Below are 89,518 nucleotides of genomic sequence, written 5' to 3'. Positions count from 1 at the left end.
CCTCCATCTGTCGATCCTACTACGAATACGACGTGAGAGGTGCTTTTATCTGTCTCATTTATTTAGGTCACTTCATATGCCAAGCCCGGGTGTTCTTTTATTATTTTGGAGGCATGCGGAGAGCCCCGTCCAAGCGGATCGTTTCTCCGTTTAGCATCGTATTGTGAATAATTTCTTTTACGAGCGAAGCGTACTCAGTTGGAAAGCCGAGTCTTCTTGGAAAAGGAACATTCTGTCCCAGCGTCTGCCTTGCTTTTTCAGGAAAGGACATATAAAAAGGCGTTTCAAACAGGCCGGGCGCAATAGCCACGACGCGTATGCCAAACTCTGAAAGCTCTCTGGCAGCCGGCGCCGTAAGACTCCAGATGCCTCCTTTAGAGGCGCTGTAGGCAGCCTGCCCGACCTGGCCTTCATAGGCCGCAATCGAAGATGTATTAATAATGATGCCTCTTTCTCCCTGTTCGTTTGGTTCATTATGTCTCATCGCATCTGCCCCGAGCCGGAGCATGTTAAACGTCCCGACCAGATTCGTCTGTATAACACGGTTGAAGTGTTCGAGTGAATGCGAATCTTTTTTATTTAAAATCTTCTCTGCCAGGCCTAGAGCGGCGCAGTTGACAACCCCATCGATACGCCCGAATGTCTCTATTGTTTCATCGATCGTTGCTTTTCCTTTTTCATCTGAAGTAACGTCCATTTCGATAAAGATGGCGCTGTCGCCAAGCTCTTTTGCTCTTTTTCGCCCCGGGCGCACCTCAAAATCGGCAATGACCACTTTCGCTCCGTTTTCTACAAGCATATTCGCTGTTGCCCCGCCAAGGCCGGATGCCCCTCCCGGCAGTAAAAAAACTTTTCCGTTAATTTCCATGCTGCTTCCTCCCCTGTCTGTTCCTAAAGTGTAAGCCACTACTCCTATTCTACCTTATAATTACCCTAAAGAACTATTTATCAAAAGTATATCTTCCTCCCTTTTCGGGAATATTAAAAAAACGTGTAGATTCTTTTTTATAGCGGGAAGGTTATAATAAGAAAAGATAGATAGTACGTCCGCTAAAGGAAAGGGATGGAATGGCCCATGAAACAAACGACTGGCTGGATGATTCTGCGTTTTGTCATCGTTATAATAGCCGCTTTCGCTCTGGCGTGGGCGATTGGCAAAATTTTTTCCTATACGTATCCTTTTTGGATCGCGGCTTTTTTCGCCTGGATGCTCATGCCGCTTACGAAGTGGCTTCATTATAAATTACGCCTGCCGAATGGAATAGCTGCTCTTTTAGGATTGTTGCTTACATTAAGCATTGTCGGGGGCATTGTTACCGGATTGATCTTTCTGTCTATTGAAATATTTAACGTGATTGCAGAAAAGGGCCCTGCCTGGATGGAGAGTACCTTTCAGCAGATGCAGAATTTCTACAACGAAAATATTCTTCCCTTCTGGGAAAGAGTAACAGGAGCAGCTTCCGGCCTCGGCGGCCAGTCGTCTGTAGACCAGGGAATAGCCCAGCTCGGAAGTCAGCTGGGTTCTGGTCTTGGCTCAGTCGCCCAAACTATTGCCGACGCTTTGACCCAATTAATTTTAGGTATTCCAACGCTTCTGATCGTGCTGTTATTTATCGTATTAGCTATATATTTCATCGGAAAAGATTGGAACCGCTACGCCGGAAAAATGAAATTGGCTCTGCCTCCCTTTATCATTGAGCGGCTGAAGGCTTTTTACCAGGCCATGTGGGCGAGAGTCTTCGGCTACATCCGGGCACAGCTTATTCTCATGTTCATAACGGGCGTCATCGTATTAATCGGGCTTCTTATTATGCGAGTCGAGGGGGCCTACTGGCTTGCGGCAGTCGTCGGGGTTGCTGAATTTCTTCCGTACTTAGGCACCGGCACTATTTTAATTCCGTGGGGCGTATACTTGATTATTACAGGCAACTTCGGCCTTGGGCTCGGACTGCTAATCCTTTACACTGTTACAATGATTGTACGGCAGATCATTGAGCCAAAGGTGCTCTCCTCGAGCATGAATCTGAATCCCCTTGCCGTTCTTGTATCTCTGTTCGCCGGGCTGCAAATGTTTGGAGCTGTCGGCCTGCTGGCGGGACCCGCTATTTTAGTTCTGTTTATCATCCTTTGGGACATCGGCGTTGCGAAAGACATCTCCCGCTTTATTCGATATGGCTTTGATAAATAAACTTGTACCTGTATAACGGAAAAGAGACCCCGTTTCGACTTGAAGGGGCTTCTTTTCCGTAACTTCTGTTATGATGGCTGCCAATAAGGGAACAAAGTATTATACTTAACTTTTATGATCTAGAAAGGGTGTCAGCATTGGAATCAACAATTGTTCATTCATCTAATGAAGAGGAAATACAATCCGCCTGGCGGAAAGCCGATGAAGCGTTCACTCCATGGGCTTCTTTAGCCATAGAAAAACGGCTGAGCTACATACAGCTGCTTCGTTTTACTATCAGCGAGCTTCGGGAGGAGATTGCCGATATTATCTCTACAGCTACAGGAAAGCCTCCCATCGAAGCGTTGGGTTCTGAGGTCATTCCGGTTCTTGAGGCCCTGCGCCATATTGAAAAAGAAGCTTCCGGTCTTTTTAACCGGGAACGCGTCAGAACTCCCATGATATTTATGGGGAAAAATTCGTCAATCATCCGCAAACCGCGCGGAAAAATTGTTATTATTTCTCCTTGGAATTTTCCGTTTCAGCTTTCTCTCATCCCGGTTGTTGAAGCTTTAACCGCAGGAAACTGTGTGCTTTTAAAGCCTTCGGAAGAAACACCGCTTGCCAGTCTGCTTCTGGAAAAAATCTCCGGCCTTTTTCCGGACGGGGTGTTTCAGGTCCTTCATGGCGGCGCTGAAACCGGCCGCTTAATGATTGAACAACAGCCCGACTATATTCACTTCACAGGCTCGATCGCTACAGGAAAGGTTATTCAGAAGCAGGCCGCGGAGCATTTAATTCCCACTACTCTCGAACTCGGCGGAAAAGATGCGATGATCGTCCACGAGGACGCCAATGTGGAACGGGCTGCGAATGCTGCTGCCTGGGGTGCCTTTATGAACAGCGGACAGGTTTGTTTGTCTGTCGAGCGCGTAATCGTGCATGAAGATGTTCAGGAAGCTTTTTTAAACAGTGTACACCGCACCATTTCAAATCTTCGCCGCGAAGACAGAAAAGAATATGAGATCGGCCGTATGACTACAAAAAAACAGTGGGACATTGTTTACAGCCAGGTTCAGGAAGCGCTTGACCAGGGAGCCGAACAAATAGCCGGCAGGCCTCCTGAGCAGTGGGACAAACAGAGCCTGACGATCGAGCCGATTATTCTAACCGGGGTAAACAGAGAAATGCGTGTGTGGAAGGAAGAGACTTTTGGTCCTGTATTTTCTGTCCGCACTTATTCTAAAATAGATGAGGCCCTTGAGCTGTTCCACGATACAATTTATGGCTTAAGCGGGTCGGTCTTTACTGCCGATCAGGAGCTTGCGGCCAGCATTGCCGCAAAGGTCCGCACAGGCAATTTCATGATTAATGATGTTATTTCCCACGCTGCCAATCATTACCTTCCTTACGGAGGGGCAAAGCAGAGCGGTATTGGCTCCTACCATTCTACCGCTGGCATGCGCTCATTCAGCATTGAAACTTCTGTTATGAGCGCCCGTGGCAGCATGAACAGCGAAATTTTATGGTATCCTTATGAAGGAAAGTTCGAATCACTTTCACAGATCATCGACTATTACTATGGCAGAAACCGCAACTGGAAATCATTTTTGCAAACGTTTATGGGCCTCACACGCCGGCCGTAATGCTGATGGTTTCCTCCTGCCTCTAGGAGCATGAAAATGGGACGCTATTCAAAATGGAAACAACTAGCACCGAAACAGCTGTGGGCCCGCATCAAGCAGACGCTACAGCCCGCCTCTGAGGGCGGGGCAAACTCAAACAGCAGGCTGGACCGGCGGCGTCAGCATAAAGAGCGTCAAAAGGATACACGCCTGTATAAAACCTCGCTTTATGCGTTTTATACAATGTGTGTCCTGCTGATGCTTATGCCGTTTGTTTATTTTCTTCCGTGGCCTTCCATTGCCACCTGGCTGGTGGTACTAATTCTGCTTACGCTTGGAACCACAACAACTCTCGCTGCCGTCACAATAAAAAAGCAGTCACATCATGTGCCGCTTTTATACATGTGGCTTATCCTGCTCATGTCTGCAGTATTATTAATAATCTATCTGGGTATCCTTATTTACTTCCGGTTTTTTCTGCTTTAGCTGCCCCGGCTCCTATTCCAAATACGGATCGAGCTCTTTATCCAGCAAAGGTTTATATCGCAGCTCGTAGGTGGTTTCGGGCACTGGAAGGAGGCCGGCATTTTCGGCCTCCTTTGCAGTTTTTGCCGTATATACTACCGGGATGCCGCTCCAGTTAATGGCAGCTTCACACATCGGGCACGGCTCCCCGCTCGTATAGAGCTCGCAGTCACTTAGATCCGGAGTTTTTAAGAGCCGCGTTGCAGTCCGTACTGCCTCAAGCTCGGCATGAGTCGTCGGATCAAAGGTTTCAAACCCTTTATTTCCTTCCTCTGCCACCACTTCATCATTGCGGATGATTACGCAGCCAAAGGGGTCCCCTTTTCCTTCTTTTTTTACCTTCTGTGCCAGCTGAACCGCTCGTGTCATAAAAGCTTCATTATACATAATTGGGCAGGCTCCTTATACTTTAGACTGATACTCATTGACAAAAGCGCTGTACAAGTGTTGTGAATATTGCAGGTCTTCGCCGTGACAAATGGATAATTTCCCGGGGGCGACCTTCTGGATGGTTTTTGTACTCCGCATTGCCCGATCCATGTTAGCAGTAAATTGTTTCATCGGAGGCCCGATACGGCCGTTTTTGGAAGTAATCATGTCACCGGTAATCAGCACATCATCTTTTTTGTGATAATAAGCAGTATGTCCCGGCGAATGCCCTGGCGTAAAATAAGGGTCAATGCCCATCATCGAGTGAAAAACACCACGGCTGTCCCCCGGCAGCTGCTTTACAGAAAATCCTTTTGTATAATCAGTCGGTTTTTTTCGGTTTGGATAAGGCTTTTCCCCTGTTATGTAAGGAACTTCGAGCCCATGAATATATACAGGCGCATTTACTTTTTCCTGGATATAAGCGAGTCCGCCTACATGGTCCGGGTGACCGTGGGTTAATAAAATCATCTGGACCCGGCCAAAACGTGCCGCTTCTTTTAATATCCTCGGTGCCATCGGTCGTATGCCTGTATCGATAATTATTGACCCGTTCTCATGCTTCACGACCCAGGCGCTGATGGTAATGCCTATTTTCATGTGTATCTTAATGATATTTTCACTCACCTGGCTGACTTTCACCATCTTCGATCCACTCCTTTCTCCCTTTCTCCTTCCCTTCTTGTGCCCGATTAACGCTTTATTTTTCCGGGAAAGAGAATAACACTGTTTTTTCTAATCATCTGCTTACAGTGTACACAATATTGCATACAAAATTCTACCGCGAAAGGATGTAATTTATGCTTTCACCCTGCCCTAACAGCCCAAATTGTGTTTCCACCATGAGCTCCCCCGAAGACAAACGGCATTACATGGAGCCTATATATTATTCAGGCCACCCTGAAAAAGCTAAAAGCACGGTCCGACGTATCCTTGGCCAACAGAAGCATGCAGAAATTATTCATGAAGATGAAAATTATATAACGACTATTTTCACTACCCCGTTACTGAGATTTAAGGACGACGTCGTTTTTTATTTCGGAAGTCCCGGACACGTTCATTTTCGTTCGGCTTCAAGAATCGGAAAGGGCGACATGGGGAAAAATAAAAATAGAATGAAAGAAATTACTGCCCAGTTTTATGATCAAATTAATGAATAATAATTAGTGTAAATTACTTATTTTTATTGAATTATTCCCCCTTCTATAGTAAAGTCGGTTTTGATATTGATAATCTTTTTCAATTAGGGGGATATACATATGAAACTAAAAACGTTTTCAGCTCTTTTAACAATACCTGCTTTGTCATTTTCGCTTGCTGCCTGCAGTTCCTCAGGCGACAACGGCGGTTCGGAGGATTCCGGGAGCACAGAGAGCTCCTCTGAAAACAGCGAATCTGTGACGGTGACGGATGGGTATGACAACGAAGTGACACTCGAAGAAACACCTGAAAACGTAGTCGCCCTCGAATGGGTGTATGCAGAAGACCTTCTCGCCTTAGGCATGCAGCCTGCCGGTATCGCTGATCTCGATGGTTACAACGATTATTTAGCTGATATCGAGCCGGCGCCATCCGAAGATGTCCAGGATGTAGGAACGAGGCAGGAACCAAGCCTTGAGCGCATTGCCGAACTCGAGCCCGATTTAATTATTACTGCCGGCTACCGGCATGAAGGCATCAAAGAAGAGCTGGAGGAAATTGCTCCTACACTGATGTATAACCCGTATCCTGCCGAAGGCGAAGGCAACCAGTATGAGGAAATGGAGTCCACTTTCGAAAGCATTGCCAAAGCTGTCGGCGAGGAAGACAAAGCAGCACAGGTTTTAAATGACCTGGACGAAACATATGATGAGCTGTCGACAGAAATTGAAGATGCCGGCCGCAGCGATGAAGAAGTACTGCTTTCTCTTTCCTACCTGGCCAACGAAAACGTAACCTTCCGCCTATTTGCCGACAATTCTCTTGCTGCCCAGACAATGGAGCAGATCGGCGTTGATAATGCTTATGAGTCAAGGCAATTCGAAGAATACGGCTACACGGAAACGAGTGTCGATGCTCTTGAAAATTATCAGGACCAGACATTTATAGATATCCCCACGCCGGAGGGCGATCGTGGTACGATTGAAGAAACATTGAATAACAATGAAGTCTGGAACAGTCTTTCATTCGTCCAAAACGATAATGTCCACCGTCTGCCGAGCTCCACATGGCCTTACGGCGGGCCCCTTTCATCCGAAGTATTTGCCGAAGAGGTGGCTGACACTTTAACAAGTGAGGAGTAATTATGAATTCATCGATGTTCGCTTCAAGAGCTGTTCTGCTATATAGTGGCGGAGCAGCTCTTCTCTTAATGCTGATATACCTGCATCTTGCACAAAGCACGGGTAATTTTTCAATACTGGCCTGGTGGGAACTTTTGCGGCACACCGATTCTACAGAGAGCAGCATTTTTCGGACGGTCTATTTACCGAGGATTGTCATCGGTATCCTCTCAGGGATAGCTCTGGCTGCGTCAGGCGTTATTTTTCAAACGATCACGAAGAACCCGTTGGCCGCTCCGAGTACACTTGGTGTTCATGCTGGTGCCTATTTCTTTATTGTAGCTTTCGCCACGATACTGCCCGACTGGCTCGGCTTGAGCGGCTTTCTCGCCGCATTTGCAGGAGGCTGTCTGGCTGCTTTGATGGTCTTTACGATGGCTGGGGGGCTCGAAGCTACGCCCGTACGAATGGCGCTGGCCGGTCTCGTTTTGTCTATCGCCTTTTCCTCCTTTACCGCGGTTCTGCAGATATTTTTTGAAGTTCAGACCGCCGGCTTGTTTTTATGGGGTAACGGCACTCTTGTACAGCAGGACTGGAGCGGCGTCCGCTTTGTATTTCCAGTACTGCTCTTACTTTTATTTCTTGCGTTCTTTTTCGCTCCCCGCCTCGATATTCTGCTGCTTGGCAGAAACCAGGCGGCCACGCTCGGAGAGAATGTAAGGGTAACTCAAGCATGTATGTTTTTCCTTGCCGTAGGCCTTACAGCTATTGTCGTAAGTGTTGTCGGTCCTATCGGTTTTATTGGCCTCGTGGCGCCTCATTTAACACGTTTAATGGGCTACCAGCTGCATTCAACTTTATTGTTTGGCTCTATGCTCTGGGGGGCTGTGCTTCTAATAGGAGCGGACGTGCTGGGCCGGGCTGTGGATCCTTCTCTCAGTGAGCTTCCCGTCGGCGCAGTTACATCAATAATCGGCGCTCCGTTCCTCGTATGGCTCATTTTAAAGCACCGGGGCTCGTTTTTCGGTACAGAACAACAGAGTGCTATTGGCGGGGGGCGTCAAAGCCGGGGGCTGAAATATCCTGTTGTTTTAGCATGTGCTGTTATGTTTACTGCTCTCGTCTTTTTTGCGGGACTGGCCGGTGGGTCCACAGGGTTTAGTTTCGTTGACACGTGGAAGGCCCTATTTTCAGAAGAGAGCAGCGGCCAGCGGTTTATTATATTCGATTTAAGACTCGGACGGCTGTTAACGGCGCTTGCTGCCGGCATGCTGCTGGCGCTAAGCGGCATGCTGTATCAAGGTATTCTGCGCAATCCCCTCGCAGACCCTTCAGTGCTCGGAGTCACTTCAGGTGCAGGTGCTGGGGCGCTGTTTGTACTTTTTCTTTTCAGGGACATTCCTGCTGCCTTTATTCCACTCGGTGCCATAGCCGGGGCTTTTGCAGCGGTAGGCGTGATCTTATTTTTCTCCTGGAAAACTAAATTTCACCCCGCTGTACTTGCTCTGCTCGGTATCGCTCTGTCAGCTGTGGGTGGCGCCCTGTCACAAATTATGATTACCCGTTTTAATTTAAACGCCGCCGCAGCTTTAACGTGGCTTTCCGGCAGTACGTATGCGACCGGCTATGAAGAGCTCCAGCAGTTTCTGCTGCTTCCGCTTGCCATAAGTATACCGCTTGTCTGGTATTTGGCTCCTTCATTAAATGTGCTTGCACTCGGAGATCAGACAGCGATCGCTCTCGGAGAACGTTTAACCTTTGCACGCTGGGCCGCCGTACTGCTTGCTACCTTCTGTGCGGCAATGGCAGTAGCCGCTGTTGGCACGATCGGCTTCATCGGGCTTGTCGCACCCCATTTAGCACGCATGCTTGTTGGCCAGGATTATATGCGTATTTTTCCCGTAGCGCTGTTTATTGGCGGCTCACTTCTCGTATTTTCCGATACAGTGGGCCGGACAGTACTCGCTCCTGACGAAATCCCCTCCGGGCTTGTAGCTGCTTTGATCGGCACACCATTCTTCTTGTGGCTGATGCATAAAAGCTCCAGGACAAAATAATTGAACAAAAAAAGCCAGGAGCTTCCGCGCTGTGGGCGGGACTCCTGGCTTTACCTGCTTTAATTGGTCTGTGATATTTCCGTCGCGGAAGCAGGCGTGCGGTCGATTAAATCATACGTCATGCAAAGCGGTTTTCCACTCTTTGGGTCGGTTACGACATGGGCGTCAATGCCAAATACCTGCCGGAGCACGTTTTTACAAATGACGTCACTTGGGCAGCCGATGCACTGGACTTCTCCGCTGCACATAGCAATTAAATGATCAGAAAAGCGGGCAGCATGGTTTAAGTCATGAAGCACCATTACAATCGTCCGGCTTTCTTTCTCGTTTAATTGCTGAAGCAGCTCAAGCACTTCAAGCTGGTGAGCCATATCGAGATAGGTGGTCGGCTCATCCAGAAGCAGCAGGTCCGTGTCCTGGGCAAGTGCCATTGCAATCCAGGCCCGCTGGCGCTGGCCGCCTGACAGGGAGTCCAGCGTACGATCCGCAAATTCTAAAACTCCAGTGTCATTCATCGCGCTTTGAATAGAGGCATGATCCTCCGCAGTCAATTTCCGGGTGCGCTTGCGGTGCGGATGCCGGCCGAATGAAACCAGCTGTTCCACTGTTAACGTAAGCGGTATGTCTGGAGTCTGGGCGAGCATAGCCATATTTTTAGCAACTTCTTTAGTTTTCATTTCATGAATAGATTTGCCATCTAAGTAAACGCCGCCTTCTTCCGGGGTCAGGATGCGGGAGAGCGATTTCAGGATCGTGGATTTTCCGCACCCATTCGGACCGATAATAGACGTGATCTTTCCTTCCGGTATGTCGACACTGATATTTTTCAGGACTTGTTTATTTTCATAAGACACATCTATTTGCTCTGCTTGAAGTCTTGCCACTGTCGCAAGCCCCTTTCTTTTCTACAATCTTGATTTATTCTGAACCGTCCATTAATATTGATAATGATTTTCATTTAAAATTATAACGATTTTACGTTAAAATAGCAAACAGATGTATAAATTTATTATGGAGGCGGATGCGGCTATGACTCTTCGCGAACTCGATCACCGGCTGGACATGCTAAAATCAGATTATGTACGTATACAGGGGGATCTGGAAAAGCTCGAATCCTTCGGCGGCAACACAGATGGCATTATGCGCGAACTGGACATTCTTGAGAAAGAAATGCACGAAATCAATACACAAATACGGGAATACAATAAATAAGCGGGCCGTGATAGGCCCGCTTTTCTGCTACTCTTCTAAATATCTCCTCGCCCCGGCATATTCATCTGCATATCCGGAATCCTCCAGACTGACGATTTCCACCGCGCTCCGGGAGTTTGGCGAATGAATCATGTCACCGCCGCCGATATACATACTGACGTGGTGCACCCGCCCCTCCCCATTATCATAAGCAAAAAACAAAAGATCTCCCGGCTTTAGGTCTTCTTTTGCGACCGGCACTCCGTGCTTTGCCTGCACGCTGGAATCTCTTGGAATCTCAATACCATTAGCGGCAAAAATAGTGTGCGTGAATCCTGAGCAGTCAAATCCAAATCCCGACATCCCTGCCCATAAGTACGGGAGTCCAAGAAACTGTTTTCCATCTGCAATAACATTCTTTGCTTCAGGCTCGGGGATGTCATTTTCGTTGTTATATATTTCGATATCTGATGCATCGATCCACTTATTCCCGTCTGAAGGAGTAGCTACCAGTACTTCTTCTTGTTGCTCTTTCACCACCGGCAATCGGGTATTATAGCTCAATTCTTTATAATCTTTTCTGCCTTTTTTATCATAAGTTAACTCTGCGGTGGGAGAAGTGATTAGCGCAAATGGTTCATTTTCTAATTTTTCGAGCCGATTGCTTTCGACTATTTGTTCTTCCGGGACCCAGCCGGGGTAACCCAATTCATTTCTTGGTGTTCCCTGGCCTTCCGCTGCAACTTTTACCCATCCTTTCTTTTTTTCTAGAACATGGACCTTTGAACCAAACAGCGCCTGGCTTTCCAGATTACCAACAAGCCAGAGCTTGTCATCTACATTCATAGCCGATGTCCATTCATTCAGACTGGCCGGATTGGAGGCTGAGGGGAGGTCCATTTCCCGGAGAATATTCGGCTCCGTCCACATCGTCATTGCACTCACATCTGTATAAGCTGTTTCGTTCACTTCTACTTCTGCTGCTTTTACCGGTCCAGCTGTTATTGCTGTTCCTATGACTGCGATCATGATTGCTGAAGTCCAGTGACATTTTTTCATCGCGATTCCTCCTCCTTAAAAGTAACAGAACTACTCTGTGCATGTTTCAGAGGTTTTATCTGGTGCCCTTCAAAAGAAATAGTAGTGGCATTATTTTCCTGAAGCCAATTTGGAGCATCCAGATCGATCATTTTAATGTTCGGATGAGCAAGCGCTAGTTCAGCTGCCGGCGAGGCGCTTATCGTGGATTCCATCATGCTGCCCATCATGCACGGTATACCAGCCGCTTCTGCCACATCAGCAATCTTCCATGCCTCCAGCAGTCCACCGCATTTCATAAGTTTAATATTGATCATATCGCAGGCACGTTGCTCAACGAGCCTGCGGGCGTCTGTATATGTTTTACAGCTTTCGTCCGCCATGATGGGTGTTCCGGTGGATTCTGTAACTTTTTTTAATCCCTCCCAGTCCCCTGCTGCGACGGGTTGTTCTATAAACTGTACCGGAATCCTTTCTTTTTCAAGCTGTTGAATAAATGCAATCGCTTCTTTAGGCGTCCATCCCTGGTTGGCATCGATCCTGAGCATGACGCCTGGCGGAAGCACTTCCGCGATAGCCAAAATTCTTTGATAGTCTTTTCTGACATCATCTCCAACCTTCATTTTCAGATAGCGGAATCCTTCGTTAATATACTGCTCCGCCGTGTTTTTCATTCGTTCCGGTTCTTCCATGCTAATCGTCATATCATTTTCCAGTACAGAGGGCTCTCCTCCCAGCCACTCCAGGAGACTGCAGCGGCGCTGCTTTGTAAACGCGTTTATGAGAGCCATTTCTACTGCCGCTTTTGCACTGAAGTTCCCATAACAGCTCTCCTTAAGTTTACGCACATTTTCCTGCAAAGCTCCGCTTGGTGCTCCTGCTAGCGCTTCCGCAGCCGGACCTTTGATAACTGCTTCGATACTTGATGGAGATTCTCCCGTTACTGCAAGAGCCGGTGCAGCTGCTCCTCTCCCTGCAGTGCCGTCTTCCAGCATTACGCTCACTTCAACATTTTCAATGCTTGTAACCGTCCTTACGGAAGTAACAAACGGCCGATTCAAGGGAATCTTTTTCCTTTTCGTTTCAAGATAAGATATTTCCATTCAACATCCCGCCTCTTAAATTCTTGATAAGATTTCCGCCACCGTAACGCCAACGACGGTGCCCATAAATGAGCCTATTAATGCCATCATTACTCCTACCGGAACTAGAGTACGGCTGAAGGCTCCTGCGAGTACTGGAGCAGAGGCCATACCGCCAATATTGGCCAGGCTGGCGATGCCGAGAGTGAATAGATCGAGCCGGAACAGCTTTGCCAGAAGCAGCATAATAGCACCGTGAAAAAATAAGATCATAAAGCCGGAAATAATATACGCTGGAACCTCGGCAATATTTGAAAAATCTGCGTTAGAAGCAATTAGAGCGATAATTGTATAAAGCATCAAGTAGCCTATATCCATCGTTCCCGTTAACCTGGCGACCGGCGTTACAGCAAGACCCAATCCCAGCACAGTAACAATTAATATCGTCCATGTGGTTGCATTCACTGCGTTCCCAGCTTCCGGCAGCGTATTTCCTACTGCAATGGCAAGCGAGGCCACCAGCATGGAGAACCCTAAACAGACAATAATTTCTACATATGTTAGGGGTTTTGTTTCCTTTTCCTCCAGGGACAAATTGTAGTGCATCTGGTCAATGCTTTCTGTTTTCGCTTTTGTAAATCGATTGAACGCGAATTGGAAAGGAACAAGCCAAAATAGCAGCATTACCCAAAACGAGTAGTTTACTGTATCCATAATTAAAGCATAGCCGAATAAATTCTCAGGCACTTCAAGAATGCCCTGCAGTGCTACAAGATTTGCTGAGCCTCCTGTCCATGAACCAGCCAGGGCAGCAAAAGCTTTCCACGTTTGTGTATCTAAAAATCCTTGCATAATATAATATGTAACCGTAAAACCGCCGATAATACTAATCACAGCTACAACGTAGCTTAGCAGCATTTTCGGGCCAAGCTTGATAATCTGTAGAATATTACAGTTCAATAAAAACAAGAATATCATTGCCGGCAGCAGTAAAGAACGTATACCTGAGTTTAATTCACCAAGAGCTTCGGATCCGCTGAAGACTCCAAAGGTGTTTAACAAAGCCGCAACGATGTAAATGAGCACGACCGTCGGTACATACTTGAAAAATTTACTTTTTGTTACTTTTTCAGCACCTACGAGAAGTGCCACCGTAGCAACTAAAACACTAATGTAAAGAGCACCGCTTTCTATCATGTGGAATAACCTCCTTTGAATTGTTGAATATAAATAAACCCAGCAAAGAGAAAAAATCTCTTTGCTGGGTTTTATCCGGTAAGATAAAGCAGCATGGCTTACATGTCAGCCTTTATTTGCTTGTACTTTAAACTGGCGTTTCGCAGAGCTACCACCATCGCTTTCTGGGACGAACCATGGTAACGTTTTTGGATAATTTCTACAAGACGCTCACTTTCCTGAATTGAAGCCCCTGTGAATATTTCTTTCACGAAGCGGGCGGTTAAAGAAAGAATAGCAGAGCATTCTGCCTCCAGTATCTCGTTTGTCAAAGTATCCACTACAAAGCCGATAAAAAATACCTGGTACTGTTCAGTAATCGGATTGTTTGAAGGAGATTTAGCCTCTCCTACAATGTAAATAGTATTCTCGTTGTACAAATGTCATTCACCTCCTGATTGCTAAAAGAAGAACGCTTTGGGTAAAGGTTCCTTTTACCAGAGGAGTAATATGTTTGAAAATTATGATATCGCACTTTTCCAGATTACGCAATTCTTATTTTTATTTATGTTCCGCTTTTTAAGAATTCCTTCAGTTTTCCAATGCTGAAAAAGGGAATGACGTGAAAGAGAGACCTACAAAAGCTTAGGAGGAGCAATATGACACAAGCAGAAAAAACCTTGTTTAACCAACAGCATGTGAGTAACCATATTTTTAAAAATAAAATGACCGTCGCTCCGATGACGCGAATCAGTGCAGATGATAACGGCACGCCAAATGACCGGATGCGCCGATACTATGAACGCTACGCTCTCGGCGGCTTTGCCGCTGTTATTTCAGAGGGTATTTATACTGACGAAGTGTACAGTCAGGGGTATGCTAATCAGCCCGGTCTTGCCAACAAAAATCACCAGCAAGGCTGGCAGCCGATTACAAAGGCGGTTAAAGAGCACGGAAGCAAAATAATCGCCCAGCTCATGCATGCAGGGTCCCAATCGCAGTATAATCAATATACCAGTGAAACAGCTTCCGCCTCTGCCGTACAGCCGCCAGCTGAAAAAGTATCTTTTTACGGAGGCCAAGGGCCTTTTCCGGTACCGAAAACCATGGATGAAAACGATATGGAAACCGCTAAACAAGGATTTGTCCAGGCAGCTCTCCGCGCGGTTGAAGCGGGATTCGATGGCGTAGAGATTCACGGGGCAAATGGTTATCTGCTTGACCAGTTTTTATCTGAATCCACTAATAAACGTACCGATCAATACGGAGGTTCCGTGGAAAACCGGGTCCGCTTTCTTACGGAGGTAATCGAAGCTGTCCGCGGTGCTATTGGCCCAGTCCCTATTCTCGGCATCCGCATTTCCCAGGCAAAAGTTACAGACAGCTCGTATCGCTGGCCGGCCGGAGAAGCAGATGCTTCCGTTATTTTTTCCAGGCTTGGAAATACTCCACTGGATTATATTCACACTACGGATGGCGATGGCCTCGGCGAAGGCTTTGGGAACGAAACCTTAAGCATGGCCCAGGCAGCTAAAAAATACAGCGGCCTTTCTATCATTGCCAATGGCAATCTTGGAGAGCCGGATAGATCCTCCCGTATCATTAACGATGGCGCCGCCGATTTGATTTCTCTTGCCAGAACTGCTCTTGCCAACCCGGACGCCCCGCACCTCATTCTGCACGGCCAGGCTTTGAATCACTTTGATTCTTCTCTTATCATGCAGCCGCTTGCTAATGTGAAAGACGCAGAGCTGGAACAAAATATTCTTAAAGAATAAAAACAAGGAGAGGCCGGCATGGCCTCTCCTTATTCTGCAGGGGCAACGGATACAAGGAACCGTACTTTTTTCTCCCCTAGTTTAATTTTTACAGGCGTTTCGGTATAAACTTCCCCATCTGTATCGGCCTGCTGCACCGGATCTGTAGTAAGATCTATATTTTTACCGAGCACATGCTCAATAGGACTGTTTTCGTTATCAATTTCTTTAGTCCCCATCGTGGCAAAGAATTCTCTTACCAGGGTATTGCCTCCTTCTGGGATGATGAAAATTTCAAATTGTTCATCCTGCATCGAAGTATCGCCAACTGGCACTTGATTGGTACCGATGGAATGACCGTTCATGATTAGAATCATTACCGCTTCCCCGGCATAGTTTTTTCCGTCAATTTTCATCTGATAGGAAAAGACATCCGGGTTCTGGACGGTCTGCAGTGTGCTGATAAAATAGCTTAATTTTCCGATCGCGCCCTTTAAATTTTCGTCCACATTTTCTGAGGTCTCCACGATCAGCCCTATTCCATAAAAATTGGCGAAGAAGCGGTCATTCATTGAACCTATATCAATTTCTTTCGTATTTTTTTCAAGCATGTCCGTCATAGCTCGTTTAGGATTCTGCGCCAGGCCGAGAGACCTTGAAAAGTCGTTGCTTGTCCCATACGGAAGTACTCCCACATCAGGTGTGTACGGCGATTCCATGAGCCCATTGATGCTTTCATGAACGGTGCCGTCCCCGCCGGCAATGAAAATTGCTTCCACATGCTCATCAATCGAAGCACACGTTTCACGTAAATCGTCTTTGGACTGTGTCTGTCTAATGACAAGCTCCACAATAGAAGTTCCCCATACCTGGATAAATGTATTTAACTGCTTTTGTTTTTCATTAACGTCTTTGTTTCCGTTAATAATAAGTAAAGCTTTTTGATACATATGAACGTCTCCCCTATCCTGTCAAATAAACGGCTTCTTTAATGCATAGAAGACGCTAACCGTATATTCCCATTTCCAGGGGGGTGAAAACAAGGGAGATGCTTTTTATTTGCGGTGCAGCATCATTCGTTTGGTGCCGGCATATAGATTAGACCAGTACATACGCTCCGTGTCAGGCGGGCACAGCTGATGTCTCCACACTGATTTCATGCTTGTGCTCTCCGTATATGTCAAAACGTAAACTTCTTTCGGGCCATTTCCAGTGAACCAGGCCCCGCCCTTTTCAAGGGAAATAAAACGGGCCCCCCGCAGGTTTTTTATGTTTCGGTATGCCTTCAGGCTCTCATCCATCAGGGCCGCATACAGCACTACCTTTTGCGACTCCTGCTCCGGAGAAGATATACCGACCTTTTTCCAATGCTTTTTTACACATTTTACTACGTCCAATTGGCTTTCGATGTTTGTTCCTGTTAATTCTTTCATTACATTCTGAATAATAGAAACAAATAAATCATTTATCCCGGGTGCTATTCTTTTTGCATGATACTGGTTTTTCATTTATATCTCTCCTTAATTAATCACATTTTTGAAGCATCGGACATTTCGCACATACTTCATTACTGTTACTTAATGCTTTATAAATAGAACACCAGGACCGTTTCGCGTAACAGATTGGAACGTTTTGATTTTTGGCGCGTTCCTTTAATTTAGCCGAAACGTTATGATTGATGAAATCAGTCAGCACAAGCACCAAATCAATATTTGGCGGAATTTCTTTTTGTACCATTTTTACTTTGCGTCCGCTGACATGTTTGATGTCCTGAAAGCCTAATTCTTTTAAGCGGTCGGGAATGGCCCCCAGTCTGTCTGCTCCAATGATCATCAATCCGTCCATGTTTATCCTCCTATTTGAAAATAATTCTCATTTGTTAAGTATAGTTTATTGAAAACGATTCTCAATGTCAACGTTTATTCTTAAGCCGGAAGTTTTTATTCTGCCTGTATGTGGAATACAATTGAAAGTATGCCGCCAGTCAGTCATAAAGGGAGGTATCATATGAAAAGTCCTGATGAAGTTCATATAGAAACACTTACCGTAAAAGATGACGGTAAAATACCTAATCATCCTAGTTTTCCGGTGCTCATTTATAAGCAGACGACAACCGGCTCTGATGATGTTAAAGCACTTTTTAATACAAACAACTGGCTGGGTGCTTGGAAAGGAAGTGTATTTAAATACCATCATTATCACAGTAATTCACATGAGGTGCTTGGATGCGTAAGCGGATCGGCTCTTTTGCACATTGGTGGCGAACAGGGCAGCCAGCTTAATATAAAAAATGGCGACATATTGATTCTTCCGGCTGGATATGGCCATAAGCTTATTGAGCAGAGTGAAGACTTTGCAGTTATCGGTGCTTATCCAAATGGTTCGGATTATGATATGTGTACCGGGGATCCTTCCGAGCGCCCGGAAAAGGTAGATAATATTTATCAAGTACCTCTGCCCGATTATGATCCTGTTTTCGGCTCAGACGGACCACTTTTTTCTTATTGGACAAATTTTTCATAAACGAAAGGAAGCCGCATATACTATGGCAACGAAAACGAGACAGATACTTTTAAACGAAAGACCAAAGGGCCTTCCCGATAAAAATACTTTTGCATTTAATCACACGGAAATAGAGGCCCCGGCAGAGGGAGAAGCTCTTCTGCAAATGATCTATATCTCCGTGGACCCATATATGAGAGGAAGGATGGATGACCGTGAATCTTACGTGCCGCCTTTCCCTCTGCATAAACCAATTGCTGGAGGCGGCATAGCCAGGGTACTTGAAAGCCGCGACAGCTCTTTAAGTGAAGGCGACTATGTAACCGGGAACTTACCGTGGCAGGAATACGTTAACGTTAACGCTTCAGAAGTGCGCAAGGTACAGGCGGAAGCAGCTCCGGTTTCTGCTTATCTAAGCGCTGTGGGCATGCCTGGCCTCACCGCCTATTTCGGCACCCTCAGCATTGGCCAGCCTAAACAGGGCGAGACATTCGTCATCTCAGGCGGTGCTGGTGCCGTCGGATCACTTGCGGGGCAGATTGCTAAAATGCAGGGAGCTCGCGTTGTCGGCATCGCCGGCACCGATGAAAAACTGGATTATATGAAAAGCATTGGCTTTGACGAAGTAATCAACTATAAAACAGAGGATATAACAAAGGCTATTGAGCGGACCTGCCCGGACAAAGTAGACGTATATTTTGATAACGTCGGAGGCGAAATGAGCGATATTGTGCTCGATCATTTAAACAAATTCGCCCGCGTAGTGCAGTGCGGAGCAATTTCCACTTATAACGATCCGGACAATTATGGCCCAAGGGTTCAGTTTAAGCTCATTAAGTCGAGTGCCCTGATGAAAGGGTTCATCGTAGGCGATTATGCCGACGAATTTGAAGAAGCCACGAAGCAGCTTGCAGCCTGGGTCGCTTCTGGTGACCTGCAGTATGAAGAAACTATTCTTACCGGCTTCGACCGCATTCCAGAAGCATTTATTGGTTTGTTTACCGGACGAAACACAGGTAAATTACTCGTGGATGTTTCCCAATAACCTTAGAATTCCGCTGCGCCATGTAAAAAGCCGCCTGCCCAGTTTATGGGCAGGCGGCTTATTTATATTTTCATTAATTTAAGGACGGCCCCGAAGGTTTCGGTGCAGTCTGTTTTTCTCTTGACTGCTCCTTTAATTCCTCTTTCTTTTTTACTTCCTGGTTGCTCGGCGGACTCAGGCTGAGAATTTTATCTCCAGATTCAGGCTTTATCGCATTATCAAGAGTAAAGAATTCCAGGCGCCCGGTCGGTTTTTGGATGCCGATCAGCACGACGTCCTCTGCGCGGTCATTTAAATAAGACTGATATGGATATTCTTTCGTTAAAGTAGTTAATTTAAATACATAACCCGCATCCACTTTCCAGTTCAGTTCTTCAAATGTGGCGCCTTTTTCAAACAGGACCCGGCCGCCGACTTTTCTCATCAGTTCATCAGGTTCATTCCGGTCAGATTGATGCCAGCTGAGCTGAAACAGATCCTTTCTTCCAAATTCAGGCACAAAGGTTGTACAAACAAGCGAATTGTAAGAATCCCGGTCAGTGGCTGCAATAATTTTATTGTAGGGTGTCATGTCCAGCGAGTACTCTGACTGCTCTGAAAGGATTTCTCCCCGGTAATACGCAATTCCCGCTTTACGGGCGTTAAACAAATGCTCAAACGAAGAGTCGGCAATCAATACCGGAACGTTCATTTCTTTCAGCTTCTGCGCAAGGCTGGTGCTAAAAGAACTCCCCCCGACGAATAAAACCCCCGGAAGCCCTTCCTTTGAAAGGTTTAATTTTCTGGCAAGCGGCCCAATGGTGAAGCCGTGGAAGCATACGGTGGCAAATACCAGCGCAAATGTGAGCGGGGTAATAATCGAAGCCCCGGCATAGTTGTATTCTTCAAGAACGTTCGCAAAATATCCGGCCACTGTTAAAGCCACGATTCCCCGCGGAGCAATCCACCCCACCAGGGCTTTTTCGCCAAATGTTAAGTCAGTACCTATGGTGGAAAGCCATATTGAAAGCGGACGTACTAAGAACAACATCAAAAGCACATAAGCGATGATCTGCGGATCGAAAATCTGCATCAGCGTGGCCCGGTCAAGGGACGCTGTCAGCATAATAAAAATACCCGAAATCAGCAGGACGGAAATATTTTCTTTGAAGTGCTGCATATCGCTGATAGAACTGATATGAAGATTTGCCAGCGTCATCCCCATCGCAGTAACAGCCAGCAGCCCTGTCTCATGCATGACCACGTCAGAAATAACAAAGCTTGCGATCACCATCGAGAGAACTACCGGAGATTTCAAAAATTCCGGCACATGCCCCCGCTCAAAAGTCCATCCGATTATTCTGCCGAAAAGAATCCCCAGAAAGACTGCAAACAACGAAGCCATAAAGAAATTAACGAGCGAAACAAAGGCTGATTCTTCAGAGGTGAAGGTGCGTATAATTTCAAACGCAAATACTGCCAGAAGAGCACCAAACGGATCGACGACAATCCCTTCCCACTTAAGTATTCTCGCCGGCCTCGGTTTCAGCTTTGCCTGGCGCAGGAGCGGCAGAATAACAGTAGGACCCGTGACAATCAGCAGCCCGCCAATGATAAAAGAAACTTCCCATGACAGCCCTGCTACAAAGTGAGCTGTCAATGAACCGAGTATCCAGGCTAAAAACGCCCCTAATGTAATGATGCGGTAGACAGGCTTTTGAAGCCCCTGAAGCCCTCTGAAGTCAAGATTCAGGCTTCCTTCAAATAAAATAATGGCTACGGCAATCGAAACGATCGGTCCGTACAAATCGCCAAACGCTTCGGAAGGGTTAATAACCCCGAAGATTGGGCCGATTAAAAGCCCGGCAACCGACATGACCACGATGGCCGGCAGTCTTGAAAACCAGGCAACCCACTGGGAACCAATCCCAACAGCGCCAATCAGCATTAATTGAAACAATAGAGAGTCCAGCATACTATTTTCCCTTCTTTCCACTCCCGTTTTTTATCTTTGGGTTTATTCTTGTATGTAAGTCGTAATCCTTTCGTTTTTTAATCACTTGAAATAAAAAGATACTATACTAAACCCTATTGTTTCAATCAAAGTAGTTTATAAGTATATATTTTTTCACAAAAAAGCACGCTTTTAAACAAAGCATGCTTTCTCATTACTTTTCTTCTATTTCTTCTTGAATCGACTGGCCAAGGTGACGCCCCGGCTCATCGATTCTACAGTAGATACGGTCTCCAAGCTGGCAGTCCTTCAGTGCCATTGGCTCGTATTGATCTGTCATTAAATAGACACTGTCTGCCCATTGCAGAGTAGCTGACAGACTCATCTCCCCCGCACGTACTGTTACTCTTACAAGGTCACGTTTTTCTATCTTCACTCTGCCAACCGGCACCTGTCGCGAGGCTTGGCCTTCATATATGGTTACAGGCTCGTCATTCTCCACTTCTGCAAGATATCTCGTTTCCCCTTCTTCAAAGATATACTGGTGTACAGCGCCGGCGTTAATGCGGAAAACCCGGGCTGGATACGTGCTGGTCGTACGGTTTTCCGATAATATATAAATATACCCGTGACCTGTATCTCCAACAAGCAGGCCTTCAGCCGGGGACAAAACATCTGCTGCGTCTATACATACACGCGAACCTTCCCCCATCGGCTCTATTGCCTCCACGATGCCCAGCTTCCATACATCATTTTCCATCATACTCATCAGCACCCGCTGCTCCCTGTGGATTTTTTACCCTCTTCCTCCATTTTTACTTTGTGCTCTCTCCCCCACTTTTCCAGCTCCCGCAGAAGTGATTCAAGGGAAGCGCCGTAGCTTGTCAGAGAATATTCTACTTTCGGGGGGACGACCGCATACGCATGACGTAATACCAGCCCATCATGCTCCAGCTCTTTAAGCTGCTTGATTAGCGTCTGATGATTAATCTGCTGCAGCTGCTGTTTAATCTCACTAAAACGAAGGGTTTTTCCAACCAGCTCCATAAGAATAACTGCTTTCCATTTCCCGCATACTTTATCGAGCGTAATTTTTATATTTTCTCTTTCTTCTATTGTCATTATTTCACTCCCTCAATCTAAAAAAAAGCACTACTATATATTCCAATATAAGTATGTGCAAATATATTATATGTAGGTATTATAGCCTTAAAGCCGGGTATATAAACGTGAAGAGCTTTATTCCTCAAAAAAAAGCAGCCTCTTTTAAGAGACTGCCGTACTTTTACTGTTTTTCTGCTATTTCTGAGAGCTCTGCCCACCGTGTCATTGCCTGATCCAGTTTTTCGTTGGTTTCTTTCTGGATGTTAGACCATTTTTCGATGGCTTCCAGGTCACTGCCGCTCTCTTCCATCTGTTGTTCTGCTTCCGCCAGCTCGTCTTCAAGACGGGCTATATGCTCCTCGATCTGGTCCCACTCCTGCTTTTCCTTATAGGACATTTTTTTCTTTTCCCCAGCCGCATTGCTGATAGCTTCCGGTTCCGTCTTTTTTTCCTTACTGAGCGCCGGCCGGGAGCTGTCCTTTTCGGCACTCATGAATTCCGTATAATTGCCTTCAAACAGAGTAACCTGGGAGGACTCATCAAACACAAACAGTTTTTCTGCTACCCGGTCAAGAAAATAACGATCGTGGGAAACAGTTACGACTACGCCCGGGAACTGCTGAAGGTATTCTTCAAGCACACTGAGAGTCTGCACGTCCAGATCGTTCGTCGGCTCGTCCATAAATAAAACGTTTGGTTCGGTCATTAAAATACTGAGCAGGTACACCCGTTTCTTTTCGCCGCCGGAAAGACGGGAAATATACGTCCACTGCTCCTCCCGCTCAAACAGAAAGCGTTCGAGCATCTGTTCAGCTGAGATACTTTCTCCGTTAACAGTGTATATAACCTCGGCTATATCACGAATGTATTCGAGCACCCGCTTGGATTCATCCAATTCTTCCTGCTGCTGCGAATAGTAGCCAAGCTTTACGGTCGGGCCATACACGACATCTCCGGCATCAGGTTCGGTACGGTTGGCCAGAATATTTAAAAGCGTCGTTTTCCCAGTGCCGTTCGGTCCAACTATGCCTATTTTTTCACCCGGAGTGAACATATAATTAAACTTGGAAAACATATTCTTTTCTCCGTAGGATTTTTCCAAATCCTCCGCTTCAATGACTTTCTTTCCAAGCCTTGCAGAACCGACCGGAACCTGCACTTCTTCTTTTTTCGGCGGTCCTTCCTGCTGTTTTAACTCCTCTGCCCGCTCTTTCCGGGCTTTCTGTTTTGTGCCACGCGCTTTAGGCTGCTTCTGAAGCCAGGCAAGCTCCCGTTTTAATGTGTTCTGTCGCTTTGCTTCGGCATGGGCTTCGTTCGCTTCACGCTCTGCTCTTTTTTCCAGAAACAATTCATAGTTGCCGTCATACTCATGCAGCCGGCCTCTTTCCAGTTCGAAAATTTTGTTAGTCACTCTATTTAAGAAGTAACGGTCGTGCGTCACTAAAATTAACGCTCCGTTGTAGCTGGACAAGTATTTTTCCAGCCAGTTAATGGACTCATCATCGAGATGGTTCGTCGGCTCGTCAAGAATAAGAATATCGCAGTCCTGAATAAGCGCCCGGGCAATGGAGGCTCTTTTGCGCTGGCCGCCGGATAGTTCGTTAATTTTTTGATTGTAGACTGTCAGCCCCAGCCTGTTCAACACCTGCTGCGCTACAGTGCCTGCCTCCCACGCACCGAGCTGGTCCATCTTCTGCTGGGCTTTCATCCACTGTTCCTGGGCGGCTTCGCTTTCGGGCTCCTCTTCCAGACGGGCCTGGGCTTTTTCATAGTCCTTTACTGCCTTCATAATGTCAGAGGAGCCCTCATACAAGTAATCAATCAGGTTCTCTTCCTCCGGCAGTTCCGGATCCTGAGGCAGATACTCGATCCGCAGCTGTTTAGAATGCTGAAGTTTCCCTTTTTCTGAAGCATCAATTTCAGAAATCACCCGCAGAAGCGAGGATTTTCCTGTGCCGTTAACGCCAATCAGCCCGATGCGATCCCCGGGCTCAATAGTAAATGAAATATGGTCAAAAAGCACCTTTGTGCCGGTTGTCTGGTATAGATTTTCCGCTACAAGCAGACTCATGTTCTCACCGTTCCTTTCTCGTCCTTTCCTATCTTAGCATATTTGCGGGGGGTCCTGAAAAACGTACAGTTATTTTCAAGCCAGCCCACCAAAAAAGCACCTCCCATCAGGGAAAGTGCTTATACGAAAAATTAGTTTTAGGAAAGATCCATTCTTTTCTTTTTGTTTCTTGGCGGCCGGCTGTTTTTATTGGAGCCGTGGCCCTGAGACCGTTTTTGCTTATATTTCGAAGAAGGCTTGCCCTGGCCTTTAGGGCCTTTGTTACGAATAGGTGCTTCTGAAGTCAGTTTAACCGGCTCTTCTTTCAGTTCACGGACATTCATTTTTAGTGCTGCCGCTACGATTTGTTTCGCATCGTATTCGTTCAGAAGCTCTTCTGCCGTGCGTTCCCAATATTCGTTATCGTCCACTTCCATCGATCCGACCAGTTTCTCTACAGCCTGCTGGGCTCGCCCTTCAACTGCATCATTTCTCGTTGGCTTAGGAGCCTTTTTTAACTTAGCCTGTACGGTCTTTTCGATAAGACGCAGATGAGTCATCTCTCTCGACGGCACAAAGCTGTAGGCTACACCTTCGTTTCCTGCCCGGCCGGTACGGCCAATCCGGTGCACATAGCTTTCCGGATCCTGCGGAAGATCAAAGTTGTACACATGTGTAACACCGCTCACGTCAATACCGCGGGCTGCTACGTCAGTCGCTATGAGAAGCTCAATAGTACCCCTTTTGAATTTTTGCAGCACTTTGTCCCTTTGAGCCTGCTTCATATCTCCATGAATGCCTTCTGCCGCATACCCACGTCTTGATAAAGCTTCTGTCAATTCATCTACACGGCGTTTAGTACGCCCGAAGACAATCGCAAGCTCCGGTGGTGTATAATCGAGCATATTACAAAGGGTTTCGAACTTCTCCTGTTCGCTCACTTCAATGTAATACTGATCAATTTTAGCCACAGTCATACTTTTGTTTTTCACTTGAACCTGTTCCGGGCTGGTCATGAATTTATCTGCTACATGCTTTAGCTTTGGAGGCATGGTAGCTGAGAATAAAAGCATTTGCCTCGGTTCCGGAATATCTTTTAGGATTTCTTCGATATCATCCACAAACCCCATGCTGAGCATCTCGTCCGCTTCGTCAAGAACAACTGTCTTCATTTTTCCAAGGTCGATCGTTTTTCTCCGCACATGATCCATTAAACGACCCGGTGTCGCTACAATGATTTGCGGTTTTCTTTTCAGTGCTTTAATTTGGCGCTGAATGTCCTGGCCTCCGTAAACGGCTACTGCTGTAACACGTTTATGCTTTCCAAGGCGGTTTAATTCTTCGGAAACCTGTACAGCAAGTTCTCTTGTTGGTGCAAGTACGATACCCTGCGGAGCGTTGGCTGTTTTATCAGCTGCTTCAAGAAGTGGTATGCCGAAAGCAGCAGTTTTGCCTGTACCAGTCTGTGCCTGGCCAATGATATCTGTTCCGTTCTTCGCTTTTGGAATAACTTCCGATTGTATTGGTGTTGCTTCTTCAAATCCCATTTCTTCAATAGCTTGAAGAATAGGTGATTCCAATCTTAGTTCTGAAAATAAAGTCAAGTATATATTCCCCTTTTATGCTTATTCGATCATTTCATATGAACTAATTAACATTACCATATTCATGAAAAAAAATCTATCTGATTTTCATATTCCTTATGAATTAACTATACGTTTACACTGCTCCTTTAATTGTAATAAAAACGTAACATAAACTGCATTGAACAGTTTGTATTAATGACGATATAATTAAATTACAAAATTTTCATTTAATTACGCCTATAATTATGCGAGGAGGACGGGCAAATGGCTGTGAGGAATAGATTTGCATATTTTGTTGACCGTTCTGGAAGGCAAGTCACGGTGGGGACACTGGAGGATATCGAACAGATGGACTTAGGCCGGGGCCAAATTTATTATTGTGATTCTGAGCAGGCGCTCGTCCAGGGTGTTAAAGAGTATTATCATAAAGAGTGCATTATTACACTCCGTTCTCCAATGGACGAGTTTAAAGAAAACCTTTCGCGCTAAATTCCACCCTGCTTTCTCTGAAAGCAGCGGTATACATATAAAGAGGGCCCGCTTTTTATTGCGGACCCTCTTTTACGTTCTATTTTACTTCAGATTGAACTTTTACTTCAATGTTATTGCGCGTGGCTTTGGAATACGGGCAGTACTGGTGGGCAAGATCCACTAATTCGTCCGCTTCTTCCTTCGAAACACCGCTGATTTCCACTGTAAGTTCAGCAGCCAGCTGGAACATGCCATCGGATTCGTCCTTCTGAAGGCTTACAGCTGCAGTTGTTTTAGAAGAAACGTCTTTATTTTTTTTGCTTGCCTGAAGGTTCAGCATGCCATCAAAGCAGGCTGCATAGCCGGAGGCGAAGAGCTGTTCCGGATTGGAACCTGATTTAGAAGAACCAGAGCCCGGCTGTTCTAAATTCACATCGATCATTCCATCGTCAGAACGTACGTGACCTTCACGGCCACCTTCTACAGTAGCTTTTGAGGTAAATATTGTTTCTGCCATACATAATTCCTCCATTCAACTTAATAACGTTGATTCCAATAATTACTATACACTTTTCTGCCCATTTTTAAACATGCAGTCCTCTAAATGTTTTCTGAAATTAACTTTTCACGCTTCAGAATAAATAGTAAATACGTCAGTTGCCCATCGGAAAGTGCTATTATAAAATCATTGAAGATTAAGTAAAAATAACCGACAGGAGCGCTTTTTGCTTTGCAAAATAATTCTACAATAAAGGAGCGGTCCAATTCATGAACCGAGAATTCCCGTTAAAAACCCCTACTAATTCTTTGCTGCTTACAGCCGTCGATCATACCCGGGTCGGAGTTATTATTACAGACCCGGATATAGAAGACAATCCAATCATTTATACGAACAGTGGTTTTTGCAATTTAACCGGCTATTCCGCCGGGGAGGTTCTCGGAAGCAACTGCCGTTTTCTGCAGGGGCCGGAAAGCGACATTCATACTATTGAACGTATGAGGGAATCATTGAAATTATACGAACCAATTTCACTCGAGATCATTAACTACCGTAAAGATGGCACTAAGTTTTGGAACGAGCTTCACATTGATCCAGTATATGAACCAGAAGAAGATAAATACTATTTTATCGGGGTTCAAAAGGATATTACAAAACAAAAGAATGCCGAACAGGATGCGCTGGAATATTTTAATGAAATTAATCTGTTATCTACCCCTATTGTTCCAATTATCGACAGCGTTTATGCCATGCCCCTGATCGGTAACGTCGACGAGCAGCGGCTGAAAATTATTTTTACGAACATCACTGATGCTATACATCATTCCAAAGTAGAAACGCTCATCGTTGATCTTTCGGGTCTTTCCACGTTGAATGATGGGATTATGAAAGGCATCTTTACTTTAAACGACCTTTTAAAACTACTCGGAACCGAGCTGATTGTTACCGGTGTTTCCCCAAGCCTTGCGGTAAGATCCAAGGATATGGATTTCGACTTCTCTGCTTTTCAGACCTTTGGTACTGTTAAAGATGCTGTTCGTTCCAAGCAGCGCAGCAATTGATATTGAGAGTAATAAAATATGTACAGAAAACGTATTGATATTATTTCAAGCCCGTGATATGATGAAATCACTATTTTGATCCGTTAGTTTGAACAAGCTTAGGGTTTTAGCTTCTGAACTTGGTAATACGCGGTTTGCAAGATAAGTAACATTTGTGCCAGAAGGCACACAGGAGGATTATTTTTATGGAACAAGGTACAGTTAAGTGGTTTAACGCAGAAAAAGGTTTTGGCTTCATCGAGCGCGAAGGCGCAGACGACGTTTTCGTTCACTTCTCCGCTATCCAGGAAGAAGGCTTTAAAACCTTAGAAGAAGGACAAACGGTAGAATTCGAAATAGTAGAAGGCGACCGCGGCCCACAAGCTGCAAACGTCACTAAAAACTAATTAAGTCATATCCAGCTGCTCTCTTAAATTAGAGAGCAGCTTTTTCTTTTCAAAAAAACTACCCTTTTTATAATTAAATATTAAAGTTTGTTGCTATAATTTGGGTGACATGATACAATGAATTTACTATTTTGATCCGTTAGTTTGAACAAGGTTAGGGTTTTTAGCTTCTGAACTTGGAACTATGCGGTTTGCAAGATAAGTATTATTTGTGCCACAGGGCACGCAGGAGGATTATTTTTATGGAACAAGGTACAGTTAAGTGGTTTAACGCAGAAAAAGGTTTTGGCTTCATCGAGCGCGAAGGCGCAGACGACGTTTTCGTTCACTTCTCCGCTATCCAGGAAGAAGGCTTTAAAACCTTAGAAGAAGGACAAACGGTAGAATTCGAAATAGTAGAAGGCGACCGCGGCCCGCAAGCTGCAAACGTCACTAAAAACTAATTAAGCCATATATAAACCTCTCTCCTTTTTGGAGAGAGGTTTTTTCTTGTTGCTTTCGGACGTCCACACATACAAAAAAAGAATACCCAAAAACCGGGTATTCCTAATGCAGGATATTATTCACTAGCGGCGCCTGAATGTTTCAAGAAAAGCATGTACAATTTCTACCGACTGAAAAGCAAAAATGCTGAGTGCCGAAAGGGATAAGAGCCCCATAATGACAAAGCGCATATTCTGAACTAGATGCAAAGCCCACATGTTATCCCTCCTTTTGATATATTTCTATCATACTCCCCTGTTACACGTTTGCAACAATTTTGTGTTATTTTTCAGTATATCTTCTGTTCTCCTTGGCCAAGAGGGGCTCTTCATCCGAAAGACTGAATTTTAATTAAAGGGAAACCACTTCTTCACTTTATTTTTCCAATACTTGACGGAAAAGTATTCAAATATATAAGTTAAAATCAAACCGTATAAAATAACTCCGAACAGACTCAGCACTACCATTGTTCCCTGACCAAGTGCCGTAACCGGCTCAATGTTAGAGCGCCCGAACATGACAAGCGCCATGAGTACGCTCAGGGCAGAGGTCCACAGGGAATCTGCCGGGGGTTCGATCCCCCACACCCAGATCACGAAACAGATGTATAATATTAAAATACCGCCCCAGACATAATACTGGTGCTGACGGCTTAAATACCGAATAAGCGGCATTGTATAAAATTTAGTAATCGTTTTGAGCCGGAACAGATGAATAATTCTTGCCAGTCGTGCAAACTGAAAGATCGCATCTAATGGTATAATAGCTATTAATAAAAACGGGTGTGTTTTAACGAACTCCCATTTCCGCTCTGCCCGAAAAAATCGGAAAGCATAATCAAGCGTGAATAATGCCCAGGTGGTCCAAATAATATAGCCGGACACTTCTGTGTCGTACCAAATAGTGCCTACAGATAGAATGGCAAGTATCACCATAATGGCTTCATATAGTCTCTTCCCAAATTCCTGGTCCCTCTTTTCACCCATAATTAAAGACTCGCTTTCCTGTTTGTTTTCTTCTAAGCTTTAATCGTACTATATTTATAAAAAAAACAGCAAATCTTCTATTGCACAATTCGCTACTACTGGTTATAATAGAATTTGTCTTGCGGATGTGGCGGAACTGGCAGACGCGCACGGTTCAGGTCCGTGTGAGCTTACGCTCTTGGAGGTTCGAATCCTCTCATCCGCACCATTCCTTATATAACGAATACACCAGGCTTTTTCAGGCTGGTGTTTTTTTATGCTTTTATCCCTTTATTCTATCACGAACTTCCCCGCAGACACCTCCCCTTTTATTGGTGTAAGCAGTGGGTAAAGACGGGTATTGAATTACAGCAGTAATCAATGAGCAGACGTTAGGAGGATTAAGTTGAGCAGACAGCTGGCAGAATGGCTTCAAGCATCCAATTACAGTGTTGTAATGACCGGCGCGGGAATGTCTACGGATAGCGGGCTCCCGGATTTCCGTTCATCTTCAGGACTTTGGAGCAATTATGACCCAAAGCAGTTAGCCACGGTCGAAGCCCTTGAACACCAAAATGAAGCATTCACAAGTTTCTACCAATGGCGCCTGCAGTCCTTACTCGAAGCATCTCCAAATAAAGGCCACGAAGTTTTAGCCCATTGGGAACAGCAGGGCATCCTGCAGCATGTCATAACCCAAAACGTAGATGGTTTTCACCAGGCGGCCGGCCAGCAACATGTTTCTGTTTTGCACGGCAGCCTGCGGGAGATCCATTGTCACATTTGCGGCCGGCCGGCAGCGCAGGAGGATTTTTTAAACAGATCTTCTCTTTGTCCGAATTGCGGCGGCAAACTGCGGCCAGGTATTGTCCTGTTTGGTGAAATGCTGCCGGAACATGATATTCAACAAGCGCAGGAGGCCACCTCGTCCTGTGATTTATTTATCGTGCTCGGGTCAAGCCTCCAGGTAGCACCTGCTTCCCTGTTTCCAATGGAAGCAAAAGAGAACGGAGCCAGGCTTGTTATCGTAAACCAGGAAGATACAGATCTCGATTCGCGGGCAGATTTAACCTTCCCCGGGGCTTCTATTCAAGACGTTCTTCTAGAAACAAATGCGTATATGTAACTAAAGAAGCTTCCAGTCGTCGCTGGATGCTTCTTTTTATGAAATAGCGCTGGTTTTCACTTTCTTTTTCTGCAGTAACGCATCTACAAGTTTACGGGCCGCCCTGGCTTCTTCCTCTCTCGGATCAATTTCCACTTTCAGCGGCGCAGCTACTATCTGCGCTCCATGCTTTTGGAACCGGCCCTCTATCAAGTCGAGGGCCCGCCCATATTTTAGATACATGAAGTCGCACGAGCCGAACAGTGCTACCTGCAAACCTTTTAACTGTATTTCTTCCATTTCTGCATAATAATCCTCTACTTCATAGTGAAGACCTCCGCCCCTAGGTGTAAGTACCAAATAATACACCGTCGTATATATTCAAATGAGCCAGCTCAGGCTCTTCTATTAATTCGTCTATATGTTAAAATAGTAAATGATAATCATTTTCAACTTAGGAGGCACCTCTTATGACCGATATAGCCAGCACCCCACTTGCACAAACCATTCAATCCCGGCGTAGCATTAAAAAGTTTACAGAGCAGCCGGTAGATAAACAAACAATTCTTGAATTACTTGAAGTTTCCAAATGGGCGCCTGACCATGGCATACGTGAGCCGTGGCGCTTTCTGCTTTTTCTTGGCAGCGGTACAGAAAAACTTGCAGAGGCTCTCGCCGATTACCAGGAGCACGAAGGTTCAAAAAAACCCGAAAAAGTGCGGGCCCAAATTTCCGAGCTCCCTGGGGCCCTGCTTGTCGTCAACCAGGCAGAGGAAAAAACGGAAAAATGGGAAGAGGATTTTGGCGCGGCCTCTACTCTTATTCAAAACTTTCAGCTTTTAAGCTGGGAGCAAAATATCGGTATGATTTGGAAAACGGGAGATTATATATATTCAGATCGTTTCAAGAAGTCCCTTGGTATCGAACCGAAAGAAACTATTGTCGGCATGCTGCAGCTTGGCTATTTTGAAAAAACGCCAAAAGCAAAACCACGAACATCCATTAAAGAAAAAATTAATATTTTTGAATGAAAAGCTCATTTTCCATAAAAAAACCTTCCTGAACGCCAGGAAGGTTTTTTCGTATTAACAGAACGTATCTTTTGGTTTGGGTACAGAAAGACCGAACAACGGCCGTAGGAAAAGAGCCAGGAATGTACCGGCTAACGCAAATACTGCCCATACATAGCCGTGGACACTAAAGGAGGCAATACCACCAAAGTAAGCACCGATGTTACATCCAAAAGCGAGCCGTGCTCCGTAACCCATCAAAAGGCCGCCGATAATAGAGGCAGAAGCGTTGCCGATGGTCACTTTTGTAAACTTAAACAAACCGCCCGCTGCTGAAGCAATAAATGCGCCTAAAATTACGCCAAAGTTCAGTACAGTAGTGGAGTCGGCAAATATGGTAGTCTGCAGAGCCTGCGCACTTTCCCCGCTCCAATAATCCCAGCCTGAAGCATTGATGCCTACTGCTTCAGCTGCTTTGGATCCCCAAAGTGCAAACGCCGAGGTAATTCCCCACGGCTGGCCGCGTGTAAGCAGGGTTAAAGCATTTAATACAGCAAGAACTACTGCTGCAATCATCATTGGCCAGGAACCGCGGAAAATGCGTTTCCAGCCGCTCGCTGTAGGCAGAGTAGCCATTGCCGGCGGGTTTTTCTTTTTATCAATAATTAATGTCACTGCGATCACAGCGGCAAAAATAAGCAAAGATACTATCCAGGCCCCCGCATATCCAAGACCGGTGGACGTTGCCAGCGATATCGACCCGAAGGAAGGTGTTTCATCTGTCCAGAACGAAAGATGATATGCTCCAACGGTAGAGCCGACAATGAAAAAGAGCAGCGTAATGAACATATTCGTCCGACCGCCGCCTACTGCATACAGCGTTCCGGAAGCGCACCCTCCTCCGAGCTGCATTCCCAGCCCGAACATAAATGAACCAACGACAACACTCACGCCAACAGGGCTGACGTAGCCGGCAGCTTCCCCTCCAAAAAATGTTGAACCAATAGCAAGAATTGGCGCGAACAGGGTGACCGCTGCCGCCAGCATTACCATGTGAGCTCTTAGCGCCTGGCCGTTACCGACAGACATCAAACGCCGAAACGCCGATGTAAATCCAAACCTGGCGTGAAATAGTGTGTATCCTAAAAGAAGCCCAATAGTAAGCAAAAGTGGCTGTACGATCGCCTGGGTTAATGCAAGATATAAAGTTAAGATAGCAAATACGATCAACCCGCCGGTAACCAGCTTATTTTGAGGAGCTCCCAGTTTCTTGGAAGCTTTCTCGGCAGTTTCCTGCTGGGAAACGGGCTGTACTGTTACTGCCATTATAATCCCCCATTCCTATCTTTTTAGTCAGTTTTACGTTCTTTATCTTAAATATTTTTTTAAAGATAGTCAAAGATGTTGCTTTTGTAACGAAAATTTACTATTATTAATGAGTTGAAACTTAAAGGTACTAAAAAAACTATATAGTTTTAAGGGGGCATGGGCATGGATGAAAAGAAAATATACATTCAGCAGACTGCAATGCAGCTGTTTTCCAACCAGGGGTTCTTTCACACCTCGGTACAGGATATTGCTGAAGCGTGCCGGATGTCCAAAGCTTCTATTTATAAAATTTTTCATTCTAAAGAAGACATTCTCGCCCAAATTGTAAGGGATAATTTAAACCATATTATTCATCGTGCCAATTACGCCCGCAACGAGCAGTCCAAGCAGCCCCGGGATCAGCTGATTGCCAAGCTGTCGAGGGAAATTGAAGGCCTCGTGGAGCATCGCGAATACGTATGGATGCTTTACCAATCTGCTTCCATCAACAAACAGTCTGACGACATTAAGGCCCTTTTAAAACAAGGCCAGCTTATTATGGTGAACTGGCATAAGGATACACTGCTCGAAGCATTTGGCACCGATATAGAGCCTTTCGTTTGGGACCTTGCGATATGCATGCAGGGAATGAGCAGAGAAATGATTGCATTTGCTGAAAAGGTTGACCGGCATAATTTTGATTTTGACCGTCTTGCTGAAGTATTAGTCACCAACATTGAAAGTATCATCAAACACAAGACGTCCTCGGCTTCTGTCTTTTCAAGCGAGGATATGGAGCCTTTCAATCTTCAGGGTCATTACGGCGAAATTGATCAAAAGGATTTATGGGATCGGACCATTCAGCAGGTACGGGTTTTCATTCATTACCGCTTTCCTTCCTATGAAAAAAAGCAGTGGGTCGAAGCAGTAGATCGTCTAAACCAGGAATTTTACGAACCCGAACCTGAAACAATTGTCATGGAATCATTGTTTTGTTTTCTCGAGAAGAAAGAAGAACTGCAGAGTAATATTAATATTCTGCGGGAGATTATTCAGTAGCTTTCGGATACCGGTATCGTTCATTTATTGCGGTTTTCTTGCTTTACCGACTTTTAAATCTTCACAGCCAAGTCTCAAACCGTCAGCACAAAAAGTCAGATATTTGTTTGTCCTGAAACAAGTTTCTTGATCTTTACTGTAGCTGGCGTTATTATATGCTGACGAAAACTAAAAAGTACTTTAAAAACCATTTCGTTTTATAGACAATTTATACTCGAAAAATGTATTACATCATCGAAGGAGGGCTTCTCATGCCAGAAGAAGCAGCTACACAAATACCTGCTAAAACAAGAAATTTAATTATAGCGGTATTTCTTACCGGAGCGTTTATCGCTATTTTAAACCAGACCCTGCTCGCCGTGGCCATTCCAAGCATTATGGCCGATTTAAACGTGAGCGCCAACACAGCACAATGGGTAACGACCGTATTTATGCTTGTTAATGGCATTATGATTCCAATCACCGCCTTTCTTATTGAAAAATTTACTACCCGCGGGCTTTTTTTATTTGCCATGTGTTCCTTCGCGCTTGGAACTCTGTTCGCAGCCCTCTCCCCAACCTTCGGCCTGCTCATGGCCGGAAGGGTAATTCAGGGCGTTGGTGCCGGTATTATGATTCCGTTAATGCAGACATCTATTATGACCATGTTCCCTATTTCCCAGCGCGGTCAGGCTATGGGGCTTGCCGGACTCGCCATTGCATTTGCACCGGCATTCGGCCCTACTCTTTCCGGCTGGGTCGTGGATTCATATTCCTGGAACACGTTGTTTTACATTATTCTTCCGATCGCCATTGTTGACATAATTTTAGCGTACTTTTTGCTGAAAAATGTAACGGAGCTTAAGCATCCAAAGCTCGATTTACTATCGATTATGCTCTCGACTGCTGGATTCGGCGGCCTGTTGTATGGATTCAGCGCTGCCGGAAACACCGGCTGGGGAAGTGCCACCGTATTAATTACGCTTGCGATAGGCGCAGTTGCCTTGTTCTTGTTCATTTGGAGACAGCTTCATGTGGAACGCCCTATACTTGAGTTCCGTGTGCTGAAAAACCCTATCTTTACGTTGACGGTGGTCGTAGCCATGGCCTGTTTTGTTTCCATGGTCGGCTCCCAGACTCTCATCCCGCTGTATGTTCAGAACGCACGTGGTTTTTCCGCCCTTGATTCCGGCCTGATGCTTCTGCCGGGTGCTCTTTTAATGGGACTGATGAGTCCTATTACCGGGCGCATTTTTGATAAAGTCGGGGGCAGAGGCCTTGCTATCACTGGCCTCTCCCTGTTAACAATCGGCACCATTCCGTATATGTTTTTAACGCAAGACTCATCTATCGTCTTCTTGACCGTTATGTTTGCCCTCCGCATGCTCGGTGTCGCAATGGTCATGATGCCAATGACGACTGCCGGCCTAAACCAGCTTCCGAATTCATTAATCGCCCACGGCACGGCGATGACGAATACGCTCCGCCAGGTAGCAGGATCCATTGGTACTGCCGTTCTGATTACCGTGATGTCCCAGAGCGCTTCTGGTGCTGCCCGGGCAGGCGAAGTGTCAAGCCAGACCGGCGCTTTAATTCATGGCATTAATGTGGCTTTTTTCGTAGCTTTAATTGCCGCTGTGGTCGGCCTTGTGCTTTCATTCTTTCTTAAAAACACAAGACCGGATACGATGGAAAAACGCGAGGTTCGCGGAAACAAAAGCAGCACAAAAGAAAGCAAAGCATAAACTCTCCTAATTTAACAAAGACACTCTCAGCAATGGCTGAGGGTGTTTTTTACTGTATTAAACGTGGAAATATTCTGTGAAATACCTTGACACTTTAACACAGAAAAAGATATAGTTTGGCTACATGGATGCCTCTCACATAAAGAATAGGAGGACAATCGAGTACTACTGGAAGGGAGAAAATAATTTAATGACAACATGGACAAGCAGCAACCTGGGCTACCCACGGTTAGGTGAAAAACGTGAATGGAAAAAAGCATTGGAATCCTACTGGAAAGGAAAGCTGGATAAGGAGTCTTTTCAACAACAAATCCGAGAACTCCGATTGGATTTCTTGAAAAAGCAACAGGAGCGCGGTGTGGATTCAATCCCCGTTGGTGATTTCTCGCTGTATGATCACGTACTTGATACTTCAGTGATGTTTGGGCTTGTGCCGGAGCGCTTTGATGCTTCCGAGGGCTATTCTTCCCTATCTACATATTTCGCTGTAGCCCGCGGTACGAAAGCATCGCCGGCAAGTGAAATGACCAAGTGGTTTAACACCAATTATCACTACATTGTGCCGGAGCTTCAAAACGCAAAGCCCCGCCTAGTGGATAACTACCCGTTAAAAGCTTATCAGGAGGCAGCGTCTGAATTAGGTATTGAAGGACGTCCATACCTAATCGGTCCTTATACTTTCCTGAAGCTTTCCAAAGGCTATGAAGACCATCAGTTTGAACAGCTGTTTAATGACCTTCTTCCTCTTTATGAAAAAGTACTGCGGCAGCTGCAGGACGCAGGAGCGAAAAGCGTTCAAATCGATGAGCCGGCATTTGTTCAGTCCTTTCCCGAAACAGATATTCCATTAATCCGGAAAGCGTATGAGTTATTCAACCGCGAAGTACCTGAACTAGACCTGTTTGTACAAACGTATTTCGATAGCGTTTCTCATTATAAAGACATTATTTCTCTTCCAATCGCAGGTCTCGGCCTTGATTTTGTCCACGGTAAGGAAGGCAACTGGGCAAACATTCAAAATCACGGCTTCCCTGCAGGCAAAGTACTGGGCGCAGGGGTAATTGACGGACGCAACATTTGGAAAGCAGACGTGAAGGCCACTGTCGCTTTTGCCAAAGATATTCAGGCAGAAACGGGCAGTGAACATGTCGAAATCCAGCCGTCCTGCAGTCTTCTTCATACACCGGTGACGACCAGACACGAAACGCAGCTTGATCCGCTTTTGCTGGATGCTCTTTCTTTTGCTGATCAAAAGCTCGAAGAAATCGACCTCGTCACACGCACGTTAAACGGGGAAGACACGGCAGGAGAAATCGAAGAAAATACCGCTCAGCTTGCTCGTGTTAAAAACGCTCCGTGGCGCCAGGAAACAGCCGGCAACGCTACAGGCGACATTCCTTCCTCCCGGCCGCTTTCATTCGAGGAAAGAAGTCCGCTTCAGCAGGAAAAGTTTCAGCTCCCAAAGCTTCCTACCACTACTATCGGAAGCTTTCCGCAGACACGTGAGGTCCGGGTCGAACGCCGGCGGATGAGAAAAGGTGAAATTTCCGCAGAAGAATACGAAACGTACATTCAAAATAAAATGCAGGAATGGGTCGATATTCAGGAAGAGATCGGACTCGACGTTCTCGTGCATGGAGAGTTTGAACGTACAGATATGGTAGAGTTCTTTGGGGAAAAATTAGGCGGCTTCGCTTTCACCTCCAACGGCTGGGTACAATCCTATGGTTCACGATGTGTCAAACCGCCGGTCATTTACGGGAATGTCGAGTTTAAAGAACCAATGACCGTAAAAGAAACCAAATACGCCCAAACGCTGACCGAAAAGCCGATGAAGGGAATGCTTACCGGCCCGGTAACGATTCTGAACTGGAGTTTTGAACGCAATGACATTCCGAAAAAAGAAGTAGCCTTTCAAATTGCACGAGCCCTGAATGATGAGGTGCTCGCGCTTGAAAACGAAGGCATTGAAATGATCCAGGTGGACGAACCCGCCATTCGCGAAGGACTGCCGTTAAAACGGGCAGAATGGGACGAGTACTTGGAATGGACCGTTCACGCCTTCCGCCTTTCTACTTCTTCTGTCAAAGACACCACCCAGATTCATACACACATGTGCTATAGTGAGTTTCAGGATATGATTGAGTCGATCCGCGCGCTCGATGCCGACGTCATCTCGATTGAAACTTCCCGGAGCCACGGGGAACTTATTGAAACATTTGAAACAGCTGTTTATGACAAAGGCATCGGCCTTGGTGTTTATGACATTCACAGCCCGCGTGTGCCGGACGTGGAAGAAATGACTCAAATGATTGACCGGGCCCTGCGCGTGCTTCCGAGCAGCCTGTTTTGGGTAAATCCGGACTGCGGACTCAAAACACGTGATGTGCCGGAAACGATTGAAGCTCTTAAAAACATGGTCCGTGCTGCGGAAGAAGTAAGAAAAAATCTCGAACAGCATGCATAATTATCACTACGTAATAAGGCCCGGCCTTCCGGGCCTTATTTTCGTACGGAAAGGACATCCCATCTATGACTATGACTACTACATTTTTAAATAAACGGTCCGATTACAAAAAAGCATATGAAATTATTCAAACCCTGCGTCCTTCTCTCAGCTGGGAAGCCTTCCACGATTACCTCTCCCGTCATCCTTCATACCAGCTGCTCGCCTTAAAAGAAGATGGCGTGGTAGTCTCAGTATCCGGAGTGGAGCTTTTGGAAAGTCTCGCCTGGGGGAAACACGCCTGGGTTCATGAACTTGTGACGGCAGAGCACGCACGCTCCAATGGTCACGGCGAGAGACTTCTCCGGGCTATTCATCAACACGCAGAAAATCACGGATGCACAGAAGTAATTCTCTCCTCCGGCCTGCAGCGCGAAGACGCCCATCGCTTTTATGAACGTCTTGGTTATCACGCCTCAAGCTACGTTTTTCGGCATACCTTATAGCGCAAAAAACTCTGCCCCATGAAAGGCAGAGTTTCTTTTTTATCGCTCCTGTTGCTTTTGTTTTTTCTTTGGATTTTTTTCTTCGGAGTTAAAGCTGATTAATGCCGGAATTAATAATGGCAGCACGATAAGCCCAAACAGCAGCAGTCCAGTAATGACAACCGTTGCTACCTCAAGGAGAGTAAGCACTCCCGAAGGAAGCATTGCTGCAAACGTTCCTGACAGAATGATCGCTGCTGTAATGATCACCGTGCCCATCTTGATCATTGCCGTCTGCATCCCTGTACGTATACCGGCTTTAGCTTCTTCATTGTACCTGCTTAGCAGGAAGATGGAATAATCCACCCCGAGCGCTACAAGCATAACAAATCCGAAGAATGGTACCGGCCAGGCGATGCCCGGATATCCAAGCCCATTTACAAAAATCAGTTCTGTCACAGCCATCGCTGTAAAGTATGCGAGCACGAGCCCGCCGATAATATAAAGCGGCTGAATAATATTACGAAGCAAAATAATGAGTATCGCAAAAATACCGACAAGAACGATCAATACCGTCCGGTCAAAATCACTGGAGCTGACCGACTGTAGGTCGCTGTTCACACTCGGCACGCCTCCATATTCGATCGTCGTATCTTCAAGCGGCGTGCCCTGCGTATTCATTTCCACAACCTCTTTGACTTCTTCCGCACTTTGGATGGCTTCTTTGGAATAAGGATCCGCATTCAAGCCAACTTCAATGGTCATGCCATTTTCATTGTCGAATACGTAATTGGAGGCACCGTCCTGGAAGTCTTCATTCTCGATGGTATCTTCCGGAAGGTATACACCGGTGCCTTCAACATAATTTGCCTCAGACACCTCTCCGGTGAAGGTTTCAGCACTTTCAAGGCCGTCACTGATTTCGGTCAGCCCGTCACGGGAATCAGACACCCCGTTTTCGAGTGTTCCAAGCGTTTCGGCTAGCTGCTCGAGCTCTGCCGTCTGTTGATCAAGCTCCTGCTGGCCTTCTTCAAGCCCGCTTTGAATCTCTGTAAGCTGCTGACTAATGCCGACCAGCTGCTCTGAAGCTGCTGCTGCTTCCTGCGGGGAAGAAGCGTTTGCCAGCTGCGTGCTCACCTGCTCAAGCGCTGTATTCACTTCTCCGAGGCCGTCAGCAGCATCCTGCAGAGACGAATTCTCCGTATCATTGCTTCCAAGCTGTTCCTGGATGGAGCTAAGGCCATCTTCGACTTCCTGCAGCCCGCTCTCGGTTTCTTCAATGCCATCCCGGGCATCACTAATGCCATTGCTCACTTCCTCGAGCTGATTGTTTACATAAAAATCGTCAATAATATCTCCTGCCGGGCGTGTGGCGCTGCGCACCGCCTCCACCTCTTCCAAATTGGAGATTGAACGACTCAAGTCCTCTACATACGCAAGCGTGTCCGACTCCATCACCGATTCGTCCGATTCGATGACGATCTGCATTGGAAGCGCCTGCCCGGAGCCAAGACCTTCTTCAATTAAGTTAAGGCCCGTAACTTCTTCCGTGTCCTGGTCAATTTCATCAATCGTGTCGTAAGACCGCGAATTATCAAATGTTAACAATAGCGGCACCGTAACGACAGCTACAATTAGAATAGCAAGCAGCGGACGGAACACGGAGATGTGGCTCAGCCATTTCCATATTTTACTGTCAGCATGGCCATTGTGCAGCTTCGACGGCCAAAATAAAGCTTTTTTTAATGTCAGCATAAAGAATGGCAGAATCGTCCAAAGAACGCCCGTTAACACCACTATGCCGACCGCCACCCCAACTCCGGACTGAAAGACGGAGAAGTTAGCGAAACCGATTGCCGTAAAGCCGACAAGCACGGCGAGCGCACTGTAAACCATCGTTTTACCGGCTGTTTTGTACGTCCTTATGATAGCTTTTTTATAGTCAAGGCCAGCGGCTAATTCCTCCCGGTACCTGCTCAACAGAAGAATACAGTAATCGGTGCCGATGCCAAACAGCACAGCTACCAGAAAAATCTGCGTATAGTTGGAGACCGGAAAGTTAAACCAGTCTACCAAATATGCGATAATCGACTGGCTGATCAAATACGTAAGACCGACAGCAATAAGCGGTACAAATGGAGTAATAACCGCACGGAACACAACAAACAACAGCGCAAGAATCAGCACTACTGTAATCACTTCCGTACGCTCGAGTCCTTCCTGGCTCGCTTCATTTACCTGCTGGTTTAAAAGCGACTCCCCGGTAACGTACATCTCCATATTCGAAGCTTCATCAAGACTACGAATCTCTTCAGCTGCATTAACCGCTGTATCATTGTCCCCTTCTATCGAGATCGGAATAACAACAACATTTTCTTCTGAGGCAACCAGCTGTTCTTCTGTTTCCTCACTGCCAAAGGGGTCCGTGACTTCTGAAATCCCTTCAATGTTTTCTTCTTCAATGGCAGTAACCAGTGATTGTATGTTTTCCTGCTCTTGTTCGCCAGCCTCGTTTTCTGTTTGGATCACGGCGCTGATGGTGTTGCCGCCCTCACCGTTTTCGTCCAATATTTCTTGAGCCTGAGAAGACGTTTCTTCTTCCGGTATTTGCAGCGTTTCTTTATCGGCGGCCAAATTGGATAAACTCGGGGAAACGACGGTAAGGGCTACGGTGAAAATAACTATTAATGCAGCTACCCACCAGCGAAACTGTAGTATTGTTTTCATCTTTGCTGTCCACCTTTTTGTAGTATGCTTCGTATTTTGTGAAAGGTCTGGATAAACTGCTCTACTTCCTCTTCGTTTATGTCCTGAAGCAGATCGGAGACATACTCATTTACGAGACGGGTATGCCGCTCGTGAGATGTTTTTCCTTCCGCGGTAATTTCCACGTACTTCACCCGCTGATCTTCACTGCTCGGCACAAATTTCACATAGCCGTTGTTTTCCATTTTTTTCAGGCGATTGGATAAAGCGCTTTTTCCGACGAGCATCCTGTTCTGGATTTCTGTCGACGTCATTGGTCCGTATTTCATTAAAAAATCCAGCAGCTCTACCTGTTCCGGAGAAATTTGGTTTAATAAATTATCGGGTATTTCATTTGTTATGCGGTTTCTGCCGAGAATCATTACTTCTGCGAACAGTTCCACCGCTTCCTCCATTTTTTGGTCCTTCATTAGTACACCCCCTGAACTATTTAGTAGTTTACCCCCTGAACTTTCATTCGTCAAGTATTAGCGGGTGAAGAACTGGAAATTAATCTTCCACAAAAAAACGCCCGGAGCCGGACGCATTAGTCGCTCATATGCTCAATGCCTTTGGAGAGGACTTTTTCCACGTTCGTTAAATGAGCGCTCATTGCTTCTGCAGCCGCTTCCGGTTTCTGCTCATCTATCGCAGTATAAATTCGCTGGTGTTCGTCAAGAAGCCGCTGGAATGAACGTTTTTCCGAAAATAGCCATACTTTCCTTGTTTCATACATTGTTTTCTGCATGGTATCGGAGAGCCGGCCCATCATTTGTTTTAATAAAGTGTTTCCGGACGCCTCAACGATCGCAAGATGGAAACGGACGTCTGCCTGTTCCCCAAGATCGTCGGTGTCTGCTGACGCCTGTTTCATCTGGTCAAGAGCGGTGCTCATCTGCTCGAGATTTTCTTTTGATCTCCGCACCGCTGCAAGCTCGGAAGCCCCTTTTTCAAGCACATGCCGGACTTCGAACAACTCCTTCATTTCCTGTTTCGAAATAAGAGTACGGCTGTTCATCATGTCCGTAATAGTAGAAAAATCATATTGATTCACAAAGGTTCCTTCCCCCTGGCGTATGGTTACAATTCCTACTGCACGCAGCGCGCTTAATGCTTCACGGACGGCTGAACGGCTTACATCGAATTTCTCTGCGAGAGCGACAACAGAGTCGAGCTTTTCGCCAGGCTTCACCTCTCCCCGCTTGATCATATCCTCAATTTTTTCCCGGATAACTTCAGCTATTTTTTTCGTTTCAATACGGTCCATGGTCATTGCCCGCTCTTCCTTCCGTTCACTATTTATCATCATTGTATCACCCCACAGGGCACCAGTACTATACTTACCCCCTTTTTACCAACGAGGCCAAGGCGTGAGAAAGAATTGCTTCCTGCCAACAGGACCAGAAATCACTTTTTATTCAACTTTTCGCGCTTCTATTACTTTTATATGAAAAAAGTTTTGTTTTTTCCACATAGACGATTGTCATTTTGGAAAGAACAAGTTAGAATTTATAACAATGGTTTTCTCTAGTACATTGCAGCAAAGGTGGGGCTTTTTATGTTATCTTTTTTTATTGCTATTATCCTGTTAATTGCCGGTTACATTGTTTACGGTTCCTTCGTGGAAAAAACGTTCGGCATCAATGACCGTAACAAAACCCCCGCGTATCATAACGAAGGGCATATCGATTACTCGCCTCTCAGTTGGTGGCGCGGCAGCCTTATCCAGTTATTGAATATTGCCGGGCTCGGCCCGATTTTCGGGGCGCTCCTTGGAGCCTTGTATGGCCCCGTCGTATTTTTCTGGATCGTGCTCGGCACTATTTTCGCCGGAGCCGTACACGACTACTTCTCGGGCATGCTTTCTCTTCGGCACAACGGCGCCCAGTTTCCAGGGCTCGTAGGTAAATATCTCGGCCGCCCGATGCAGAGCTTTATTAACATCGTCAGCATCTGTTTAATGATTCTTGTGGCCGCTGCCTTTATTGCCGGTCCCGCCGAATTAATTGCCAGCCTGACACCGCTCAGTTTTCTTACCGCCATTTTTGCTATTTTTGCTTATTTTTTATTAGCTGCCCTTCTTCCGATTCAGCGGGTCATTGGAAAGATTTATCCTCTTTTCGGGGCGGTGCTTATTTTTATGGCGGTCAGCATTGCCGGTGCACTTGTATTTTCAGACGCCACGATTCCAAATGTGACGCTTGCCAATCTCCATCCCGAGGAACTGCCGGTGTGGCCAATGGTTATGGTGACGATTTCCTGCGGTGCCATTTCCGGGTTTCACAGTACCCAGAGCCCAATTATTGCCCGTACGCTCAAAAAAGAATCAGAGGGGCGTAAAGTATTTTACGGAGCCATGATTGCCGAAGGCGTCATCACCCTTATCTGGGCTGCCGCCGGTATGGCCTTTTTCGGAGGAACCGGAGGGCTTCAGGCTGCCATAGCTGCCGGCGGCCCGGCCGGAGCTGTTAATGAAATTTCGACAAGCCTTCTTGGCACGCTCGGCGGTGTACTGGCCGTCCTTGGAGTTATTTTGCTTCCTATTACCACAGGGGATACTGCCCTTCGTTCCTCGCGGATGATGCTTGCCGAACTCGTGGCAAACGCCGTCTCCCTGAAAGGAAAGCCGCTTTTAATCCTAACCATCGTGCCAGTTGTTATTCCGGCATTACTTTTATCCATGATTGATTATTCCTTTTTGTGGAGATATGTCGGATGGACCAATCAGCTGGTCGCTACTGTGATGCTTTGGACAGGCTGCATGTACCTGCTTTATGCCGGTAAAAATCATTTCATCTGCGGCGTTCCGGCGATGTTTATGACTGCTGTAGTCTGCTCCTATATCTTTTACGCTCCGGAGGGTTTTGGCCTTCCATACGGCCTTTCCATGACGATTGGAGCTGTGCTGACCGTATTCGTGCTTGCCTGGTACGTCTTTAAAATAATTTCCGCCAGGCGGCAGGGAGCGTATGAACAGGTCGAAAAATCCATCTGAAGCCTCTTGGCTGTCCGCTTTTCTGCGGGCGGCTCTTTTTACTTCAAGCACGCTGATGAAACCGCTGCATGTTCATGCTACACTAAATACAGGCGAGAAATTATGATAAAGAAGGCGGCTTACTATGCACTACTGGAGAAAAATTAAGCGGCGGTTCATTGGCGGAAGACTGATCAAAACCGGCATTGCTGTTCTACTCACTGCCTTTGTATGCGGCATTTTTGATCTCCCGCAGGCGTTCGCGGTCATTACTGCCATCGTCACGCTTGAACCGACAGCAGCTGCTTCTATACGTAAAGGCGCCCAACGGCTTCCAGCCACCGTCATTGGAGCAGCTCTTGCAATGATTACCGTTTATTTATTCGGGCCTACCCCGGTAACCTATATGACTGCTTCCGTTTTAACACTTTATTTTTGTAATATGTTCCGGCTCCGGGATGGCATGCTTGTCGCTACCATTACAGCTGTGGCAATGATTCCGACAGCGAGTGATCATTATTTTTTAACTTTTGTCGAACGGGTCGGCACGACCTTTATCGGGCTCGCAATCTCCACGGTAATCAATTTAACGATCCTCCCTCCAAAATTTTCTTCCCTGCTCGCTGAGCAGAATCGCAAAATGTTTGTAGAGACCGCTGAAATTTTTGAACTGCGGCTCAAGGAAGTTATGAACGGCCAACGCCCCTCAGCGCAGGTGATGGATAAATATCACCAGCTTGAAAGCGACCTGGAACGGGCCATTCAGCTTTCTTATTACCAGCAGGAGGAATGGAAATATCATAAGAAAAAGGATACAGAAGCCAGAAGATTCACCCGGGAGCAGCGTCAGCTTCATTTTCTAGAACGGATCAGCTACCATATTAATCGTCTATTTAATTTTGAAACAGATGGCTATACGTTTACAAAAGAGGAGATTCAGCTGATTAGCGATATTATTCCCGCAATGTCACAGACAATTCATCACTTTGGGGAACAGATTCCCGAGGAACAATTCCGGCTGATTGAACGTCTCGACCGCTGCTTTTGGAAAAAACGCCAGCATGCCTCACGCCCAAATATAAAAAAATATCATCACCACTTTTCCACAGACGTTATTATTATTTTTGCTTTGTTATCCATTCATGATGTACTTGAAGAGCTTGAGGAACTCCATTTTCCCGAGCAGCCCGAACAACAGCAAACGCCCCGGCCTTCTTAAGGCACGGAGCGTTTGCTTTTTAGGATTTACTAAAGGATGATAAAAATTTCACCCGGTCTCCCATTGGAGGCGTCTGCTCATCAATAAGCTGAATCTCAAGCACAGCCGGGCAATTGTCTGAGCATAGATCTCTATAAAGATCCGGAGTAATATCCTCCATGCTGCGGACAGTAGCATATTTTACCCCCATTTGTTCTGCAATAGCCGCTACCGGAACCATCGATTGTTCAAATCGATCGTGCATTCTGCCGTATTGAAGCCGGTGGCCGTGATACACCATTCCGAGCCTTGCGTTATTCATCACGATAAACAAAATAGGCAGCTGGTACTCTTTGGCTGTGAGCACTTCCATCCCATGCATAAAGAAGCAGCCATCTCCCGTAATGCTTACCACCGGGCGCTCAGGATCTGCAAGTTTCACTCCAAGGGCATTGGAAATTCCTGAACCCATGGCGCCAAAATGTACATTGATGTCATACGTATCTGGTTTTTTTACGTCCATGTAATGAATCACATAGCTCATAAACTCTCCGATATCCACCGTAAAAAGCGTATTCTCTGGCACGTGGGACTGAAAACGCTGGAGCACGTTTTGCGTTTCGTATTTTTCGTTTACTGCTTGTGGAGGAATTTTTGCCCGCTCCTGACTTTTTTTTCCGGCTGCCGGCAGGCGAAGTTTATTGTTTATTTCCAGGATCGTTGTCTGGGCGTCGCCAAGCAGAGAGAGATCTACTTTATACTTGCGGTCAAACACCGTCGGGTCATGATCGAGCTGGATGACAAACCGATCAGCAGTCAAAGCCGGATTCCAGTTGTTTGTGGCCGTTTCCCCAAGGCTTGAGCCTATAATGAAGATAATGGAATTCTCTCTGTCTTCCATTACTTCTGTGGCTGTTTGATGGCCGGCAAAACCGTAAACACCACGTGCATTTGGGTGATCTGTCGGTACAAGCCCTTTAGCCTGCGGTGTAGTAACCACCGGCCAGCCCAAATAATCCACCAGATTCATGATATCCGGCATTGTGTCTTTAGCACCCTGTCCAAGGAAAATGATGCCCTGACGGTTACTCGAAAGTATACGGGTCGCCTCCGACACGTTGCTTTCAACTGGTGAGAGCCGGCGCTTGGCCGGATATTCCAGCAGCTCAGTGCTGCCTTCAAGCATAGATAATTGAATGTTGATCGGAACCGCTACGTGCACTGGTCCGGGTATCCCGGCGAATGCTTTGCATACTGCTTCCTTAAATACTTCACGCACTTCGTGGATGCTCTCCACCCGCCGGCTGTATTTAGCGACCGGGGCAAACATCGGAACAACGTCAAGCTCCTGGGAAGCATTCAAGCCTACTGTCGATGTTGGCACAGAGCCAGTTATAAACAGTACCGGGGTCTGCTCTCTCATTGCATTTGCTGCACCAGAGAGAAGATTCGTTGCCCCGGGGCCGCTGCTCGCTATACAAACTCCAAGCTTATCCGAACGCTTCGCGTAGGCGGCAGCCATATATCCGGCTGCCCCTTCATGTTTTGTAATAATTGGCGTAATATCAGCGTGCTCATACATTTTATCAAAAAGAGCATTTACCGATCCCGCCGGAATACCGAAGACGTAGTCCAGTCCACCCTGCCGCAAATAATCAATTATCCACTGAGCTGCTTTCATTCCGTTTATCCCCCCACTAATTTTTACTAGTTATTACAAAATTCAGGAATTTTACTTGCCTGTATTGGTTTACTATACAGGAAACCTTGAACTAAATCACATTTATTTGCCTGCAGGAATTTCTGCTGTTCAAGCGTTTCAACCCCTTCAGCAATCACATGAAGGCCGAGGCTGTGAGCAAGAGCAATAATCGTAGTTGTAATAGGGGCGGAGCTGTTTTCCGTTTTAATGTCATCAATAAATACTTTATCAATTTTCAGCGTATCAATTGGAAATTCCCGGAGGTACTGCAACGAGCAGTAACCGGTACCAAAATCGTCTATCGAAATGCGGACACCGATGCTTTTAAGCCTTCTCATTGTTGTAACTGTTTCTTCCGTATTCAGCAGCAGCGTATTTTCCGTAATTTCAATTTCTAAAAATTCTGGTTCTAGCCCTGTGCGGGCAAGCACTTCTTTCACAGTCTCCACCAGGCTTTCCCGCTGAAATTGCTGCGCGGAAATGTTTACCGCCACCCGAAGACTGCAAAGTCCCTGGTCATGCCAGCTTTTTGCCTGAGAACACGCCTCATTTAAAATCCATTCGCCGATAGACGTAATTAAGCCAGTATCCTCAGCTATCGGAATGAATTCCGAAGGAGGGATTTTTCCGTAGACGGGATGATTCCATCGCACAAGTGCTTCTACCCCTGTGACAATGTTTTTACTTAAACGGACCTGAGGCTGGTAAAATAATTCAAGCTCATTATTTTCCTGTGCCCGGTATAAATCATTTTCAAGCCGGATTTTTTTCATATCTGGTCCCATTTGCTCGGAAGAAAACGCCCGGTACGTATTGCCGTTCATTTCCTTTGCTTTATGCATTGCCGAATTGGCGTTCTGAATTAAGTCATCTGCCAATTGTCCATCAAGTGGAAAGAAGCTGATACCAATACTCGGTTTCACATACACTTCTTCTCCTTCAAGGTAAAACGGATTGCGGAACACACGCAGAATATGTTCTGCAGTAGTCGTAGCCTGGGCCATGTTATCCAACCGGGGAAGAATTAAAATAAATTCGTCTCCTCCCTGGCGGGCAACAGTGGCAGCTCCGCTCACCATTTCCTGGAGACGGTAGGCAACTTCAGTTAATAATTCATCTCCACCGGCATGGCCGAAACGATCATTAATTTGTTTAAAACGATCCAGATCGAGAAACAATACGGCCATTTCCTGGTCGTGCTCTTTGGCTTCCCGGAGCGTCTGGCTCAGACGGTCATGAACGAGCATCCGGTTGGGCAGGCCGGTGGTACCGTCGTAGTAAGCGTAGTACTCAATGCGCTGCTCCATTTCTTTTCGCACCGTTACGTCCCTGACTGTCAGTACATACCCGACTACTGCGCCTTCTTCAATCTGGCTCGAAATAGTGTATTCAAGTGTTACCAGCCCTTTTTCAGGATGACTCATATATGCTTCCCCGCTCACTGGCTGAATGGAATCTGAATTCAGATAAGAAGCGAAAACATCAGAAAGAGCTTCTTCTTCATTTTCTATATGATCAAGAATCTCTTCATAGGACTGAATGCTGTGGAATAATTGGGTGTCTGTTTCAAGCATGTGTTCGGCGGCTTCATTGGAAAACATGACAGTGCCTTCCATCGAAAAACCGATAATCCCTTCATCTACCGTATTCATGATCAATTCTTTTTCTGTATTGACCTTGCGCATTTCTAAAATCAGCCGCTGAAGCTCTTCATTTTTACTTTGTATTTCTTCTGTCCGGCGTGCAATGATGCTTTCCTGGCTTTCAAGGTTGTATAAATGAATGAGTACAGGTGCAGTCGCATTGACAACTGACTCCACCCGGCGCTGCTGGGCTTTTGTATACCGGGCCGGCTTTTCACCGAGGTGGGCGACAACGATAACGCCGAGTACCCGGCCGACAGAAATCATTGGCACCATAAAAATACTCTTGATGTTAAAAACGTCACAGATTTCCTGAAATATTCTGTTCTCCTGGGCCACATCCTCTACAAATAACGATTGCTTTGTTTGAACTACCTGTTGGAAAAGCTCGTCGTTCGTCTGGTCCATCTGCATACGTTCGTGAATGTTTAACCATTCATTCTGTTCGAAATCGCTTTTACGGCTGAGCTTTGAAGGCATAACTGTTTCTTTAGAAACGGGATCAATGATATGCAGACTCACATTGTGATTATGAAGCTCATCACCTATATGATTAAAACAAACATCAATCGCTGAGTCAGACGTCTGTGAATGTGCGAGCTGTTCCATCACTTCGATGAGCGTCTGTTTTTCGTGCAGGAGTTCTTCAATGTTATGCATCGCCTGGCTGTTACGAATCGCTACCGCAGCCATGCGTACATATGCTTCCACTGTTTCTATTTCAGATTCTGTTAAATTCATTGGGACCCCGTAATCAAACAAATATACGAGCCCGAATAATTCGTCCCCGTGAGAAATCGGAACTGTAAGCATCGACCGGATCTGAAAGAAATCGATCGTTCTGGCATCGGGTCTGTTATCTTTGGACGTATCAGCAATATAGATCGACTGCCTTGAGCTGATTACTTCACGGGCCAGGTGGTCCACCTGAGGATCAACTACATGCAGGTCTATAGTCATACCGCTCAGTACTTCCGGCTTGCTGACGTAACCTCTGTAGCGCTCTCCATCCTCCGGGAGATAAATACCAACCGCATCGCATTGGATAATTTCTTCTGATATAGCTGTTACGACGTGTTCAAGGAGTGTTTTAATGTCTAAATTGGCATTGATCAGTCGTGTAATCCTAGCAAGACGCGTATAACGATTGTGTTGTCCGTTTGACATCGAATCGCCCCTGTCTGTCGATGATTCAAAAGCTTTACCTTTATTATGCACTAATATTTCAATAGCAGGAAATTTTTTTCTTTATTAAAGTCCTATTTTTCTCTGCTATTCCCCTGTTATGTAGAAGACGTTTCATTTCCCGGAGGAAAAGAATACGCCTCATAGATCTCTAGCGGACCTTAATGACTATTTTACCACGAGCACGGCCTGCTTCGCTCTCTTTATGTGCAGATCGCAGCCCTTTTTCTGAAAATTTGTGCCTGCTGTTGATTTCCACCTGCAAAGCGCCTTTATTATACAGTGAAGTTAAGCGTTGGAGCTTTTCGCCTTCTTCCTGCAGCCATACGAACTGGGCAGTAACTCCAGCTTCTTCTGCTTTTTCCTGGGAAGGCGGCGCAGCTATCGAAGCAAGTCTTCCACCGGGACGGAGCACCTGGAAGCTTTCCTCGTGCACACTTTCTCCTACTGTATCTAATACCATATCATAGTCTGAAATTACATCCACCACATTTTCTTCTTCATAATTGATCGCCACATCGGCACCCATCTGTTTTAAGAATTCCTGGTTTTTTGCGCTTGCTGTAGCTGCGACATAGGCGCCCGTATCTTTAGCCACCTGTATCGCAAAATGGCCGACACCACCGGAACCTCCCTGAATAAGGACTTTACTGTTTTGAGTGATTTCTCCAAATTCGAGAAGGCATTGCTGCGCCGTCATTCCGGCGAGTGGAATGCCCGCTGCCTCTTCGTAGGACATTGGCTCGGGAATGGCTACTAATAGGTCCTCATCCACCACTGTCTGTTCTGCATAAGTACCGCGTGCCGTCAATTTTGGCCGTGCAAACACTCTATCCCCGGGTCCAAAGGAGGTTACGTCTTTTCCAACTGTGCGGACGACCCCTGCTACGTCCCATCCTAAAATAATAGGAAATTCGAAAGGAATATCATCTTTCATGTAACCTTCCCGAAGTTTCCAGTCGATCGGGTTGATGGACGTTGCATATACATCCACGAGCACCTGTTTGTCCCGGGGAATTTCCGCTTCCATTTCTCTTTCCACTAGTTCTTCGGCGCTTCCGTACTGTTCGATTACAATTGCTTTCATTATGAGCCTCCTCTCCTACATTCCTCATACCTTTTACTTCTTTAAATAAAACACGTAATAAAAAACCGCCGCACCTCAAGGCGCAGCGGTCAGGGAACAGGATATGCGATAGTAATTAGTGGGACGTTATCCGCCTGCGTACAAGTAAAAGAGCTCCCAGTCCGGCGACTGCTGTTCCCGCCAGGGCCCAGGCTGGTTGATTTGTAGCTGTTTCCGGCATTTCGCCGCCTTCTTCTGCAGATTCTTCAGTCATATTTTCATCGGAAGCTTCTGTGGAAGCAGCTTCTTCTTCAGTAGTCGTTTCTTCTGTAGTTCCTTCGTCGGAGGAAGAGGTTTCTTCTTCTGTCATGTTTTCTTCTGTAGTAGAAGTGGTATCTTCTGTAGTGTCATCATCGGTATTAGTAGTGCCGCCGTTGGAACCATCTTCACATGGAATGCCGTCTCCATCACGGTCTAATCTTTCCGGATCATTATTGGCACTATACCCCATTTCATCCCAATATTGTTCTGCTTCTGCTTGAGTAGGGAAGTCCGGATCGCAATCCTTATCTTCTACCGCTGCTGCCGGCGCGGAAATCCCCAATGAAATTACCCCTGCGCTGAATAGACTCACTAGCCATTTTTTTGACACACAAATTCCTCCTTATTTAAGTACATATACCTATCCCCCTACTATTATCTTAGGCAATAATTTGTGAAATAACAATATTTTTTTGTATTATATGTAAATTTGATTTACATATAATACAAAAATCCCTCCTGCGGAATTTACACAGGAGGGGTCTCTTTTCAATTTTTATTCATTCCGCGAGAATGTCTTTCACCGGCTCTAACGCAGCGTGAAGCTCTTCATCCACCTCGGGGAAGGCCCGTGTCCAATGCAGGAAACCGTGAATCATGCCTTCTGCCCGGCGCAGGCTGACCTGTCCGCCCTTTTGATCAATGGCTTTGGCAAACGCCTCTCCTTCATCCCGCAGTACATCATTTTCTGCAGTAACGATATGCGTAGGCGGAAGTTCACCAAGACGTTCAAAGGCCAGCGGGGCAAGATGCGGGTTATCTTCGTCTTCCCCATCAGCGTACTGTTCCATAAACCACTCCAGGTCCCGGAGCGACAAACCGTACCCACCGGCAAACATATCAACCGACGGAAAATCATGCTCCCCGCTGACGCTTGGATAAAAGAGCAGCAGGGAAGCGATTTTAGGGCCGTCTTCCTGCAGTACCCGTATAGCAGTTACAGCCGCCAGGTTACCGCCGGCACTGTCTCCGGCCAAAGCGATTCTTTCCGCATCCAGATTATGCGGCTCAGCGTTTTCCACCAGCCACAATAATGCATTGTACGCATCCTCTGGCGCTGCCGGAAACGGATGCTCAGGTGCAAGCCGGTAGTCCACGCTCACAACCGCGCAGTCCGACTCTTTAGCGATAGTCCTGCAGATATGGTCGTGGGTGCCAATATTTCCAATCACAAACCCACCGCCATGATAATAAACCATGGTTGGGTAGCGATCCATTTCCGTATCAGGATAGTAAATCCGAAGCGGGATCTCACCGTATTCCCCCGTGGTCATCACATCCCGGAGACCGCCGGCTTCATCAACGTTTACATGTGAAGTTATAACATCAATGCTGTCGTTAAACTGGCCCCGGGCTTCCACCGGAGTCAATTCGTGTATCTGCATCATGCTTTCCTGTTCTTCCAGAATTGCCTGCAGTTCTTCATGTACAGCCATATTATCCGCCCCGCTTACTCTTCTGTTGCATGGATCGCATGTTTTTCATTCAGCTCATCATAATCGAGCTGAAGCAGCTGCAGCCAGTCCTGGACATATTTTTTGGCATTGTCCCGTTCGAACTGTTCCCACTCGCTTTCGAGCCCGAATTCTTCAATCTTTTTTTCGAAAGATAAAAACCGGTCCTCTTCCTCCAAAGCTTTTTGCAGCGTATTTTCTTTATCGTCCGGCTGTTTTGAAGCAAATTCCTGCATCAGACGCGTACTTTCTGCTTTCGTAATCGTCGGAATTGCCACTAGGTTGGCGCTCTCCTCCGAACTCCAGGAAAGCGGCGTGTCTTCAGAAACCGTTTCTACAAAGACGAGCCCAAGCTTTTTATCCAAAACGAACATGAACTCATCAAACTGCTGTAGGTATGCTTCTACTAAATCGTCCATCAATGCCATGTTATTCGTGCCCCTTTTTCTTGATTTCAATGCTTTCCGTTAATTTCGTTTTTACCTCGGGCCATTCCTCTTTTATAATGCTGTAAACTGCCGCATTGCGCACACGCCCGTCCGGCAGCATACGCTCATTGCGCAGAATGCCCTCCTCGGAAGCGCCCAGTTTTTGAATGGCTTTCCTGGCGGCTTTGTTTTGTTCATCTGTTTTAAACTGTACACGAACAACCCCCAGAGTTTCAAACGCATATGTGAGAAGTAAATATTTACACTCCGTGTTCACGCCGGTGGAACGCACGCTTTCACTGTAATACGTAGAACCAATCTCAGCTGTTTTCCGGGGCATGGAGATATCATACAGCCTGGTTGATCCGACAATTGCCCCGTCCTTTTTCCGCCTTACAATAAACGGCTCTGTATCTCCCTGCTGATGCAGCTTAAGAGCCTCTTGAACAATTAGCTTCATATCCTGTTCATTATGCATCTTTCTCGTCATGTATGTCCAATTGGACGGCTCTGAAGCAATCTTAAACAACGACTCCGTATGTTTTTCTTCCAGCAATTCCAGCTCAAACTGCTCACCTGTCAAACGCAATGTATTAGCTCCATTTCCTTTAATGAGATATATTCATCATATCATTCTAAGCCTTTAGCCCAAAGTGAAAAGCAGCACCCCTCGGGATGCTGCTTACTCGGTCACTGCCCGGACAGCGCTTTGCTTTTCAAACCCCTGGTTCCGGAACGCTTTTTTTTCTTTCGGGGTAAAAGCATTATATTCTTTTAAGAAAGCTTCATATTGTTTTAAAATTTCAGAAGCTTCTCCTTCCGCCCTTATTTCGCCAAATTCAAGCCAAATTACTTTATTGCAGAATTCTTTCATCTGTGTCAGTGAATGACTGACAAAAAACATGGTTTTGCCGCGCTGCTCGAATTCATGCATTTTATCCAGGCATTTTTGTGCAAAGGCTTTGTCTCCTACCGATAAAGCTTCATCTACAATAAAAATATCAGGATTAACAGTAATTGAAATAGCAAAGCCAAGTCTCGACTTCATCCCGCTCGAATATGATTTCACCGGCTGGTCAATGAACTGTTCAAGTTCGGAGAATTCAATAATGTCGGGCTCCATTTGCCGGATCTGCCGCTTGGAAAAACCGAGCATCAGGCATTTCAGCTCAATGTTTTCCCGTCCTGACAGCTTTCCGTTCAAGCCGGTGGAAACGGAAATCATCGCGGCTTCCCCGTTCGTTTTTACTGACCCCTTCGTCGGCGGAATAGTTCCGGCAATAATGTTGGAAAGAGTTGATTTTCCGGACCCGTTAACCCCCACGAGTCCAATAATATCCCCTTTATCTGCCTTAAATGAAACGTTATGGAGCGCGTAAAATTCTTCGCCGTAGCTTTTTGGCAGAAGAAGATCCTTCAACCGCTCGGCGTGCGTATCATACAGCTTGTATTTTTTTGAGACATTTTTCACTACGACGGATTTTTTCATTTGCTTTCCCCCGTCTCTATCCTCGTTGTGTATTTTGTAAAACCATCTGCCCGGCCAGCTTACAGAAAATCCACAAAATGCCGGCGGAAACGCACGTGCAGTACGGCGCCAATACTGAAAAGCACGAAAACCAGCGCCCAGAAATACAGCGTATAGCTGGCGTTGGTGATGAAATACCATTCCCCGTAAAAGAAGCTCGCCCGGTACCCCTCCACGAGATAATACATAGGATTGATTTTCATCACAGGAATCAGCCAGTCAGGCAGACGGTTGTCCATCGGCCACAGTATCGGGGTTAAATACAAAAACACCCGGATGGAAGATTGGATAAACACTTGGAAATCCCGGACAATCACTGTGAGCGTGGAGGTGATCATTACCACGCTGATGACAAGCATAATAGCTGCCACAAGAAAATACGGGATCTGCAGGTAGTAAATGCTGATCGGGTGCCCGGCAAACTGCATGTAAACGATCGTAATCGCAAGCAGCGCCAAATGCGGAAAGAGTCTTGAGATTACTACATAGGCCGGGATGATGCTCGTCGGAAAGTTCATTTTGGAAATCATTTTAATCTTTGAAAAGATAGCTTTTGATCCATTAGTTACTCCCGGCTGGATAAAAAACCATAGTATAATGCCCGCAAGCATCCACGTCAGAAAAGGAATACCATCAACATCGCTCCGCTGACGGATGCCGTAGCCAAAAGCAAACCAGTAAATAGCGATAAACAGAAGCGGACTGATGATTTCCCAGAATGAACCAAGATAATTACTTTTGTTTTTAATTTTTGTTTCATACACCGCCAGCCGGTTGATCAGCGGAATGCTCGTCCATAATTCTTTCGCTACGGTTAGTACTGCATTCATATCGTTTCCCTCTTTTATCCTCTGCCCAACTAGTTAATTTGCGTTGAACACTTTTTCCACTACGCGTTTGGCAGCATAACCGTCTTCCCATTGATTGAATTGCTTTTCAAAATCGGCCACTTCTTTATGGTAACGTTCGCGGATAGTGCCACTGTTTTTAACCTCTTCAATAATTTCTTCGGTATTCATGACAAGCGGTCCCGGTGCTTCCTGTTCAAAATCAAAATAGAAGCCGCGCAGCTTGTCGCGGTAGCTGTCGATATCGTACGTATAAAATATCATCGGGCGTTTCAAAATGCCATAATCAAACATCACCGAGGAATAATCGGTAATCAGTACATCACTGATTACATAAAGGTCCCGAATATCCTCATATGCAGAAGCGTCAATTGCGAAATCTTCGTATCCGGTCACATCCAGATGGTCAGAAACAAGGTAATGCAGGCGCAGCAGCAGTACATACTCGTCTCCAAGACGTGTTCTCATTTCCTCAAGATCCATGGAAAGGGTGAATTTGTACTTCCCAATAAAGTAGTATTCATTATCTCTCCACGTCGGAGCATACAAAATGACTTTTTTGTCTTCCGGGATACCAAGATTTTCTTTAATCTTCTCCATATCTGCACTTGAATAATGATGCAGGTAGTCATTTCTTGGATAACCAGTTTCAAGCAGATTATGCTTGAATTCAAATGCTCTCCGGAAGATTTGGGCGGAGTAAGGATTCGGGGCTACCAGGTAGTCCCAGCGCCCGGCTTCAAACAGAAAGTTTCGTTTGTATTTTTCCGTCGTCGTGCCCGGCATGGTTACTTCGTTCATGTCTTTAGCAAGTTTTTTGAGCGGCGTGCCGTGCCATGTTTGAATATACACCGTTTTATCCGGCTTGGGGATCCACTTTGGCAGTCTGCTGTTAAACACCCAGTACCGGGCGCGCATCAACACAATAAACCACCGGAAAGAAAAACGCTTGATTGTTTTTAATCCCCGTTCTTCAAAAAGCTTTTTGTAACGGTGGTCAATGCTCCAGTAAAAGCGGAGCTTCGGATAGTCCTGCTGCATCTGTTCATAAATGGCCCGCGGGTTACAGCTGTACTGTTTGCCGTAAAAGCTTTCAAAAACAATGATGTTTTCGTTTTTGGGAAGCTTTCCTAGTACTGAGAGCACCGCTTTATAGAAGTTTTTACCGTTGCGGAGCCTTTTGATTTTTTTCCATCGCTTCTTTGTCCGTTTTTTTATATTCTGCCACGAGCGTTTAAATTTCTTTTTATATTTTTTCGTCCATTTCTTTTTTGCCATTATCGTCCCTCAATTTTTTAAAAGTTTATATTTTAGATGCTTTGAAGCATATCCTTTTCCATTCTATCAAAAAAGAGCTTAACAAAAACGACAAACTTACAAAACAGGTTTAAGTTTTTGTAAATCATTGTTTAATTTTCATCGCAACAAAAAAAGGGAGAGAACAACTCTCCCTCCCTGTCTGCTCAGGTTCTCCGCTTAGGAAGGCGAAGCCTTTTTGAGTGAAGTTTAATAGTTTACGAGCAGTAATTCTTGTTTAATTTTTGTCGTTGAAATATCCGCAGTACGCGGCAGATACACTACTTCACAGTACGGGCGGAGAAAATCGAATTTCCCGTGCCAGTCATCACCCATCACGAATGTAGTAATGTCATGATCGAGCACATCATCGATTTTCTGCTCCCAGTTTTCTTCCGGGATGACTTCATCTACATAACGAACCGCTTCCAAAATCAGCTTACGCTGCTCGTACGTGTAATATGCTTTTTTGGATTTCAAGTCATTGAATTCGTCTGTCGATATTGCTACCACCAAATAATCTCCAAGCTCTTTTGCCCTGCGGAGAAGATTAATATGCCCCCAATGAAGCAAATCGAATGTGCCGTAAGTCAATACTTTTTTCATAGTAGTGCCCCCCTATATTCCGTTAATTTTTACTCTGTATTTTATTCTTCTACACAAATAATTTCCTCAACAAATTCTTCATTAAAAATTTACATTTATCAACTTGACGCGTTAATTGTAACACATATACCTTGCCAAACATGTCGTCTAATCGTGGGAAGTGGGGCCAACTTTCTATAAAACTATGTGACAGAAGGCACAAGCTTTACATCTTTTCACACATTTAAAGATATTTTAATATAGTTTATGAACAGTCGAATCCCTCAAAAACGGAAAAGCGTGCCCCGCTCCGTCATCTGTTTTCTTTTTCAAGCTCTTTGGCGGCCTGGAAAATGCGTGCGGCGTTCTGTTTGTCAGAATAGCTAAAAATCATCCTCCTGTTTTCACTGACAGCTTTCTTTTCAGCCCACCCTCGTTTTAAATGGCGCCGCAGACTTTTTAACAGCTCTTCTTCAGAATGCACCACATCCCCAAGAAAAGTCTCTTCCAGTGGCCGGAGACTTCCTCCCTGGAAAAACCGCTTCGTATCAAAATGATAATAGATGACGGGCTTCTGCATATATGTGAAATCGAACGAAACGCTTGAGTAATCAGTAATCATCAGCATACTTTCCTTTAACAGCTGCTGGACCGTCTTTTTACCCAGTTTAACTATTTCAATTTTTTCACTTTTGATTTTATCGAAAGCATCCGTATATTGCTGCATGCGGTAGTGCGGATAAAACTGCAGCACGACATCGTTTTTTTCTAAAAACCGGTGCAGCTTCGGATTTTCCAGAAAGCTTTTGTACCGGCGATAATATTCTGACTCCAGAAAGGCTTCTCTAGAATGCAGCCACTCCCGCCAGGTCGGAATAAAAACAATTTTCCGCTCTGCCGGTGGGCCTTCAAGGAGATTATCAAACCTCGACAAGCCCGTCACCTGCACTGTCTCTTCGTCGTAATGCATTTTTTTCATAACCATTCTCTTTTCACTTTTCGAGCTTACACAAAATAAATGAAACGGATATTTATAATATTCCTGGTTATATTCTACACGCTTGCGCCCAAGAACACCGTGCTGCAAAAAAACTCGCAGGCCATGCCGATAGGATTCCATCAATGTTCCTTTAAACGGAAGAAAGTATTCGATATCATGCGATCCGAAAAAGGCAGTTGCCCGCAGGCACACCTCCACATGCTCATCGCTTCCAATAATCAATACATTTCCGAGCTCTTCCACGGCTTCCCGGTCCATAGAGTCACTTTCGATAGCATAGTACACTTCTATTTCGGGATGAGCTGTCCGGCAGTATTTGAAGAAATGATATCCTGTATCCTGCGCGGTGTCGGGACGCTCTCCCACCACCCAGACTCTGGATTGTGCCCCGGCTTTTTTCATCTTTTCATTTTCCTCCTGCAGCTTTAGAAATTGCCTGCGCGGATATGTTATTGTTTCAATTTTTACATTGCCTCTCGGGGTGTAGGTAACGTACCAGGAAATTGCCTGCTCTCCTTCTTCAAGCACATAGGAATGCAGAATTTCATCTTTATAATAAACAAAATCTTTTTTCCCAAGCTTTCGTTCGTGCATGAATTCCCCGGCATGCAGACGAATATGCAAATCCAAAACGGCTTTGTCACTGTGGAGCCACCGAAAATCTTCAAAAGCCGCTTCCGCTTCAAATTGTATCCAGTTATTTTTCAGGTGTTGGCTTTTGATAGAAAAGTGATGCTCCTCTTTTGTTTTCCGGTTTTTCACTACTACAGATGCTTGCTGCCTTGGCCGCAGATTACGTGTTAGTGTTGTAAAACGAGCCTGCCCTTCAATAATGAATTTCCCGTTCTTTACCTTCATCGATGTAATGTCCTTGGCAATATCGATTTCATCAATGGAGAAAGCAACACGTTTGCTTGTTGTACGGTAAAACTGGTGACGATAAATTTTATTCTGATGATACCATTCGTGCTTTGTATTTTTCACAAGTTTTCTATTATTGGAACGCAGCCGGTAGTCAATATCCTCTTCATCGCTTCTCACACGGAGATAGAGATCGGATCGACCGAGCCGGTAGGGCGCCCCCCCTGTGCCTGCTTCATTTTTAAATAAATCCATCACTTCGCCGTGAAAGACGTATTGCGCCCGTTTGGAATGAAGCTTATACATATGCACAGGCACAACAGCCTCTTCGTTGGTGTCCCGGTTTTTCCAGACGAGCTGCCAGGCATCCGGAGTATAGCGGTTCCAGTAAAGCGTACCCCGGAAGTGAATGCTTCCCTGCTCGTAGCTTGCCCGCACCGTATACAGCTTAACGTTTTCCGTCTGAATCATGATTGAAGCTGAATAATTCTGGGTGCGGTACAGCCGGAAGCTGACTGCTCCTTTTTCATAGTGCGGGGCATACCATTTGGATGCTTTTGCTATATCTTTAGCTGGCATATGAAGACGGTGCCTCCATAATGGTTTATCACCGCCATCTGCGATATAAAAATCCCATACCCCTGTGAAATGGCTTGAAGGATCAAGCTCAACGACTGCCGACCACCATTTATCGCTCTCCCATTCAACAGGGTAGTAATATTTCTGGGATTCTCCGCGCTTTTTCAGTATCAGCTGAAGCTTTGACTGCCAGCCGTTTGCTTCAAGCAGATGCCTGGGAGCCGTACCGAGCAGCTTCCACCCGATGCTGACTTTTTCTACATCCATCAAGTACGCCGGGAAAAGTTTAACTTTTTTTCCGGACGGCCTGGTAACCCTCAGTTCCAGGTTGTTAAATTTGTTGACCACCGGCCTGAACAGCCAACCCTTCTCATTTACACCAATCGTTCCCTTCTGCAGCCAGGTCGTCCCGCTCCGTCCCGTTTTCAGACGAAAACGAATGCCTTCCTGGCGGCTTGAAAGCACGGCAAATCCGATGGCTTTAAATGGCACAGCGGTGTCCAGCTTCTCGAACAGGACGTACGGCACAAAGCCTTCAAATGTCGAAAAACTCCGTCCGTTTCGCGTATCTGCCGCAAAAAAACGAAGCGGCACCCTGATCCGGTTTTCCCATTCCGGTCCCGACGCCCATTCAATAAAAGAGTACTCTTCTTCAATACGCTTTGGCAGCCGGTCATTGCCAATTTCAATGCGAATCGTTATTCCATAGTCATCTCCAAGCCATTCCTTTGCCCGGCAGCTGTACTGCTTTTCCTTCCACGGGGATTGTCTCTTTTTTAACTGCTGGACCGGTGTCCGGTAATGCGTTTTTATTGTTGGGGCTTTCATCTCGACGCTCTCCTCTGTCATCAAACTATCTGTACTATGTAAAATGCGGACTTTGGGAAAGTCCGCATTACGTTTTGTATTAGTATAGCATACGCGTATTAGTAGCTTCTATAAGCGGAACGCTGTGCGTATGTTTCAGGCACCCGGGCTTTCCACGCAAAATCATCCTCCGCATGATCATGACGCCTAGGCACCCACTTCTTCCCAATAATCATCGTCTCCGGCCGTTCCTTTGTATACTGCTTCCATTCCGGGATTCCAGCGTGCCCGGGATTTCCCTCACTTGCGAAACGCACCCAGGCGTCCTGCATGCGTCGGGTGAGCCCCGGGTTTTCGTTTATTCCGAGCAGCGTGCGGTTCCGAAAGGAAAAGGCTGTTTTAACTGTGTTAAACAAATATCCCAGCTCCAGGCCATGACAGGCTTTCAACCAGCGGGCTTCCACGCTGAAGCGGTACTGGTACACTTTGCCTCCTGCTTTAGAATAAAGCTCGCTCAGTTCCGTGTGATAAAGGCGGAATGCCCGGTCTGTAAACATTTGCATAAAAATCTTCGAGCGGCTCCATTTCGGATATCTTTCCTTATAGTCCTGGTAAACCGCCATTGTGGTTTCCTCTGACATATGCCCGTATTTTCGAAGATAAAATAATACGTATGTAGCTACTGAATGTTTCTGTCGCAGCTCCGGAATCAACAGCTTAAAAAAATGCATTTCGTTGGCGTTTGAGCCGTGAAGCAGCTGTACTTTTCCTGCGTTTTCCTGAATAGCCCGCTTTACGTCAAACGGAATAATTTCTCCATCAGTCGTTGGGGCAAACATCCTTGACCCATTGTACGGGCCGTTGGAGGTGAAGTTTTTGTTTACAAATGAAACAGTGGTTTTTACCAGGCTTTCCGCCGGAATGGTGCAAATATCATTCATGGAATGCAGGCCGAGCTTATAGATGAGCTGGTCGGAAATATTTGCCGCGTCCTCAACCGAACGGCCAAGCCCGGTAATCACCCCGCTTTGAGCAATTACTTTCTGAAAAAGCCCCCGGGCAGCAGGAGCTGCAAGAAGCGCTGTTACGCTGATACTGCCCGCAGATTCTCCGAAGATAGTGACGTTACCGGCATCTCCGCCAAAGCTTTCAATATTTTCCTGCACCCACCGGAGTGCTTCTATCTGGTCAAGCAGGCCGAGATTTTTCATGTAGGCTTTTTCCGGCCCGCATATACTTTCGGCATCCAAAAAGCCAAATATGCCAAGCCGGTAATTAATGCTGACCATTACGACTTCTCCCCGGGCAGCCAGAGATTTTCCGTCATATAACGCCTCCCGGTTCGAGCCGCTATTAAATCCCCCACCGTGAATAAATACCATCACCGGCCGCCGGTGTCCCGGCTCTTCATCCGGTCTCCAAATATTTAAGTGCAGGCAGTCCTCCGATTCCCTCCCCTTTTTAAGACCTTCCACGGACTGCGGGCAGGCGGGCCCGTACTCTGCTGCATTATATACTTTCATCGCTCCGCCTAAGCGTTCCGGTTTTTTGAACCGCTCCGCTTCTGCGTATTTTATTCCTAGATACTCCTGGACATGTTTGTATAAACAGCCTTCGTAAATCCCTGCGGGCGCATGCAGCCGCACACTTCCTTTTGATTTTTTCATTTTATCCTCCATATATTTAAAAGCGTTGGACTTATCCTGTAGGTTCTAAATACGTGCCTTTCCTGGGATTAGTCGACAGAACAACCCGCAGGTTACACATGAGTAGTTACATATTTTTACAAATTTTTAATTATCGTTGTCTTATTTATTACTGTTACTTCCGCTTCTTTTCCCCTACAATCAATAAAAAACTGCAATGCTCCGTGGATGGAGATTGCAGTTTACGGTAATTAGTTTTTCACGTCCGGATTGCTGACTTTTGTAGCTCTTTTATTCGTGGTGTAGAGTGCGCCGAGGACGATAAGGACCACAATACTGAATAGTGCCAGTACGCCATAGCCCTCTCCTAAAAAGCCGGCCCGGTAAACAAGTGAGCCAAAAATACCGCCAAGCGCGGGTGCAGCAACCGGAATCCAGGCGTATGGCCAGTTGGAATCCCGTTTACCTGCAATAGGCAGCAGGGCGTGAGCAATACGCGGACCTAAATCCCTGGCCGGGTTGATCGCGTAACCAGTCGTGCCGCCGAGCGACAGCCCGATAGCACCTACAAGAAAACCGACAATAAGCGGGTTCAGGCCTTCCGTGAACTCGTTTGCTCCTATACTGTTTAATACGAGTAAAAATACGGCTGTCGCGATAAACTCACTTAAAAAGTTCGCAAATCGGTTAGGAATCGCTGGGTCTGTCGAAAACGCCGCCAGCTTCACATCAGCGTTCTCTGTTTCCTTCCAGTGTCCAAGGAAATGCCAGTAGACAACGGCTCCGCCAAGTCCCGCCCCTATAATTTGAGACACGATATAGCCGGGCACATCCGCCCACGGGAAAGCACCAATAGAAGCAAAACCAAGAGTAACAGCTGGATTCAAATGCGCGCCGGAAAACTGGCCCACAGCGTACACTCCCATTGCTACAGCAAACGCCCAGCCAAGCGCTATAACAATCCAGCCTCCACCTTCAGCTTTTGATTTGTTTAAGTTAACATTTGCCACAACTCCTCCGCCAAAAATAATAAGTATCATCGTACCGATGACTTCCGCTAAGTATATCGACATCTTTCCAGCTCCCTTGTAAGCGTTTGTAATTTACAGACATAAGTATCAAAAGCCGTTTCATCGCCTTAAAACGACTAAAAAACCGCACACTTTGCCCATGCAGAGCTAATTAGTGTGCGGCTTTCATTCGACTCAGCCCAATTTATTAACTTAAAAAAAACTTTAGCACGAAAAGAAAACGCTGTCAATTTAAAACGTGAGGGTTGTCACGTTTCATTTTACTGTTTAACGGTTATTAAGTATACCAGAACCATATTATGAAGCTGGAGACCCAGATGAATACACTGTCGGTGAAAACGGTTGGAATTAAAGCTAACCCGTGAGCCGGAAAAGAGACTACTCTTTTCCGGTTTTTTTATTTTTTATACGCTGCAGTCTCCGGCTGATCTCATATTAGGAGGTGAACCATTTGCCACATTTACTTCCACTTTTTATTAAGTTTGTTGCGATGGCTGTTTCGCTTGGCCTGCTGCTCGGTGCTGTACTTTCACTTCTGCCCGGCTGGACTATCGTTTTGTTAGCTGTCGTGCTCACTCTTCTTTCTTACGGGGGCGACTTAATGATGATCCCCCGTGTGAAAAATCCTACGGCTGTGCTTGCAGATATCGGCCTCGTATTTGTATTAGTATTGCTGACTGTTCTGATTTTCACTGGCACCAGCGCGGAAACATGGGTAGGAGCTGTGATTGCCGGGGTTATCGTCGGGGCTTTTGAATACCCTTATCATAATTACCTGCGCAGTAAAATAATGAGCATGAAAGGAAACAGCCTGGTAAATTAATATTTTGGTCCCCAAACGGCCATTCTTATGAACCAAGGGGCTGTCCCAAAAATCGAATGATGGCTCTTTTAAACGGAAGCTGGAGATGATTCTCCGGCTTCTTTTTTCGTGGTTTCCGCTTTTTTTCGTAGGTTATGGGCGACGGCTAACAATCCAAATTCCGTGGTCACCTTGGCAGTGCCCCGGAGGGCAAACCGGCGAAAGCGGCGGTTCGCTTTCAAGTGCCCAAACACACTTTCGGCTTCGATCTTGCGCCGGGCATAGGTGGATGCTCCCTCGTCACTCGTTAACGCCCGGCGGGCGATCGCCTTGCCCTCTTCATAGACCGGGTTGATGCGAACCTGCCGGTTGCCCTCGGTGGTGGTGCACTGGGGTTTCAACGGACAGTCGCTGCAGTCTTCGCTTTCATACCGCTTGAAGTCCCGCTGGTAGCCATAGCGGTCGGTGCGCCGCTCGTAGGCTTGAAACCGCACTTTTCGGTGGTTCGGGCACCAGTACATGTCGTTCTGTTCGTCATAGGTCCAGTTCTGCACCGGATGGATGGCCCGCTGAAAGGCCCGGGTCTGCTCCCGGCGCATGCGTGGGTATGGAATCAAAAACGGAAGGCCTTCCTCGATCAGGGTCAGGTAGTTGGGTTCACTGCCATACCCGGCATCGGCAATGATTTGGCCCGGAAACGGGAGGGGCCGCTCATCCAGCATCGTCAGATGCGGAAGCAAACACCGGGTATCCGTCGGGTTGGGGTGCACCGTATAGCCGACAATGTACTGGTTTTCCGTGCCCATCTGGATATTGTACCCCGGTTTCAGCTGGCCGTTCCCCATGTGGTCGTCTTTCATCCGCATAAACGTGGCATCCGGATCGGTTTTCGAAAAGCTGTTCCGCCCATCGAAGGTCGCCAGGTACCGCTCGTATTTGACCAGTCGCGGCAGATAATCCCGCTCGATCTGACGGTGACGCTTTCGCCACCACTTTTCCTCGGCTTTAGCTTCCCGGCGCTCCTCGGGAGATGCCGCGTCGGCCTGACGCTGCCCGGCCTTCTCCTGGCGTCCGGCCATCTGGACCGCCACCGCCCGGAGGGTATCGGCGTCGATCCGTTCCTGCCCGTCGGGCAAGGAAAGAAAAGGGGCCACTTCCTGCCAGAGCACCGCCAATTTCTCCTAGAGGCGCTGGTCATACCGGACGGTGGACTTGCGCCACACAAACGTATACCGGTTGGCATCCGCTTCGATTTTGGTCCCGTCCAGAAAATAATGCTCCCCGGTGATCAACTGCTCGTCGAGCAGTTCCTGAACCACGTGGTGAAAGAGCGGCGTGATGCGTTCCTGCATCTGTTCCGAGCGAAATCGGTTGATGGTCCGGAAGTTGGGCGTCCGGCCCCCGGCCAGCCACATCATGCGGAGATTTTCCTGCAGGGCCTGTTCGATCGCCCGGGCCGAATACCATTCCCGGGCATAGGCATAGATGACGATTTTGGTCATGGTTGGAGGTGGATAGGCCGGGCGTCCCGCCGAAGAAGGTTGGGGACTCGCAAACCGCTCGGCCAGCCGATCAATGGTGTCGTTGACGATCCGGACCAGATCCCCCTCGGGGATCATGGGTTCTAAACGCATTGGAATCGGGAAACGCTGTGTGTTATCATCGGTAAACATAAGAAATCATCCTTGTCGTATGGAGAGTGTCGTGACTTAACCATATCATCGAAGGATGGTTTCTTTCTTTTTTTGCGCACAGGAAAGGGGCTGTCCTATTTTTGGGACAGCCCCTTGGTTTATCTGCTTTATTTTTTGTCCTGCGAGTTTTTTTCCTGTTTTTTTCTTTCTTCAGCAGAATTCCGGCTTCCCTGCCACTGTTCTTTCTGGTCGGCGGTATTGCCTGTATCTTCTCCTTCCATGTCGGCAACGGAGGCGTCTTCTACTTTTTCCACCCGTCCTTCTTCTTCCTCCTCTTCTTCTTGTTCACTTGTGTAGCCGGTCATTTCCGGATCGTCGGACGGCGTTTGGGAGGTACTGTGCTCACTTACTGCTTCCCACGCATCTTCTTTATCGAAAGCTACATTTTCCTCCTGCCGCTGCTCACGTTCTGGCCCCGGGTTGACTACATCTTCTTCCACCGGGTGGTCCTGCTCGGGTTTGTCACTGCTCGCATGATCTACACACCGCATCGTTTCGGGAACAATTTCAAGCCGTTCGTATGGAATCTCCCTGCCGCAAATTTCACACTTGCCGTAATTTCCGTTTTTCATTGCTTCAAGGGCATGATCGATATTTTCGAGCTGTTCGCGCGCCTGATTGTTCAATGCTGCATCTTTTTCCATTTCATGCAGTTCGGTGCCCTGGTCGCCTGGATGGTTACTGTACTCCGACAGTTCACCGATCGTTTCTGTATTATTATTTTCGTCCCTTGTTTCTTCAACTTCAATTTTTTCTTTATTTTCTTCTTTCATTTCTAAAAGCTGGTTTTTTAATGTTTTTTCCTGTTCTGCCGTAATCATTTGTATCCCTCCAGTATTTTCTACTCTCTCTTTACCCGATTACCGGCTCTGTTGAAAATACTTTTTTCGTCAAAAGTGTTTTGCCTTCCTCACAGCACTGGTTTCGCTGCTCTCTTAGTGGACGCTTACCCTTTTTACCTCGATTCACCGATAAGTAAACACCGATAGTTCCCGGAAGTCACTTCACTGGTTCTATTCTGCATTGACCAACCCATAGACTACCTGGTTTACATAGCCTTCCCGGAGGCGTTCCGATTCTATTAAGACCCCTTCCATTTTAAAATCCAGTTTTTCGGGGACAGCCCTGCTTTTTTTATTTTCTTCTGCGCAGCGGATTTCCACCCGGTGCAGGCCCATACTGTTAAAAGCATACTTTGTAAAAGCCTGAACCGCCTGAGTCATGAGGCCTCTTCCTTCATATTCCTTCCCGAGCCAGTAGCCGAGGCTTGTTTTTTTGTTTCCCCAGTCTATTTCATGGTAATTAATAATGCCCGCCAGCTTTCCATCAAATATTAAACCTGCTCGGAATCCTCCTCCCTCAGCTGCCTGCTGGAGCGTTTTTTCGATGCTGGCGGTGGTATCATGCACCGATTGGACACGATCCACCCAATTCATCCATTCTTTTAAGTGTTGGCGATTGTTATCGATCAGGGCAAACAGCTCTTCTGCATGCTCTTTTTGGAGCAGCAAGAGCTCCAAACGTTCCGTAATGTTATATGAAAACATTCTATCTTCTCCTTTATTCTAAAATCAGCATATTCTGCTCATCAAACTTCCAAAATTCTGCATATGCCGCTTCCCAAATGTAACCATCCGGATCTTTAAAATAACCACTATAACCTCCCCAGAATACCCATTCCGGTTCTTTTGCCACCCTTCCGCCTGCAGAGGCAGCCTGCTGAATAATGGCATCCACTTCTTCAACAGACTTGGCATTATATGCAAGAGTCATTCCTGAAAAACCCCGGCCCGGGTCCTCTACTTTCTCCCCCGTTTCTTTCGCCAGCTCCTTTAGTGGATAAAGCGCCAGCTTAGTGCCTTCGTTATTAAAAAAAACAATGCCCGGGGCGTCCTCTTCTGTATTAGTTTCAAAGCCGAGTCCATCCCGGTAAAATTGCACGGAAACAGTCATGTTCCTGACCCCAAGGGTAATCAGATTAATTCTATTCATATAATCAGCCTCCGATATTAAAATTTCATAAGTGCTGAACACCCTTAGTAGGTAATTCGCCGGGAGCCTGCGCATTCCCTTTCACACAGCTGAAGCTGACCGCAATGTATCCGGCCCAAGGAGCGTTTCGCTTTTCACCCAAACGGGAACGGCTCATTACTACCATGATTTCCATAAGGGGGCATACGATTCATGAGTAAAACAATATTTATTACCGGTGCCGGTACAGGGCTTGGAAACGGCACAGCACTTGGGCTGGCTAAAAAGGGCCACCACGTAATTGCAGCAGTCGAGATAATGGCGCAGATTACCAGTCTGCGGGAGGAAGCAGAAGCAGCAGGAGTAAATCTTGAAGTAATTAAGCTTGATATTACCAACAAACGGGACCAGGAACTGGTCGCTGACTATGACTACGATATTTTCGTTGCAAACGCAGCCATTGGTGAAGGCGGGCCGATAGCTGAAATACCAGTTGACCGCGTTCGCGATATTTTCGAAACCAACGTATTCAGTACGCTCGAAAACGCCCAGATCGCCGCAAAAAAATTCGTGGAAAAAGGCCGGGGCAAAATAATCTTTCTTAGCTCCATTGCCGGCATAGTAGGCATGCCTTACCTTGCTGCTTACGCCTCCACCAAGCATGCCATTGAGGCTATCGCCAAGGCGATGAAGGCAGAGCTTGAAGAATTTAACGTCCAGGTAGCAACCATCAATCCCGGTCCGTATGAAACCGGCTTTAATGACCGGATGTTTGAAGAAAAATGGAAATGGTACGATCCTAAGAAAAATTTCACGCCTGAAAAGTCGATCGGCGAAATGGAACAAATTCTCGACAGCCAGTTTGATCCTGATGACATGATTGCGAAAATGGTCGAAGTGGTGGAAGCAGATCATCATGCCTTCCGCACAGCATATCCCCAGGAGGCCGAAGACCAGATGAAGCAGGAGGAACAGAAAAACTGGGACGCCCGTATATAAAAAATAAACCGGCCAGGTGCCGGTTTATTTTACGTTCTGGTCCATATGAAGAAACTTCATGCCGGTATCCACCTGGCCGTACATATACTTCTCAGGTACATCTTCACCTTTTAGCCAGCGGGAAAAATCGATTTCATACGGCTTTTGGTCGCCTCCGAGCGCGAACCACGCTTTTTGTTCCCGCAAAAGATAGCCGGATGTGTGAATGGTGCCCGCCCAGCTATGGTAATTATCCGAAAAAACGCCGCCTTCGGTATTGTTCAGCAGCCGGTACGCTTGTTCCGCCGAAGGAGCTGTTTGCTTTTCCTGCTTCATCACCGCCTGGCGGGCTTTTGAGTCCACCAGATAATGACGGTTCTCTTCCGGCATTTTTTCAAAGTGGTTGGTGCATGCATGGTCTTCCCGTGCAATCACTCCACGCGGCGATGCCTCCACAACTTGAGAGGTTCCCTTCATGTCCTGCACCACGTAGCTGAACGAGTGGCGGTGCGGTATTTCCTTCAGCATGTCGACAGCTTCCTCCACAGAAGCACACACCTCTAATATTAGGCGCCCAATCATTGAGCAGATAAATCCATCTCCCGGCTTTTTCCGGTGCATAAAATTATAGCCCATTGCAAGCTGTTTTTCGTTCATTCCGTCCATCCGGCCGGTTACCCGCTGCGAAGGGCCAACCATTGCATAGCCCTGATCCGTCGGCTGAAACAACGTGTACCTGCCCTCGTAGGTTTTTGGGTGATAGTCATAATTACGAACCAGATAATTATCCCCTGTCATAATAGAGCAGCCTGATTTAGGTATTTCAAGACGATAGCCGGAAAAATGCATAATAATTTTTTCCATATCCCACTTTAAGCCGTCCTGCAGACCTTCAAGCTCTTCCCAGATGCCGGGCGCCAGATTCATAAACATTTCTTTGGTTTCCTTTATGTCCACTTGAAACCGGGGCTTGCGTATTTTCCATTGCTTGTCCCGGTTTTCGACAGACAATGACCCGGCGAGGTGTTCTCCCTGGTATTTGCCAAATTCGTAATGGGTGCCGCGAAACTGCACCACGCTACTGTAAATTTCTTTCACATTGTCACCTTCATTGAATAATTATTTTCCCGCTGGGTTTCATAAAGTGAAAAACCGCCTGGCTGCAGGCGGCTTAGCGATACTTTTCCCGGTATTCCTGTTCAAGTATGCTCATTATCACAGCGTGGTAGTACTGATGATCGTAGTAACGGCACTCACGCTTCATTCCTTCGTGCACAAATCCAAGCTTTTCGTATACATGAATCGCGCGGGTGTTAAACGAGAAGACTTCGAGCTCAATCCGGTGGAAATTCAATTTCCCAAACCCATATTCAAGCATCAGCTTGGTTGCTTCTGTGCCGAAACGCTGTCCTATATAATCGTCAAAAACGACCATTTGAAACCTTGCCTGGCGGCTTGCCGGCGTGTCGATGTCAATAAACGAAGTGTCTCCGATTAATTGATCATTTCCCTGCATGAAAATGCCGAGGCGGACATCTGCGTGGGCATCGCCCCCTTCAATGTAGCGCTCTACATCCTCCAGCGTATAAATATGATTCGTTCCTGTAAACTGGCGGGCAATCTGATTATTGTTAAATGCTTCATACAAAGCTGGTACTTCTTCTTTCGTATATGGACGCAGATACAGCTGCTCCCCTTCAATTGCTTTTACTAATGACTGCATAGTTACCCTCCATTTATTTCCTGGTTATCCCGATATACGACCATCGCGCTGAAATAAAAGAAATTCATTTCAAACTGAATATCCGTTACTTCAATGCCTGCGTCGTCCAGAAAAGCGTTCACCTCCTGTCAAGCCCTTTATCGCTTATGGCGTAAAACGTTTTTATTCTCACGTCTCTCCTCCTCAGCATTTTCTATTATCTATTGTACCAAAAGCAGGTATGATAAAAGGAGAACAGGAGGGAAAAATATGGAACGAATTTATTACGGTAAGCATACAGAACAATTCGGGGATCTTCGCATTCCGGAAGGTGAAGGGCCTTTTCCTTTAGCTGTGGTTATTCACGGCGGGTTTTGGAAAAAGCCATTCGGCCTTGATATTATTCAGGACGTGGCAGAGGATTTAACCCGGGAGGGCATCGCCACATGGAACATTGAATACCGTCGCATCGGCCATGAAGGAGGTGGCTGGCCCGGTACGTTTAATGATGTTGGCAGGGCTGCAGACTACGTACGTGAGCTCGCAGCCATTCACCCTATCGACGTTCGGCGGATATTTTCTATTGGCCATTCCGCAGGGGGACAGCTCGCCTTGTGGCTCGCTGCCCGGCCATTCCTGCCGGCTACCAGCGAATTATCCCATTTCGCTGAACCGTTATCCATGTACGGGGCTGTGAGTCTCGCCGGTGTGCTTGATATGCACCTCATGCACGAGATACACGATTACCGCAACAAAATCACAAACGCCCAGGAACCCATGGACCCTGTCGCAGATCTGCTCGGCGGCTCCCCGGATGAATTTCCTGAGCGCTATACTGAGACGTCGCCGTTTGACCTGATTCCTATTGATGTCCCCCAGATACTCGTGCACGGAGCGCTCGATGTGAACGTACCTGTTGGCATCAGCGCCCAATATAACCAGGCGGCAAAAATCGGCTACCGGCCCATCAAGTATCTTGAGCTTCCCGACGCAGAGCATTTTATGCTTACTGATATCCAGACAGAGGCCTGGAGCATGATTAAAGAAGAAATCCATGAGATGCTGTCTTTATAGATTTATTTACGGGAAAACGCCAACAATACCTTTGATAGCAAAAAAACCGGTGTGGACACCGGCTTCATTGAGACTGGAGATGGAAACCAATATGCTCCAATGCAGCTTCAAGATTTCTTGAAATATGGATGTTCATTTTTAAAATTTCATTATTGCTTAATTCGTGCTGGGCGATCGCCGGGGATATACCTGTGAGTAAAATGTTAACCCCCATCAACTTCAGGGCGTGAATGACGTTAATAAACACGTGTGGAAATTCACCATCCACAATTACCAGCCCGGACAGATCAATTACAAGGTGTTCAATTTTTTGGTTCGCCGCGTACTCCAGAACAGTCCGGGTGATAATATCCGCCCGTTTTTCATCAATGATGCCCTGGACCGGGAGTATAGATATGCCAGTGCGGACCGGAATGATCGGCACATTCAAAAAACCGAGATTGTACTGTGTATGGTCGAGTTCGATGATATGGGCAAGCACATCCCCCATAGCTTTTAAGTAATCCACGTCCTCCTGGCTGAATATTTTCTCTTCCGGATCCATGACGCACAAGGTACCGAATACGTTACCATCCAGGTCGGTCAGCGTGACGCCGAGGAAGCCTTTCATCTGAAGCTGGGAGGTGACCTCCAGCTCCTTTGTCATGACGTCTCTGGTCAAGTTCTCGGTACAGAAAGCATCTTCTTCATTCATAATGATCTTTCTGCAATATGTGTCGCTATATTTTACCGAATAGCCTTCTGGAATAATCTCTTCTTTCTTATTAAACGTGCTGATAACAGTCATTTCATTGTTGCCTCGTTTGGTGATGTAAGCTGTATTAACATCAAGCTGATCTGCTATAATATCAAATATTTTCTGCGAAACGGATTTAAGCGACGGAAATTCAGTCGAATCCAGGCTATACTCTTTTTGCAATTTATGTTCCTCCAACATTTAGATTGATTGTGGGGTGACTTGCACATTAGAATTATTATAATACTTTTCTTCCGCTCAAACAATCCATATGTCTTTAGTATGATATAAATGCATACTTATTATATTTTTTCATACAAAAAGCCAGGGAGCTTCCCTGGCTTAAGTGTAAGGTACGCGAACCATATATAGCGCGTTTTCAACGAATCCATGCTCTGAAGCGTGCGGCCGATCACCATCGTCTCCGTACCCGTAATCAAGCATGCGGTTCCGATTCAGGCAAAGCTTCACCATGGCTGGCTGAAAAAGGTTAAAAAGCTGGAAACGTTCAGCAAGCTCCGGAAAACGTTTTTGATACGCTTCAATTGTTTCAACTATCATTTTCCAGAATGTATGCTCTGCAAGTAAGTTTTCCCGGTCAAGCAGATCCGACAGGTAGCGGAAATGGCAGATAAACAGCCCCGTGAAGATAAACTGCACGAGTCCTTCCGGCGGTTCGCAGCGTAAAACCTGTTTCAGCCGGGCCGGCAAGCCTTTGAGCTCCGGCAGCTGCTGATCGCTCACATTTACGTCATCCACAAAGTCTTTCATAATAAGCCGGTGCGGCTTGTAGTTCTTTAACACCACGATCGTATTCTGGCCGTGTGGCGAAAAAACGGTGCCGTATTTATACATGTAATGCAGCAGCGGAGGAAGCACGGCATCAAACAGCTGTTTAATCCAGGCTTCTGTACTTAATCCCGACCGCTCCACGTATTCGAGCACCAGAGGCTTTCCATTCGCATCCTCGTGCAGAAGGGCCGCCAGCGTTACTGGTTTTTCGTCCTCTTCCACATCCATATAAATACTTTCTCTCCAGACAGCCCCAAGCATTTCTGTATACTGATACGGCACTCCCTGCAGATGGTGAAACGCAGGGTGCGGCACATCGATCGTCTCTGTTTCCCCGAGGAGCCCCACCCTGCACGTATTCCTCAGGAACGAATCCTCGTCTCTGACCGTCTGAATCCACTTCGTCACTTCCGGGGCCGCCATGGTCCGCTCACTGGGAAGCCCCCGGTACACCAGCGTATTCAAAATACTGACCGGAAGCTTTACATGTTTTTTTGTTTTATGCTCTGTATTTACGAACGTGCGGATTGATTGCTGGGGCAGGTACGTATCCTCCGCATAATCCAGTGGAATGATCCATCCTCTGGCAATATACTCAGCGTAAAGCGTCACAATGTGATTGTCCCACTGCCAGGTATGCACCGGCATGTAATAATAGTCCTCCGGCTCTCGCCCAGCCCGGTTGATAAGATCGCTAAAATGCTCCCGTTCGGTTCCACTCAATTCCTCTTCTATTAAACGATGATAGCCATCAGCGTGTACCGTTTGAAACGAAGCTGCTTCCTGATGGACCGCTATCCAGAACAAACGAACCTCCTGCTTGTGTTCAGGAGCATAAGAAAGGTAATCCTGAAAGCTGAAGCCAATGCGGCCTTTATTGTAAGTGATCCATGGATGCCCGCCCATTTCTCCTTCAAGCTGCAAATAATCCATTTCCGCAAGCTCGGCAGCTGTCGTTTGTTTGTCCAGCAAATGGCAGTCTGCGGTCAGGGTATGATAATATTCTTTCAGTAAATGGCCGGCGGTCTCACTCGAGATTGGTGCCATTTGCTGAAGTTCAAGCAGAAAAGCATCTGCCCGCACAGGTACTTCCATATCGTGTTCTTTTTTTACAATGCTTTCCGGGTACACGTAGACACTGTCAAAAAGCCGCTTGCGTGCAGAAAATGTATAAACCGCTCCAGACGCTTCTACTTGAAGCATTTGAGGGGATCCTTCTTTTACAATCTCTGCTTCTATAATAGCTTCATACAAAAATTCCTGCAGCATCTTCGCTGTTAACCGCTGGTTCGCTTCCTCCCAGTGCCGCTGTTGGACGGCTCCAAAGGATTCAGCCGTATATGGATTCATCTGCTTTCTTCCCTTCTTTTTAAGATTAGGCTTACAGGTTTACGCGAAAACCCCGGTCTTTTCTCTTTCAAATTGCTGAAAAACATTTTTAGAACGGACAGGATAAACTTCCCGATCCGCGATTTGATTAATGATGACCGCATTCCGATGCGCTCCAAGCCCAAGATCCGGAGCTCCAACGCCGTGCGTGTGCATTTCCCCGTTTTGAATAAACACATGATGGTTCTTTTCAGTCTGTACAGCGCGGTACTTTTCATCAATCTGCAGACGCCCGTGATTATCACGCCACAGGCTTGCTTCAATACCTCTTAAAAACGGCTGCGGAGACGGCTGATAGCCTGTAGCCGCGATTAGTCCTTCCGTTTCTTCGGTGTATTCCATACCGTAGTTAATCTCTTTTAAAAACAGCTTCATTTTGCCGGCCAGCGTTCTCTCCGTGTTCATCACTTCCGTATTTGCCTGAAGAATGATGTCCTCGCTCGCCCCCCCGATCGTCTGTTCATAAAGCTCGTCATACACAGCAGCGATCGTGTCGGCGCTGATCCCTTTATACAAAAGATTCTGCTTTTGAAGCAGCTGCTCCTTTGTGTAAGAATCAAGGTGGTAGAAATAACTAATATATTCCGGCGAAAAATGCTCCAGCCCGAGCTTGGAATACTCCATCGGGAAAAATCCTGAAGACCTTGTATACCAGTGCAGCCTGTATCCGTACTCAGGCCGCTTCTTCAACAGATCGAGAAAAACTTCAGCGGCGCTCTGGCCGGAGCCTGCCACCGTAATGCTCTTTTTTTGAAGCAGTTCCTTCCTGCGGTACCGGTAATCAGCAGAATGACAGACATCTTCTCCTTTTTCTGCCCAGAGAGGAAGCGACGGTTTTGTGCCCGTGCCCGTCACGATGTGCCGGGCATAGTAGTATTCTGGTGTCTCAGCATTCGAACGCACCGCTTCCACTTTATACAGCCTGCCTTCTTCTAAAAAGGATACATTGGTCACACGCCGGCCAAACCGGCAAGAGGAAAGCTTTTCCGCTGCCCACTGGCAGTAGTCATTGTATTCAAGACGCGGGATATGAAATTTTTCATAAAAATAAAAAGCATACAGCCGGTCCTTTTCCTGCAAATACTGCAAAAAGGAGTAGGGACTCTTTGGGTCTGCCATCGTGACCAGATCAGCAAGAAAAGGAACCTGCAGGCTGGTGCCATCAAGCAGCATGCCGCCGTGCCACTCAAACGCTTCATTTTCATCCAGGAATACGCCCTGGATTTCCGCTACGTTTTCCACAAGCGCTGCCATGCCCAGGTTGAATGGGCCAATGCCTATGCCAAGTACATCATATACTTCTGTTTCAGCTCCCACCGGCTGTACCTCCTTCAAATATCTCCCGTCTGCAAACCATGAGAAGCCCCCGTTTATCTGGCAGATCCACCGGCTTCACAGACTCAAACCCCGCTTTTTTAAACACATGAATCATTTTGTCGTTGGTGATATCGGGTTCTGCGATAATCCGGGCAGTCCGGGCGTATTGGAACTGCACCGAAAGCATAGCCTTTAAAAGCGGCAGGGCGTAGCCTTTCCCTGTTTCTTCCGGAGGCCCAATCAAAAGATGCACGCCCTGATCTGCCGGTTCCGCCCTGTAATAGGAACCAATTATGTCATCCGCCGCCCAATACACTTCCCAGTAGCTGACGGGGCGCCCGTCGAGCTCTCCGATGTAAAGTGTCTGGTGGGGGTCATTTAGCGCCTTGTGCAGATGGGTCTGATACTTACTTTCACCCATATTCAGCTGCCAAAACGGCACCACGTGGGTCTCGTGCATCCAGCCGTGCAGCATGTGAAAGTCGGCCGTTTCATCAACTGCACGGAATTGAATACGTTCACCTTCAGCCCCGTCCGGCTCCCGGGTAAAAATATGAGAATTAGATGGCTGGGCTTTCATGCTGCAAGCACTCCTTTTCGGTCAACGGATTTGAAATAAGAATATAAACGGACTGTTCCGCAAGGGAGCCGACCAATTCATCCATATCAAAAAAGCGGGTCAGCAGATTACCCTTGGAAGGGATTGTTTCTTGTTCAAGAAGGCTTTCGGTTAAAGAGGAACGGCCGAATGCTTTTTCTGCATCTTCAAGCTCCTCGCGAAGTATTCGCAGCAGCTCCGCTTCTTCAATCAATTCTGAAGCTCCGAAGCCGTTAATCAGTCCAAACAAATGGTTGATAAAAAAGTAGTAACGAAAGCGCTCGTCTGCAATATCATCTGCGCATACCGTATCACTTGAAGCATTCAGCTCCGGTACGTACTCCTTTAAGTGGGCTTCCTTCGAGCGTGCAAAATAGTAGCCCTGGTTGTCCCGGTAGTAAAACACCTGCGGATAGCCGCCAGTAAAACGCACAACGGAATTCTGCTGGTGGGCTTCAAGCGCAATGCCATGGGTCATATACAGCCAAAGCATCGGATGCAGGGAGATTGATAAGTACCGCCGGAACCAGTCCCGGCTTACTTCGGCAGTGCTCCGGTTTTCCGCCTGGGCAAGGCTTCGGATCAGATTGCCCAGCATACTTCCTTCTCCGTAAGCATCGTGCACCAGCCCTGCGGTCAGTGACACCTGGTCGTCCATAGTTTCCTGAAAAGGGTTTTGCCGGATAATCGTTTCAAAGCCTGTTTCTTCTTCACCTTTAAGGGCGATATATGCCGGATCACGAACAATTTCAAACCCCGGGAAAAATTGTGATGCCTCTTTTCCAATCCTGCTCCGCATTAGCTTTTCCACTTCTACGCCGCGCGCCATTTCCTTTTTTTGGTTGACACGCAGGGAGTTAGTAATCTTCACCGGAATGGAGACTTTCAGCATATACGGTGACTGCTCATGGTAAAGGGTCCGGATCGAGGAAGTCGCTGTAAAGCTCCGGCCGGCCGGGCCAAGATACGTTAATTCTCCTTGCTCTATTTTCCGCTGAATGGAGCCCTTCCGAAGCAGAGCCTCTGCTTGAAGCGGATGCACCGGAAGCAGGGCATAGCCATCATCCAAACGGCAATAGTCCTCTTTAAATAATTCCTCTGTCTCTGGAGCATTTTGGAGCTCGTTTTTTACGATAGCCGCCGCGCTTTCTTTTTCCATCGATGCTTCCTCTATCTGCTCTGATGGCGCCCGGAAGAAATGCAGCTGAAAACGTCCGCCGGTTTCCGGGGAATACAGGTTTCTTTCCTCTTCGCGTTCCATTCCCTGACGGCTTTTAGGGGTCGGGTGCAGTAGATGCCCGAGCAGCAGGGCCTGTTCTGAATCAATGTAACGGGAGATGATTTCTCCCTTTTGCTCTTTGCGTGCTTCCAAAAGCCACTCTGTGAGCTCAAAGCTCTGCAGCACCCGCTGCATCATCTCTTCTTCTCCTCCGTTATCACCGTATTCAAGCGAAAGTTCCTTCAAAAGCAAAGCCCCGGCGGTCAGCAAATCAAGCTCAAGGAGGGAGCCGCTTTCCAGGGTTTTATAATAAAGCGGAAAATGAAAGATATGCCGGTGGGTCAACGAGCGGTATTTTACCGGCAGGATCAGTTCAATTTTTTGATGGGACAGCTCCACGCGGCATTCCGCTTCTCCCCAGGCGCCGCTTCCGGTTTCACGCAAATAACAATTGATAAAGCTCTGCATCGAAGCTTCTGCTGCTTTCTGTTTAAAATTCAACACTTTTCCTCCTTCGTAGAAGTTCAATTTCCCGTCCTGCTTCAATGACCGCCTCGATTACATGATCAATATCTTTTTCTGTCGTTAAAGGATTCAGCAGAGTGCATTTTAAAAACTGCCTGCCATCTATTTTTGTTTTGGCAATGACCGCTTCGCCTGAAGCATATAATTGCTGCTGAATTTCTCTATTGATCTCATCCTCTTCGGATTTTGCAAAGGAATGCTCAGGGTCGTATTTAAACACCACTGCATTCATTTCCGGCTTCATTACCAGGTGCAGCGCTGGCTCATCGTTAATTTTTTCCGCGAGGCACCCGGCCTGTTTTAACCCATAGCCAATCATTTCCGCCCATTTTTTCGTGCCAACAGTACGGATCGTCATCAATAATTTAAGTGCATCGAAGCGGCGGGTTGTCTGCATCGAATAGTCCACAAGGTTCGTAAAGCCCTGCTCTCTGTCATCCTCCGGATTCAAATACTCCGCCCCATGCCTGATAAAACGAAAACTATCCCGGCTCCTAACCAAAAAGGCCCCGCAGCTGACCGGCTGATAAAATAGTTTATGAAAATCCACCGCCAGGGAATCTGCGTTCTCTATTCCTTCAAGTTTGGCAGTGTGATCACTGCAGAGCGCTAACGCCCCGCCAAACGCTGCGTCCACATGCATCCACAGATTCTCTTTATCTGCCGTATGATAAATATCTTCGAGTGGATCAATGCTTCCAAAATCAGTAGTCCCGGCAGTAGCTACTATAGCAATTGGATGATCACCGGCTTCCCTTGCCTCCTGAATAAAGGCTTCGAGCTTTTCGGTACTCATCTTTTTATGCTCATCTGCTGGCACTCCTATTACTGCCCGTTCTCCCAGGCCAAGCTGAACTGCCGATTTTTTGACTGTGAAGTGTGCTTCCTCTGAACAAAAAATTTTAAATCGTGCTGCTTCCGAAGGAAGGCCATCGGCTTTTACATCATGGGACAATTTCCTTGCGCAGTACTGGTCTCTTGCAAGCAGCAGCCCCATAAAATTCGACTGCGTGCCTCCAGTCGTAAATGTTCCCGCAGCAGCTTGAGGCAGCTGGTACAATTCACACAGCCAATTCACTACTTCTATTTCTACTGCTGTCGCTGCCGGACTTTGATCCCAGGAATCCATCGACTGGTTTAGAGCACTTACAATTACATCTGCGCACACCCCGGACAAAAGCGGCGGACAATGCAGATGCGCCATCGCATGAGGGTGGCTGATGTTTAAAGAGCGTTTCATAATATGCTCCATTACTTCCTCAAGCACACTATCAAATGCATGTTCCTGCTTTATATCTTGAAAGAAATGCTTCATCTGCGACTCTCCTGCTGCGGGCACAGGCCTTTCACTTTCTTTGAAAAATTCCGCTATATAGGCAGACGTCCGGGTTAACATTTCAAGAATTCTGCCCTGATCACCAACGTTGGTTAGAAATTCATTATCAAATGCGGTATGGGACTCTTCCTTCACAACCGGCATATCGTCTCCTCCATTATTTGGTATTTGCAGATAATGAGAATCATTATCAATTAATTCAAAAAAATAAAAGCTCCGTTTCAAGCTCTTATTTACAGTGCATACACTAATTGAAAATGATTATCAAAGTCAATGTCTTTTGGAGAATTGATACAAAGGTTGGCCCTTCCCTTCACGATCTGTTAGGTCTAATCCCCTTCCCCCGCTGAAACCGAGACTTAGTAATCATGTAACTTAAAACAAGCCAGCCTTTAGTTTAAAAACATCCCTCTCAGGCAATAAGCCGGGTATTAGCAACTATTTTCTTCAGGAGGTGCAGTAATTGCTCGTACGCACAAAAGATTTTCAGGCGTTTTGGATTTCAGCTACCAATGAGGAAGCTGTTGGAACGGTTTCTGACGTTTATTTTGATTCCAGAGGCGAATGGAAAGTTAGATTTATCGTTGCTGATACCCGTACGTGGTTTGTGGGCGGAAAAGTTCTGCTCAGTCCCAAACTAATTGACCGGATGGATCTGGCCGGCCAGGCCATTCAGATGAATGCTTCGAAAGACCAGATTAAAGACAGCCCGAAGCCGGACGAACATGAACCTATTTCCCGTTCGTATGAATCTTCAGTGTTAAATTATTACAACCTGGAGCCTTATTGGATCCCAACAGCCGGAAGCACCGGCACCGGACCTGTCATGCCTGTAGGCGGACCGTTTGCCCCGACGGATGACGATGATAATAATGCGCGTCCTGCACGTGACACAGCTGTCACCGGCGCAGAAGAAAATGAAATGGAAGCTGCCCGGAACAAAGAAGACTACTATCTGCAGAGTACGAAGGATCTCCGCGGCTATGATGTCGATGTGAGCGGTGAAAACATCGGCACCATTTCTGACGTTGTTTTTGACACAAACGACTGGAGTGTTCAGTTTATCGAAATCGATACCGCTGGTGCCCTTTCAAGTGACCACTCTCTTGTTCCAGTGGAACGGTTTAATCAGTTCAGTGCTATTGACGAAAGTGCCACTGCCAGTGTGAGCCGCGAAGCTGTAGAACGTTCGCCTGATTACGAATCCTCCATGACGCTGACCGATGACTACGGGGAAGAAATCCGCCGTCACTTCGGCAGCCCATCGAACAGATAAATGCGAGAGTCCCGCTGCTTAAATGCAGCGGGCTTTTTTATACCAACCGGAATCAGAATCTCTATGATATGTTAAAATTAATAAGCTAATAATTCTTCAAACAGCTCAGGAGTGGACTACCAATGGATAAAAAAGACATTGCCGATCTTCGCAGGCAATTAAAAACAGACAATGACCTGCTAACCATTTCCGACATTTTTAATGTCTACATAATGAAAGAAACAACCGAGGTTTACCACCACCAGAGCCACCCGTTCGAAATGCTCGACAGCGACCAGCAGGAGCTGTTTATGGCCAATTTCAAAAAAGTTCTCACCGGGCAGCTCGATGAAAAGCTATTCGAGCTGAAATTTCAGCGGGACATTGAAGACTCCAGCCAGCTCATTCTTCACAAAGGCCTTTTGAGCCGCAATGTTGAAGACTGGAAGGAACAGATGCTTCGCATAACTGAAAAAATGATCGAAGACCATCCGTATGAAAAAGATACCGTTATTACCTTTATCCGTGCCGATTATTTAAAGCCGGCAAAGCAGCGGAACGAGGAGGCAGAAACGAGTGACCGTGATGCGGTGTATTCCAATGCTTTTATTCTCTGCAGTATTAATAAAACAGAAGAGCCGCAAAAAGAAATGCAATTCGACTATATTGAGAAGGAATTCAAATACAAGGTCGAGGCCGATCCAGTTATCGATCTTAAACATCCGCTGGCCGGCTTTTTGTTTCCTGCAATGACCGACGGGGCCGCCGATGTCAATCATGTGCTTTACGCGGCCTCAAAGCCCAATGATCCGGACTACCGGTTCATTGAGGACGTGCTGAACGGCGAAGAGATCATCACGGCCAAAGAAAACAAAACGGTATTCGAGGATATTGTAAGAGACGTGGTCGGCGACCAGGTGAATCCTTCCACGCTTGCGAACGTCTACGGAGAAATTCACCGGGTCGTCGAAGAAAACGAAGAGGATACCTCGCCGACGCTTGACTATAGAGACGTCGAACGGGTACTCCAGCAGAGCGGCGAGCAGGTGGAGACCGATAAAGTAAAAACGGCCTTTCAGCGGGTGACCGATAACGAAACGTACGAGCTGAAAGCAAGCAGCATCGTGCCGAAATACAACTCCAAATCCATTAAAATCAACACGAAAATCGCCAACATCGCGATCAGCCCGCAGGATCTTGAATACGTGAGACAAGTCAATTACCAGGGAAAGCGGTGCATTATGATCGAGATTGAAGAGGACGCAGAGATTGAAGGTTTTAAAATGCTGCCGGAAGCTTTTGGGGAAGATAATCAGTAATAAAGCAAGGAAGGCCCCGCCCGGGACCTTCCTTGTTTTTGGTATCCAGTTGAATTGCCGGCGTGCTTTCTGCAGGCTCCCAATTTACTTTTTCACTAATTTCGTGGCTACTTCCACGTGCGTCGTCTGCGGGAACATATCCACGGGCTGGGCTTCTACGACCTCGTAGCCGCCTTCCACGAGGTGCTTTAAATCCCGGGCGAGTGTCGCCGGGTTACAGGAAACGTATACGATACGTTCAGGCGCTACCTCAAGCATTGTATCAAGCAGCTGTTCGTCGCAGCCCTTCCGCGGCGGATCCACCACAACGACGTCCGGACGCAGGTCGTTTGCTTTGACCCACCACGGCATCACTTCCTCTGCTTTCCCTGCCGCGAAGGTTACATTATCAAAATGATTCAGCTGGGCGTTGCGCTTGGCATCACTCACGGCCTGCGGCACTACCTCCACGCCGTACACCTGACGGGCTTTTTCTGCGAGGAACAGGGAAATAGTACCGATGCCGCAGTAAGCATCAATAACCGTTTCATGACCGCGCAGGTCCGCATACTCCAGCGCTTTATCGTACAGCGTTTTTGTCTGGACCGGGTTCACCTGGTAAAAGGACCGCGCGGAGATCGCAAACTTCACGCCGCCAATGTGGTCGTAAATGTAGTCTTCGCCCCATAACGTTTTTGTTTTTTCGCCAAAGATCACGTTCGTGCGCTTCGTATTCACGTTTTGAACGATGCTTGCGGTATCCTTTACTTCATTACGCACAGCTTCGATAAACGCCTGCTCGTCCGGGATTTTCTTTCCGTTTGTGATAACGACAATCATCAGCTGGCCGGTGGTCGGTGCATAACGTGTTACGACGTGGCGGAGAAACCCGCGTCCGCTTTCTTCATCGTAGGCGCTCATGCCAAACCGGCTGGCGATATCCTTTACCTGCTGGACAGCACCGTCGTTTTCTTTCTGCTGAATAATGCACTCATCCATATCAATGATGTTGTGCGTCCGTTTCTGGTAAAATCCTGCTTTCAACCGTCCGTCTTCTTTCACACCGATCGGCACCTGGGCTTTATTGCGGTAGCGCCATGGGTCCTCCATCCCGATTGTATCGCGGACCACTGCTTCGTTGAGGCCGCCGATACGTTCGAACGCGTCCTTCACCTGCTTATGCTTATAACGGAGCTGTGCCTCATAGGTCATATGCTGCAGCTGGCAGCCGCCGCATTTTACGTAGATCGGGCAAGGCGCTTCCGTCCGTTCGCTGCTTTCTTCAAGAACGGTAATCAGCTTTCCAAAGCCATATCCTTTTTTCGTTTTAATCACCTTTGCCTGGATTCGTTCGCCAGGCAGAGCGTAAGGGATAAATAGTGCGTATCCTTCGACTCTCCCTACCCCGTGTCCTTCGTGAGTTAAATCTTCAATTGTAGTCTCTATTAATTCATTTTTTTCTACCGGGGCTTCCGGCTTGTTTTGCTTACTCATTATTTCGTTCCTTCCGTTCATTCTAGTCTGTCAGCAAAATTGTAACACAGGAACGGTTTGGCGTCCGTCTGTTCGCACGCTATAATGTAGGAATACCCGAAGCAAACAGCTTAGAACGGAGAGATACATATGAAGATTCGGCTGATCGAGCCAGCCGACGCCAACGATCACCTGGCGTTTACGCAGCAGCTCGATAATGAAACTTCTTATATGCTGATGGAGCCGGGAGAGCGCAAGCCAACGGCCAACCAGCATCAGCATATGGTGAACGAGTTTATTATGAAGGACCGCCTTGTGCTTTTTATCGTGGAGGATGCGGGTACAGTTGTTGGACACGCAATGGGCGTTGGGGGCAGCACCATTCGCAACTGCCGGACCGCCTCTGTTGTTATCGGCCTGCTCCCGGCATACCATCGCCTGGGCGTTGGAAAACGGCTGCTCCGGCATCTCGAAGCATGGGCCAAAGAGCGCAGGCTCCGCCGCCTGGAGCTGACCGTTATAGAGGACAATACTGGGGCCCGGGCGCTATACGAGCATTTTGGCTTTCAGGAAGAAGGAGTTAAACAGGACTCGCTTTTTGCCCACGGCACGTACGTTAACGAAATCATGATGGCTAAACTGCTGTAGAAGGGGGCAACACTGTGCGTATTTCATTTGAAGCAATTTATGAGCTGATCCTTGCCGCTCTTTTAATGTTTTCATTGACGGTAGATCTGCCGTCGGACCAGGCCCGGGCACTCGATATATTTATTTATGTATTATTTGTTATTGACTTTACTGTCCGTTTTTTTGCAAGCGACAACAAATGGAAATACATTAAAAACAACCCGCTGGAGCTGATTGCTATTTTACCGCTCGGGGAAATTTTCCGTGCTGCCCGCCTCGTTCGTCTCTTAAAAGTTCTGCGTTTGATTGTGCTTTTCAGCCGGAAGCACTCTCCGTTTGACGTGTTTTTTTCTAAATACCATATAGACAGGGCTGTCATTATTGTCGGCGTGCTTCTGTTTGCGGCCAGTCTTTCCATGCGCTGGATTGAACCCGATTTTCACACATATGAGGAGGCGCTTTGGTGGGCAATTGTCACCACTACCACAGTCGGGTACGGGGATTTCATTCCTGTGACAACAGCCGGCAGAATTATTGCAAGCATTCTGATGATCGTCGGCATCGGCCTGATCGGTGTTGTAACCGGAACCGTAGCTGCCTTTTTCTCCCGTGACAACCGTACGCTTCCACCCGAAGCCCGGCACGTGCAGGAAACCCTAAACCGCTACCCGAAAATTACCACCAGAGAAATGGATGACATGATTGCTTCAATCGAAAAGTGGAAGGAGCGCTACAAAAAAGAGGAAGATCAATCATCATAATTGTCTTCCTCATCTACGCCGATCACCTGGCTGCGGCGTTCAAGCAGCACCACGTCACGCCAGCGCCCCTGCATCTTGCCGATCCGCTCCCGTATGCCTACTTCACGGAAGCCTTTACGCCGGTGAATCCGCAGGCTGTAGTCATTTTCCGGAAAAATGCCGGCCTGAAGCATCCAGTAGCCCTCCGCTTCCGCTTTTTCAATCAATGCCTCCAACAGCGTGCCGCCTACGCCCCGGCCGCGCTCGTCCTGGTGGATATAGACACTCGTCTCGCCTACACCTTCATATACTTCCCTTCCGGAAATTGGTGCGAGTGCGGCCCAGCCGATTACTTTTTCGGTCGTGCTGTCAATGGCAACGAGCCGGCAGGCCAGGTCGTGCGTTGCTGACCACAGCTCCCACGACGGTGCCTCCGTTTCAAAAGTGGCGTGTTCACTCATAATGCCCATTTCGTATATGTCCCGGACCTCGGGCCAGTGCTCCTTCTGCATTCTCGTTATGTAATAGTCCACCTGCATCCCTCTCTTATCCTGCTTTTTTTCCTAGAATAACATACCTGTTTTTCTTTTGTTTGCTTCAACATCTGTTTCCGGCTTGTTTACAATTCTTTAAACAGAGGAATACCCTTCACGTAACCTGTCTTTTTGCCGCAGCGAATTATACTTATGAAAAGGACGTGTTGGTATGAAATATCGTCGATTGGGCAATTCAGGCTTGAAGGTAAGTGAAATCGGCCTCGGCAGCTGGCTCACCTACGGTTCATCCGTGGAGGACCAGACCGCCGGGAACATTATTCAGCATGCTTATGAAAACGGCATTAATTTCTTTGACACGGCAAACGTCTATAACAGAGGTGAAGCAGAAAAAGTCGTAGGTAAAGCACTCAGCTCCTACAAGCGCGACAGCTACGTGCTCGCTTCAAAGGTGTATTTTCCAATGGGAGATGGCCCGAACGACCGCGGGCTTTCCCGTAAGCATATTATGGAGCAGTGCGATGCGAGCCTCCAGCGGCTGGGAACTGATTATATGGATCTGTACCAATGCCACCGTTATGATCCTGATACTCCTTTAGAAGAAACAATGATGGCCCTTGACGACCTCGTACGCCAGGGGAAAATATTGTATTACGGATTCAGCGAATGGTCCGGCACCCAAATCAGCGATGCAGCCCACGTGGCCGATAAGCGGAATCTTCACCGGCCGGTGTCGAATCAGCCAATCTACAATATGCTCGTGCGCTACATTGAAAAAGAAGTCCTTCCAATCAGCGAACGGGAAGGACTCGGCCAGGTCGTCTTCTCCCCTCTCGCCCAGGGCATCTTAACCGGCAAGTACCGTCCGGGGGAACAGCCTCCTTCCGACAGCCGGGCTGCTAATTCAGATATTAATTTTGCGATGGAACGCTTCATGGACGACCGCATTCTTGAAAATGTCGTGAAACTGGAGGATTTGGCCCGTAACGAACTCGGCGTTAAGCTTTCCCAGCTTGCTCTTGCCTGGATTCTCCGAAAACCGGGCGTAAGCTCTACCATCGTCGGGGCGAGCCGTCCCGAACAGCTTGACGAGAATTTAAAAGCGGCAGAGCTTGAGCTTTCAGACAGCCTGCTTGACGAAATTGACAGCACCCTGCAGGAGATCGAACACGTTACCTCAGGCCTTCATTAAAACAATCCCCGCCGGCACCGGCGGGTTTTTTATTTTTAAACTTCTATATTTTCATTATTTTTAATTGGTGCTATAATGAACTTGTGTAAACGTTTCCAATTTTTCTCTAATACGAAGGAGGATTTTGCATGAGATACGATGCACCAAACACCCCTGAAAGCCTGGTACATTTTAAAAACAAGTATGACAACTTTATTGGAGGCGAATACAGGGCGCCGGCCCAGGGCGAATATTTCGACAATGTCAGCCCGGTCACCGGTACCGTTTTCTGCCAGGTCGCCCGGTCAACGAAAGAGGACGTTGACGCGGCTGTAGCGGCAGCAAATAAAGCAAAAGAAGCCTGGGGCAAGACCTCGACTACAGAACGTTCCAATATTTTAAATAAAATGGCGAACCGGATGGAAGAAAACCTTGAAATGCTTGCAGTTGCCGAGACCTGGGAAAATGGTAAAGCGGTACGTGAAACGCTGAATGCTGATATACCGCTTGCTATCGACCACCTGCGCTACTTTGCGGGCGTCATCCGTGCCCAGGAAGGAACAATTGGCCAAATTGACGATGATACAGTAGCTTATCATTTTCACGAGCCGCTTGGCGTCGTCGGGCAGATTATTCCTTGGAACTTTCCAATCCTTATGGGCATTTGGAAAATCGCTCCTGCCCTAGCTGCCGGGAACTGCATTGTGCTGAAACCAGCCGAGCAGACGCCTGCTTCGATTTATAAGGTACTCGAGCTGGTCGAAGATCTTCTTCCGCCGGGGGTACTGAATGTAGTCAGCGGGTTCGGGGTCGAAGCCGGTAAGCCGCTCGCCCAGCATGAAGGCATCGACAAAGTGGCATTCACTGGTGAAACAACCACCGGCCGCCTGATCATGCAGTACGCGTCAGAGAACATTATTCCAGTAACGCTTGAGCTCGGCGGCAAATCACCGAACATTTTCTTCGAAGATGTGATGGCCGAAGACGACTCGTATCTCGACAAAGCGATCGAAGGGTTCGTAATGTTTGCTTTAAATCAGGGGGAAGTGTGCACGTGTCCGTCCCGTGCCCTCATTCAGGAATCCATCTATGACAAATTTATCGAGCGTGCCATTGAACGCGTCAAAGCCATCAATGTCGGCCATCCGCTTGATACTGACACTATGATGGGAGCCCAGGCTTCCAAGGAACAGCTGGATAAAATCCTTTCGTATTTGGATATTGGGAAACAGGAAGGCGCAGAAGTGCTCGTTGGAGGCGAAGCGGCCCAGGTGGACGACGAAGACCGTTCGCAGGGATATTACGTGCAGCCGACCATATTTAAAGGAAACAACAAAATGCGCGTATTTCAGGAGGAAATCTTTGGCCCGGTATTGAGTGTGACTACCTTTAAAACAAAGGAAGAAGCCATGGAAATCGCCAATGATACGCTATATGGCCTCGGCGCAGGCGTCTGGTCCCGGGACATAAACACCGCGTACCGGTTCGGGCGTGCTCTCCAGGCCGGCCGCGTATGGACCAACTGCTTCCATGATTACCCGGCACACGCAGCGTTTGGCGGCTATAAGAAATCAGGTATCGGCCGGGAGAACCATAAAATGATGCTCGACCATTATCAGCAGACGAAAAACCTTCTGGTCAGCTACAGCGAACAGCCTAAAGGGTTCTTTTAAGCATCCGGCGGCCAGGAGCATTTAAAAAGGAGGAAGTGTTATGGCAGTAGAGCGTGTAACCGCTACTGACGCTGCCCTTGAACTGATCAACAAGCTGACGAAAAGACACGGCCCGTTAATGTTTCACCAGTCCGGTGGCTGCTGCGACGGCAGCGCCCCGATGTGTTATCCGGAGGGCGATTTTAAAACCGGTAACAGCGACATGTATATGGGCGATATTGGCGGCGCTCCGTTTTATATGTCGAAGGATCAGTTTGAATACTGGAAGCACACGCAGCTGATTATAGACGTTGTCGATGGCCGGGGCGGGATGTTTTCCCTTGAAGGACCGGAAGGCAAACGATTCTTGACCCGCTCGCGGGTGTTTTCTGAAGAAGAACGCACAGAGCTTGAACAAAATTCTCCTGTTTAACCATTGAGGCATTCTGTATTTGCGCAGAATGCCTTTTTTCTGCTTTCTGTGCCTATTGTCATTTCGGGCATTTCTTATTATTCTATAATTAACAAAGAAATAAGCACCGTTTGAGGGCGCGCTACAGTAAAGGATGAAGGCCTATGCATCATTCATCAACATCACCTTTTAGACCCTTCCCCACCCTGGAGACGTCAAGGCTTCGCCTCCGGGCCCTGCGTTATTCAGATCTTGAGGATATTTACGAATATGCTTCTAATCCACTTGTCTCCCGTAACGTTTTATGGGATGCCCACAGAAGCCGCGGGGAGACAAAGGATTTTTTAAATATCACGATGAACTCCTACAAGTACGGCGACCGGGCGCCGTTTGGCATCGAACGCAAGGATTCCGGGAAAGTGATCGGCACCATCGATTTTGTTCATTGGGATCGCGGTCATTCTAACGGAGAAATTGGCTATACGCTTTCCCCGGACCATTGGAATCAGGGGTTTGGCTCGGAGGCAGCCCGGGAAATTATCCGCTTCGGCTTTGAAGCCATGGGCCTGCACCGTATTGAAGCCCGGTGCTTCATTGAAAATACCGCTTCAGCCAAAGTTATGGAAAAAGTCGGCATGGTGCACGAAGGCACACTCCGCCGGTCGCTGTTGATTCAGGGCGAACGACGGGACGTAATGATCTACGCTATTTTAAAATCAGAGTGGAAAAATAATTAAAACAGCCGGCGATGCGGCTGTTTCAGATTGTAGACAAAGGCCTCCGAAAATGATTTTCGGAGGCCTTTGTTTGTGCCATTGAGGGAAAAAGAAGCATCC

86 protein-coding genes and 1 tRNA gene are annotated in these 89,518 nt (G+C 46.8%); 34 read left to right on the top strand and 53 right to left on the bottom strand.

Annotated elements, in window-relative coordinates; genetic code table 11:
* Positions 1-100: 100 nt before the first annotated feature.
* On the bottom strand, positions 101-868 hold the full coding sequence (locus ACTTK6_RS10915) for a 3-hydroxyacyl-CoA dehydrogenase (protein ID WP_079474307.1): 768 nt from the start codon (positions 866-868) through the stop codon (positions 101-103).
* Between the two features lie 207 nt (positions 869-1,075).
* Between ACTTK6_RS10915 and ytvI the strand changes: the two genes are divergently transcribed.
* The 3 genes from ytvI to ACTTK6_RS10900 all read left to right on the top strand — a co-directional run bounded on the left by ytvI (position 1,076) and on the right by ACTTK6_RS10900 (position 4,278).
* Positions 1,076-2,188, top strand: coding sequence for a sporulation integral membrane protein YtvI (gene ytvI, locus ACTTK6_RS10910; protein WP_079474306.1), 1,113 nt, complete (start codon positions 1,076-1,078; stop codon positions 2,186-2,188).
* A gap of 137 nt (positions 2,189-2,325) precedes the next feature.
* Entirely contained in the window at positions 2,326-3,813 is a 1,488-nt protein-coding gene (locus ACTTK6_RS10905) for an aldehyde dehydrogenase family protein (RefSeq protein WP_462833444.1), read from the top strand.
* A 36-nt stretch (positions 3,814-3,849) separates the two neighbouring features.
* Positions 3,850-4,278 (top strand): hypothetical protein, encoded by a 429-nt coding sequence (locus tag ACTTK6_RS10900; protein WP_079474304.1) that lies wholly within the window; start codon positions 3,850-3,852, stop codon positions 4,276-4,278.
* 12 nt (positions 4,279-4,290) lie between these two features.
* Here the strand turns inward: ACTTK6_RS10900 and ACTTK6_RS10895 are convergent, their stop codons facing one another.
* Entirely contained in the window at positions 4,291-4,704 is a 414-nt protein-coding gene (locus ACTTK6_RS10895) for a nucleoside deaminase (protein WP_079474303.1), read from the bottom strand.
* 15 nt (positions 4,705-4,719) lie between these two features.
* Positions 4,720-5,391: an MBL fold metallo-hydrolase gene (locus tag ACTTK6_RS10890; RefSeq protein WP_079474302.1), complete on the bottom strand. Its 672-nt coding sequence runs from the start codon at positions 5,389-5,391 to the stop codon at positions 4,720-4,722.
* A 155-nt stretch (positions 5,392-5,546) separates the two neighbouring features.
* Here ACTTK6_RS10890 and ACTTK6_RS10885 point away from each other — a divergent pair, with 155 nt between their 5' ends.
* The 3 genes from ACTTK6_RS10885 (at position 5,547) to ACTTK6_RS10875 (ending at position 9,064) form a co-directional block, all read left to right on the top strand.
* Positions 5,547-5,906, top strand: coding sequence for a DUF1499 domain-containing protein (locus ACTTK6_RS10885; protein WP_079474301.1), 360 nt, complete (start codon positions 5,547-5,549; stop codon positions 5,904-5,906).
* 99 nt (positions 5,907-6,005) lie between these two features.
* Complete coding sequence (locus ACTTK6_RS10880; protein ID WP_079474300.1) at positions 6,006-7,028, top strand: ABC transporter substrate-binding protein; 1,023 nt, start codon at positions 6,006-6,008, stop codon at positions 7,026-7,028.
* A gap of 2 nt (positions 7,029-7,030) precedes the next feature.
* The gene (locus tag ACTTK6_RS10875) at positions 7,031-9,064 is read left to right on the top strand and encodes an iron ABC transporter permease (protein WP_079474299.1); all 2,034 of its coding nucleotides are present in this window, start codon (positions 7,031-7,033) and stop codon (positions 9,062-9,064) included.
* 59 nt (positions 9,065-9,123) lie between these two features.
* Here ACTTK6_RS10875 and ACTTK6_RS10870 read toward each other — a convergent pair whose 3' ends face one another.
* Positions 9,124-9,948: an ABC transporter ATP-binding protein gene (locus ACTTK6_RS10870; RefSeq protein WP_079474298.1), complete on the bottom strand. Its 825-nt coding sequence runs from the start codon at positions 9,946-9,948 to the stop codon at positions 9,124-9,126.
* A 145-nt stretch (positions 9,949-10,093) separates the two neighbouring features.
* Here ACTTK6_RS10870 and ACTTK6_RS10865 point away from each other — a divergent pair, with 145 nt between their 5' ends.
* A complete protein-coding gene (locus ACTTK6_RS10865) occupies positions 10,094-10,276 on the top strand; it encodes an SE1832 family protein (protein ID WP_079474297.1) in 183 nt (60 codons plus the stop codon).
* 27 nt (positions 10,277-10,303) lie between these two features.
* Here ACTTK6_RS10865 and ACTTK6_RS10860 read toward each other — a convergent pair whose 3' ends face one another.
* The 4 genes from ACTTK6_RS10860 to ACTTK6_RS10845 all read right to left on the bottom strand — a co-directional run bounded on the left by ACTTK6_RS10860 (position 10,304) and on the right by ACTTK6_RS10845 (position 13,991).
* Positions 10,304-11,314, bottom strand: coding sequence for a C40 family peptidase (locus tag ACTTK6_RS10860; protein WP_079474296.1), 1,011 nt, complete (start codon positions 11,312-11,314; stop codon positions 10,304-10,306).
* The gene (locus tag ACTTK6_RS10855) at positions 11,311-12,396 is read right to left on the bottom strand and encodes a dipeptide epimerase (protein ID WP_462833443.1); all 1,086 of its coding nucleotides are present in this window, start codon (positions 12,394-12,396) and stop codon (positions 11,311-11,313) included. The genes ACTTK6_RS10860 and ACTTK6_RS10855 overlap by 4 nt, the downstream gene beginning before the upstream one ends.
* A 15-nt stretch (positions 12,397-12,411) precedes the next feature.
* The gene (locus tag ACTTK6_RS10850) at positions 12,412-13,572 is read right to left on the bottom strand and encodes a DUF819 family protein (RefSeq protein WP_462833442.1); all 1,161 of its coding nucleotides are present in this window, start codon (positions 13,570-13,572) and stop codon (positions 12,412-12,414) included.
* Between the two features lie 98 nt (positions 13,573-13,670).
* Positions 13,671-13,991, bottom strand: coding sequence for a DUF3870 domain-containing protein (locus ACTTK6_RS10845; protein ID WP_079474293.1), 321 nt, complete (start codon positions 13,989-13,991; stop codon positions 13,671-13,673).
* A gap of 219 nt (positions 13,992-14,210) precedes the next feature.
* On the opposite strand from ACTTK6_RS10845, the gene ACTTK6_RS10840 reads away from it, so the two are divergent.
* On the top strand, positions 14,211-15,329 hold the full coding sequence (locus ACTTK6_RS10840) for an oxidoreductase (RefSeq protein ID WP_462833441.1): 1,119 nt from the start codon (positions 14,211-14,213) through the stop codon (positions 15,327-15,329).
* Positions 15,330-15,358: 29 nt separating this feature from the next.
* Here ACTTK6_RS10840 and ACTTK6_RS10835 read toward each other — a convergent pair whose 3' ends face one another.
* The 3 genes from ACTTK6_RS10835 to ACTTK6_RS10825 all read right to left on the bottom strand — a co-directional run bounded on the left by ACTTK6_RS10835 (position 15,359) and on the right by ACTTK6_RS10825 (position 17,153).
* Complete coding sequence (locus tag ACTTK6_RS10835) at positions 15,359-16,258, bottom strand: diacylglycerol/lipid kinase family protein (RefSeq protein ID WP_462833440.1); 900 nt, start codon at positions 16,256-16,258, stop codon at positions 15,359-15,361.
* A gap of 105 nt (positions 16,259-16,363) precedes the next feature.
* Entirely contained in the window at positions 16,364-16,816 is a 453-nt protein-coding gene (locus tag ACTTK6_RS10830; RefSeq protein WP_462833439.1) for a hypothetical protein, read from the bottom strand.
* A 16-nt stretch (positions 16,817-16,832) separates the two neighbouring features.
* The gene (locus ACTTK6_RS10825; protein ID WP_079474289.1) at positions 16,833-17,153 is read right to left on the bottom strand and encodes a DUF2325 domain-containing protein; all 321 of its coding nucleotides are present in this window, start codon (positions 17,151-17,153) and stop codon (positions 16,833-16,835) included.
* A gap of 162 nt (positions 17,154-17,315) precedes the next feature.
* On the opposite strand from ACTTK6_RS10825, the gene ACTTK6_RS10820 reads away from it, so the two are divergent.
* Both ACTTK6_RS10820 and ACTTK6_RS10815 read left to right on the top strand, forming a co-directional pair.
* A complete protein-coding gene (locus ACTTK6_RS10820) occupies positions 17,316-17,831 on the top strand; it encodes a hypothetical protein (RefSeq protein WP_462833438.1) in 516 nt (171 codons plus the stop codon).
* A gap of 22 nt (positions 17,832-17,853) precedes the next feature.
* The gene (locus ACTTK6_RS10815) at positions 17,854-18,855 is read left to right on the top strand and encodes an NADP-dependent oxidoreductase (RefSeq protein ID WP_079474287.1); all 1,002 of its coding nucleotides are present in this window, start codon (positions 17,854-17,856) and stop codon (positions 18,853-18,855) included.
* A 73-nt stretch (positions 18,856-18,928) separates the two neighbouring features.
* Here ACTTK6_RS10815 and ACTTK6_RS10810 read toward each other — a convergent pair whose 3' ends face one another.
* The 5 genes from ACTTK6_RS10810 to ACTTK6_RS10790 all read right to left on the bottom strand — a co-directional run bounded on the left by ACTTK6_RS10810 (position 18,929) and on the right by ACTTK6_RS10790 (position 25,546).
* Positions 18,929-20,809, bottom strand: a complete 1,881-nt coding sequence (locus ACTTK6_RS10810) for a cation:proton antiporter (protein ID WP_079474286.1) — start codon at positions 20,807-20,809, stop codon at positions 18,929-18,931.
* A 193-nt stretch (positions 20,810-21,002) separates the two neighbouring features.
* Positions 21,003-21,557 carry a 3-dehydroquinate synthase II domain-containing protein gene (locus ACTTK6_RS10805; protein ID WP_462833437.1) on the bottom strand — a complete coding sequence of 185 codons (555 nt, stop codon included), beginning with the start codon at positions 21,555-21,557 and terminating at the stop codon, positions 21,003-21,005.
* Positions 21,557-21,910 carry a winged helix-turn-helix transcriptional regulator gene (locus ACTTK6_RS10800; protein ID WP_079474285.1) on the bottom strand — a complete coding sequence of 118 codons (354 nt, stop codon included), beginning with the start codon at positions 21,908-21,910 and terminating at the stop codon, positions 21,557-21,559. Before ACTTK6_RS10800 ends, ACTTK6_RS10805 begins: the two co-directional genes overlap by 1 nt.
* 163 nt (positions 21,911-22,073) lie before the next feature.
* The gene (locus ACTTK6_RS10795) at positions 22,074-23,963 is read right to left on the bottom strand and encodes an ABC-F family ATP-binding cassette domain-containing protein (RefSeq protein WP_462833436.1); all 1,890 of its coding nucleotides are present in this window, start codon (positions 23,961-23,963) and stop codon (positions 22,074-22,076) included.
* 137 nt (positions 23,964-24,100) lie between these two features.
* On the bottom strand, positions 24,101-25,546 hold the full coding sequence (locus ACTTK6_RS10790; RefSeq protein WP_462833435.1) for a DEAD/DEAH box helicase: 1,446 nt from the start codon (positions 25,544-25,546) through the stop codon (positions 24,101-24,103).
* Positions 25,547-25,792: 246 nt separating this feature from the next.
* On the opposite strand from ACTTK6_RS10790, the gene ACTTK6_RS10785 reads away from it, so the two are divergent.
* A complete protein-coding gene (locus ACTTK6_RS10785) occupies positions 25,793-26,017 on the top strand; it encodes a hypothetical protein (RefSeq protein WP_079474282.1) in 225 nt (74 codons plus the stop codon).
* Positions 26,018-26,096: 79 nt separating this feature from the next.
* On the opposite strand, the gene ACTTK6_RS10780 is transcribed toward ACTTK6_RS10785, so the two are convergent.
* Positions 26,097-26,516 (bottom strand): organic hydroperoxide resistance protein, encoded by a 420-nt coding sequence (locus ACTTK6_RS10780; RefSeq protein WP_079474281.1) that lies wholly within the window; start codon positions 26,514-26,516, stop codon positions 26,097-26,099.
* Between the two features lie 251 nt (positions 26,517-26,767).
* Between ACTTK6_RS10780 and ytvA the strand changes: the two genes are divergently transcribed.
* The 3 genes from ytvA (at position 26,768) to ACTTK6_RS10765 (ending at position 28,388) form a co-directional block, all read left to right on the top strand.
* A complete protein-coding gene (gene ytvA / locus ACTTK6_RS10775) occupies positions 26,768-27,559 on the top strand; it encodes a YtvA family blue-light photoreceptor (RefSeq protein WP_462833434.1) in 792 nt (263 codons plus the stop codon).
* Positions 27,560-27,744: 185 nt separating this feature from the next.
* A complete protein-coding gene (locus ACTTK6_RS10770; RefSeq protein ID WP_027847408.1) occupies positions 27,745-27,945 on the top strand; it encodes a cold-shock protein in 201 nt (66 codons plus the stop codon).
* A 242-nt stretch (positions 27,946-28,187) separates the two neighbouring features.
* On the top strand, positions 28,188-28,388 hold the full coding sequence (locus ACTTK6_RS10765) for a cold-shock protein (RefSeq protein ID WP_027847408.1): 201 nt from the start codon (positions 28,188-28,190) through the stop codon (positions 28,386-28,388).
* Between the two features lie 123 nt (positions 28,389-28,511).
* On the opposite strand, the gene ACTTK6_RS10760 is transcribed toward ACTTK6_RS10765, so the two are convergent.
* Together ACTTK6_RS10760 and ACTTK6_RS10755 are read right to left on the bottom strand one after the other, a co-directional pair.
* Positions 28,512-28,646, bottom strand: coding sequence for a hypothetical protein (locus tag ACTTK6_RS10760; RefSeq protein ID WP_261763931.1), 135 nt, complete (start codon positions 28,644-28,646; stop codon positions 28,512-28,514).
* A gap of 129 nt (positions 28,647-28,775) precedes the next feature.
* A complete protein-coding gene (locus tag ACTTK6_RS10755; protein WP_094908503.1) occupies positions 28,776-29,414 on the bottom strand; it encodes a hypothetical protein in 639 nt (212 codons plus the stop codon).
* A gap of 121 nt (positions 29,415-29,535) precedes the next feature.
* Between ACTTK6_RS10755 and ACTTK6_RS10750 the strand changes: the two genes are divergently transcribed.
* Both ACTTK6_RS10750 and ACTTK6_RS10745 read left to right on the top strand, forming a co-directional pair.
* Positions 29,536-29,622: transfer RNA gene (locus ACTTK6_RS10750), tRNA-Leu, on the top strand.
* Between the two features lie 177 nt (positions 29,623-29,799).
* The gene (locus ACTTK6_RS10745; RefSeq protein ID WP_462833432.1) at positions 29,800-30,519 is read left to right on the top strand and encodes an NAD-dependent deacylase; all 720 of its coding nucleotides are present in this window, start codon (positions 29,800-29,802) and stop codon (positions 30,517-30,519) included.
* Positions 30,520-30,555: 36 nt separating this feature from the next.
* On the opposite strand, the gene ACTTK6_RS10740 is transcribed toward ACTTK6_RS10745, so the two are convergent.
* Complete coding sequence (locus ACTTK6_RS10740; RefSeq protein ID WP_462833431.1) at positions 30,556-30,858, bottom strand: flavodoxin domain-containing protein; 303 nt, start codon at positions 30,856-30,858, stop codon at positions 30,556-30,558.
* Between the two features lie 110 nt (positions 30,859-30,968).
* On the opposite strand from ACTTK6_RS10740, the gene ACTTK6_RS10735 reads away from it, so the two are divergent.
* Positions 30,969-31,529 carry a nitroreductase family protein gene (locus tag ACTTK6_RS10735; RefSeq protein ID WP_079474277.1) on the top strand — a complete coding sequence of 187 codons (561 nt, stop codon included), beginning with the start codon at positions 30,969-30,971 and terminating at the stop codon, positions 31,527-31,529.
* Positions 31,530-31,583: 54 nt separating this feature from the next.
* Here the strand turns inward: ACTTK6_RS10735 and ACTTK6_RS10730 are convergent, their stop codons facing one another.
* Positions 31,584-32,834 (bottom strand): YeeE/YedE family protein, encoded by a 1,251-nt coding sequence (locus ACTTK6_RS10730; RefSeq protein WP_094908506.1) that lies wholly within the window; start codon positions 32,832-32,834, stop codon positions 31,584-31,586.
* A gap of 165 nt (positions 32,835-32,999) precedes the next feature.
* On the opposite strand from ACTTK6_RS10730, the gene ACTTK6_RS10725 reads away from it, so the two are divergent.
* The 4 genes from ACTTK6_RS10725 to ACTTK6_RS10710 all read left to right on the top strand — a co-directional run bounded on the left by ACTTK6_RS10725 (position 33,000) and on the right by ACTTK6_RS10710 (position 38,551).
* On the top strand, positions 33,000-33,875 hold the full coding sequence (locus tag ACTTK6_RS10725; protein WP_462833429.1) for a TetR/AcrR family transcriptional regulator: 876 nt from the start codon (positions 33,000-33,002) through the stop codon (positions 33,873-33,875).
* Positions 33,876-34,126: 251 nt separating this feature from the next.
* On the top strand, positions 34,127-35,599 hold the full coding sequence (locus tag ACTTK6_RS10720) for an MDR family MFS transporter (RefSeq protein WP_462833428.1): 1,473 nt from the start codon (positions 34,127-34,129) through the stop codon (positions 35,597-35,599).
* 190 nt (positions 35,600-35,789) lie between these two features.
* Positions 35,790-38,066 (top strand): 5-methyltetrahydropteroyltriglutamate--homocysteine S-methyltransferase, encoded by a 2,277-nt coding sequence (gene metE, locus ACTTK6_RS10715; RefSeq protein WP_462833427.1) that lies wholly within the window; start codon positions 35,790-35,792, stop codon positions 38,064-38,066.
* Between the two features lie 65 nt (positions 38,067-38,131).
* Positions 38,132-38,551 (top strand): GNAT family N-acetyltransferase, encoded by a 420-nt coding sequence (locus ACTTK6_RS10710; protein WP_079474272.1) that lies wholly within the window; start codon positions 38,132-38,134, stop codon positions 38,549-38,551.
* A 39-nt stretch (positions 38,552-38,590) separates the two neighbouring features.
* On the opposite strand, the gene ACTTK6_RS10705 is transcribed toward ACTTK6_RS10710, so the two are convergent.
* From ACTTK6_RS10705 to ACTTK6_RS10695, 3 genes are all read right to left on the bottom strand, one after another.
* Positions 38,591-41,257, bottom strand: a complete 2,667-nt coding sequence (locus tag ACTTK6_RS10705) for an MMPL family transporter (RefSeq protein ID WP_462833426.1) — start codon at positions 41,255-41,257, stop codon at positions 38,591-38,593.
* Entirely contained in the window at positions 41,254-41,706 is a 453-nt protein-coding gene (locus tag ACTTK6_RS10700) for a MarR family winged helix-turn-helix transcriptional regulator (protein ID WP_462833425.1), read from the bottom strand. Before ACTTK6_RS10700 ends, ACTTK6_RS10705 begins: the two co-directional genes overlap by 4 nt.
* Before the next feature lie 116 nt (positions 41,707-41,822).
* Complete coding sequence (locus tag ACTTK6_RS10695; RefSeq protein WP_462833424.1) at positions 41,823-42,584, bottom strand: FadR/GntR family transcriptional regulator; 762 nt, start codon at positions 42,582-42,584, stop codon at positions 41,823-41,825.
* Between the two features lie 249 nt (positions 42,585-42,833).
* Here ACTTK6_RS10695 and ACTTK6_RS10690 point away from each other — a divergent pair, with 249 nt between their 5' ends.
* Positions 42,834-44,270 carry a carbon starvation CstA family protein gene (locus ACTTK6_RS10690; RefSeq protein ID WP_094908509.1) on the top strand — a complete coding sequence of 479 codons (1,437 nt, stop codon included), beginning with the start codon at positions 42,834-42,836 and terminating at the stop codon, positions 44,268-44,270.
* Positions 44,271-44,394: 124 nt separating this feature from the next.
* Positions 44,395-45,468, top strand: coding sequence for an FUSC family protein (locus ACTTK6_RS10685; RefSeq protein WP_079474268.1), 1,074 nt, complete (start codon positions 44,395-44,397; stop codon positions 45,466-45,468).
* Between the two features lie 19 nt (positions 45,469-45,487).
* Here ACTTK6_RS10685 and ACTTK6_RS10680 read toward each other — a convergent pair whose 3' ends face one another.
* The 14 genes from ACTTK6_RS10680 to ACTTK6_RS10615 form a co-directional block, all read right to left on the bottom strand.
* Positions 45,488-47,128: a thiamine pyrophosphate-binding protein gene (locus ACTTK6_RS10680; protein WP_462833423.1), complete on the bottom strand. Its 1,641-nt coding sequence runs from the start codon at positions 47,126-47,128 to the stop codon at positions 45,488-45,490.
* 26 nt (positions 47,129-47,154) lie between these two features.
* Entirely contained in the window at positions 47,155-49,959 is a 2,805-nt protein-coding gene (locus tag ACTTK6_RS10675; protein WP_462833422.1) for a bifunctional diguanylate cyclase/phosphodiesterase, read from the bottom strand.
* Positions 49,960-50,128: 169 nt separating this feature from the next.
* A complete protein-coding gene (locus ACTTK6_RS10670; RefSeq protein ID WP_462833421.1) occupies positions 50,129-51,064 on the bottom strand; it encodes an NADP-dependent oxidoreductase in 936 nt (311 codons plus the stop codon).
* Between the two features lie 115 nt (positions 51,065-51,179).
* Positions 51,180-51,695 carry an excalibur calcium-binding domain-containing protein gene (locus ACTTK6_RS10665; protein ID WP_462833420.1) on the bottom strand — a complete coding sequence of 172 codons (516 nt, stop codon included), beginning with the start codon at positions 51,693-51,695 and terminating at the stop codon, positions 51,180-51,182.
* Positions 51,696-51,864: 169 nt separating this feature from the next.
* Positions 51,865-52,800: an alpha/beta hydrolase gene (locus tag ACTTK6_RS10660; protein ID WP_462833419.1), complete on the bottom strand. Its 936-nt coding sequence runs from the start codon at positions 52,798-52,800 to the stop codon at positions 51,865-51,867.
* A 14-nt stretch (positions 52,801-52,814) separates the two neighbouring features.
* Complete coding sequence (locus tag ACTTK6_RS10655) at positions 52,815-53,246, bottom strand: UPF0158 family protein (RefSeq protein WP_079474262.1); 432 nt, start codon at positions 53,244-53,246, stop codon at positions 52,815-52,817.
* Position 53,247: 1 nt separating this feature from the next.
* On the bottom strand, positions 53,248-53,835 hold the full coding sequence (locus ACTTK6_RS10650) for a GNAT family N-acetyltransferase (protein ID WP_079474261.1): 588 nt from the start codon (positions 53,833-53,835) through the stop codon (positions 53,248-53,250).
* A 93-nt stretch (positions 53,836-53,928) separates the two neighbouring features.
* A complete protein-coding gene (gene tagH / locus ACTTK6_RS10645) occupies positions 53,929-54,735 on the bottom strand; it encodes a teichoic acids export ABC transporter ATP-binding subunit TagH (RefSeq protein WP_079474260.1) in 807 nt (268 codons plus the stop codon).
* 59 nt (positions 54,736-54,794) lie between these two features.
* Positions 54,795-55,604, bottom strand: coding sequence for an ABC transporter permease (locus ACTTK6_RS10640; RefSeq protein ID WP_079474259.1), 810 nt, complete (start codon positions 55,602-55,604; stop codon positions 54,795-54,797).
* Positions 55,605-55,637: 33 nt separating this feature from the next.
* Complete coding sequence (locus ACTTK6_RS10635; RefSeq protein ID WP_462833418.1) at positions 55,638-56,900, bottom strand: CDP-glycerol glycerophosphotransferase family protein; 1,263 nt, start codon at positions 56,898-56,900, stop codon at positions 55,638-55,640.
* A gap of 228 nt (positions 56,901-57,128) precedes the next feature.
* Entirely contained in the window at positions 57,129-57,524 is a 396-nt protein-coding gene (gene tagD, locus ACTTK6_RS10630; protein WP_079474257.1) for a glycerol-3-phosphate cytidylyltransferase, read from the bottom strand.
* A 292-nt stretch (positions 57,525-57,816) separates the two neighbouring features.
* Positions 57,817-60,771, bottom strand: coding sequence for a CDP-glycerol glycerophosphotransferase family protein (locus tag ACTTK6_RS10625; protein ID WP_462833417.1), 2,955 nt, complete (start codon positions 60,769-60,771; stop codon positions 57,817-57,819).
* Between the two features lie 98 nt (positions 60,772-60,869).
* Positions 60,870-62,417, bottom strand: coding sequence for a carboxylesterase/lipase family protein (locus ACTTK6_RS10620; protein WP_462833415.1), 1,548 nt, complete (start codon positions 62,415-62,417; stop codon positions 60,870-60,872).
* Between the two features lie 230 nt (positions 62,418-62,647).
* On the bottom strand, positions 62,648-63,469 hold the full coding sequence (locus tag ACTTK6_RS10615; protein ID WP_079474254.1) for an MIP/aquaporin family protein: 822 nt from the start codon (positions 63,467-63,469) through the stop codon (positions 62,648-62,650).
* 409 nt (positions 63,470-63,878) lie between these two features.
* Here ACTTK6_RS10615 and ACTTK6_RS10610 point away from each other — a divergent pair, with 409 nt between their 5' ends.
* A complete protein-coding gene (locus tag ACTTK6_RS10610) occupies positions 63,879-64,250 on the top strand; it encodes a DUF2512 family protein (protein WP_462833414.1) in 372 nt (123 codons plus the stop codon).
* Between the two features lie 68 nt (positions 64,251-64,318).
* Here the strand turns inward: ACTTK6_RS10610 and ACTTK6_RS10605 are convergent, their stop codons facing one another.
* The 5 genes from ACTTK6_RS10605 to ACTTK6_RS10585 form a co-directional block, all read right to left on the bottom strand.
* On the bottom strand, positions 64,319-65,095 hold the full coding sequence (locus ACTTK6_RS10605) for a transposase (RefSeq protein WP_462833412.1): 777 nt from the start codon (positions 65,093-65,095) through the stop codon (positions 64,319-64,321).
* A 315-nt stretch (positions 65,096-65,410) separates the two neighbouring features.
* On the bottom strand, positions 65,411-65,848 hold the full coding sequence (locus ACTTK6_RS10600) for a transposase (RefSeq protein WP_462833445.1): 438 nt from the start codon (positions 65,846-65,848) through the stop codon (positions 65,411-65,413).
* 182 nt (positions 65,849-66,030) lie between these two features.
* Positions 66,031-66,744, bottom strand: coding sequence for a TraR/DksA C4-type zinc finger protein (locus ACTTK6_RS10595; RefSeq protein WP_079474252.1), 714 nt, complete (start codon positions 66,742-66,744; stop codon positions 66,031-66,033).
* Between the two features lie 192 nt (positions 66,745-66,936).
* Positions 66,937-67,470 (bottom strand): GNAT family N-acetyltransferase, encoded by a 534-nt coding sequence (locus ACTTK6_RS10590; RefSeq protein WP_462833411.1) that lies wholly within the window; start codon positions 67,468-67,470, stop codon positions 66,937-66,939.
* 13 nt (positions 67,471-67,483) lie between these two features.
* Positions 67,484-67,915: a VOC family protein gene (locus ACTTK6_RS10585; protein ID WP_462833410.1), complete on the bottom strand. Its 432-nt coding sequence runs from the start codon at positions 67,913-67,915 to the stop codon at positions 67,484-67,486.
* Between the two features lie 192 nt (positions 67,916-68,107).
* On the opposite strand from ACTTK6_RS10585, the gene ACTTK6_RS10580 reads away from it, so the two are divergent.
* Positions 68,108-68,893 (top strand): SDR family oxidoreductase, encoded by a 786-nt coding sequence (locus tag ACTTK6_RS10580; RefSeq protein WP_462833408.1) that lies wholly within the window; start codon positions 68,108-68,110, stop codon positions 68,891-68,893.
* Between the two features lie 24 nt (positions 68,894-68,917).
* On the opposite strand, the gene ACTTK6_RS10575 is transcribed toward ACTTK6_RS10580, so the two are convergent.
* Together ACTTK6_RS10575 and ACTTK6_RS10570 are read right to left on the bottom strand one after the other, a co-directional pair.
* Complete coding sequence (locus ACTTK6_RS10575) at positions 68,918-69,970, bottom strand: C45 family autoproteolytic acyltransferase/hydolase (protein ID WP_462833406.1); 1,053 nt, start codon at positions 69,968-69,970, stop codon at positions 68,918-68,920.
* Between the two features lie 73 nt (positions 69,971-70,043).
* Entirely contained in the window at positions 70,044-70,595 is a 552-nt protein-coding gene (locus tag ACTTK6_RS10570; RefSeq protein WP_079474247.1) for a GNAT family N-acetyltransferase, read from the bottom strand.
* A gap of 249 nt (positions 70,596-70,844) precedes the next feature.
* On the opposite strand from ACTTK6_RS10570, the gene ACTTK6_RS10565 reads away from it, so the two are divergent.
* Positions 70,845-71,648 (top strand): alpha/beta hydrolase family protein, encoded by an 804-nt coding sequence (locus ACTTK6_RS10565; protein WP_079474246.1) that lies wholly within the window; start codon positions 70,845-70,847, stop codon positions 71,646-71,648.
* Positions 71,649-71,712: 64 nt separating this feature from the next.
* Here ACTTK6_RS10565 and ACTTK6_RS10560 read toward each other — a convergent pair whose 3' ends face one another.
* The 6 genes from ACTTK6_RS10560 to ACTTK6_RS10535 form a co-directional block, all read right to left on the bottom strand.
* Positions 71,713-72,567: an STAS domain-containing protein gene (locus ACTTK6_RS10560; protein ID WP_462833405.1), complete on the bottom strand. Its 855-nt coding sequence runs from the start codon at positions 72,565-72,567 to the stop codon at positions 71,713-71,715.
* A 159-nt stretch (positions 72,568-72,726) separates the two neighbouring features.
* Complete coding sequence (locus ACTTK6_RS10555) at positions 72,727-74,526, bottom strand: IucA/IucC family protein (protein WP_462833404.1); 1,800 nt, start codon at positions 74,524-74,526, stop codon at positions 72,727-72,729.
* 39 nt (positions 74,527-74,565) lie between these two features.
* A complete protein-coding gene (locus ACTTK6_RS10550) occupies positions 74,566-75,882 on the bottom strand; it encodes a lysine N(6)-hydroxylase/L-ornithine N(5)-oxygenase family protein (RefSeq protein ID WP_462833403.1) in 1,317 nt (438 codons plus the stop codon).
* A complete protein-coding gene (locus ACTTK6_RS10545; protein WP_462833402.1) occupies positions 75,872-76,462 on the bottom strand; it encodes a GNAT family N-acetyltransferase in 591 nt (196 codons plus the stop codon). Before ACTTK6_RS10545 ends, ACTTK6_RS10550 begins: the two co-directional genes overlap by 11 nt.
* The gene (locus ACTTK6_RS10540; RefSeq protein ID WP_462833401.1) at positions 76,443-78,203 is read right to left on the bottom strand and encodes an IucA/IucC family protein; all 1,761 of its coding nucleotides are present in this window, start codon (positions 78,201-78,203) and stop codon (positions 76,443-76,445) included. The genes ACTTK6_RS10545 and ACTTK6_RS10540 overlap by 20 nt, the downstream gene beginning before the upstream one ends.
* Positions 78,190-79,704 carry a pyridoxal phosphate-dependent decarboxylase family protein gene (locus tag ACTTK6_RS10535; RefSeq protein ID WP_462833400.1) on the bottom strand — a complete coding sequence of 505 codons (1,515 nt, stop codon included), beginning with the start codon at positions 79,702-79,704 and terminating at the stop codon, positions 78,190-78,192. The genes ACTTK6_RS10540 and ACTTK6_RS10535 overlap by 14 nt, the downstream gene beginning before the upstream one ends.
* Positions 79,705-80,023: 319 nt before the next feature.
* Here ACTTK6_RS10535 and ACTTK6_RS10530 point away from each other — a divergent pair, with 319 nt between their 5' ends.
* Together ACTTK6_RS10530 and ACTTK6_RS10525 are read left to right on the top strand one after the other, a co-directional pair.
* Positions 80,024-80,836 carry a PRC-barrel domain-containing protein gene (locus ACTTK6_RS10530; protein ID WP_462833399.1) on the top strand — a complete coding sequence of 271 codons (813 nt, stop codon included), beginning with the start codon at positions 80,024-80,026 and terminating at the stop codon, positions 80,834-80,836.
* 122 nt (positions 80,837-80,958) lie between these two features.
* Complete coding sequence (locus ACTTK6_RS10525; protein ID WP_462833398.1) at positions 80,959-82,134, top strand: DUF4317 domain-containing protein; 1,176 nt, start codon at positions 80,959-80,961, stop codon at positions 82,132-82,134.
* 84 nt (positions 82,135-82,218) lie between these two features.
* Here the strand turns inward: ACTTK6_RS10525 and rlmD are convergent, their stop codons facing one another.
* A complete protein-coding gene (rlmD, locus tag ACTTK6_RS10520) occupies positions 82,219-83,607 on the bottom strand; it encodes a 23S rRNA (uracil(1939)-C(5))-methyltransferase RlmD (protein ID WP_462833397.1) in 1,389 nt (462 codons plus the stop codon).
* A gap of 129 nt (positions 83,608-83,736) precedes the next feature.
* On the opposite strand from rlmD, the gene ACTTK6_RS10515 reads away from it, so the two are divergent.
* Both ACTTK6_RS10515 and ACTTK6_RS10510 read left to right on the top strand, forming a co-directional pair.
* Positions 83,737-84,234, top strand: a complete 498-nt coding sequence (locus ACTTK6_RS10515) for an N-acetyltransferase family protein (RefSeq protein WP_462833396.1) — start codon at positions 83,737-83,739, stop codon at positions 84,232-84,234.
* Between the two features lie 14 nt (positions 84,235-84,248).
* On the top strand, positions 84,249-84,974 hold the full coding sequence (locus tag ACTTK6_RS10510; protein ID WP_079474237.1) for a potassium channel family protein: 726 nt from the start codon (positions 84,249-84,251) through the stop codon (positions 84,972-84,974).
* On the opposite strand, the gene ACTTK6_RS10505 is transcribed toward ACTTK6_RS10510, so the two are convergent.
* The gene (locus tag ACTTK6_RS10505; protein WP_179124008.1) at positions 84,962-85,492 is read right to left on the bottom strand and encodes a GNAT family N-acetyltransferase; all 531 of its coding nucleotides are present in this window, start codon (positions 85,490-85,492) and stop codon (positions 84,962-84,964) included. The two genes, ACTTK6_RS10510 and ACTTK6_RS10505, sit on opposite strands and share 13 nt — an antisense overlap.
* A gap of 166 nt (positions 85,493-85,658) precedes the next feature.
* Here ACTTK6_RS10505 and ACTTK6_RS10500 point away from each other — a divergent pair, with 166 nt between their 5' ends.
* From ACTTK6_RS10500 to ACTTK6_RS10485, 4 genes are all read left to right on the top strand, one after another.
* Positions 85,659-86,639, top strand: a complete 981-nt coding sequence (locus ACTTK6_RS10500; protein ID WP_079474236.1) for an aldo/keto reductase family protein — start codon at positions 85,659-85,661, stop codon at positions 86,637-86,639.
* Between the two features lie 128 nt (positions 86,640-86,767).
* Positions 86,768-88,291, top strand: coding sequence for an acetaldehyde dehydrogenase ExaC (gene exaC / locus ACTTK6_RS10495; protein WP_079474235.1), 1,524 nt, complete (start codon positions 86,768-86,770; stop codon positions 88,289-88,291).
* A gap of 40 nt (positions 88,292-88,331) precedes the next feature.
* Entirely contained in the window at positions 88,332-88,703 is a 372-nt protein-coding gene (locus ACTTK6_RS10490) for a DUF779 domain-containing protein (RefSeq protein ID WP_079474234.1), read from the top strand.
* 143 nt (positions 88,704-88,846) lie between these two features.
* Complete coding sequence (locus ACTTK6_RS10485) at positions 88,847-89,419, top strand: GNAT family N-acetyltransferase (RefSeq protein WP_079474233.1); 573 nt, start codon at positions 88,847-88,849, stop codon at positions 89,417-89,419.
* The last annotated feature ends 99 nt before the right edge of the window (positions 89,420-89,518 follow it).

This window comes from Marinococcus salis (assembly GCF_054971365.1).
The sequence above is the reverse complement of the archived record's forward strand: the minus strand, read 5'-3'. Positions and strand labels throughout refer to the sequence as shown.

What these genes read in the sequence shown, in the direction of transcription:
- ACTTK6_RS10545 (WP_462833402.1), bottom strand. Translation starts at nt 76,462, where the DNA reads ATGAAAGCCCAGCCATCTAATTCTCATATTTTTACCCGGGAGCCGGAC.
- ACTTK6_RS10860 (WP_079474296.1), bottom strand. Translation starts at nt 11,314, where the DNA reads ATGAAAAAATGTCACTGGACTTCAGCAATCATGATCGCAGTCATAGGA.
- ACTTK6_RS10640 (WP_079474259.1), bottom strand. Translation starts at nt 55,604, where the DNA reads ATGAATGCAGTACTAACCGTAGCGAAAGAATTATGGACGAGCATTCCG.
- ACTTK6_RS10830 (WP_462833439.1), bottom strand. Translation starts at nt 16,816, where the DNA reads ATGAAAAACCAGTATCATGCAAAAAGAATAGCACCCGGGATAAATGAT.
- ACTTK6_RS10625 (WP_462833417.1), bottom strand. Translation starts at nt 60,771, where the DNA reads ATGAAAGCCCCAACAATAAAAACGCATTACCGGACACCGGTCCAGCAG.
- ACTTK6_RS10725 (WP_462833429.1), top strand. Translation starts at nt 33,000, where the DNA reads ATGGATGAAAAGAAAATATACATTCAGCAGACTGCAATGCAGCTGTTT.
- ACTTK6_RS10880 (WP_079474300.1), top strand. Translation starts at nt 6,006, where the DNA reads ATGAAACTAAAAACGTTTTCAGCTCTTTTAACAATACCTGCTTTGTCA.
- ACTTK6_RS10895 (WP_079474303.1), bottom strand. Translation starts at nt 4,704, where the DNA reads ATGTATAATGAAGCTTTTATGACACGAGCGGTTCAGCTGGCACAGAAG.
- ACTTK6_RS10685 (WP_079474268.1), top strand. Translation starts at nt 44,395, where the DNA reads ATGCACTACTGGAGAAAAATTAAGCGGCGGTTCATTGGCGGAAGACTG.
- ACTTK6_RS10820 (WP_462833438.1), top strand. Translation starts at nt 17,316, where the DNA reads ATGAAAAGTCCTGATGAAGTTCATATAGAAACACTTACCGTAAAAGAT.
- ACTTK6_RS10885 (WP_079474301.1), top strand. Translation starts at nt 5,547, where the DNA reads ATGCTTTCACCCTGCCCTAACAGCCCAAATTGTGTTTCCACCATGAGC.
- ytvI (WP_079474306.1), top strand. Translation starts at nt 1,076, where the DNA reads ATGAAACAAACGACTGGCTGGATGATTCTGCGTTTTGTCATCGTTATA.
- ACTTK6_RS10600 (WP_462833445.1), bottom strand. Translation starts at nt 65,848, where the DNA reads ATGATCCCCGAGGGGGATCTGGTCCGGATCGTCAACGACACCATTGAT.
- ACTTK6_RS10890 (WP_079474302.1), bottom strand. Translation starts at nt 5,391, where the DNA reads ATGGTGAAAGTCAGCCAGGTGAGTGAAAATATCATTAAGATACACATG.
- ACTTK6_RS10535 (WP_462833400.1), bottom strand. Translation starts at nt 79,704, where the DNA reads ATGCCGGTTGTGAAGGAAGAGTCCCATACCGCATTTGATAATGAATTT.
- ACTTK6_RS10565 (WP_079474246.1), top strand. Translation starts at nt 70,845, where the DNA reads ATGGAACGAATTTATTACGGTAAGCATACAGAACAATTCGGGGATCTT.
- ACTTK6_RS10875 (WP_079474299.1), top strand. Translation starts at nt 7,031, where the DNA reads ATGAATTCATCGATGTTCGCTTCAAGAGCTGTTCTGCTATATAGTGGC.
- ACTTK6_RS10615 (WP_079474254.1), bottom strand. Translation starts at nt 63,469, where the DNA reads ATGTCGATATACTTAGCGGAAGTCATCGGTACGATGATACTTATTATT.
- ACTTK6_RS10835 (WP_462833440.1), bottom strand. Translation starts at nt 16,258, where the DNA reads ATGTATCAAAAAGCTTTACTTATTATTAACGGAAACAAAGACGTTAAT.
- ACTTK6_RS10795 (WP_462833436.1), bottom strand. Translation starts at nt 23,963, where the DNA reads ATGAGTCTGCTTGTAGCGGAAAATCTATACCAGACAACCGGCACAAAG.
- exaC (WP_079474235.1), top strand. Translation starts at nt 86,768, where the DNA reads ATGAGATACGATGCACCAAACACCCCTGAAAGCCTGGTACATTTTAAA.
- ACTTK6_RS10840 (WP_462833441.1), top strand. Translation starts at nt 14,211, where the DNA reads ATGACACAAGCAGAAAAAACCTTGTTTAACCAACAGCATGTGAGTAAC.
- ACTTK6_RS10680 (WP_462833423.1), bottom strand. Translation starts at nt 47,128, where the DNA reads ATGAAAGCAGCTCAGTGGATAATTGATTATTTGCGGCAGGGTGGACTG.
- ACTTK6_RS10800 (WP_079474285.1), bottom strand. Translation starts at nt 21,910, where the DNA reads ATGACAATAGAAGAAAGAGAAAATATAAAAATTACGCTCGATAAAGTA.
- tagD (WP_079474257.1), bottom strand. Translation starts at nt 57,524, where the DNA reads ATGAAAAAAGTATTGACTTACGGCACATTCGATTTGCTTCATTGGGGG.
- ACTTK6_RS10765 (WP_027847408.1), top strand. Translation starts at nt 28,188, where the DNA reads ATGGAACAAGGTACAGTTAAGTGGTTTAACGCAGAAAAAGGTTTTGGC.
- ACTTK6_RS10515 (WP_462833396.1), top strand. Translation starts at nt 83,737, where the DNA reads ATGAAGATTCGGCTGATCGAGCCAGCCGACGCCAACGATCACCTGGCG.
- ACTTK6_RS10570 (WP_079474247.1), bottom strand. Translation starts at nt 70,595, where the DNA reads ATGCAGTCATTAGTAAAAGCAATTGAAGGGGAGCAGCTGTATCTGCGT.
- ACTTK6_RS10900 (WP_079474304.1), top strand. Translation starts at nt 3,850, where the DNA reads ATGGGACGCTATTCAAAATGGAAACAACTAGCACCGAAACAGCTGTGG.
- ACTTK6_RS10850 (WP_462833442.1), bottom strand. Translation starts at nt 13,572, where the DNA reads ATGATAGAAAGCGGTGCTCTTTACATTAGTGTTTTAGTTGCTACGGTG.
- ACTTK6_RS10670 (WP_462833421.1), bottom strand. Translation starts at nt 51,064, where the DNA reads ATGAAAGCAATTGTAATCGAACAGTACGGAAGCGCCGAAGAACTAGTG.
- ACTTK6_RS10580 (WP_462833408.1), top strand. Translation starts at nt 68,108, where the DNA reads ATGAGTAAAACAATATTTATTACCGGTGCCGGTACAGGGCTTGGAAAC.
- ytvA (WP_462833434.1), top strand. Translation starts at nt 26,768, where the DNA reads ATGAACCGAGAATTCCCGTTAAAAACCCCTACTAATTCTTTGCTGCTT.
- ACTTK6_RS10710 (WP_079474272.1), top strand. Translation starts at nt 38,132, where the DNA reads ATGACTATGACTACTACATTTTTAAATAAACGGTCCGATTACAAAAAA.
- ACTTK6_RS10815 (WP_079474287.1), top strand. Translation starts at nt 17,854, where the DNA reads ATGGCAACGAAAACGAGACAGATACTTTTAAACGAAAGACCAAAGGGC.
- ACTTK6_RS10525 (WP_462833398.1), top strand. Translation starts at nt 80,959, where the DNA reads ATGGATAAAAAAGACATTGCCGATCTTCGCAGGCAATTAAAAACAGAC.
- ACTTK6_RS10675 (WP_462833422.1), bottom strand. Translation starts at nt 49,959, where the DNA reads ATGTCAAACGGACAACACAATCGTTATACGCGTCTTGCTAGGATTACA.
- ACTTK6_RS10555 (WP_462833404.1), bottom strand. Translation starts at nt 74,526, where the DNA reads ATGAATCCATATACGGCTGAATCCTTTGGAGCCGTCCAACAGCGGCAC.
- ACTTK6_RS10635 (WP_462833418.1), bottom strand. Translation starts at nt 56,900, where the DNA reads ATGGCAAAAAAGAAATGGACGAAAAAATATAAAAAGAAATTTAAACGC.
- metE (WP_462833427.1), top strand. Translation starts at nt 35,790, where the DNA reads ATGACAACATGGACAAGCAGCAACCTGGGCTACCCACGGTTAGGTGAA.
- ACTTK6_RS10695 (WP_462833424.1), bottom strand. Translation starts at nt 42,584, where the DNA reads ATGATGATAAATAGTGAACGGAAGGAAGAGCGGGCAATGACCATGGAC.
- ACTTK6_RS10780 (WP_079474281.1), bottom strand. Translation starts at nt 26,516, where the DNA reads ATGGCAGAAACAATATTTACCTCAAAAGCTACTGTAGAAGGTGGCCGT.
- ACTTK6_RS10705 (WP_462833426.1), bottom strand. Translation starts at nt 41,257, where the DNA reads ATGAAAACAATACTACAGTTTCGCTGGTGGGTAGCTGCATTAATAGTT.
- ACTTK6_RS10655 (WP_079474262.1), bottom strand. Translation starts at nt 53,246, where the DNA reads ATGGCATTGATGGACGATTTAGTAGAAGCATACCTACAGCAGTTTGAT.
- tagH (WP_079474260.1), bottom strand. Translation starts at nt 54,735, where the DNA reads ATGAAAAAATCCGTCGTAGTGAAAAATGTCTCAAAAAAATACAAGCTG.
- ACTTK6_RS10585 (WP_462833410.1), bottom strand. Translation starts at nt 67,915, where the DNA reads ATGAATAGAATTAATCTGATTACCCTTGGGGTCAGGAACATGACTGTT.
- ACTTK6_RS10505 (WP_179124008.1), bottom strand. Translation starts at nt 85,492, where the DNA reads ATGCAGGTGGACTATTACATAACGAGAATGCAGAAGGAGCACTGGCCC.
- ACTTK6_RS10660 (WP_462833419.1), bottom strand. Translation starts at nt 52,800, where the DNA reads ATGGCTGTACATGAAGAACTGCAGGCAATTCTGGAAGAACAGGAAAGC.
- ACTTK6_RS10810 (WP_079474286.1), bottom strand. Translation starts at nt 20,809, where the DNA reads ATGCTGGACTCTCTATTGTTTCAATTAATGCTGATTGGCGCTGTTGGG.
- ACTTK6_RS10730 (WP_094908506.1), bottom strand. Translation starts at nt 32,834, where the DNA reads ATGGCAGTAACAGTACAGCCCGTTTCCCAGCAGGAAACTGCCGAGAAA.
- ACTTK6_RS10915 (WP_079474307.1), bottom strand. Translation starts at nt 868, where the DNA reads ATGGAAATTAACGGAAAAGTTTTTTTACTGCCGGGAGGGGCATCCGGC.
- ACTTK6_RS10500 (WP_079474236.1), top strand. Translation starts at nt 85,659, where the DNA reads ATGAAATATCGTCGATTGGGCAATTCAGGCTTGAAGGTAAGTGAAATC.
- ACTTK6_RS10485 (WP_079474233.1), top strand. Translation starts at nt 88,847, where the DNA reads ATGCATCATTCATCAACATCACCTTTTAGACCCTTCCCCACCCTGGAG.
- ACTTK6_RS10595 (WP_079474252.1), bottom strand. Translation starts at nt 66,744, where the DNA reads ATGATTACGGCAGAACAGGAAAAAACATTAAAAAACCAGCTTTTAGAA.
- ACTTK6_RS10490 (WP_079474234.1), top strand. Translation starts at nt 88,332, where the DNA reads ATGGCAGTAGAGCGTGTAACCGCTACTGACGCTGCCCTTGAACTGATC.
- ACTTK6_RS10865 (WP_079474297.1), top strand. Translation starts at nt 10,094, where the DNA reads ATGACTCTTCGCGAACTCGATCACCGGCTGGACATGCTAAAATCAGAT.
- ACTTK6_RS10855 (WP_462833443.1), bottom strand. Translation starts at nt 12,396, where the DNA reads ATGGAAATATCTTATCTTGAAACGAAAAGGAAAAAGATTCCCTTGAAT.
- ACTTK6_RS10770 (WP_027847408.1), top strand. Translation starts at nt 27,745, where the DNA reads ATGGAACAAGGTACAGTTAAGTGGTTTAACGCAGAAAAAGGTTTTGGC.
- ACTTK6_RS10605 (WP_462833412.1), bottom strand. Translation starts at nt 65,095, where the DNA reads ATGCGGATGAAAGACGACCACATGGGGAACGGCCAGCTGAAACCGGGG.
- ACTTK6_RS10785 (WP_079474282.1), top strand. Translation starts at nt 25,793, where the DNA reads ATGGCTGTGAGGAATAGATTTGCATATTTTGTTGACCGTTCTGGAAGG.
- ACTTK6_RS10690 (WP_094908509.1), top strand. Translation starts at nt 42,834, where the DNA reads ATGTTATCTTTTTTTATTGCTATTATCCTGTTAATTGCCGGTTACATT.
- ACTTK6_RS10760 (WP_261763931.1), bottom strand. Translation starts at nt 28,646, where the DNA reads ATGTGGGCTTTGCATCTAGTTCAGAATATGCGCTTTGTCATTATGGGG.
- ACTTK6_RS10735 (WP_079474277.1), top strand. Translation starts at nt 30,969, where the DNA reads ATGACCGATATAGCCAGCACCCCACTTGCACAAACCATTCAATCCCGG.
- ACTTK6_RS10720 (WP_462833428.1), top strand. Translation starts at nt 34,127, where the DNA reads ATGCCAGAAGAAGCAGCTACACAAATACCTGCTAAAACAAGAAATTTA.
- ACTTK6_RS10620 (WP_462833415.1), bottom strand. Translation starts at nt 62,417, where the DNA reads ATGAAAAAATCAAAAGGAAGTGTGCGGCTGCATGCGCCCGCAGGGATT.
- rlmD (WP_462833397.1), bottom strand. Translation starts at nt 83,607, where the DNA reads ATGAGTAAGCAAAACAAGCCGGAAGCCCCGGTAGAAAAAAATGAATTA.
- ACTTK6_RS10590 (WP_462833411.1), bottom strand. Translation starts at nt 67,470, where the DNA reads ATGTTTTCATATAACATTACGGAACGTTTGGAGCTCTTGCTGCTCCAA.
- ACTTK6_RS10805 (WP_462833437.1), bottom strand. Translation starts at nt 21,557, where the DNA reads ATGAGTATGATGGAAAATGATGTATGGAAGCTGGGCATCGTGGAGGCA.
- ACTTK6_RS10700 (WP_462833425.1), bottom strand. Translation starts at nt 41,706, where the DNA reads ATGAAGGACCAAAAAATGGAGGAAGCGGTGGAACTGTTCGCAGAAGTA.
- ACTTK6_RS10825 (WP_079474289.1), bottom strand. Translation starts at nt 17,153, where the DNA reads ATGGACGGATTGATGATCATTGGAGCAGACAGACTGGGGGCCATTCCC.
- ACTTK6_RS10755 (WP_094908503.1), bottom strand. Translation starts at nt 29,414, where the DNA reads ATGGGTGAAAAGAGGGACCAGGAATTTGGGAAGAGACTATATGAAGCC.